This is a genomic window from Dorea sp. AGR2135 (assembly GCF_000420885.1).
GTDB lineage: Bacteria > Bacillota > Clostridia > Lachnospirales > Lachnospiraceae > Dorea > Dorea formicigenerans.
Window position 1 is genome coordinate 1 of the sequence record NZ_ATVU01000009.1, and the last position, 111839, is coordinate 111839.

At 40.9% G+C, this 111839-nt stretch carries 102 protein-coding genes and 1 tRNA gene; 13 read left to right on the forward strand and 90 right to left on the reverse strand.

Going from position 1 to position 111839, the window contains the following annotated elements; all coding sequences use genetic code 11:
- The first annotated feature begins 652 nt into the window (after positions 1 to 652).
- Positions 653 to 1351: a hypothetical protein gene (locus G593_RS0107395; RefSeq protein ID WP_029731266.1), complete on the forward strand. Its 699-nt coding sequence runs from the start codon at positions 653 to 655 to the stop codon at positions 1349 to 1351.
- Positions 1352 to 1500: 149 nt separating this feature from the next.
- Here the strand turns inward: G593_RS0107395 and aspS are convergent, their stop codons facing one another.
- The 10 genes from aspS to scfA all read right to left on the reverse strand — a co-directional run bounded on the left by aspS (position 1501) and on the right by scfA (position 15542).
- Positions 1501 to 3291, reverse strand: a complete 1791-nt coding sequence (gene aspS, locus G593_RS0107400; protein WP_005337737.1) for an aspartate--tRNA ligase — start codon at positions 3289 to 3291, stop codon at positions 1501 to 1503.
- 38 nt (positions 3292 to 3329) lie between these two features.
- Positions 3330 to 4601: a histidine--tRNA ligase gene (hisS, locus tag G593_RS0107405; protein WP_029731268.1), complete on the reverse strand. Its 1272-nt coding sequence runs from the start codon at positions 4599 to 4601 to the stop codon at positions 3330 to 3332.
- Entirely contained in the window at positions 4586 to 6058 is a 1473-nt protein-coding gene (gene hemZ / locus G593_RS0107410) for a coproporphyrinogen dehydrogenase HemZ (protein ID WP_029731269.1), read from the reverse strand. Before hemZ ends, hisS begins: the two co-directional genes overlap by 16 nt.
- 2 nt (positions 6059 to 6060) lie before the next feature.
- Positions 6061 to 6690: an MBL fold metallo-hydrolase gene (locus G593_RS0107415; RefSeq protein ID WP_005337742.1), complete on the reverse strand. Its 630-nt coding sequence runs from the start codon at positions 6688 to 6690 to the stop codon at positions 6061 to 6063.
- Positions 6691 to 6706: 16 nt separating this feature from the next.
- On the reverse strand, positions 6707 to 9052 hold the full coding sequence (locus G593_RS0107420) for a RelA/SpoT family protein (protein ID WP_022279798.1): 2346 nt from the start codon (positions 9050 to 9052) through the stop codon (positions 6707 to 6709).
- Positions 9053 to 9098: 46 nt separating this feature from the next.
- Positions 9099 to 9623, reverse strand: coding sequence for an adenine phosphoribosyltransferase (locus G593_RS0107425; RefSeq protein WP_005337746.1), 525 nt, complete (start codon positions 9621 to 9623; stop codon positions 9099 to 9101).
- A gap of 79 nt (positions 9624 to 9702) precedes the next feature.
- Complete coding sequence (recJ, locus tag G593_RS0107430) at positions 9703 to 11418, reverse strand: single-stranded-DNA-specific exonuclease RecJ (protein WP_005337748.1); 1716 nt, start codon at positions 11416 to 11418, stop codon at positions 9703 to 9705.
- A gap of 164 nt (positions 11419 to 11582) precedes the next feature.
- Complete coding sequence (locus tag G593_RS0107435; RefSeq protein WP_029731272.1) at positions 11583 to 13826, reverse strand: protein translocase subunit SecDF; 2244 nt, start codon at positions 13824 to 13826, stop codon at positions 11583 to 11585.
- A gap of 53 nt (positions 13827 to 13879) precedes the next feature.
- Entirely contained in the window at positions 13880 to 15274 is a 1395-nt protein-coding gene (gene scfB, locus G593_RS0107440) for a thioether cross-link-forming SCIFF peptide maturase (protein ID WP_029731273.1), read from the reverse strand.
- A 124-nt stretch (positions 15275 to 15398) separates the two neighbouring features.
- The gene (gene scfA / locus G593_RS18485; RefSeq protein WP_005331596.1) at positions 15399 to 15542 is read right to left on the reverse strand and encodes a six-cysteine ranthipeptide SCIFF; all 144 of its coding nucleotides are present in this window, start codon (positions 15540 to 15542) and stop codon (positions 15399 to 15401) included.
- 226 nt (positions 15543 to 15768) lie between these two features.
- Here scfA and G593_RS0107450 point away from each other — a divergent pair, with 226 nt between their 5' ends.
- Positions 15769 to 16284: a glyceraldehyde-3-phosphate dehydrogenase gene (locus G593_RS0107450; RefSeq protein ID WP_049946468.1), complete on the forward strand. Its 516-nt coding sequence runs from the start codon at positions 15769 to 15771 to the stop codon at positions 16282 to 16284.
- A gap of 204 nt (positions 16285 to 16488) precedes the next feature.
- On the opposite strand, the gene G593_RS0107455 is transcribed toward G593_RS0107450, so the two are convergent.
- The 6 genes from G593_RS0107455 to G593_RS0107480 form a co-directional block, all read right to left on the reverse strand.
- On the reverse strand, positions 16489 to 16860 hold the full coding sequence (locus tag G593_RS0107455) for a TIGR04086 family membrane protein (protein ID WP_005331600.1): 372 nt from the start codon (positions 16858 to 16860) through the stop codon (positions 16489 to 16491).
- A gap of 69 nt (positions 16861 to 16929) precedes the next feature.
- A complete protein-coding gene (gene spoVT / locus G593_RS0107460; protein WP_005331603.1) occupies positions 16930 to 17475 on the reverse strand; it encodes a stage V sporulation protein T in 546 nt (181 codons plus the stop codon).
- A 276-nt stretch (positions 17476 to 17751) separates the two neighbouring features.
- Positions 17752 to 18447, reverse strand: a complete 696-nt coding sequence (locus G593_RS0107465; protein ID WP_029731275.1) for a sigma-70 domain-containing protein — start codon at positions 18445 to 18447, stop codon at positions 17752 to 17754.
- A 127-nt stretch (positions 18448 to 18574) separates the two neighbouring features.
- A complete protein-coding gene (locus G593_RS0107470) occupies positions 18575 to 19456 on the reverse strand; it encodes a radical SAM protein (protein ID WP_029731276.1) in 882 nt (293 codons plus the stop codon).
- Between the two features lie 11 nt (positions 19457 to 19467).
- Complete coding sequence (glgD, locus tag G593_RS0107475; RefSeq protein WP_005337757.1) at positions 19468 to 20613, reverse strand: glucose-1-phosphate adenylyltransferase subunit GlgD; 1146 nt, start codon at positions 20611 to 20613, stop codon at positions 19468 to 19470.
- A complete protein-coding gene (locus tag G593_RS0107480) occupies positions 20610 to 21815 on the reverse strand; it encodes a glucose-1-phosphate adenylyltransferase (RefSeq protein WP_005337758.1) in 1206 nt (401 codons plus the stop codon). Before G593_RS0107480 ends, glgD begins: the two co-directional genes overlap by 4 nt.
- 264 nt (positions 21816 to 22079) lie before the next feature.
- Here G593_RS0107480 and G593_RS0107485 point away from each other — a divergent pair, with 264 nt between their 5' ends.
- Positions 22080 to 22526 (forward strand): GatB/YqeY domain-containing protein, encoded by a 447-nt coding sequence (locus G593_RS0107485; protein WP_029731277.1) that lies wholly within the window; start codon positions 22080 to 22082, stop codon positions 22524 to 22526.
- A 94-nt stretch (positions 22527 to 22620) separates the two neighbouring features.
- On the opposite strand, the gene G593_RS0107490 is transcribed toward G593_RS0107485, so the two are convergent.
- The 3 genes from G593_RS0107490 to pth all read right to left on the reverse strand — a co-directional run bounded on the left by G593_RS0107490 (position 22621) and on the right by pth (position 27688).
- The gene (locus G593_RS0107490; RefSeq protein ID WP_005337760.1) at positions 22621 to 23682 is read right to left on the reverse strand and encodes a peptidylprolyl isomerase; all 1062 of its coding nucleotides are present in this window, start codon (positions 23680 to 23682) and stop codon (positions 22621 to 22623) included.
- A 71-nt stretch (positions 23683 to 23753) separates the two neighbouring features.
- Positions 23754 to 27101, reverse strand: a complete 3348-nt coding sequence (gene mfd / locus G593_RS0107495; RefSeq protein ID WP_029731278.1) for a transcription-repair coupling factor — start codon at positions 27099 to 27101, stop codon at positions 23754 to 23756.
- A gap of 2 nt (positions 27102 to 27103) precedes the next feature.
- The gene (pth, locus tag G593_RS0107500) at positions 27104 to 27688 is read right to left on the reverse strand and encodes an aminoacyl-tRNA hydrolase (RefSeq protein ID WP_029731279.1); all 585 of its coding nucleotides are present in this window, start codon (positions 27686 to 27688) and stop codon (positions 27104 to 27106) included.
- Positions 27689 to 27823: 135 nt separating this feature from the next.
- Here pth and G593_RS0107505 point away from each other — a divergent pair, with 135 nt between their 5' ends.
- Positions 27824 to 28261, forward strand: coding sequence for an FMN-binding protein (locus G593_RS0107505; RefSeq protein ID WP_005331613.1), 438 nt, complete (start codon positions 27824 to 27826; stop codon positions 28259 to 28261).
- Positions 28262 to 28344: 83 nt separating this feature from the next.
- Here the strand turns inward: G593_RS0107505 and G593_RS0107510 are convergent, their stop codons facing one another.
- The 19 genes from G593_RS0107510 to G593_RS0107600 form a co-directional block, all read right to left on the reverse strand.
- The gene (locus tag G593_RS0107510) at positions 28345 to 28608 is read right to left on the reverse strand and encodes a hypothetical protein (protein WP_005331615.1); all 264 of its coding nucleotides are present in this window, start codon (positions 28606 to 28608) and stop codon (positions 28345 to 28347) included.
- Between the two features lie 17 nt (positions 28609 to 28625).
- Positions 28626 to 29276 carry an HAD family hydrolase gene (locus G593_RS0107515; protein ID WP_005337771.1) on the reverse strand — a complete coding sequence of 217 codons (651 nt, stop codon included), beginning with the start codon at positions 29274 to 29276 and terminating at the stop codon, positions 28626 to 28628.
- Between the two features lie 175 nt (positions 29277 to 29451).
- Positions 29452 to 30231 (reverse strand): RNA polymerase sporulation sigma factor SigG, encoded by a 780-nt coding sequence (gene sigG / locus G593_RS0107520; RefSeq protein WP_022279784.1) that lies wholly within the window; start codon positions 30229 to 30231, stop codon positions 29452 to 29454.
- Between the two features lie 193 nt (positions 30232 to 30424).
- Entirely contained in the window at positions 30425 to 32032 is a 1608-nt protein-coding gene (locus G593_RS0107525) for an MBL fold metallo-hydrolase RNA specificity domain-containing protein (RefSeq protein WP_005331618.1), read from the reverse strand.
- Between the two features lie 37 nt (positions 32033 to 32069).
- Positions 32070 to 32810 (reverse strand): RNA polymerase sporulation sigma factor SigE, encoded by a 741-nt coding sequence (gene sigE, locus G593_RS0107530; protein WP_005331619.1) that lies wholly within the window; start codon positions 32808 to 32810, stop codon positions 32070 to 32072.
- 154 nt (positions 32811 to 32964) lie between these two features.
- Positions 32965 to 33741 carry a sigma-E processing peptidase SpoIIGA gene (locus G593_RS0107535; protein WP_005337775.1) on the reverse strand — a complete coding sequence of 259 codons (777 nt, stop codon included), beginning with the start codon at positions 33739 to 33741 and terminating at the stop codon, positions 32965 to 32967.
- Between the two features lie 444 nt (positions 33742 to 34185).
- Positions 34186 to 35430, reverse strand: a complete 1245-nt coding sequence (gene ftsZ / locus G593_RS0107540; RefSeq protein WP_005331622.1) for a cell division protein FtsZ — start codon at positions 35428 to 35430, stop codon at positions 34186 to 34188.
- 117 nt (positions 35431 to 35547) lie between these two features.
- Positions 35548 to 36351, reverse strand: coding sequence for a cell division protein FtsQ/DivIB (locus G593_RS0107545; protein WP_005337778.1), 804 nt, complete (start codon positions 36349 to 36351; stop codon positions 35548 to 35550).
- A 13-nt stretch (positions 36352 to 36364) separates the two neighbouring features.
- Complete coding sequence (locus G593_RS0107550; RefSeq protein WP_029731280.1) at positions 36365 to 37474, reverse strand: peptidoglycan glycosyltransferase FtsW; 1110 nt, start codon at positions 37472 to 37474, stop codon at positions 36365 to 36367.
- A 14-nt stretch (positions 37475 to 37488) separates the two neighbouring features.
- A complete protein-coding gene (murD, locus tag G593_RS0107555; protein WP_005337781.1) occupies positions 37489 to 38841 on the reverse strand; it encodes a UDP-N-acetylmuramoyl-L-alanine--D-glutamate ligase in 1353 nt (450 codons plus the stop codon).
- A gap of 113 nt (positions 38842 to 38954) precedes the next feature.
- Positions 38955 to 39911 carry a phospho-N-acetylmuramoyl-pentapeptide-transferase gene (gene mraY / locus G593_RS0107560; protein WP_029731282.1) on the reverse strand — a complete coding sequence of 319 codons (957 nt, stop codon included), beginning with the start codon at positions 39909 to 39911 and terminating at the stop codon, positions 38955 to 38957.
- Positions 39912 to 39945: 34 nt separating this feature from the next.
- Positions 39946 to 41679, reverse strand: a complete 1734-nt coding sequence (locus G593_RS0107565) for a peptidoglycan D,D-transpeptidase FtsI family protein (RefSeq protein ID WP_029731283.1) — start codon at positions 41677 to 41679, stop codon at positions 39946 to 39948.
- Positions 41680 to 41779: 100 nt separating this feature from the next.
- Positions 41780 to 43705, reverse strand: a complete 1926-nt coding sequence (locus G593_RS0107570; protein WP_029731285.1) for a peptidoglycan D,D-transpeptidase FtsI family protein — start codon at positions 43703 to 43705, stop codon at positions 41780 to 41782.
- A gap of 8 nt (positions 43706 to 43713) precedes the next feature.
- The gene (locus tag G593_RS0107575) at positions 43714 to 44241 is read right to left on the reverse strand and encodes a hypothetical protein (RefSeq protein ID WP_022279778.1); all 528 of its coding nucleotides are present in this window, start codon (positions 44239 to 44241) and stop codon (positions 43714 to 43716) included.
- Between the two features lie 31 nt (positions 44242 to 44272).
- Complete coding sequence (rsmH, locus tag G593_RS0107580) at positions 44273 to 45208, reverse strand: 16S rRNA (cytosine(1402)-N(4))-methyltransferase RsmH (RefSeq protein ID WP_005331632.1); 936 nt, start codon at positions 45206 to 45208, stop codon at positions 44273 to 44275.
- Between the two features lie 11 nt (positions 45209 to 45219).
- A complete protein-coding gene (gene mraZ, locus G593_RS0107585; protein ID WP_029731286.1) occupies positions 45220 to 45660 on the reverse strand; it encodes a division/cell wall cluster transcriptional repressor MraZ in 441 nt (146 codons plus the stop codon).
- A 223-nt stretch (positions 45661 to 45883) separates the two neighbouring features.
- The gene (locus G593_RS0107590; protein WP_005337796.1) at positions 45884 to 46138 is read right to left on the reverse strand and encodes a hypothetical protein; all 255 of its coding nucleotides are present in this window, start codon (positions 46136 to 46138) and stop codon (positions 45884 to 45886) included.
- A 114-nt stretch (positions 46139 to 46252) separates the two neighbouring features.
- Positions 46253 to 47092 carry a DegV family protein gene (locus G593_RS0107595; RefSeq protein WP_029731287.1) on the reverse strand — a complete coding sequence of 280 codons (840 nt, stop codon included), beginning with the start codon at positions 47090 to 47092 and terminating at the stop codon, positions 46253 to 46255.
- Between the two features lie 121 nt (positions 47093 to 47213).
- The gene (locus G593_RS0107600; RefSeq protein WP_029731288.1) at positions 47214 to 48374 is read right to left on the reverse strand and encodes an FtsW/RodA/SpoVE family cell cycle protein; all 1161 of its coding nucleotides are present in this window, start codon (positions 48372 to 48374) and stop codon (positions 47214 to 47216) included.
- 186 nt (positions 48375 to 48560) lie between these two features.
- Here G593_RS0107600 and G593_RS19405 point away from each other — a divergent pair, with 186 nt between their 5' ends.
- The 3 genes from G593_RS19405 to G593_RS0107615 are packed head-to-tail and all read left to right on the forward strand — an operon-like array spanning position 48561 to position 49620.
- Positions 48561 to 48755: a spore coat associated protein CotJA gene (locus tag G593_RS19405; protein WP_044911804.1), complete on the forward strand. Its 195-nt coding sequence runs from the start codon at positions 48561 to 48563 to the stop codon at positions 48753 to 48755.
- Positions 48745 to 49014 carry a spore coat protein CotJB gene (locus tag G593_RS0107610; RefSeq protein ID WP_005331640.1) on the forward strand — a complete coding sequence of 90 codons (270 nt, stop codon included), beginning with the start codon at positions 48745 to 48747 and terminating at the stop codon, positions 49012 to 49014. Before G593_RS19405 ends, G593_RS0107610 begins: the two co-directional genes overlap by 11 nt.
- 3 nt (positions 49015 to 49017) lie before the next feature.
- Entirely contained in the window at positions 49018 to 49620 is a 603-nt protein-coding gene (locus tag G593_RS0107615) for a manganese catalase family protein (protein WP_029731290.1), read from the forward strand.
- Positions 49621 to 49793: 173 nt separating this feature from the next.
- Here G593_RS0107615 and G593_RS0107620 read toward each other — a convergent pair whose 3' ends face one another.
- From G593_RS0107620 to G593_RS0107705, 18 genes are all read right to left on the reverse strand, one after another.
- Positions 49794 to 50201, reverse strand: coding sequence for a hypothetical protein (locus G593_RS0107620; protein ID WP_242827059.1), 408 nt, complete (start codon positions 50199 to 50201; stop codon positions 49794 to 49796).
- 26 nt (positions 50202 to 50227) lie between these two features.
- Entirely contained in the window at positions 50228 to 51463 is a 1236-nt protein-coding gene (gene glyA / locus G593_RS0107625; protein ID WP_005337806.1) for a serine hydroxymethyltransferase, read from the reverse strand.
- Positions 51464 to 51499: 36 nt separating this feature from the next.
- Positions 51500 to 52762, reverse strand: coding sequence for a S1C family serine protease (locus G593_RS0107630; RefSeq protein ID WP_029731292.1), 1263 nt, complete (start codon positions 52760 to 52762; stop codon positions 51500 to 51502).
- A 139-nt stretch (positions 52763 to 52901) separates the two neighbouring features.
- Positions 52902 to 53483, reverse strand: a complete 582-nt coding sequence (locus tag G593_RS0107635) for a hypothetical protein (protein WP_022279660.1) — start codon at positions 53481 to 53483, stop codon at positions 52902 to 52904.
- 35 nt (positions 53484 to 53518) lie between these two features.
- Positions 53519 to 53590: transfer RNA gene (locus tag G593_RS0107640), tRNA-Arg, on the reverse strand.
- A 212-nt stretch (positions 53591 to 53802) separates the two neighbouring features.
- Positions 53803 to 54678 carry a DUF5688 family protein gene (locus tag G593_RS0107645; RefSeq protein ID WP_029731294.1) on the reverse strand — a complete coding sequence of 292 codons (876 nt, stop codon included), beginning with the start codon at positions 54676 to 54678 and terminating at the stop codon, positions 53803 to 53805.
- A 124-nt stretch (positions 54679 to 54802) separates the two neighbouring features.
- Complete coding sequence (gene efp / locus G593_RS0107650; RefSeq protein ID WP_005331647.1) at positions 54803 to 55360, reverse strand: elongation factor P; 558 nt, start codon at positions 55358 to 55360, stop codon at positions 54803 to 54805.
- Between the two features lie 86 nt (positions 55361 to 55446).
- Positions 55447 to 55956, reverse strand: a complete 510-nt coding sequence (locus tag G593_RS0107655; RefSeq protein ID WP_005331649.1) for a YqeG family HAD IIIA-type phosphatase — start codon at positions 55954 to 55956, stop codon at positions 55447 to 55449.
- Positions 55956 to 56741 carry a shikimate kinase gene (locus G593_RS0107660; protein ID WP_029731295.1) on the reverse strand — a complete coding sequence of 262 codons (786 nt, stop codon included), beginning with the start codon at positions 56739 to 56741 and terminating at the stop codon, positions 55956 to 55958. Before G593_RS0107660 ends, G593_RS0107655 begins: the two co-directional genes overlap by 1 nt.
- A gap of 117 nt (positions 56742 to 56858) precedes the next feature.
- Complete coding sequence (locus G593_RS0107665) at positions 56859 to 57557, reverse strand: peptidoglycan recognition protein family protein (protein ID WP_044994251.1); 699 nt, start codon at positions 57555 to 57557, stop codon at positions 56859 to 56861.
- A 229-nt stretch (positions 57558 to 57786) separates the two neighbouring features.
- Positions 57787 to 59241 carry an IMP dehydrogenase gene (gene guaB / locus G593_RS0107670; protein WP_029731297.1) on the reverse strand — a complete coding sequence of 485 codons (1455 nt, stop codon included), beginning with the start codon at positions 59239 to 59241 and terminating at the stop codon, positions 57787 to 57789.
- A 174-nt stretch (positions 59242 to 59415) separates the two neighbouring features.
- Positions 59416 to 61041, reverse strand: a complete 1626-nt coding sequence (gene groL, locus G593_RS0107675) for a chaperonin GroEL (protein WP_005331654.1) — start codon at positions 61039 to 61041, stop codon at positions 59416 to 59418.
- 68 nt (positions 61042 to 61109) lie between these two features.
- Complete coding sequence (locus G593_RS0107680; protein WP_005337820.1) at positions 61110 to 61394, reverse strand: co-chaperone GroES; 285 nt, start codon at positions 61392 to 61394, stop codon at positions 61110 to 61112.
- Between the two features lie 120 nt (positions 61395 to 61514).
- A complete protein-coding gene (locus G593_RS0107685; RefSeq protein ID WP_242827060.1) occupies positions 61515 to 61853 on the reverse strand; it encodes a hypothetical protein in 339 nt (112 codons plus the stop codon).
- Positions 61854 to 61856: 3 nt separating this feature from the next.
- Positions 61857 to 62642, reverse strand: coding sequence for a GTP-sensing pleiotropic transcriptional regulator CodY (gene codY, locus G593_RS0107690; RefSeq protein WP_005337824.1), 786 nt, complete (start codon positions 62640 to 62642; stop codon positions 61857 to 61859).
- Between the two features lie 63 nt (positions 62643 to 62705).
- On the reverse strand, positions 62706 to 64787 hold the full coding sequence (topA, locus tag G593_RS0107695; RefSeq protein WP_029731298.1) for a type I DNA topoisomerase: 2082 nt from the start codon (positions 64785 to 64787) through the stop codon (positions 62706 to 62708).
- A gap of 73 nt (positions 64788 to 64860) precedes the next feature.
- Entirely contained in the window at positions 64861 to 65973 is a 1113-nt protein-coding gene (gene dprA, locus G593_RS0107700) for a DNA-processing protein DprA (RefSeq protein WP_181975535.1), read from the reverse strand.
- A complete protein-coding gene (locus tag G593_RS0107705) occupies positions 65973 to 67526 on the reverse strand; it encodes a YifB family Mg chelatase-like AAA ATPase (protein ID WP_029731299.1) in 1554 nt (517 codons plus the stop codon). Before G593_RS0107705 ends, dprA begins: the two co-directional genes overlap by 1 nt.
- A gap of 280 nt (positions 67527 to 67806) precedes the next feature.
- Here G593_RS0107705 and sigK point away from each other — a divergent pair, with 280 nt between their 5' ends.
- The 4 genes from sigK (at position 67807) to G593_RS0107725 (ending at position 71814) form a co-directional block, all read left to right on the forward strand.
- Positions 67807 to 68424, forward strand: a complete 618-nt coding sequence (sigK, locus tag G593_RS0107710) for an RNA polymerase sporulation sigma factor SigK (protein WP_005337832.1) — start codon at positions 67807 to 67809, stop codon at positions 68422 to 68424.
- 58 nt (positions 68425 to 68482) lie between these two features.
- A complete protein-coding gene (locus tag G593_RS0107715) occupies positions 68483 to 69763 on the forward strand; it encodes a sensor histidine kinase (protein ID WP_029731300.1) in 1281 nt (426 codons plus the stop codon).
- Positions 69760 to 70602 carry a response regulator gene (locus G593_RS0107720; RefSeq protein WP_044994243.1) on the forward strand — a complete coding sequence of 281 codons (843 nt, stop codon included), beginning with the start codon at positions 69760 to 69762 and terminating at the stop codon, positions 70600 to 70602. Before G593_RS0107715 ends, G593_RS0107720 begins: the two co-directional genes overlap by 4 nt.
- 147 nt (positions 70603 to 70749) lie before the next feature.
- The gene (locus G593_RS0107725; RefSeq protein ID WP_005337835.1) at positions 70750 to 71814 is read left to right on the forward strand and encodes a PTS sugar transporter subunit IIC; all 1065 of its coding nucleotides are present in this window, start codon (positions 70750 to 70752) and stop codon (positions 71812 to 71814) included.
- Between the two features lie 127 nt (positions 71815 to 71941).
- On the opposite strand, the gene G593_RS0107730 is transcribed toward G593_RS0107725, so the two are convergent.
- From G593_RS0107730 to mtaB, 8 genes are all read right to left on the reverse strand, one after another.
- Positions 71942 to 73183: a peptidase U32 family protein gene (locus G593_RS0107730; RefSeq protein WP_022279648.1), complete on the reverse strand. Its 1242-nt coding sequence runs from the start codon at positions 73181 to 73183 to the stop codon at positions 71942 to 71944.
- A 73-nt stretch (positions 73184 to 73256) separates the two neighbouring features.
- Positions 73257 to 73907: an O-methyltransferase gene (locus G593_RS0107735; protein WP_005337843.1), complete on the reverse strand. Its 651-nt coding sequence runs from the start codon at positions 73905 to 73907 to the stop codon at positions 73257 to 73259.
- Between the two features lie 121 nt (positions 73908 to 74028).
- Positions 74029 to 75696, reverse strand: a complete 1668-nt coding sequence (locus tag G593_RS0107740) for a ribonuclease J (protein WP_005337844.1) — start codon at positions 75694 to 75696, stop codon at positions 74029 to 74031.
- A 45-nt stretch (positions 75697 to 75741) separates the two neighbouring features.
- Entirely contained in the window at positions 75742 to 76197 is a 456-nt protein-coding gene (locus G593_RS0107745; RefSeq protein ID WP_005331674.1) for a Fur family transcriptional regulator, read from the reverse strand.
- 6 nt (positions 76198 to 76203) lie between these two features.
- Positions 76204 to 76464 carry a DUF1292 domain-containing protein gene (locus tag G593_RS0107750; RefSeq protein ID WP_005331675.1) on the reverse strand — a complete coding sequence of 87 codons (261 nt, stop codon included), beginning with the start codon at positions 76462 to 76464 and terminating at the stop codon, positions 76204 to 76206.
- Positions 76465 to 76471: 7 nt separating this feature from the next.
- On the reverse strand, positions 76472 to 76906 hold the full coding sequence (gene ruvX, locus G593_RS0107755) for a Holliday junction resolvase RuvX (protein ID WP_029731303.1): 435 nt from the start codon (positions 76904 to 76906) through the stop codon (positions 76472 to 76474).
- Positions 76907 to 76911: 5 nt separating this feature from the next.
- Positions 76912 to 77175 (reverse strand): IreB family regulatory phosphoprotein, encoded by a 264-nt coding sequence (locus G593_RS0107760; protein WP_005331681.1) that lies wholly within the window; start codon positions 77173 to 77175, stop codon positions 76912 to 76914.
- A gap of 93 nt (positions 77176 to 77268) precedes the next feature.
- Positions 77269 to 78555, reverse strand: coding sequence for a tRNA (N(6)-L-threonylcarbamoyladenosine(37)-C(2))-methylthiotransferase MtaB (gene mtaB, locus G593_RS0107765; protein WP_005337845.1), 1287 nt, complete (start codon positions 78553 to 78555; stop codon positions 77269 to 77271).
- Between the two features lie 107 nt (positions 78556 to 78662).
- On the opposite strand from mtaB, the gene G593_RS0107770 reads away from it, so the two are divergent.
- Entirely contained in the window at positions 78663 to 78911 is a 249-nt protein-coding gene (locus tag G593_RS0107770) for an HPr family phosphocarrier protein (protein ID WP_005331686.1), read from the forward strand.
- Between the two features lie 95 nt (positions 78912 to 79006).
- On the opposite strand, the gene thiI is transcribed toward G593_RS0107770, so the two are convergent.
- From thiI to G593_RS0107900, 26 genes are all read right to left on the reverse strand, one after another.
- Positions 79007 to 80188 (reverse strand): tRNA uracil 4-sulfurtransferase ThiI, encoded by a 1182-nt coding sequence (gene thiI / locus G593_RS0107775; protein WP_029731304.1) that lies wholly within the window; start codon positions 80186 to 80188, stop codon positions 79007 to 79009.
- Positions 80189 to 80209: 21 nt separating this feature from the next.
- A complete protein-coding gene (locus G593_RS0107780) occupies positions 80210 to 81367 on the reverse strand; it encodes a cysteine desulfurase family protein (RefSeq protein ID WP_029731305.1) in 1158 nt (385 codons plus the stop codon).
- Positions 81368 to 81447: 80 nt separating this feature from the next.
- Entirely contained in the window at positions 81448 to 82194 is a 747-nt protein-coding gene (locus tag G593_RS0107785; RefSeq protein WP_029731306.1) for a 16S rRNA (uracil(1498)-N(3))-methyltransferase, read from the reverse strand.
- 14 nt (positions 82195 to 82208) lie between these two features.
- Positions 82209 to 83165: a 50S ribosomal protein L11 methyltransferase gene (gene prmA, locus G593_RS0107790; RefSeq protein WP_022279642.1), complete on the reverse strand. Its 957-nt coding sequence runs from the start codon at positions 83163 to 83165 to the stop codon at positions 82209 to 82211.
- A 68-nt stretch (positions 83166 to 83233) separates the two neighbouring features.
- Entirely contained in the window at positions 83234 to 84331 is a 1098-nt protein-coding gene (gene glf, locus G593_RS0107795; protein ID WP_029731307.1) for a UDP-galactopyranose mutase, read from the reverse strand.
- Between the two features lie 131 nt (positions 84332 to 84462).
- On the reverse strand, positions 84463 to 86076 hold the full coding sequence (locus G593_RS0107800) for a hypothetical protein (protein ID WP_029731308.1): 1614 nt from the start codon (positions 86074 to 86076) through the stop codon (positions 84463 to 84465).
- 51 nt (positions 86077 to 86127) lie between these two features.
- Complete coding sequence (locus G593_RS0107805; RefSeq protein WP_022279640.1) at positions 86128 to 87555, reverse strand: LCP family protein; 1428 nt, start codon at positions 87553 to 87555, stop codon at positions 86128 to 86130.
- Between the two features lie 62 nt (positions 87556 to 87617).
- Positions 87618 to 88553 carry a glycosyltransferase family 2 protein gene (locus tag G593_RS0107810; RefSeq protein ID WP_005337852.1) on the reverse strand — a complete coding sequence of 312 codons (936 nt, stop codon included), beginning with the start codon at positions 88551 to 88553 and terminating at the stop codon, positions 87618 to 87620.
- A 13-nt stretch (positions 88554 to 88566) separates the two neighbouring features.
- Positions 88567 to 89715, reverse strand: coding sequence for an LCP family protein (locus tag G593_RS0107815; RefSeq protein WP_005337853.1), 1149 nt, complete (start codon positions 89713 to 89715; stop codon positions 88567 to 88569).
- 38 nt (positions 89716 to 89753) lie between these two features.
- Positions 89754 to 91157 (reverse strand): undecaprenyl-phosphate glucose phosphotransferase, encoded by a 1404-nt coding sequence (locus G593_RS0107820; RefSeq protein WP_005337854.1) that lies wholly within the window; start codon positions 91155 to 91157, stop codon positions 89754 to 89756.
- A 104-nt stretch (positions 91158 to 91261) separates the two neighbouring features.
- Positions 91262 to 92140 (reverse strand): glycosyltransferase family 2 protein, encoded by an 879-nt coding sequence (locus tag G593_RS0107825; protein WP_005337855.1) that lies wholly within the window; start codon positions 92138 to 92140, stop codon positions 91262 to 91264.
- 2 nt (positions 92141 to 92142) lie between these two features.
- The gene (locus G593_RS0107830; RefSeq protein ID WP_005337858.1) at positions 92143 to 93357 is read right to left on the reverse strand and encodes a glycosyltransferase family 4 protein; all 1215 of its coding nucleotides are present in this window, start codon (positions 93355 to 93357) and stop codon (positions 92143 to 92145) included.
- A 9-nt stretch (positions 93358 to 93366) separates the two neighbouring features.
- Entirely contained in the window at positions 93367 to 95070 is a 1704-nt protein-coding gene (locus G593_RS18495) for a glycosyltransferase family 2 protein (protein WP_242827061.1), read from the reverse strand.
- Between the two features lie 10 nt (positions 95071 to 95080).
- Positions 95081 to 96769: a glycosyltransferase family 2 protein gene (locus G593_RS0107840; protein WP_029731310.1), complete on the reverse strand. Its 1689-nt coding sequence runs from the start codon at positions 96767 to 96769 to the stop codon at positions 95081 to 95083.
- Between the two features lie 15 nt (positions 96770 to 96784).
- Positions 96785 to 97756 (reverse strand): hypothetical protein, encoded by a 972-nt coding sequence (locus tag G593_RS0107845; RefSeq protein ID WP_029731311.1) that lies wholly within the window; start codon positions 97754 to 97756, stop codon positions 96785 to 96787.
- A complete protein-coding gene (locus G593_RS0107850) occupies positions 97743 to 99275 on the reverse strand; it encodes an MBOAT family O-acyltransferase (RefSeq protein ID WP_022279635.1) in 1533 nt (510 codons plus the stop codon). Before G593_RS0107850 ends, G593_RS0107845 begins: the two co-directional genes overlap by 14 nt.
- A 16-nt stretch (positions 99276 to 99291) precedes the next feature.
- Positions 99292 to 99900, reverse strand: a complete 609-nt coding sequence (rfbC, locus tag G593_RS0107855) for a dTDP-4-dehydrorhamnose 3,5-epimerase (protein ID WP_029731312.1) — start codon at positions 99898 to 99900, stop codon at positions 99292 to 99294.
- A gap of 136 nt (positions 99901 to 100036) precedes the next feature.
- A complete protein-coding gene (gene rfbD, locus G593_RS0107860) occupies positions 100037 to 100987 on the reverse strand; it encodes a dTDP-4-dehydrorhamnose reductase (protein ID WP_029731313.1) in 951 nt (316 codons plus the stop codon).
- A complete protein-coding gene (gene rfbB, locus G593_RS0107865; RefSeq protein WP_005331716.1) occupies positions 100987 to 102018 on the reverse strand; it encodes a dTDP-glucose 4,6-dehydratase in 1032 nt (343 codons plus the stop codon). The genes rfbD and rfbB overlap by 1 nt, the downstream gene beginning before the upstream one ends.
- 68 nt (positions 102019 to 102086) lie before the next feature.
- Positions 102087 to 102983 carry a glucose-1-phosphate thymidylyltransferase RfbA gene (gene rfbA, locus G593_RS0107870; protein ID WP_005331718.1) on the reverse strand — a complete coding sequence of 299 codons (897 nt, stop codon included), beginning with the start codon at positions 102981 to 102983 and terminating at the stop codon, positions 102087 to 102089.
- A 170-nt stretch (positions 102984 to 103153) separates the two neighbouring features.
- On the reverse strand, positions 103154 to 103579 hold the full coding sequence (locus G593_RS0107875) for a hypothetical protein (protein ID WP_029731314.1): 426 nt from the start codon (positions 103577 to 103579) through the stop codon (positions 103154 to 103156).
- A gap of 23 nt (positions 103580 to 103602) precedes the next feature.
- The gene (locus G593_RS0107880; RefSeq protein ID WP_005337871.1) at positions 103603 to 104898 is read right to left on the reverse strand and encodes an AAA family ATPase; all 1296 of its coding nucleotides are present in this window, start codon (positions 104896 to 104898) and stop codon (positions 103603 to 103605) included.
- A gap of 78 nt (positions 104899 to 104976) precedes the next feature.
- Positions 104977 to 106161 carry a MerR family transcriptional regulator gene (locus G593_RS0107885; protein WP_029731315.1) on the reverse strand — a complete coding sequence of 395 codons (1185 nt, stop codon included), beginning with the start codon at positions 106159 to 106161 and terminating at the stop codon, positions 104977 to 104979.
- Positions 106162 to 106179: 18 nt separating this feature from the next.
- A complete protein-coding gene (locus tag G593_RS0107890) occupies positions 106180 to 107853 on the reverse strand; it encodes an AAA family ATPase (protein ID WP_029731316.1) in 1674 nt (557 codons plus the stop codon).
- 104 nt (positions 107854 to 107957) lie between these two features.
- Complete coding sequence (locus G593_RS0107895; protein ID WP_005337883.1) at positions 107958 to 108563, reverse strand: GerMN domain-containing protein; 606 nt, start codon at positions 108561 to 108563, stop codon at positions 107958 to 107960.
- Positions 108564 to 108567: 4 nt separating this feature from the next.
- Positions 108568 to 110181, reverse strand: a complete 1614-nt coding sequence (locus G593_RS0107900; RefSeq protein WP_242827063.1) for a glycosyltransferase family 2 protein — start codon at positions 110179 to 110181, stop codon at positions 108568 to 108570.
- Between the two features lie 305 nt (positions 110182 to 110486).
- On the opposite strand from G593_RS0107900, the gene G593_RS0107905 reads away from it, so the two are divergent.
- The gene (locus G593_RS0107905; protein ID WP_029731318.1) at positions 110487 to 111734 is read left to right on the forward strand and encodes an IS110 family transposase; all 1248 of its coding nucleotides are present in this window, start codon (positions 110487 to 110489) and stop codon (positions 111732 to 111734) included.
- The last annotated feature ends 105 nt before the right edge of the window (positions 111735 to 111839 follow it).

Genomic DNA, 111839 nt, shown 5'->3' on the forward strand with positions numbered 1-111839 from the left:
GATTATACATTCCATTTTCATAATTGCTTTTTCGTCCCATAAGATTCTCCCCCTTTTCTTTCGATTTCCGATAAAAGTAGTTTAACAGAAATCGAATAAAAAGAAAAATTTATTATAAAACGTTGTCGTCAAAATGACGGTGGATAAAAATTGATTTTAGCAACTTATCAAGAATAGTTGTCCACAAAAAATAGCCCAAATTTATTCCTAATAAAGTATTTTAATCAAAATGTAATTAATAGTTCTGTTAGATAAAGGATATTCAAAAAAATGAGGAAGAAACTGTGGATAAGTTCTTCCTCCAAAAAATAAAATTTCTCTGTTTTTTATATTTTAGTTCAGCCGAAGGCTGAACTGTTACAAAATTTTTGATGCAATATATTTTATTCCATTTTTTTGCACACTTCTCATATATGAAAGTCTCTAATCTTCTTTCTTTTAATAAGACTAATCTTGGAAAATCAGTTGTTTTTTATTTTTTTTACTGTTATGATAAACAAAACGATGATTCAAGAATGCCTCTGCAATCCTGCCGGAGGCTATATCAGCTGGGGGATTGACTCCCACCACTGATACCAGCTTGTTTCTCATCACCTATAGAGGTGGGAGTCATCTCCCAGCTGATATATATAATTCACATAGGAGGTCTGTTATGTCAGAGACAATTACAGAAGAAAATACAACTACAGAAGAAAATATAACTACAATAGATCATGCATCTGCTACAGAAACTATATCCGGTCAGAAAGATACATCTGCTGCAGAAAATGCATCTGGTCAGGAAGATACATCTGCTTCTAGCAGCACAACTATCCAGAAAGATACGTCTGCTTCTAAAAGTTCAACTATCCAGGAAGATACGTCTGCTTCCGGTAGCACAACTGCCCGGAAAAATGCATCTGTCATCAATAATACTACTGCTCCAGGAACGGAATCTGCTTATAACCTGGATTCTGAGATGGATCCGTTTGACAAAGCTGAGAAAGAGCGTGATTCCTCCGGATTTTTTGCCCGTTTTTCTGCTAAAATTGCAAATATCCACTCACGCCGCGAAGCCAGACTTGTTCGCGATGAAATTATACTTTCCCGTATTCCGGACAAGGACTTGATGGAATACTTAAAATTAGAACAGAAGCGTCTGGAATCCCAGCAGCATGCCAGAGAAATTCGTGAAAAAAGAATTTGGATTGCATTCCAGATGACCATTGCGTTAATTGCCGCAGTCTTAGTTATTTATTTTTTGAAAGACAGTCCGGCAATTCTGATCAGCATCTTATACACAGCCGGTCTTTTGATCGCATTTAACATCTGGAATAAACACAAAGATGGACGCTCACCAAAAGATCAATAATTTAATAAAAAATCCCATCCGGTATTCTTCAACGCAAGAATATCCGGGTGGGATTTTTTTCATCATTAATTCAAGTCGAACGTCCGTGAGACAAATTTGCTATTACTCACCACCTGAAGAGGTGGGAGTCTTCTCGACTGAGATAAATTTTATTCTTCCTCTTCTACCACTGAAAGTCCCAATTCATCAAGCTGTTTCTGATCAACTTTTGTTGGAGCCTCTGTCATAAGATCCGAAGCATCTTTTACCTTCGGGAATGCTATCACGTCACGAATGCTATCCTGTTTTGCCATGAGCATAACAAGACGATCCAGTCCATATGCAAGTCCTGCGTGTGGCGGTACTCCATACTGGAATGCTGTCAGGAGGAATCCGAACTGCTCCTGTGCCTGCTCTGGTGTAAATCCAAGCACCTCGAACATCTTGCTCTGGATCTCAGGGTTAAAGATTCGCACACTTCCTCCACCAATCTCATTTCCATTCAAAGTAATATCGTATGCTTTTGCACGGACTCTTCCCGGATCACTGTCGATGTACTGAAGATCTTCTTCCATTGGCATTGTAAATGGGTGATGCATTGCTGTGAAACGGTTCTGTTCTTCACTCCACTCAAGAAGCGGGAACTCTGTGATCCACATAAATTTGTACTCATTCTTATCTAAAAGATCCATCTGGCGTGCAAGTTCCAGACGAAGCGCACCTAATACATCCCATACAACTTTATTCTTATCTGCTGCAAAGAGAAGCAGATCACCATTCTCACCGTCCATAGCCTGAATCAAGTTCTTCTGCTCATCCTCTGTCATGAATTTTGCGAAAGAAGATTTTACAGTTCCATCTTCATGGATTGCAATGTAAGCCAGTCCTTTTGCCCCATAATCCTTTGCATAATCAACCAGCTTGTCAATCTTCTTACGTGCCATTCCTCCCTGGCCTTTTGCGTTGATACCACGAACGGTACCACCATTCTCAATAGCACCCTTAAATACAACAAACTCGCTGTCTTTTACAACATCTGTCACATTGACAAGCTCCATGCCGAATCTTGTATCCGGTTTATCGGAACCGTAACGATCCATAGCCTCCTGCCATGTCATTCTCGGAATCGGAAGCGGAACTTCCACACCAAGAACTTCTTTAAACAGCATCGCAAGGAATCTTTCATTGACATCAATGACATCATCAACATCTACGAAAGACAGCTCCATATCCATCTGTGTGAACTCTGGCTGACGGTCTGCTCGAAGATCCTCGTCACGGAAACATTTTGCAATCTGGAAATATCTGTCATAACCAGAACACATTAAAAGCTGCTTAAATAGCTGTGGTGACTGTGGAAGTGCATAAAAATGTCCCTGATGAACGCGGCTTGGTACAAGGTAATCTCTTGCTCCCTCCGGTGTACTTCCGATGAGTACCGGTGTCTCAATCTCAAGGAATCCTTCATTTGCCATAAACTGACGTGCAAGTGTAGCCACCTTGCTTCTCATCATCAGATTGCGCTGCATATCCGGTCTTCTAAGATCCAGATATCTGTATTTCAGACGGACTTCTTCTTTTGTCTTAGAATTCTCCTCAATCTGGAACGGAGGTGTCTCTGACTCAGAAAGTACACGAAGCTCCTCTGGGATAATCTCAATTTCACCTGTTGCAATGTTCTCATTGACTGCACCAGATCGTTTTGCAACTTTTCCTACAACTGCAACAACATATTCACTGCGAAGCTTTGCAGCCTTCTCGATCAGTGCTGCATCTACACTTCCTTCATCAAATACAACCTGGATAATTCCGGAACGGTCTCTTACATCTACAAATACGAGACCTCCTTTATTACGATTTTTCTGTACCCATCCCATAATGGTCGCTGTCTCGCCTACGTTAGCTGCTGACAGTTCCCCACATCTGTGGGTTCTCTTTAAGCCCTGCATTGACTCTGCCATTTTTCTATATCTCCTTTTTCACTTGTGCGTTCTATTCTCTACAGCCTGTCTACGGAATCTGCATAACAGTCTGCAATTTCTGTATATCCATCTTCTATTAGCTGCTCTTTCTGAAACTTCTTATTCTTCTTCATATTGACGATCAGCACCTGTCGTCCTGCCTCCCGGTCAGCTTTTGCAAGAGCAAGAACCTTCAACATGGCCTCTTTTGGAAGCTTCTTCTCCAGAAGATATGCCTTTTTCCGGCGTCCTCCCGGAACTTTATATCCATTTTCCAGAAGCAGCATGACAATTCTCTCAAATCCAATGGAAAATCCGCATGCCGGTGTATCTTGCCCTGTAAACTTGCCGATCATCTTATCATAACGTCCGCCTCCGGCAACAGAACCGCCAAAGTCATCCATAGTTACCTCAAAAATTGTTCCGGTATAGTAGGACTGTCCTCTTACGAGGGTTGGTGTGAACTGAAGCTTAAAATCACACTCTTTTGCAGCTTCTACACTTGACATGATCAGTTCCAGGCCGTCAGCCGTCTCATCGCTCAGATAATCTCCAAGCTTTTCTTTCAGGTAACGGACTCCTGATACATCAGAAGCAACCTCATCAAAAAGAGAAAGGTAGGTCTTAACACTTTCCCTGGTATATCCCATCTCAATAAGCTCTGCCTCGACACCTTCCGGTCCGATCTTATCCATCTTATCCAGAACAATGAAGACTTCATCATAGTCTTCCTCTTTAAAACCACTGTAAGCAGCCATAGATTTCAATATATTACGGTCATTCATACATACAGTAAAATTCTTAAAGTCCAGTTTCCCAAGCATCGCCGTTGTGGCAAGAATCAGCTCGATTTCGGCGAGATTAGAAGCCTCTCCTAATATATCGATATCGCACTGTACAAACTGGCGGAAACGTCCTTTCTGCGGGCGGTCTGCTCTCCATACACTTCCAATCTGAAGTGCTTTAAAAGGAGACGGCAGCTCATTTGCATGATTAGAATAATATCTTGCAAGCGGAACCGTCAGGTCATACCGAAGTCCTCCATCCACAAGATCATTTTCCTCTTTTGCCTCGTCAATTTTTAACTTTTCTCCACGTTTCAAAATCTTGAAGATCAGTTTTTCGTTATCTCCCCCCTGCTTGCTGCACAGGTTCTCGATATGCTCAACACATGGAGTTTCCATAGATTGGAATCCAAATGTTTTATAGGTGTCTTTAATCAGGCCGATCAGGTAATCCCGGATTTCCATCTCTGCCGGCATTACATCTTTCATACCGGTTACTGGTTTCTTCTTTAACGCCATAGCCATTCTCCTTTTCGTTCTATCATCTCGTCCACCCGGCTGATGTAAGCATCGATTGCTTTTACATTCTCCTGCCGGATCAGACTGGTTTTTTTCTTCTTTTTGCTTTCAGAATTTATGACAGGTTCTTTCAGTACGATTTTTGTAGACGCACCTGCACCTGCTGCAATAATGGATTGCTTTTCCTCCATAATTAGTATATTGTATATTCCTGCTTTGTCAACCTTTGCATAGCCCACATTCTCAAAATTTCCGGCAATATTCTTCTGACGATACAGATAATACGGAAAAAGTCCCATCTGTCGGGCTTTATTTCCTGCCATCTCTACCATCGTACCTATTTCATCTTGTATGATCGTTAATCTTTTCCCTTCTCTCTCTTCCTGGCCCATTTTAGCTGCACGTTTAATTGCAAGGGAATGTACCGTCAGATTATCAGGTCCAAGTAACGCAATCTGTCTTAGAGTGTCCTCCATATCCTCCGGTGTCTCTCCCGGAAGTCCTGCAATAATATCCATATTGATATTATCAAATCCCAGCTTTCTCGCCATATGAAATGCTTCATACACTTGTTCTACCGTATGCTTACGTCCAATTGTATCCAAGGTCTTCTGCTGCATGCTCTGAGGATTGATAGAAATTCGATTAATACCGTGATTTCGAAGCACCTGAAGTTTCTCTTTCGTAATACTGTCCGGTCGTCCGGCTTCCACCGTAAACTCCAGAAGTCCTTCCCTTACAAAATGTCTATCAATGCATGTAAGCAGCCGGTCTAACTGATCCGCATTCAAAGTTGTCGGTGTTCCACCGCCCATGTAAATGGTGTCAGCTTTTCTTCCTTCAGACATTTTCGCAATTGCTTCCAGTTCCTTCATAAGTGCAGCCAGATAGTCTTCTACCCGGTGCTCCCAGTCACCTAAGGCACCCGAACTAAACGAACAGTAACTGCAAACCGTTGGGCAGAATGGGATTCCCACATAAAGACTATAGCCATTTTTATAATCCAACTGATCCAGAAGCTTTTTTTCTCTCCCTGCAATCTGCCATGCAAGATGTGCTTTTTCTTCACTCACCAGATTTTCCTTCTGGAACCATGGAACAAACATCTCCTGTGTCATACCTTCTTCCAGTTTTCTCATGGCAATTTTAGTCGGTCGTACTCCCATCAGGATTCCCCATGCAAGAGTTCTGCCACTTTGCTCTGACAACTTTTTGTATAACATCTGGTCGAGATATTTTTTCATTGCAGATTTCTCCGCTGGCATGTCATTTGTCTGCCTGTCTGCAATTTCAATCATCGCCTCTTTCTGCCCGTCTGTACCATCTTCTGCAAATTCCACAGTTACATAATTAGAGGCTTTTTCGTCCACTGAAGACACAACTGTCTCCGATGGATAAAAAGCCTTCACCATATGATATGCATTATATACAAATGTCTCCTGATTGCATATAACCCGGATCATTCTTAGCCCTCCTGTACATATGGGTTGTGAAGCTTCTCATACTCTATCTTTGTCTCACCCATATGTCCCGGATAAACAATCGTATCATCCGGAAGTGCGAACAGTCGTTCTCTTACAGATCTTACGATTGCATCCTGACTGCTGTTCGGAAAATCCGTACGTCCGACAGAACGCTGGAATAAAGTATCTCCACTAAATACTGCATGTTCTACAGGCAGATAATAGCAACAGCCTCCCATCGTATGTCCCGGTGTATGAATGACTTCTATCGTCTCACCTGCCAGTTCCAGTTTTTGTCCGTCTTTTAACGGTTTTGCACCATCAAAGGAATAACCATTCGTGTAAGATGAAGACAGATTCAGCTCTGGATCCGTCATAATCGGAAGATCCTCTTCCTCTACATAGACCGGAATATTCCAGTTTTCCAAAATAGAATCAATTCCCATAATATGATCGAAATGTCCATGAGTCAGAAGAATTGCCACAAGGTTAAGTTTTTCTTCCTCAATGTATGCTGTAAACTTCTTAGAATGTCCACCTGGATCCACTACAACTGTATCCTTTGTCTCTTCATTTATCAAAAGGTAACAATTTGCCCCCAAAATCCCAAGGGAAAATTTCTCTATCTTCATTGCTTTTTCTTTCCTCCTAGCCTGTTGTTCTCTCAATATCGATCACGTCATCAATCTGACGCAGTTTACCAATTACTTTCGCAAGTTCCTCTCGGCCATGCACAATAAATCCAGCCTCGATGGTCGCAGTTCCCTGCTTGCTCGTGCGGATATTTAAGGATTTGACATCCATCTCCATCTCCGTAAATACTTTGGAAATACTCATCAGAAGTCCCTGCTGATCTCTTGCATACATCTTGATCTCAGCCAGATACTGACCTCCTGTCTCTTCTGTCACATTTCCTTCCCACTCAGCCGGAATCAGTCTTGCACGTTCTGCTTCTGTCAAATGTATCATATTAACACAATCCGTGCGGTGAATCGAAAGTCCTCTTCCTCTTGTAACAAATCCGACAATCTCATCTCCCGGTACTGGATTACAGCATCTGGAGAACCGGACTGCCACATCATCAATTCCTTTTACGACAATTCCACTCTTGGACTTGGCAATATGGACTTTATTCTTAGCCGCCTCTGCAACTTTTTCAAGTACAATTTCATCTGTCAGTTCCTGCTTGTGATCCTTGCCATATTCTTCCGCCAGACGATTCACGACCTGTCCTTCTTTTAAGCCGCCATGTCCGATCGCGGCAAGCACAGAATCCCAGTCCTTGAATCCATATTTTCTCTGTACGATCTCTTCATATTTTGGCTGGAGCAGATTAGAAAGGTTGAGAGATTTTGCTTTGCAATAGGAGGCCACCATCTCTTTTCCTTTGATAATATTGCTCTCTTTAAATTCTTTTTTGAACCACTGATTGATCTTATTTTTTGCCTGTGTACTCTTGACTACATTCAGCCAGTCACGGCTTGGTCCTTTCGAATTCTGGGAGGTCAGAATTTCTATTCTGTCTCCATTCTGGATTCTGTAATCAATCGGAACAAGCTTTCCATTCACTCTGGCACCGACCATCTTATTGCCGACTGCACTGTGTATGGAATAAGCAAAGTCGATTGGAGTGGACCCCGTCGGCAATGTCTTTACATCCCCCTGCGGTGTAAAGCAGTACACATCGTCTGCAAACAGATCCAGATCTCCTTTGATGAGGCTTAAGAATTCCTTGTTGTCAGACATATCTCTCTGCCATTCCAGAATCTGTCTGAGCCAGCTCATTTTCTCTTCTTCAGCCATAACACCTTTCTTGCTGCCGCCGGACTCTTTATACTTCCAGTGAGCAGCAATACCATATTCGGCTGTCTTATGCATCTCCTGTGTACGGATCTGGATCTCAAACGGCTGACCGATCGAACTCATCAGCGTTGTATGCAGAGACTGATACATATTCGGTTTCGGCATGGCAATATAATCTTTAAATCTTCCAGGAATCGGCGTATAAATCTCATGGATAATTCCCAATGCCGCATAACAGTCTTTGACAGAATCCACAATGATACGGACTGCAAACAGGTCATAAATCTGATCTACTGTCTTATCCTGATTGACCATCTTCTTATAAATACTGAAGAAATGCTTTACACGTCCATTTACATCTGCTTTAATCCCCGCATTTTTCATATGCATGGACACTTCATCCACAATCTGTTGGACAAATTCCTCACGCTCTGTTTTTCTGGCATTGATCTGATTTACAAGATCAAAAAATACATCTGGTTTCAGATACTTCAATGACAGATCGTCAAGTTCTGTCTTAATTTTAGAAATGCCAAGCCTTCCCGCGATCGGTGCATAAATATCCATTGTCTCACGGGCCTTTTCCTGCTGTTTGGCCGGAGTCATGAACTGCAGTGTACGCATATTATGCAGACGGTCCGCAAGTTTAATGATAATGACCCGGATATCCTTTGCCATAGCAAGGAACATCTTTCTCAAATTCTCCGCCTGGAGTTCCAGTTTGTCCGCAGAATAAGCTACACGGCCAAGTTTCGTAACACCGTCTACCAGAAGAGCTACCTCTTCTCCAAACTCTTCTTTGATATAATCCTCTCCAATCCGAGTATCTTCCACTACGTCATGAAGAAGAGCTGCGATAATTGTCTCCTTATCCATCTCAAGATCCGCAAGAATGATCGCTACCCAGAGTGGGTGGATAATATACGGTTCTCCCGACTTTCTCTTTTGGTCTCCATGCGCTTTTTTTGCCAGATTATATGCCTTCTCGATCTGAGTAACATCCGCAGACGGATGATACTTTTGAATACGGGCAATTAACATGCCATAAAGCTTATCCGGATCATCATAATCTGCCTCCTGTTTGATCCCGTGCCCATCTACCATCTGAAGTTTCCCTCTTGTGTCTTTTAGCAATGCTTCCGGAGCAATCTTGTCGTCCAGTGACTCATATGTTGTTTTATTCTCTGACATATTAACGCCTCCTTCCCTCTCTAGTCTCTCAAATGTATATCTTTTTCTATTTTCCAGGATATACAATAACTGAATCTATATCATATCCCTGTAATCTGTCACGTCCGTGAAGTCCTGCCAGTTCCATTAAAAACACAGTCTTTACAACCTTTCCGCCAAGACCTTCAATCAAATGGATCATCGCCTCATTCGTTCCGCCTGTCGCGATCAGATCATCAATGATCACAACTCTCTGCCCTGGCTTGATTGCATCTTTGTGCATCTCGATAGTTGCTGTGCCATACTCTAATTCATACTCTGCAGAAACCGTCTCTCTTGGGAGCTTTCCTTTTTTACGAATCGGAATAAATGGCTTTTTCAGATTATATGCGATCGGTACCCCGAAAATAAATCCTCTGGATTCCGGTCCGACTATTACGTCAAAGTCAAGACCTTCTAATTTTTCCTGCATCAGATCAATTGCAAGATGCAGTCCTTCCGCGTCCTGTAATACACCTGTCACATCACGAAATATGATCCCCGGTTCTGGAAAATCCGGAATACTTACTACATAATCTTCTATCGGTTTCATAATTATTCTCTCCTTCTTCTCTTTCAAGGTAAAGTATATCTTTTAGTATAGCATTATTTGTTCCATTTTTCAAAAAAATCTATCGATAATGGGTAATTACAATCTGAATTTGTCTATCTCCCCGGAATTCCTTGATTCCGGGGTAAAATGTAATGGACATTTTCCCATTATCTCTTTCACACCGTTCTGCAAATTCCTGTGCATCATGAAAACAGATGGCTTCCATCCGGTTTCCCGCCGCATCGATTGCTGTTGCTTTTGCAACATTTTTATTTTTCCCGATGATCTTCACATGCTGCATGACGACTCCTCTTGCCGCAAAAACCGGTTTTGTATTACCTTTTCCAAATGGTTCCATGTATTCAAGTTCTTCTATAAAATGTTCTGTAATAGCAGCAAATGGCAGTTCCATATCGATCACTACTTTTTCTGTCAGCTCTTCTTCTGAAAGCGTACACTGATCATTTAGTCTTCTTTTGAATTTCTCAACATTTTCTTTATCAAGTGAAAGTCCTGCCGCCATCGGATGTCCGCCGAATTTTGTCAGAAGATCCCCACAGCCTGTCAGTTCTTCATACATGGAATAGCTTTCGATTGATCTTCCCGATCCTTTGACTCCATCTTCGGAATCCGTCAATACAAATACCGGACGATAGTAATTTTCTCTCACACGTCCAGCCACAAGGCCGGCAAGGCTTTCATGACAATCCGGCAGATAGATAACAAGCACCTTATCCCCCCGGATATCTGTCTGTTCCACTTTCGCCATTGCCTCATCTACAACGCGGTCTGTCATATCTCTACGGCTCTCATTCAATGCTTTCAGATCACCTGCCAGCATATCTGCCTCCCGCTCTGTCTTTGCCCGAAGCAGTGCCAGTGCTCTTTTTGCCGTATCCAGCTTACCACTGGCATTCAGACACGGAGCAAGAATAAATCCGATGTGATATGCCTGAATCTTTTTTCCCTCCAGCCCGATACACTGGATCAGGGCACGTAGTCCCAGATTAGATGTCCTCTTTAGCATCTCAAGACCCTGCTTCACCAGAATTCGATTTTCCTCTGTCAGATCCATCACATCTGCCACTGTTGCAATTGCAACATTTTCCAAAAGATAATCCAGATCCGCCACATCCTGACCATTTGCCTCACAGAGCGCCTCTACAAGCTTGTATGCAACCGCTGCACCACATAATCCTTTAAATGGATATTCACATCCTTCCTGCCTTGGGTCAACAACTGCATCTGCCGGCGGTAAAATGTATCTTCTTCCCGCTTCATTTTCCTTGTACGGCACTTCATGATGGTCTGTTACGATGATCGTCATACCAAGTGCTTTTCCATACTCAATTTCTTTCGCTGCCGCAATTCCGTTATCGCAGGTGATGATCGTATCAATTCCATCTTCATGTGCCCGGTCAATCAGATGCTGATTTAATCCATATCCGTCTTTGATACGATCCGGGATGTCGCTGTCCACCTTTGCGCCAAGCTTTTCCAGACCTTCTAAAAGAATATATGTCGCATTGATCCCATCACAGTCATAGTCTCCAATGACACGGATTTTTTCCCGGTCCCTGATTTTTTCAGTCAGAATTTCCACCGCCTGTGGCATACCCTTCATCTGCATTCCATCGTAGAGTTCCGCAATTGTATCGTTCAGATATTGGTTGATTGCTTCATCTCCAATAACATCCCGGTTACGGATCAGACTGGCCAGTCTCGGACTAATATGAAATTTCTTACTGATAGCCTCAAAATCAGCACCTTTTCTTAAAAGTACCCAGCGTTCCATAATTTTCGTCTCTCCTGTTTTATCCAAATAAATATTTGCAAAGTAAATACTACACTTTCAACAGAAATCTCCAACATCATTTTATTTACTTTGCAAATATTTACTTTAAGAAAAGAACAGCCTCGCCATAAAATATGACCTTGGCTGTTCTATAGTATTTAAAATTACTTCTTGAAGCGTTTCATTACATACCACAGCGCTCCTGTGATACATACAGATGAGTAAGCTCCGCATACAACTCCGACCATCAATGGAAGTGCAAACTCCTTGATAGAACTTACACCCATGACGTAAAGTACTGCTACCATGATAAATGTTGTAAGAGATGTATAGATACTTCTTGTCAGCGTCTGTGTGATACTCTTGTTTACAACTACTGCAACATCACTGCTCTTTGTCTTACCACGCATTTCCTCTCGGATACGGTCAAAGATAACAATGGTCGCGTTGATGGAATATCCAACGATTGTCAACATACACGCGATAAATGTATTACCAACAGAGATTCTTGCAATTGCATAGAATCCTACTACAACAAGGACGTCATGTAAAAGAGCAAGTACCGCACTGGTAGCGAAACGGATATCTTTGAATCGGAACCAGATATACAGAAGCATACAGATTGTCGCAATAACAACCGCGATAACTGCATCTCTTCGCATCTCATTACTTACTGTAGAACTGATATTTTCTGCCGTGATCTTTGATTCGTCCACACCGAAGTTATCAACCATAGCCTTATTCAGTGCTTCACGCTTGTCAAGATCCAGTGTAACTGTCTTGATAATAACCTGATTGGTTCCGGCTACTTTCTGAGTCTGAACATTGTTATCTCCAGTTACCTTTTCTACAACCGGAACAATTTCCTTATCAATCTCATCAATAGAGTAATCTTTATCAAATGTTACATTTGTAGATGTACCGCCCTGGAATTCAAGGCTGTATGCAAATGCTCCTTTTCCTCTTCCTTCATTGATACCGATCGTGATCACTCCTGCTGCAATTAATACAAGAGAAATTGTAAAGAACACTTTTTTCTTTGAAAGGAAATCGATTGGCTCACGCTCTTTCTTTGGACGATAATATAATTTTTCACTTCTAAGTCCGACTGCATAAAATGCATTTACGATCAATCTTGTAATAACAAGTGCTGTAAACATAGATGCGATGATACCAATTGCAAGTGTCTGCGCGAATCCTTTTACTGTACCGGAACCTTTGAACCACAATACAGCTGCTGCGATCAGAGTCGTAATATTACCATCTAAGATTGCTGATAAAGCTTTCTGGAAACCAATCTTCAGAGAATTCTTTACACTTCTTCCGCGTGCCATCTCTTCACGTACACGAGCGAAGATGATAACGTTGGCATCTACTGCCATACCAATGCCAAGAATGATACCGGCAATACCCGGAAGTGTCAATGTTACTTCAAATGCATTCAAGATTATAAGTACAAGTCCTGTATAGATTAAAAGTGCAAGTCCGGATGCAAGTCCCGGAAGCAAGTATACACAACACATGAATACAAATACAATTGCAAGTCCGATTGCTCCGGCTTTTAAACTGGTCGCAACTGCCTGCTCACCAAGCTGAGCTCCTACAACATTAGAACGTAACTCTTCCAGTTCCAGCTTCAGACCACCGATACGGATTGTAGAAGCAAGCGCATCTGCTTCTTCATAGGTCATGTTACCACTGATCTGAGCCTGTCCATTTGTAATGGCTGCCTGTACATTCGGAACACTTACAAATGCTCCGTCATAATAGATACCAATGCTCTGTCTTGCTGCCAGTGCTTTTGTTGTTGCATCTGCGAACTTTGTTGTTCCATCTTTTGTAAATGTAAGAGATACAACATTCTGTTTATTCTTTGTCAGCTGGTCTTCTGTTGTCTGAGCCTGGGCACTTTTTACATCATTGCCACTCAGTACAATAGAACCGTCTGCCTGCAATTCTTCAATTGTCTTGTTGAGCTGATAATCTTTGGACGCATCTCCCGTACTGTTCACCTGGCTATAGTTTGCTGAGCCGTCACTGCCTGTCTGTGCAATAAAATACAGGGACCCCGGCTGTCCCAGTTCGTCTAAAATCTCATTGGCATCTGTAACACCAGGAATCTCGATATTAATACGGTCTCTTCCCTCCTGATATACACTTGCCTCTGTACTATACTGTTCTACGCGCTTTTGCAACTTATAGATCGTATCACTCATCTCTTCATCCGATGGATTGTCATCTTTGACCTGATATGTGATACTTACACCACCGGCAAGGTCCAGACCCAGTTTGATATTCTTCATAGAACCTGTATGGCCTTTTCCGAATCCAACAATTGTCGTAAAACCAAGCAGTACGATCAAGGCTGCTGCCACAATAAGACTAAGTATGCCTCTGCTTTTTTTCATGATTTACTTCCTTTCTCTTTCTTCCATTCCTTCGAAGGATTCTATGTTACACATTATGCATCTGCCAGTGCTGCTTTGATCATAATGGCACATTCCACACGTTTACGCTGCATCTCACAGCCAATATCATAACAATCATGGATCGTTCCATGGAAATTATAAGAGTTTGCCATACATCCACCGCTACAGTAGAATTTAGCGAAACAATTTTTACATTTTTCTTTTGAATATACACTGCAGCTTCTGAAATCATCTGCAATCTCCGGCTTTACAATTCCACCGTCTACATTTCCCACCAGGAATTCTTCCTGTCCGACAAACTGATGGCATGGATACAGATCTCCCCATGGTGTGACAGACAGATATTCTGTTCCGGAACCACAGCCGGACATACGTTTCATCACACATGGACCGCCTTCCAGATCGATCATAAAGTGGAAGAAGTTAAATCCTTTTCCTTCTTTTTCACGCTCAATCATAATCTTGGCAAGCTTATCATACTCTTCTTTGATCTGTGGAATATCCTCTTCGCGGATCGCATATGGATCGGATTCGTCACCTACGACCGGCTCAATGGACATCTGCTTGAATCCAAGGTCTGCAAAATGCAGGATATCATTGGAGAAATCCAGATTATTTCTTGTAAATGTCCCACGGATATAATACTTCTCCTGATTACGGCTTTCAGCCAGCTTCTGGAATTTCGGCACGATCAGATCGTAGCTTCCTTTTCCGTTGCGGAACGGACGCATCTTATCATTGATTTCTTTTCGTCCATCCAGGCTTAGCACAACATTGTCCATCTCTTTATTGACAAACTCCTGAATCTCATCGTTCAGAAGAACGCCGTTCGTCGTAACTGTAAATCGGAAATTCTTGTCATGAAGCTTTTCCTGTTCTCTTCCGTATGCTACCAGATCTTTGACAACCTGCCAGTTCATAAGTGGCTCTCCTCCAAAGAAATCTACTTCCAGATTTCTTCTGCTTCCGGAATTTGCGATCAGGAAATCTAATGCCTTCTTTCCGACTTCATAACTCATAAGAGCACGTCTTCCATGATACTCGCCTTCTTCTGCAAAGCAGTACCTGCAGGCCAGATTACAGTCATGTGCAATGTGAAGGCAAAGAGCCTTTACAACTGTCTTTCTCTTCTTCACGATTGGAACAAGATATTCAAACTCATCCTTTGTAAATAATTTCCCGTCCTCTGTCAGTTCAATGACATCATCAAGAGCATCTCTTAAATCTTCCTCGCTATATGTATCTCCAAGCCGCTTTTTCAGATTCTCCCATGTAAGATCACTCTTTAAAATCTCAGCTGTTGGTTCTTCGTCCGGTTCATTCAACACAGCGATCACATCATAGCACAGGTCATCAACCACATGTACGGCTCCACTGTATACATCCAGAACAATGTTATATCCGTTATTCTTATACTGATGAATCACAGTAATAATCTCCTTTTCTATTTTTTCTATCTCTTTAAAATTTTAATGGTTATTTGGCAACAGAACAGAGACAGCGACCCTTTTAAGACCGCTGTCTCCTGGTTTTTTACCTATGTTCTTTTACTTATTTGCTCTGCTCACAGGTCTGATTTCCTACTGTACAGGAAGTCTTGCATGCTGACTGGCAAGATGTCTGACATTCGCCGCAACCGCCTTTTTTCACTGTCTTGTTCAGAGTCTGTGTATTCAATGTTTTCACATGTTTCATCACTACATTCCTCCTTGTCTTTGCTTGACTTTTATAAGTATAGCATCTTCCTTTCTTTTTCGCAATATTTTTATCTGAATCGTTAATTTTTAATTATTCCAGTTAATATTTTAATTACCTGCAAAAAGGTGGTTTTTTCAATTTTACTATGTTACACTTGCGTTAGATTACAAATGAATCAGAAATTGCCACTTCATTAATATGTCTTATAGGAGGTAATTGTAACATGGCAATTTCAATTGGCATTAACGGATTCGGACGTATCATTAACGGGCAGAAGATTCCTGTCTTCACAGAAGATGATGCTGCTTCCATCCCTTGGGGTTCCTGCGGTGCCGAATACATCATCGATGCAACCGGAGCCGCTAAGGCTATCTCTCTCGTCATTCCTTCTCTGAAGGACAAGATGAGTGGTATTTCTTATCGTGTTCCAACTACAGACGTCTCAATCGTTGATCTGAACGTCGCACTAAAAGAGTCTGCATCTTATGAGGATATCTGCAAAAAAGTAAAGGAAGCCTCCATGACATATTTGTCCGGCATTCTTGATTATGTAGATGATGAAGTTGTATCTTCTGATTTCATCGGAGATTCACACGCTTCTATCTTTGATGCAAGACAGGGAATTCAAGTAAATTCTCACTTCTTTAAGGTCATCTGTTTCTATGATAATGAATGGGGCTATACAAGCCAGATTTTCCGCCTCATCAAGTACATGGATCAGGTAGACCATAATTCATAAGATGCCGGTGGAAACACTTTCCATTCTGGTATCTTTACATTTTTACATGTGGCAAAAACTTTCTGATTCGAACTGTAACTATTCTACTTTCTGTAAGGGACATATACATTCGTCATTACGATTATGAACCGTACGTAAAATAAAAGCTGCCTATATCTGTTTCCTTTTTACAAGAGATATACGCAGCTCTTATTTTTTAGTCTTTCATGATATCATACCACCGGTCATACCGCCGCCTGCACATAGTATCAGTGATGTGACAATACTAACACTGTCTCCATTCAGAGTTCTGTAAACTCCAAGTGTAATGAGCAAAAGCAATACAAAATATATGATTCCAAGAACCATCCCCCACAAGTACCGTTTTGATTTTGTCAGTTTCCCTATGATCATTCCTCCGATCAGTGTTGACACTACATAGATTCCAACAATTGCCGCCGATACAATTTTTTCATTTAATTCAAATTTATACATAAAAAATGTCAAAACCAAAAGTAATATACCGGTGACAATATAAGAAGCCAGAAGTGACTTGATCCACCATATGACCTTTATATTTTTTTGCATATTCTCCATCTCTTTCCTCCTTGTCTACCACAAGGTATGACCCAGATCCGGCGAATATGACTGCTTCTGCAAATTTTATCACTCCATTTGCTTTCCAAGAAATCCTGCCGCACATGCCCCCAGCTTCTGTTCCAGTTTTGTAAACTTCTCTTTTTCATCTGATGACAGTAAAATAACTGCCCCCACAACATCTCCTTCGCAAATGATCGGTGTAATAGATTCCCATACATAATCCTTTTCCTGTTCCCTGAACACCCGGATATATTTCTTCTCATCTACCTTTGCCAGAATACTGTTTCTTTCTTCCAGTTCCCCTTGAAGAACTTTGCTGATATACTTTTCCTGCACCTCTTTTCTCCCGTTTCCGGAAGCTGCCACGACCTGATCCATATCACAGATACACACAAGGCAGCCTGCCTCTTTTGCCAGGCTGTCTGCATACATACCTGCAAATGCAGCAAGCTCTCCGATCGGTGAATATTTTTTCAATATAATCTCGCCTTCCCGGTCGGTAAATATCTCCAGTGGATCACCTTCTCTGATTCTAAGTGTTCTTCGTATTTCTTTCGGAATGACCACACGTCCCAGGTCATCAATCCGACGTACAATTCCTGTTGCCTTCATATGATTCCTCCATGATTGATTCCGCATGGCTGTTCTTTCTTCTCATGCTAAATTTTACTTTTAATGCTATTATGTGAAAATGCATGAAAATTATTCTAATAAAGGAAGCAGAATTTTTTGCGTATTCCACATTGGAAAAATTATTCTTTCTTTAAATCCCGGAATGGACTCTTCATATAATGGCATAAAATCCATCAATTTGATTGATTGGTTAATTTCAGAATAATATCACAAAACGTTCTCTGAAAATACTTCCAAATGTTTCCGTTTTGCACTTTACTCATCCTTCACTTCTTCGCCTGCAAGCTTCAGGATATCTTCCACGGTGTCTTCCGTAATACCCATACGCTCCGCCACTTCATCGATCGATACTTTTCTTCCGTATTCTTCCTTCATGCTTTTGATTGTCTCGTCCAGATCATTCACCCGCTCGACCATCTTCTTATCGCGGCGTTTTTCTTCGGTGTGGGATTCCAGCATCACCCGGATTCCAGCGCGCACCTGCTCCAGCACTTCTGCTTCTGTTGCTTTCTTATTCTCACCTAAGTACAGCATCAAGCTGACATTACCTTCCTGGATCACATCACCGATAAAGATTCCCGGCATATGCAGCTTTACTGCTTCTTCCACAACTTTGGGAAGATAATATGCAAGTGTTACCTCTTCCTCCGTCTGCTTCGCCATTTTTTCAATATCGATCAGATACTCTGCCACATAGTCTTTTTCCTGCTGGCTTAATGTATCCTTTTCTTCTTGTTCTGTTTTTTCTGTATTTTCTATAGTTCCTGTATATCCGATTACTTCCACTTTCTGAGACATCAGGAATTCATGAACCAGATTCATCTGCTCATCTGTAAGATTGTCATCCTGGAAGAAAGCTTGCACTTCCTGACTGGTCATTTTATTATTCTGGCTTGCTGCAACTGCAAGAAGCTCTCCTAATTTTTTCTGAAACTGGGCTCTGTCTGCCATATCTTTACTCCTTCGTTAAATTTTCTTTACCTTTTTATCATTCACGTTCCTGTTATTCAAGAACTCTCTTCAAATGTCAATAATAAAATTCCGATAGCTCTTCATATCTTCTGGCATCTGTTCTTCATTACACTCCTTCGTAGGAAAAATCAGGAATAAAGCTTTCTTTTGCCGTTTCGCCTTCCTGAATAAATGCCTGCTCCACGCCAAGATCTATGGCATAATCCACCAGAACATCATATGCTTTTTTCGTCACTTTCTTGGCAAGCTCCGGATATTTTTCCCGATTCAACGTATCGAGTGGAGTGTACTGGTTCATGAGACTCATATAAATCTGGTCACCATATGTTTCATAGAGGTATTTCACAATTCTTCTCGCATCTCTCAGACACCCAGGCAATAACAAATGTCTCACAATCACACCTTTTTCCATGATGCCTTGTTCATCAAATTGTGGCACTCCTGTCTGTCTTATCATTTCTGCCAGTGCCCGTTTTGCTACTTCCGGATAATCTTCTGCCCCGGAATATTTCTTTGCATGCTCCGGATCCAGATATTTAAAATCCGGAAGATATACATCAACATGTCCATTTAGCCTGCGTAAAGTCTCCACCTTTTCATAGCCGCTTGTATTATAAACAATTGGAAGATTAAGCCCTTTTTTTCTTGCCTGATCCAGTGCCGCGATAATCTGTGGTACAAAGTGCGTTGGTGTCACAAGGTTAATATTGTTCGCCCCCTGTTCCTGAAGCTCCAGAAATATCTCCGATAACCGTTCAACACTTACTATTTTTCCAACCTCACTGTTGGCAATGTGATAATTCTGGCAATATACACATCGAAGCGTACAGCCAGAGAAAAAAACAGCTCCGGATCCATTTGTCCCGGAGATACACGGTTCTTCCCACATATGAAGCGCGGCTCTGGAAAGCCGGACCAAATCCGACTCCCCACAAAAGCCACGCTTTCCTTCTTCTCGCTTAATCTGGCACTGTCTCGGGCATAACATGCACCCGTTCACTAGACAACCTGTCCTTTCGCAACAAATACAGGAAATGCTTCATCACCCTTTAATTCTTTTCCATCGGTGATTTTTACATTCTTATCTGAAATGATATATTCCAGCTTTGTACCTTCTCCAACAATCGTATCCTGCATTAAAACACAATTCTTCACTTTAGCACCTTTTGCGATCTTCACACCACGGAATAAAATACTGTTCTCCACTTCACCTTCGATCACACAACCGTCTGCTACCATAACATTACTTGCTTTTGCATTGCCGATGTATCTGGTCGGATTATCGTCACGAATCTTTGTATAGATGGGATTACCTGTAAAAAGCTTCTCAAGATTCTTATCATCCAGAAGTTTCATATTCTCATCAAAATAACTCTTAAGTCCGGTGATTCTCGCCACATATCCTTTATGCTCATAAGCCATGACTTTATATGTATCCAGATGCGGGATCAGGATGTCCCGCTCCAGTGAAATAGCTCCACGCATAAACGCTTCATTAATGGTATCGATCAGCCACTCTCTGTTCGCAATGTATATATTCATAGAGAAATTCTGCACACCCTGCTCCTGCTTATTGATGTAGATGTCTTCTACTTTATCTCCATCCAGCTTCAACGTATAATAAAGCCCTTTACTTGCATCTTTTGCACCAGTCAGTTCCTGTGGCAGTTCCTCTTTTGTATAAGCGAACGTAATATCTGCATCTGTTTTTACATGTTGTGCGATCAGCGCATTGAAATCAAAATTTGCAGCAATATTCGTATCTGCCATAATCACATATTTTTCTTTTTGCTTTTTGAGTACCGGAAGAATATTGGCGAGCGCTTCCACTCTTCCCCCTCCCATACTGCCAATCGACTTCTGGGCAAATGGAGGAAAGATACTAAGTCCTCCGTTCTTACGGCTGAGATCCCACTCTCGGCCACCACCTAAATGGTCTACAAGCGAATGATAATTCTCACGAACAAGCACTTCTATTTTATCAATTCCGCAGCCAACCATACTGGATAACAAAAAATCGATCATTCGATAACGGCTTGCAAATGGAATGGAAGCCATTAGTCTTTCGCTGACCAGTTCCGGAACAAACTTATCATAATTATTCGGGAAAATAATTCCCATTGCGTCCGCATTTGCATTTATCATTTTTCTTCACCGTCCTTTACATCTTCACTGATCATGGCATTCGATCCAATCTTGGCACCTGTTCCGACGCAGACATCCGGTCCGATGGTTGCAACTCCTTGCTCATCTTCTGTCGGCATAGCTCCTACCACAGCATTTTCACCAATCACTACATTCTCCGCAACAATACAATGCTTTACACTGGCTCCGGCTTTAATCGTTGTTCTGCCCATAACGACTGCATCTTCTACAACTGCTCCGGCTTCTACTTTCACTCCGGCAAATAAGATGGAATGTTTCACGCTGCCTGCGATCTTACATCCATCTGTGATCATCGAGTTCTCTACATTGGCTCCGGCGCAGATCTTATGTCCCGGCATACCACTGTTCCTGCTGTAGATCTTCCAGTCTTCATCAAACAGGTTAATTCCACTGTGTTCCGGATCCAGCACTTCCATATTCGCTTCCCACAAAGATGGAATCGTTCCCACATCTTTCCAGTATCCGTTAAAGTGATACGCGTACATTTTTCTCTCATCATGCAGCAGATTCGGTATAATATTATTTCCAAAATCATTTTCAGATTCCAGATCAGCCTCATCTTCAATCAGGTATTGTTTTAAAATATCCCAGTTGAATATGTAGATACCCATAGAGGCAAGATTGGATTTCGGATTCTTCGGTTTTTCCTGGAATTCCGTAATACGGTCATCATCGTCCGTGACCATAAGTCCGAATCTTGGTGCCTCCTCCCACGGGACTTCCATAACCGCAACACTGAATTCTGCGTTCTTTTCTTTGTGGAATCTAAGAAAATCACTATAATCCTGCTTGCAGATCTGATCTCCCGATAAAATAATGACATATTCCGGATCATAGCGCTCGATAAATGAAATATTCTGGTAAATTGCATTTGCTGTACCTTTATACCAATCTGAGCCAGATGCCTTCTGATATGGTGGTAATACATGAACTCCTCCATAGATTCGGTCCAAATCCCACGGTTGCCCATTTCCGATATACTCATTCAGCTCCAGAGGCTGATACTGAGTCAGAATACCTACTGTATCAATACCAGAATTTACGCAGTTTGAAAGTGGAAAGTCTATGATTCGATACTTTCCGCCAAATGGAACTGCCGGTTTTGCAAGCTTCTGGGTCAGCGCATACAGTCTGGAGCCCTGCCCTCCGGCAAGTAACATTGCTATCATTTCTTTGCCCATTATAGTTCCCCTTTCTAATTCTATCATCTACCTGTAAAATGACAGATTATTTATTCTTGATATAAAAAATATTATACTATATTTCAGTTATTTTTTCTACAAACTCACTTATTGTTTTTCCAAAATTTTTGTTAGTTTTCTTTTAATTCTAATATCAGAATGAAGCATTATTTCTGTATGAATCTTTCTTTCAAAATCCAGGGCTGGATATTTTCAATCTAGTCTTGTATAATAAAAGTAGTAATTTCGAGGAGGATATGTATCATGAGTAAAATTGATGAAATTAGAAGTGCTATGGTCGCAGCTATGAAAGCCGGCGAAAAGGAGAAAAAGGAAACTTTATCCATGCTTCTGGCAGCTCTTAAGAATAAACAGATCGACAAACGTGCAGATCTGACAGAAGAAGAAGAGATTCAGGTTATCATGAAAGAAATCAAGCAGACAAAAGAGACTTTGGAGATGACACCTGCTGACCGTACTGATATTATTGAAGAATGCAACCGCCGTCTGACTGTTCTGGGAGCCTACGCTCCAAAAATGATGGACGAAGACGAGATCAAGGGAATCATCGAAGGTGTGTTATCTGAACTTGGTATCGAGAACCCAACCGGAAAAGACAAAGGAAATATCATAAAACATCTGATGCCAAAGGTAAAAGGTAAAGCTGATGGTAAGCTTGTCAATGATCTTGTATCCACATATTTCAAATAATTTTAGAATTTCCATAGAGAAGAAAAGACCTGCCAACCGGCAGGTCTTTTCTTCTCTATGGAAATTTTTTCATGTCTTTCAGACTTACTGCATTTTAATTATCTGTCTGAGCCCGATCATCTGTCTGCACCTGATCTGTATACGGTGTCTGAGTCTCAGTCTTCATCTTTACAGACACTTTCTGGAAACTTACTTTTTTCCATACACCCTTATGCACTTTAATATCTGCTTTTTTTCTCCACTTTTTCACTGTATCATCATAAAGCTTTTTCTGACGTTCCTGTACAATCTTTGATTTCTTAGAGTCCGTTGCTGTACGATCTAACAGGCTTGTAACTTTTGCTACGTAACAGCCTTTTTCTGTCTCAATCACATCTGTAGATTCTCCCTCGCCCAGTGCATCTGCGGCTTTAATCAAATCTTCATCAGGAGAAGTTGTATCTTTATCAAACGTCAGTGTCTGAACCGTTGCCCCTTGCTCTTCTGCAAGCGCGTTCAAATCTCCACCTTCCTTCAGACCGGAAGCAATCGCCTCTGCCTGAGACTTTAACTGTGCTTTTTCATCATCGGAAACGTCTTTGCTGTTGCCGGAATCATCTTTTGTCTGATAAGAAATGAACACATAATCCATGCTCTTCTGTGCTGCTTCTTCATCTGAGACTTCTGTATCTGCCCCGGCCTGGATCGCAGTTCGCATCTTCTGCTGAACTGCCATCAGTGTCAATGCACGATTTACAGTCTTCTCATTGCCAGATACAAGATTCTTGTCATCTAAAGAATTATCATTCAGAAACTGCTGCGTTGTCTCCTTGATCATTGCTTTATCTTCATCTGTAATTGACACATCATAATCTTCCATATGCTTTTCAAGAAGAATCATATCTTCCAGTGACTTCAGTACAGAACTCTTTACAGATTCTTCGTATGTCTCTCCGTCAGAAGCATCTGAATTCCACATATCTTCTCCCAGATAAGCAGAATAATATGTCTCATATGTTGCCTGTGTATATCTTGCGAAGAAATTGGCCAGATCCGCATCAATCTTTGTATCATCGACTGTCGCAACCGTCTCGTCTCCTTTTAATGATCCGCATCCGGTCAGTGTTACAGCAGCCAATACTCCTGCAAGAGCCAGCGCAAATAATCTCTTTTTCATATCGTTTTCGTATCCTCCTTCATTCTGATGGGCAAAGAAATGTCCACTTTTTTTATTATATCTTCTTTTTTCTAGTCAAGCAATCCTTTTATACCAATTAACACTTTTTTCACAACCTCAATTGGATTCTCCACTTCACCACGCTTTGTTTTCTTCTTTCTCTGGTAAATGAATTTGGGATCCGATATATCCGCCTTAAATGACAGAGCTTCCGGAAATTGTTTTAAAAGATCCGGGATCCGCTCTACATGGATTTTTGCTTTTTCATACATACGGAATGTATAGGTCACACCTTTTTGAGTCACCTCTGTCACATACGCCTGGTGCGCCAGATTCTTAAGCCTTGCTACTTCCAGAAGGAGCTCCACTTTTTTAGGAATATCTCCAAAACGGTCAATCAACTCCTCTATCATATCGTCCATCTCTTCCTCAGACTCGATGGCAGCAATTCTCTTATAAATATCCAGCTTATGATATTCATTTGGTATATAAGAATCCGGAATATACGCATCGACATTGATATCCAATGCTGTCGTAAATGTATCCTCTTCTGATAATTCCCCTTTTAAATGTTTGACTGCCTCATTTAACATTTTGCAGTACATATCGTATCCGACCGCTTCCATATGCCCGTGCTGTTCGGCACCAAGAAGATTTCCAGCTCCACGGATTTCAAGATCACGCATGGCAATTTTGAATCCTGATCCAAGATCTGTAAATTCCCGGATTGCCGCCAGACGCTTCTCTGCAATCTCTTTCAATAATTTGTCCTTCCGGTACAACAAAAATGCATAGGCCATACGCCCGGAACGCCCGACGCGGCCACGAAGCTGATAGAGCTGGGAAAGGCCAAGCCGGTCTGCGTCGTGAATGATCATGGTATTTACATTGGATATATCAAGACCTGTTTCAATAATCGTTGTCGACACAAGCACATCAATATCTCCATTAATAAAATCATACATGATCTTTTCAAGCTCATGCTCCTTCATCTGTCCGTGGGCAAAGGATACATTTAACTCCGGGACAAGTTTCTGAATATGCGCTGTCACCTCTGCAATGTCTTCCACTCGATTGTACACATAGTAGACCTGTCCGTTTCTCGCACATTCTCGTTCGATTGCCTCCCTGACCATCTCATCATTATATTCCATCACATACGTCTGGATCGGCAGCCGGTCCTGCGGTGCCTCCTCCAGCACGCTCATATCACGGATTCCGATAAGGCTCATATGAAGAGTTCTTGGAATCGGCGTTGCCGTCAACGTCAGAACGTCTACATTTTTCTTTAACTTTTTGATTTTCTCCTTGTGCTGGACTCCAAAACGCTGCTCCTCGTCGATGATCAGCAATCCCAGATCCTTATACTCAATATCACCACTGAGCACACGGTGGGTTCCAACCACAATGTCCACCAGCCCGCGTTTCAAGTTCTGAATCGTATCTCTTTGCTGAGCCGGAGTCCTGAATCGGCACATCAAATCTACCCGGACCGGGAAATCCTTCATTCTCTGGCAAAATGTATTGTAATGTTGCTGTGCCAAAATAGTGGTCGGTACCAGATAGACCACCTGCTTATTTTCCTGTACTGCCTTAAATGCCGCACGGATTGCGATTTCCGTCTTTCCATAACCTACATCACCACAGATCAGACGATCCATGATCTTGTGGCTTTCCATATCCTTCTTCACAGCATTGATCGCCAGAAGCTGATCTTCTGTCTCCTCATACGGGAACATTTCCTCAAACTCTTTCTGCCAGACTGTATCCTCCCCGTAAACAAACCCATCCTGATTCTGTCTTGCTGCATAAAGTTCTACCAGATCTTTTGCAATTTCTTTAACTGCCCCCCGAACCTTTGCCTTCGTCTTTGTCCACTCCTGAGTTCCAAGACGGTTAAGTTTTGGTTTTTTTGAATCAGAACCGGCATATTTCTGGATCAGATCCAACTGTGTTGCCGGAATATAAAGATTTCCACCCTTAGCATAGGAAATCTTCATATAGTCTTTGGAAATCTTATCCACTTCGATTTTTTCAATTCCTTGATAAATTCCCAGTCCATGATTCTCATGTACCACATAATCTCCAGGTTTTAATTCCGAGAAGCTTTGAATCTTACGCCCTTCATAAGTGGTACGGCGTTTTTTCTTCCTTTTATTCTTTCCGAAAATATCCGTTTCTGAAATTACAACAAAATTCAAAAGTGGATACTCATAGCCTTCTGCAATATAACCATAAGCAGTCATAATTTCTCCCGGTTCTACTTCACGATCCATATCTTCACTGTAAAAGCTGCTCAGATTGTAATCTCGAAGATCTTCTGCCAGGCGCCTTGCTCTTGTTCTGGAACCGGAAAGCAGAATGACACGGCTCTGATTTCGTTTCATTTTTTTCAGATCCTGCGTTAGAAGTTCAAAACTTCTATTGTATGGATCCACATTTTTCGTTTGAAGATTATAACTTGCCCGGATATTCAACCCAGGGCAACGCATATCCAACGCCTGAAATCCCACGCTGGAATATTCATTCATTTTCCTCATAATCTCCTGCGTTGTAAAAAGCACCGCTTCGCTGTCGGCTACTTCGTATCCGCTCTGGGCACGTCGTTTCTGGGCTTCCAGAAATTCTTCTTCCACTCCTTCCCCTTTTTCCTTCAAACGCACAGGCTCATCTAAGAAAAGAATTGTATTTTCTTTTTCAAAATAATCCAGAAAAGAAACTCTTTTTTCTTCTTCCTCTGGAAATTCTGTAGCCGGAAACACTTCTACCTCGTCAAGCTTCTCGATAGATCGCTGCGTCTCCAGATCAAAGGTTCGAATAGAATCCACCTCATCTCCCCAAAGTTCAATCCTAACCGGGAGCTCCTCCGTCAGCGGATATACATCCAAGATGCCGCCACGGACCGCAAACTGTCCCGGTCCTGCCACCTCTATCTCTCTGTCATACCCACACTGTGCCAGCTTCACAGACAATTCATCCAGATTCAGAGTCTCGTCGGAGCATATCTTGATCACCCTGCTCTTTATCATTTCTTTTGGAAGGAGTGCATCCATAAATGCATCAAAACTAGCAACCACAGTTATCGGTTCGCCTTTTAAAACTGCCTGTATCACCTGCATTCGCTGACTGATCAGCTCTTTACTACGAATATCTGCCTGGTAAAACAGCAAGTCTTTTTCCGGATAAAAACTAATGGCTGCATCTAAAAAACGATACTCTTCATAAATCTGTTTCGCTTTTGCCTCACTGGAACAGGCGATGACTTTATAACAACAGCCATCGCTAAGTGCATACATCATATGAGTCTTCTGGGAATTCACACAACCTGTCAGCATCAGAACTCCTGGAGCTTCTTTTTTCTTTTTTACGATATCTTCATATTCTGCCAGTTCCAAAAGCGGCTTAAGTAACGCCTGCACTTTTACTCCTCCTTCGGCTTCACTTTACGGTTATACTCATTCATGGCCGCATCAATCTCACCTTTTAATATCTCTTCTGTGGCAGAAATTGCCTTTTCATATCCCTCTTCCATAAGTTCCAGATCCTCTCCATGAAAATGTCCGAGAACATAGGCAGCCAGATCATATCCTTTCGGCTTTTCTCCCACTCCGACTTTAATTCTTTGAAATGTATCTGTCCCAAGCTGGGCAATAATATTTTTAATTCCGTTATGTCCACCGGCACTTCCTTTTTTACGAATCCGGATCTGCCCCGGGTTCAGACTGATATCATCATAGATCACAAGCAGCTCTTCTTTCGGATCTACCTTAAAATAATCCACCAACTTGCGAATGCTCTCACCACTTAAATTCATATAAGTCTGCGGTTTAACAAGAAGAACCTTCTGACCTTCGATGATTCCTTTTCCAACATAGGCACGCCCTTTTTTTGCGTCCACTGCAATATTATATTTTTCTGCGATTTTATCTATCACCTGAAATCCTACATTATGTCTTGTACCTTCGTATTCTTTTGTCGGATTTCCAAGTCCTGCTATAATTATCATATTTTCCACCTCTTTATCTCTACCCATTCTACAGGATAACTATTCTTTTGTCACGAAAAAAGCTGTATAATTTTCCAACCTTTTTCATACATTATAAAGAACAAAAACCTAAGAAAACAAATACAGGAGGTTATTATGAGTTCAAAAACAAAAATCGTTGTACTTCACATGAAGGAAATTATTTATACAGTCCTGTTCATCTGTCTCGGCATTTTGCTGGTAGCACTGCTTACATTTATGTTTCACCCGAAAAACAAAGAAACTTCCTCATCAAAGAGCACTTCCTATCAACCGGGCATCTACACTTCACAGCTTACTTTGGGCGATAAAGAGCTGGAAGTAGAAGTCACAGTCGACGAAAATCATATCAACTCTATCCGATTTTCCAACCTGGACGACACCGTCACCACCATGTATCCGTTGATCCAGCCGACTATGGAAGAAATCGCAGACCAGATCTGCCAGACACAATCGCTAGAAAACATTTCTTATTCCTCCGACAATCCATATACCTCTCAAATCATCATCAACGCCATTGATGATGCCCTAAAAAAAGCCGTAACCACCAGATAGTTACGGCTTTTTCTCTTCTATGTAGTTTTCTTATTATCTGTGCTGCTTCAACCTTCTTTCCGGACATTTTACTGCACCGGATTTTAACCTTCCACAATCAGATATCTTCCGTCCGGAATCGGGAACACTTCTGCTGCTTCTTCCAGTTCCTCATCAGACATTCCCTGAATATCCATTCCTTCTTCTTCCAGGAATTCTTTTACCTCATCAATGTTTTCCACAACAACTGCCATGCAGTCCTCCAGAAATGCTTCTGCATCTTCCAGCGTCTCTGCAACTGCCTCCTCAAAAAGTTGTGATTGATTTTCAAGAAATACGTTCAGACATTCCTCATCAAACTCATTCATTACCTCTTAACCTCCTTTTATAGATATTCCTGCAATTTCTCTGCCTTGTCTATCATATACTTGGCTCCGGCAATCATTAACTCTTCTTTCGTACGAAATCCCCACGTCACTGCGATAGTTTTTACTCCTGCATTCTTTCCAGTCACCACATCTACTTCAGAATCTCCTACATACAGACACTCCTTGTAATCTACACCGAGCTTTTTCGCCACATAAAACACTCCCGCCGGATCCGGTTTTCTTGGAATTTCATCCTTCTGTCCCTGTACCCAGTCAAACAACTTCTCACCATAAATTGCATGAACCGCTTTCACCGCCTGACAATGAGGTTTATTGGACAGCACCGCCAATTTCACTCCCTGTTTCTTTAACTTATACAGCATTTCCGGGACGCCTTCGCAAGGTGTTACATGATATGTACAATTCTCATCAAATATGCGTCCATAGATCTGCATACCTTCCTCAATTCTGGTCGCACCAGGATTCCCCGATGCATCCAGCGCCTTCTCCATCAACACCCTCGCACCATTCCCTACGAACTCCCGACACTGTTCTTTAGAAATCTCCGAAAGATTCATCTCTTTTAATGTCAGGTTAACCGAATAGACCATGGAATCCAACGTATTACCAATCGTACCATCAAGATCAAAAATACATGCCTTAATCATTGCCAAAAAATCCTCCATGCCAATATCATAGTATGAGACGTCGGAGATGTCAATTACCAATTGGGGACGGGGTTTTTTCAAAAAAACCCCGTCCCCAATTGGACTTTAACCTGTCCCTTTTTTTAACCCCACCTACGTTTTTACGGGCTTTAGTGCTTCTCACACCTGTCCCTTTTTAACTTTCCACCAAATACTGCCTCATTATGCGAAGTGCGTTTTTTTCCAGGCGGCTTACTTGTGCCTGGCTGATTCCCACATCTCTTGCCACTTCCATCTGAGTTCTCCCGTCAAAAAAGCGAAGGGAAATAATGTATCTTTCCCGTTCGTTTAAATGTTCCATGGCAGCCTGTAGCGACAGGCTTTCGACCCATTTTTCTTCTTTATTCTTGTGATCGCTGATCTGGTCCATCACGTAAAGTGCGTCGCCTCCGTCACTGTACACTGGCTCCTGGAGGCTCATAGGTGCCTGAATGGCATCTAGCGCATATACAATGTCCTCCTTGGCTATCCCAATCTCCTGTGCGATTTCCTGAACTGTAGGCTCTCGCATATTCTGTTTCACATAATTCTCTTTCGCATAAATTGCTTTGTATGCGGTATCACGAAGGGAACGGCTGACTCGTATACTGCTGTTATCCCGCATGTAACGCCGAATTTCTCCAATGATCATAGGCACTGCATAAGTACTGAATTTGACGTCCAGCTCCGTATTAAAATTATTGATTGCCTTAATCAGCCCGATACAACCAATCTGAAATAAATCATCGGGGTTTTCATTACTGGAATGAAATCGTTTGATCACACTTAGAACCAGTCTTAAATTTCCTTTGATATATTCTTCTTTCGCCTCATCATCTCCCGCTTTAATACGCGCAAACAAAGCTTCCTTCTCCTCTTCTTTCAGGATAGGAAGCTTTGCCGTATTCACACCACATATTTCAACTTTTCCCTGCATTTTTTCGAACCTCCTGCCAGATGTTTTCTGATTACGTCTAGTAGAAATTCTCTCCATATGCAGGTTACTTATTCGTAAGTGTCATGAAATTAAAAAATTTTTGCCCCTTGACATCGCACATCCGGCATCATCTTATCCCGCCAGCCATGCAAACCGCTCTATAGGTCTGATTATCTTGACAAATCCGACATTTTTATCTGTCCCACTTGTCTGCCAGATTATTAATCTGATTCTCGAACTTCATCAGTTCTTTGTTTGCAAGTCCTTCATTCTTATATACCACATCAAGCAGCCTCTTTGCCGCTGCGACCACTCTGTAAAATGCATTCTGCTTACGGATCTGTGCTGGTTTTTCCACTGCCTTTTTCGGTTCTTTAATTCCAACAGACAGGATTTCACCTGTAGCAAGATCCACACATCCTCCGGAATACGGTGCCATGGCCGGCCAGCCAAACTTTTCCGTAATTGCTTCTGCAAATGTATCCGTAACCTGATCTTCACCATGAACTACGAATACATGCTGCGGTGTGTTCTCAAATCCTGACAGCCAGTCTAAAAGTCCGTTCCGGTCTGCATGTCCGCTGATACCTTTCAGACTTTCGATCTTCGCATTGACTTCGACTGTCTCACCAAAAAGCTTGACGCATTCCGCACCCTCAATCAGCTTTCGCCCCAGTGTTCCCACCGCCTGATATCCTACAAAACAGATCGTACTTTCTTTTTTCCATAGATTGTGCTTCAAATGGTGTCGGATTCGTCCTGCCTCACACATTCCTGATGCCGATAAGATAACCTTCGGTTTTGTATCAAAATTGATCATCCGGGACTCATCACTTGTAATCGTTGTTTTTAAGCCCGGAAAAACAAGTGGATTGATTCCTTTCTCAATAATCGCAAGTGCATCCTCGTCAAAACAGGATTTTACATTCTTATTAAATACGTTCGTTGCTTCAATTGCCAACGGGCTATCCACATAAACCTCGAAATTCGGATAGTCCGGCAGCAAGTTTTTCTCCTTGATCTCACGGATAAAATACAGAAGTTCCTGTGTACGTCCCACTGCAAAGGACGGAACGACCACATTCCCTCCGCGGTCAAAAGTCTCCTTTAAAATTCTTGTAAACTCTCCGACATAATCCGGTCTTACATCCCCATGCACCCGGTCTCCATATGTAGATTCAATCAAAATATAATCTGCTTCTGTCACTTTCTTTGGATCCTTGATAATCGGCTGATCCAGATTTCCCACATCTCCGGAAAATACGATCTTTTTGGAAATGTCTCCCTCTGTGATCCACATCTCGATTGCCGCAGAGCCAAGAAGATGCCCTACATCCGTAAAACGAATGTCTATTCCGTCACACAGTGTAATTCTTTGATCATAATCACACGGTGCCAGCAATTTGATCGCTGCATCGGCATCCGCCATTGTATAGAGCGGCTCATATTCCGGTCCGCCGCTTCGCCTTGCTTTACGATTCCGCCATTCCGCCTCAAACTCTTGAATATGGGCGCTGTCACGCAGCATGATATTACACAGGTCTGATGTGGCAAATGTTGTTACGATTTCTCCATGAAATCCCTGTTTGCAGAGCATCGGAATCTTTCCGGAGTGATCGATATGTGCATGCGTCAGGAGAATATAATCTATATCTCCCGATGCAACCGGGATTTCCTGGTTCTCGTAAAGATCTGGCCCCTGCTCCATACCGCAGTCTACCAGAATGTTCTTTCCGCAGGCCTCAACAAGGTGGCAGCTGCCTGTCACTTCGTGGTCCGCTCCTATAAAAGTAAGCTTCATACACGTATCCCCTTTTTATTTTCATTCTACCACTTTTTCAGGAATACTTCACCATTTCTTTTCTCAGGCGCACCATAATTTTTTTCTCAAGTCTGGATATGTAGGACTGGGAAATCCCCAGCAGATCTGCCACCTCTTTTTGCGTCTTTTCCTCCCCGTCCACAGTTCCGATACCAAAGCGCATCTGTATGATGGAACGTTCTCTTGCTGACAACAGATTCAGTGCTTTTATCAGAATCTTCCTCTCTGCCTCCTGCTCCAGATCCTTATAAATCGTATCCTCCTCCGTGCCCAGAATATCTGACAGCAAGAGTTCATTTCCATCCCAGTCCACATTCAGCGGCTCATCGATCGACACTTCCAGTTTCGTTTTATTATTACGTCGCAGATACATTAAAATCTCGTTTTCAATACAGCGGGAAGCATAGGTCGCAAGTTTTATATTTTTCGTCGGGTTAAATGTATTAATTGCCTTAATCAATCCAATTGTTCCGATGGAAATAAGATCTTCCACTCCGATACCAGTATTATCAAATTTTTTCGCTATATAAACGACCAGGCGCAAATTATGTTCTATCAGAAGTTTCCTCGCCTCTTCGTCATGTGCACTTCCCAGATAACCGATTGCTCTCGCCTCATCATCTGCTTCTAACGGTGCAGGCAAAATGTCTGACCCTCCGATATAGTGTATCTCTCCTCCATCCGGAAATAAAAATGTCCGAAAATCCGGAATTACGTTTAACTGAAACTTTTTGGGCATAACTGCTTTCATTAACATATCTATTCCTCCATTTACAAATTAACTTTTTTATTTACTTATCAATCATTTCATAGCTTCCATTTTCACAGATGTCTTTCCATATTAAATCCACTATTTACTTCGACAATGACTATAAATACATTTTTCAATGTCCGATTTATTCTTCTGCCTGCTATAAATCATCAGGATTCAAGATCATGTCATATACATTGGAAAGCTTCTGTCTCTCACTGACTGCCACAAGTGGTTTTTCCACCCATTTTTCTTCCTTTTCACACTGACAACACAAACAATCCAGCATAAGGATCGGCATCGTACCATTTTCCTTTCCAATACTCTGATAGGTGATTACACGTTTACTTGAAAAATCTGTGCAGCCAAGTTTTTCGGCTATCTCTCCTGTAATTACATGAACCGGTCTTCCCGTCAACGAATCCCGCAACTTGTTTCCAGTGTCAATAATGGCATAAATCTCACATTCCCTTCCGTTTTGATACAGCCTGGCTCTACAGGAGCCAGCCATATTTTTATGAAAATAAGCCAGCAAATCCCATATTCCAAGACAAAGATGATATCCTGCAAGTGCAAGTATTAAAAACACTGCACCTCCACGAACGTATGGCTGAAATACATTCAGTATACCGCCCAGTAAAAATGCACTGACATACAGCAATATCCATGCTTTTATCAGAGTACGTTTTTCTTTTATCCCAAGTCCTGTTTTCAACAGACACATATTCATGACTCCGTGAAACAACACAAGCCTCCATATCTTTCCTCGCAAAAAGACCACAAATATGCAAGTCAGAAACGCACCGACCATTGCTCCCGCAATAATTCGCAGACGTCTGATTCGGCACTTAAGCATCTTTCCTACCATTAATAACAGGAAATAATCCATCAGAAAATTAATAAGAAAAAACAGATCTATGTACAGCTCATAGTGCATGTTCCACCTTCTTCCTCTTGTATACGCAATCGATTTTGTACTTTTGAGTGATTTTATTATACGTGTGACCACACGTAGATTTTGTCAGATAATGAAAGAAACAATTCAGTTTATTACGACAGGATTTTACGCATTATCCCTTCTTTTTCCATGTTTTTTCGCCATGTAATTTTATATGACATAATCCATGTATTTACCACAAATGAACGAATTTTTTATCGATGTGTTTTTACAACGATGAATAAAGAATGTGCCTTGGCATATTCTGGCGCCTGCGGCAGTCGTTTGCGACATCATCATTGTACGCCGCAGTGCGCATCCTGCCTGAGACTTTTTGTATATAATAGGAAATGCAATTTTCTATTATATACAAAAAGAGTCAAAGAAACTTATTCGTTTCTTTGACTCTTTTATTCATTCAATCTTGTATTCTAATATGAATTCCTATTTTTTAAAGAAATCCGGAATCTTGATAGACTGCTCTTTTACACGGCTTGTCGGAGTTCTCGGTGTCTCCATGGAAGGTGATGTTCCTCCAACTGTTCTTCTAGGAACTTCCGGCTCTTCCACTGTTCTGTTCACAGATCCCATACTCATATCAAGCTTTGGAGCTGCCTGCTGGCGAACCGGCTGTCTGTCATATGCAGAAGCATGTCCTGTATGTGTAGCCGTATGCCCCACATTTGCTGCCGGGCGCTGGCTTTCCAGTCTGGATTTTAATTTGGAAGCTGTACCTCCTACATTATGAAGTCCTGTTGCGATAACTGTAATCGTAGCCTCATCAGCCTTGGAATCATCATACATTGCACCAAAGATAATATTCGCATCTTCTCCGGCAAGATCCTGAACATACTCAGCTGCATCTGATGCATCCATAAGAGTGATATCTCCGGATACATTGATGATAACATGAGAAGCTCCGGCAATTGTTGTCTCCAGAAGAGGACTGGCAACTGCCTGTTTTACTGCCTCAAGCGCTTTATCGTCACCGCGCCCCATACCGATACCGATATGTGCGATTCCCTTGTCTGTCATAACAGTCTGAACATCTGCAAAGTCCAGGTTGATCAAGGATGGTACATTGATCAGGTCTGTGATACCCTGAATACCCTGCTGTAACACCTCATCAGCCTTCTTAAGTGCTTCCGGCATAGTTGTACGTCTATCAACAACCTCAAGAAGCTTATCATTTGGAATGACGATCAGTGTGTCTACACTTTCTTTTAATTTTTCAATTCCTGCAAGAGCATTGTTCATACGTGTCTTGGACTCAAAACGGAACGGTTTTGTTACAACTCCGACTGTCAGGGAACCCTGTTCCTTGGCAATACGTGCTACAACCGGTGTAGCTCCTGTTCCTGTTCCGCCACCCATACCACAGGTAACGAAGACCATGTCTGCTCCTTTTAATGCTGCTGCAATCTCTTCGGAACTTTCCTCTGCAGCTTTCTCACCAATCTCCGGTCTTGCTCCCGCACCAAGACCTTTGGTAATCTTATCTCCGATCTGTAAAAGTGTCGGAGCCTTACTTAACTGAAGTGCCTGTTTATCTGTATTAATTGCAATAAATTCCACACCGGCAATCTGCTCGTCGATCATTCGGTTCACAGCGTTGTTACCGCCGCCGCCGACTCCTACAACTATGATCTTAGCCGCTGCTTCTGACTCGTTGGTTTTAATTTCTAGCAAGGGTTTCTCCTCCTTTGTTATCCTTATTATACATTATACACCCATATATATTTCTATAATATAGACTTTTGTCCAAAATATCAATAGAATTTCATGACTTTTTCAATTTTTTTTGTTTTATCCTGCATCTTCCGGAAAAACTCCAATATCAAAAGTCGCTGTGTCACTCTCATCAGAAAAATTTTCCAGATGAAGCGTTCCTTCTTTTCCTTCCAGCTTTTCAAGAATCTTAGGAATCTGCGCAACTTTCACGGAAGTGACATCATTTCCAAGGCTCACACATACATTCCCGATGTACACATAAATTCTGTCAGAACGACACATAATCTTTTTGACAGACAACTCGTACTTTTTCATCTCTCTGGTAGCTTCCAGTATCTCCTGATAGATAATCGAACTTTTCTTTTTCAATTTGTGGTAAAGCTTAAGTTCGTCCGGATCCATACCGTCTACAAGCGGAATTCCATCTACCGGTGCTTCCTCTACATCTACGACCATACCATCCTGGTCAAAATAGTAATACTTTCCATCCGAATCCATTACATATCCGATTCTTTCCTTCTCCTGAACTGTAATCTTAAGCGTCCACGGATTTTTAAGGCTTACCTTAATACTTTCAAAACAGTCCGGCTGTTTTCCATAACCGAGTTTATATTTTGCAAGCACATACAGCCCATTGACCGAATATTTATCGTTCTGAACAGATTTTACAATTTCTTCTGTACTGCAATAATCATTTCCCTTCACTTCTACTTTCTGGACATGAAACAAAATAAAAATTCCAAGTACAAAAATTAAAAAGGCAAAGAGCAATACAGAAAAAGCATAAACTCTATGTTTTCGTTTTTTCTTCTTTTTTTTCTTTTTCGGACGTCTTTCTGCATGATCTTGATAGTCGTCCAGGTATTCTTCCCTTTTCATTCACCCCTGCTCCTTATTCTGTAATCTCCTCTTCACAGTAACTTCCATTTTTCGAGACGCTTAGTACAAGCCCCATTTCTACCAGTAAAAATACAACTGAAGTTCCGCCATAACTAATGAATGGCAACGTAATTCCAGTATTGGGGATCGTGTTGGTCACGACCGCAATATTTAAGATGACCTGAATCATCATATGTGCCATTGCCCCGGAAGCAATCAATGCACCAAACAGGTCTTTTGCCTGCGTTGCAATGACAAAAAAACGCCAGATCAGAAGTAGAAAAAGTATCAGAATAAAACATGCGCCAAATAATCCAAGTTCTTCACAAATGATGGAAAAAATCATATCATTTTGGGCTTCCGGTACAAAGCCAAGCTTTTGAATACTCTGTCCCAGCCCTCTTCCAAATAATCCTCCACTCCCAATTGCATACAATCCCTGCAGAGTCTGATATCCCTTTTCATAAGCTTCCGGATTCTTCCAGACTGCAAGCCGTTCCAGCCGGTAGCTCTCCAAAGCAAGAAAGATTCCCATAAATCCTGCCCCGGCCGCTCCCAGAAAAACAAACTGCCCATACTTTGGACTCGCCACAAAAATCAAAACGACTGCTATACTCAGAATAATGATTGCTGTGCTCAAGTTACTGGCTCCGACCAATCCTACTATCGGCAGCACGACTATCATGACTTTTATCAATGTCCGCATACGGTACATTTTTTTCACATTGCGTGTGACGTAAGAAGCCAGAAATAAAATAACCGCAACCTTTGCAAATTCCGATGGTTGAAATGACAGTGGACCAAGTGCAAGCCAGCGCTTGGAACCATTATACTCCCTGCCCACAAATATAACAGCAATCGATAAAAGCAGCGCCACAAGATAACAAAGCCACGCTATGTTCTTCAATCTGTGATAATCAAGCTGTGCAGTAAAAAACATTGCCAGAAGCCCAAGACTAGTCGCAAATACCTGCTTTTTCAGATAATAGGAACTGTCACAGAATTTCACTTCCCCATTATACGCACTTGTACTATACAGAATGATAAGACCTGACAGCACTAGGATTCCCAGTACTGTCAGGAGCGTATAATCGTATCTGCCTCTTGCTGCCATACGTGTCAATCCATTCGCACTCCTTATAAGGAATTTACAATCTCTTTAAATTTATCTCCACGTACTTCATAATTCGGGAACATGCCCCAGCTTGCACACGCCGGAGACAGAAGCACTGCATCTCCCGGCTCTGCCATCTCCACTGCAAGATTCATAGCTTCTTCAAATGTGTCCACATACACATAATCATGGAAATCACATTTTTCACAGTCTCTCGCAATCTTTTCTTTTGTCGCACCCATCAGGATCAGTTTCTTGACTTTTCCATCAAAATTGTTAATCCACTCTGTATACTCGGAATCTTTGTCGTATCCCCCGCCTAACAGGATTGTCGGCCGGCGCATTGCCTGGATTGCCTTAATTGCGGCATCCGGATTCGTTCCTTTAGAATCATTGTAATAAACAACTCCGTTTTTCTCAGCCACATATTCTATACGATGTGCGACTCCTTTAAATGCAAGAATTGCCTTCCTGATCGTCTCCATCGGAACGCCATAAACAGCTGCCATGCATACAGCTGCCATAACATTTTCATAATTGTGCGTTCCTAAAATCTGAAGTTCGTCAACATGGCAGACTTCGACTTCATCCGGATTCTTGTAAATAATTTTATCGTTATCCAGATAAATACCTTTTTCCAGCTTATGCTGACTGCTGAAGAACAGAACATGACACTTTAATGTCTCTGCGAATTTACGCATAACCGGCTCTTCATAGTTCAGAACACAATAATCGTCTTCTGTCTGATTTCTTGCAATGTTCTCCTTAGCAGCAATATAAGCTTCCATCGTATGATGCCGGTTCAAATGATCCGGTGTATAATTCAGGATCGCACTTACGTTTGGGCGGAATGACACGATACTCTCTAGCTGAAAACTACTCATCTCTGCCACGGCAATGGAATGCTCTGTCATAAGATCTGCTGCAACAGTATACGGATTCCCGATATTTCCAACTACGAACACATCATCCTGGTAAGCCTTCATGATCTCACCGAGAAGTGTTGTTGTTGTCGTCTTGCCATTCGTTCCGGTAATTGCAAGTACGTCTCCCTTACCAAATGTATATGCAAGTTCCACTTCTCCGATAACCGGAATCTCTTTTTCTTTCATCTTTAAAATAATCGGAAGATCTGTCGGTACACCCGGACTTAAGATCACCAGATCCAGCGTATTTAGAAGTTCCTCTGGAAAAGCACCGATTATGATCCGGGCTTTGCTTCCTTCCTGAAGCTTTGCGCGCACGTCTGCTTCAGTCAGTTTTTCATTTCCGTCATAGAGCACCACATCCGCTCCATTCTCTTCCAGTAATTTCACTGCCCCGATTCCACTAATTCCAGAACCGAATACCAGCACTTTCTTTCCTGCTACTACCATTTTATCTTCCTCCTGCATTCATACCCAATCTCGCGATTCGGTATTTTCATATTTTCTCTCTACTTCACGTAATGCCTCGGCTCCGTGCTTTGGACTTTTGAGATTTGGCATCATTACATGGCCATCAGTGCGATCAGACACAGAAGTGCTGTAATAATGGAAAATACAGCGACGACTCTTGTTTCTGACCAGCCACATAATTCAAAATGATGATGAATCGGAGCCATTTTGAAAAATCTCTTTCCACCTGTCTTTTTAAAGTAAGTTACCTGAATCATAACAGATAATACTTCTACCAGATAAATGAGTCCGACAATCACAATAAAAATCGGCATCTGGAGCATATAAGCTGCGGACGCAACAAAACCGCCCAGTGCCAGAGATCCTGTATCTCCCATAAACACACTTGCCGGATACACATTAAACAATAGAAACCCAAGCAATGCACCTACAACTGCACATGTAATCGGCTCAATTCCACTCTTTGTTCCAACTGCAACAACTGTAAAAAATGTTGCTACCAGAACAGTCACGCTTGAAGCAAGACCATCCAGACCATCTGTAAAATTTGTTCCGTTAACAGTACCAATCACGACAAAGAACATCAAAGGAATCGCAAGCCAGCCGATATCCAGATACTTTCCACCAGAGAACGGAATCAGCATTGCAAGAGAAACTCCACTGTACTTTACCATATAAAACGCAAAAATTGCTGTCACAACAATCTGAAGTGCCATTTTCTGCTTTGGATATAAACCGTCAGAACGTTTCATAACAACTTTCAGATAATCGTCTAAAAATCCAATCAGACCGAATCCAAGTGTCAGAAACAAGATTGGGATAATCTTCGGATAGTCTTTAATATAAAATACGGATGTGATCACAACACTAAGCAGGATCATAACTCCTCCCATAGTCGGAGTTCCTGCTTTTTTCAAATGAGACTTCACACCATCCTTGCGTTCTGTCTGATCCATTTTAAGTCTTCTCAGCACCGGAATGATCAAAGGCCCCATAACCGCACTCAGTGAAAATGCAATAATCACCGGTAAAAATATCGTATAATCCATAACACACCTCTTCATTTCTTTTGTTCATTTTGCTTTAGTTAGTATACTGCATTTCGACGTCTTTTTCAATGCCAAGATACGGGAATATGTTGTCAAATATATCCCGTATCACCGGAGCTGCGATGGTCCCCCCGTAGTATACACCCTGTGGGTTATAAATGACACACATGCCGAGAATCTGCGGATTGGCAGCCGGTGCAAACCCTATAAAAGAAGAAATATACTTATTCGCGCTTCTTGGAAGCGTCTGAGACGTAGCTGTCTTTCCACCAATATGGTATCCTTCGATCTTTGCATTTTTCCCGGATCCCTCTGACACAACACTTTCCAGCAATGCCTGCATCGTCCTGGAAGTTTCTTCCGACACGATTTGCTTTCCATCGTCATATTTTAATTCCCGCACTGTCTCTTTATCTTTGTCCAGTATCCGGACTCCAAAATGTGGTGTCACGCGCTTTCCACCATTGACCAGAGCACTCACGGTCGCTGCCATCTGAATCGGTGTCACTTGAAAGGACTGACCGAAACTCATGGTCGCAAGCTCCACTTGACCAATATTTTCTTCCTTATGCATAATCGTTGCTGCTTCTCCCGGAAGATCTACTCCCGTCTTTCCAAGAAGCCCGAACTGTTCAAAATAATCACAGAATCGTCCTGTTCCCAATCTCAGTCCAATGTCAATAAATACCGGATTACAGGAATTCTGTATCCCTTGTACAAATGTTTCAGCTCCATGTCCCCCTACTTTGTGACACCGGATTTTCCGGTCTTCCACGATCCGGTAGCCCGGACAGGAAAATGTATCTGAAAGAGATACCACCCTTTCTTCCAGACAGGCTGACGCCGTAATGATTTTAAAAGTGGAACCCGGCTCATATGTATCATTGATGCATCCATTTCTCCACATCTGATTCAAAGCTTCTTTTGATTTCTCTGAAATTTTCTGATCCTGCTTCAATGTAAATGGTTCGTTCAGATCAAATTCCGGTACATTTACCATGGCAAGGATTTCTCCGTTTTGTGGATTCATAAGAAGAATCGCAACCTTATCCGCCTGTTTTTCTTCCATGACTTTTTCTGCCATCTGTTGGGCGTACATCTGAATATTATAGTCCATACTGATTTGAAGTGTCTTGCCTGCCACCGGTTCTACCCGGTCTTCAGCTACACCCTCCAATTCAATACCTCTTGCATCTGTCGTTGTCAGAATCCTGCCGTTACTCCCCTTTAGGTAATCTTCGTATCTAACTTCCAGTCCTATGATTCCCTGATTATCACCACCGGTAAATCCAATCACCTTCGAAGCAAGCTCATTATACGGATAGTACCGTTTAAAATCTTCATCCACTTTCACTCCGGCAAGTTCCATTTCCCGTATCTTATCCCCTGTCTCCTTATCAACATTCGTTTTAATCCGTTCCATGGAAGACACCTTCTCCACCCGCTTTCTAACTTCCGCTTCCTCCATGCCCAGACATTTGCTCAGTTTTTTTATCACCACCTCTGGTTCCTTAATCTGGCTATGTATGACCGAAATTGTACACACCGTCCGGTTTGTTGCCAGCACTGTACCATTCGTATCGATAATTTCCCCTCTGGCTGCCTTAATCTTTCGTTCCCGCTCGTGAAGATCTTCCGCTTTTTTCTGATAATACTCCGCATCAAAAACCATCAGATAGACCATTCGTCCTATCAGACCCAAAATCATTAAAAGTGCCGCCAAAAACACAATCATAATTTTCCTTTTATTATATGTTTTATTTCTCAATACAAAAAACCTCAGAAGCGCTGTTTTTATCAATTTATTAGGACACTTCCGAGGTTATTCATTTTCATATTTAATTTTTCCTGTTAATTTTCAAATATATCTATTCTCCGTCACCGGACTCTGTTGCCATGTCATCTGGTGTATCACCACTGCTGTCACTGCTCACACTGCTATCAGATGATTTTGCATCTGCTGCCTTAGCATCTGCAGATTTTTCTACTCCGAGATACGGGAATATCTCTGTCATAATCTGAGATGCCATTGTCGTTGCCAGTTTACTGTTTGCCTGATTATCCACATTTGGCTCGTCAATCACAACGTAGACCATGACCTGTGGATTTTCCTGCGGTGCATATCCAATAAAAGAGACCAGATACTTTCCATTTCCTCTTGGCAGTTTTTCCGCAGTTCCAGTCTTACCTCCAACGTCATAACCTTCTACTGCCGCAGTCTTAGCTGTTCCTTCTTCCACAACTCCAAGCATATAATCTTTGATAATATCACTCGTCTCCTTAGAAATGGTATGTCTTACAAGAACCGGATCTTTATTTTCCGTCACATTTCCATTTTCATCCTGAATCTGCTTTACCACATGTGGTTCATAGTAATTTCCGCCGTTGATCAGTGAACAAAACGATGCTGCAAGCTGAGTCATTGTAACATTAAAGTTCTGTCCAAACGCGTTGGTAGCCAGCGTAGAGGAATCCATATCCTCTAGTGAGTATAAAAGCCCTGCTGCTTCTCCCGGAAGATCAATTCCAGTAGACTGTCCAAATCCAAACAACTGCTGATATCTTACAAACTGCTCTTTTCCTATTGCTGAACCGATCTGCATCAGTGCAACATTACAGGAATTTTCCAAAGCTACTTTTAATGACTGTGTTCCATGTCCATTACGGTTACTACAGTGAATATCATGGTCTCCTACGTGAAGAACACCATTGCAGACATAACTTTCATCTCCGGTCAGCACTCCAAGATCCAGACCTTCCGATATGGTAAACGGTTTAAATGTGGAACCTGGCTCATATCCACTGCTGATGCAGAAATTATTCCAAAGTGAATTCAGTTCTTTGACTTTCTCCTCATCAGACAGTGCTGCCAGTTCTTCTTCTGTGTGTAGTTTTGTCAGATCACGTGGATTGTTGAGATCATAATTCGGATAAGTTGCCTCCGCAAGAATCTCTCCATTTTGCGGATTCATAACCATAACTGCTGTATTCTTACTTCCAAGTGTCGTACCGGAACTGTTCTCCTCGTTGAACTGTGTAATATATTTTTCCACTACACTCTGTACCTGAAGATCAATTGTTGACACAACCGTATCTCCGTTTTGGGCTTCCTTCACTGTCTTTTCATAGGATGAATCTTCGCTCAAATATCCATATTCTCTGCCATCTGTACCATTTAAAATGGAATTATAAGAAGCCTCGATTCCATTACTTCCCACATTTCCAGACACGGTAAAGCCAATCACATCACTGGCCAGTGTATTATACGGATATGTTCTCACATAATCCTCTTCCAGCCAGATTCCATTGACATTCGGATAATTCTCATCATCCTCATCTATCTTTTCGAACTCCTGAGCCTTTTCATAACTGACACCCTTTTTCATAATCAGATAACGGCTGTTCGGATTCTCCTCCACTTGATCTTCCACGTCACTTTTATCAAGTCCAAAACAGTCTGCCAACACCTGAATTGTCGGGTCAACATATTTTTCATCACTGTTCATGACCTTTGCATCCAGAATCACATTGTATACCCGCTGGCTTGTTGCAAGCTTCGTGCCATTCCGGTCTACAATATCACCTCGTTTAAATGGAATCGTTCTACTCTGATACTGTTGCTGATCCAGCACGATTTTAGAATATTTATCCCCGTTAAAAGCATTGATATATGTAATTCTTCCTACCAATAAAGCAAAAGCCAGTACAATCCCCACGAAGAGTAATACTAGCTTTTTTTGCATAAGTTTTGTAAATTTTTTTCGAAATTTGTTTTTTCTTGGTCTTCTTGCCATTCTATCACCTATTTCGCATTCTTATCAGACTGGGCAAGTACTCCATCCTCCGGAATTCCTTCGTATTGCTTCACATAATCTCCAGAAGGGCTGTCATATTCAATCACCTGATCAGAAGTCGCATATACCATACCAAGTTCATTCATAGCTTTCTCTCGGATTTCATCTAAATTTACAGAATCCATCACTGAATTATACTTCGTATTGTTCTGCTCCTTCAAATCTGCAAGCTCCTTCTGCAAGGAACTTACTTCTTTTGAATGACTTGTAATTCTTGACTGCATCTGCACATAATTCACGCACAGAATCAGTGCAAATATTGCTGCCACCGCAAGAAATGTTACATAAGCACGGTTCATAGCCAGAGCCTTTTTTCGGTTTTGGCTGACCCGTCTGCTTACATTCTTCTTTCTCTTTGGAGCACTCGTTCGTCTCTGTGGCTCATATGACGGCTTTGTCACAACATTGCCATACACATACTGTCCCTGTCTGTTCACTCTATTCTTTTGTGTATGCACGGATCTTCCCGCTGCCATAATACTCACCTCAATTATCTATCCGCCGATTTTAGCAATGTTCAAAAATACGAAGCTTCGCACTCTTAGATCTGCTGTTGTACTCAAGTTCCTCTTCACTTGGCAGAATCGGCTTCTTTGTTATAATACTCCCTTTTGATTTTTTCCCACATACGCAAACCGGAAAGTCCGGTGGACAAGTACATGGATTTTCATTCTTTCGGAACGCACTCTTCACAATACGATCCTCCAACGAATGAAATGTAATAATGCATAATCTCCCACCCGGATTCAGCAGATCGATCATATCGTCCAGCGAATCGCGTAACACATCAAGTTCTCTGTTCAACTCGATGCGTATTGCCTGAAACGTCCTCTTTGCAGGATGTCCAGACTTTTTCTGAAACTTCATAGGAATTGATGCACGGATAATCTCCGACAATTCCGCTGTCGTCTCTACAGGCTTCACCGCGCGAGCCTGCACAATGTGCTTGGCTATGTTCTTCGCGAACTTGTCCTCCCCGTAATCGCGAATCACTCGGTAAAGATCTGCTTCTGTGTAGTCATTGACGATGTCTCTGGCCGTCATCTTCTGACGTGTATCCATTCTCATATCCAGAGGTGCATCTTCCCGATAGGAGAATCCCCGTTCTGCCGTATCAAGCTGATATGATGATACGCCCAGATCAAGCACGATCCCATCTACTTTGTCAATTCCCAGTTCATGAAGCTTTGACTTCATATCACAATAGTTGCTCCGGACTATTGTAACCTTCTCCCCGAAGTCTTTTAATCGGGCACTTGCAGCCTCGATTGCTGCAGCGTCCTGGTCTATTCCTACAATACTCCCCTTTTCTCCGAGACGTCTGCACACTTCGTATGCATGTCCGCCTCCACCGAGCGTTCCATCTACATAGATTCCGTCCGGCTTAATGTTCAGTCCGTCAATTGTCTCATTTAGTAATACTGATTTGTGTTTGAATTCCATATCTTCTCCCTCTAGATACTGAACCCGCTTGCTTCCATATCCGATGCAATCTCTTCAATGTTAAGCTCCACTTCAGCATTCTTTTCATCCCATCTGGCCTTGTCCCATATCTCGGCACGCTTCCCCATACCGACAAACACAACTTCCTTATCAAGTTTTGCATAGGTTCTGAGCACAGAAGGAATCAGAGTACGACCTTGTTTATCAAGTTCGCCGTCTGCTGCGCTTCCCTGAAAGAAATAGGCAAAAGCGCGGGCTTTCTTATCTGTAGTGGTTGGTAATGCATTGAGTTTCTTTTCGAAGTCGTTCCATTCATCTTCCGGATATACATAAAGGCAATTTTCCATTCCTTTTGTTATGACGAAATTCTCCCCTAAATCGTCACGAAACTTTGCAGGAATGATCAATCTTCCCTTTGCGTCAATATTATGACTGTACTCTCCTTTCAACATGAAACTCACCTTCTCTCCCATGGCGGATATTTTCTCCACATCTCCACCACTTTGTACCACTCATCACCACTTTCTACCACTTGAAACCATTGTAAAACACTTTTCCACCTATTTCAAGCACTTTTTCCTGTTTTGCGTAAAAAAAAGAGAACTGAATTTCTTCAGTTCTCTGATTTATCTTCTAATATGCAATTTCACTTCTTATCTGTATACCCTCTATCTGTTACTCAGCTGTTGTTGCTGCAGTGGCAATCTCCTGATTAAATGTATCTACAGACTGATAATTCACTTCCGCTTCTTTCACCGGTCTGCTGGACTCATACATATTGTAAGCAGAATATCCAATCCACACAACAAGCGCTGCTGCTACAACTGCCACCGCACACTTGCGAAGTCTGTTGGCAACCTTCTCCTTGCGCATGACTTTCTTTCTGTTTGCTTTTTCTTCTTTATATCTGTCCACTTTTGCCTGGCTCATAATTCAAATGCTCCTTGTCTATGTTCGCTTTTCATATTGTAGCACATCCCACGCATTTGTACAACCAGATTTTGCTATCAAAGCCTGGGTTGTAAAGCCTGAGTCCTGCGAATCCTACACAACTACAATGATACCGCCGTCGTTAGCATACATACTACTGATTCCTGCCGTATCCACAACAATCACATCTTTAAATGTTGCATATTTCACCAACAGCTCTTTAAATGCTTCTGCGCGTTCCGGACAGTTACAATGGGAAATTGCAAGTATCTTATTCTGTGGATCTGACATCTCAGCCAGCACACTTTCTGCCATCTTACCAAGGGCTTTTTTCATGCCACGCCCCTGTCCGATCTGATAAATGTTTCCTTCCGGAGTTGAGCCCATGACCGGCTTAATATTCAGAGCCGTCGCAACAAACGCCTTAATTCCTGTCAATCTTCCGTTCTTTCTCAATGTGTCCAGTGTCTCCAGCACAAAATATGTATGCTGGGATTCGATGTATGCTTCCACCGTCTCTATGACCTGTTCATATGTCATACCCTGCTCCTCGCATTCACGGATCTTCAACGCAATCAACGTCTCTCCAATCGATGCAGAACACGAATTAAAAACATGGATATTCTTCTCGCCGTGCTCCTCATGATACAAATTCATGCCAAGAACTGCGCTGTTATAAGAACCACTCAGTTCTGCTGACAATGTCACTGCGTACACCCGATCCACATCACAGTCATACTTTTCCATATATTTTTCCGGTGATGGACAAGAAGACTTGGGACATTCTGCTGCTTCTGCCACGTATTGCAAGAACTGCTTCTGGTCAAATGTCTCATCATCTACAATATGGTGTCCCCCTACTTCTATTGTCAATGACGCTGTCTCAAAAATACCGGAAGCTTTCATCTCCGGTGTTAATTCTCCACAACTATCCACAATCACTTTATAACTCATACTTGCCTCCCGACTTAGTATCTTATCTATATTTCAAAGACACGTGTTCATTTCTATTATATGTAGTTTCTATTACTACATTAGTAATATAGCACATTTATTATAGAAAGAAAAGAAATATTTATATTTTAATTTTTCTTGATACTCCAAGAGCTATTCCCATTTCTGCCATCAGGAAGAGAACCGACGTACCTCCATAACTGATAAACGGTAATGTAATTCCCGTATTGGGAATAACATTAGTCACAACCGCTACATTTAATATGACCTGAAGTGCAATATGAGCAAAAATTCCAGTTACAATCATATAACCATACACATCTGGCGCATTCTGGGCAATAAACAACAGTCTGTATAAAAGCAATCCAAAAATCACAAGGATCATAATAACACCAAACACTCCCAGTTCCTCACAGATTGCTGACAAAATCATGTCATTTTGCACCTCTGGAATGATCATTTTCTGAGCACTGTTTCCTAACCCTTTTCCAAAGAATCCGCCAGAACCGATTGCGTACAGTCCCTGCAAAGTCTGATAACTTCCGTCTGAAGCATATTTTTCCGGGTGCAGCCATGCAATGACACGGCGAAGTCGGAAGCTTGTACTTGTCTCCAGAGTCTTCGACAAAACAAACACTCCCACTGAGGCCACTACCACACCGGCTCCAACAAGCATCAGAAACGGTTTCGTCTTTGGGTGCATAACAAAAATAAGAATACATGTAATTCCAAGTACAATCATACCTGTACTTAGGTTATCTGTAAGAAAATATACGCACGCAGCATTGAATCCACCCCAAGCCAGTGTCTTCAAAATACCATTCAGAGTCTTTGCCTCTTTACCAAGTTCAATAATCACTACCGGTATAAACAAAATTACTGCGATTTTTGCAACCTCTGCCGGCTGGAACTGCTGATTTCCCGGAAGTCTCAACCACCTTCTCGCTCCATTGACCGTCTTTCCGAGCGGCGTCTTAACTAACGCCATCAGAAAAATTGAAAACCAATACAACGGTTTCGCCAATTTAATATAGTAATGATAATCTATTGTTGATACGATTATCATTCCCCAAAAACCAACCACACAGAAAATCAACTGGCGCTTTAAATAGAACATACTGTCCCCTTGTTTTATCAGGGCACTATAAGAACTGGTACTAAATAGCATTACCAATCCAAAACAAATCATAAAAATCAGAACAGCTAACATACTGTAGTCAAAATACTGGTCTGCACTCTTAACATTCCTTGTATTTCTTTTTTTCTTTTTTCTTTCTGCCATTTTTTATACTCTCCAATCGTTTCTATTATAACGGGACACGCTTTCAAAAACAACAGATAATTCATGAGTACAGTAAATTCACAGTTTTTCAGATTGAAACATAATATGATAGTGCAATCAGTTATGAAAGGAATATGGAAAATGCAAAATTACCGTTATCGCTCACCAGGAAATTCCAGAGGCTGTATGAGACAGCCAGATTCCAGTAGAGAATTATGTGCAGGTATAGCATTAGATCAAATGCCTGTGACTATGGCCTATGTACCATGGACGAAATGGCGAAATATTTATGAGGCTGAAAAAGGATTACGAAGAGGAACTATTTTTCAGGATCTGGATAAACCTTTCCGTGGAATAGGAGGTTGTCAAAATGGCAGATAACAGACCTTGCAAAGCAGAGCTTCTGGACTGGATCAACACTGTGAGTTTTGTATGCGATGATACAAAATTGTTTCTGGACACTCACCCATGTAACACAGAAGCCTTAGAATTTTACGAGGAATTTAAAAATCAAAGAATGCAGGCACTTCAGGAATATGCAAAGTATTATGGTCCATTGACACTGGATACCATGTGTACTCCTGCTGATAAGTGGAAATGGATTGATACACCGTGGCCGTGGCAGGAAGGAGGGTGCTAGTCTATGTGGAATTATGAAAAAAGATTACAGTATCCGGTGAAAATCACAAAAACAAACCCAAAAATCGCACAGATTATACTTACGCAATATGGTGGACCTGATGGAGAATTAGGCGCATCTATGAGATATCTCTCTCAACGATACACGATGCCATATAAGGAAGTAACAGGAATACTGACAGATATAGGTACTGAGGAACTTGCCCATCTCGAGATGATCTGCGCCATTGTGCACCAGCTTACCCGCGACCTGACACCTGAACAATTAAAGGAATCTGGATTCGACCAATATTATGTTGACCACACGTTAGCACTTTGGCCTCAGGCAGCCAGCGGCACACCTTGGAGTGCAACAACATTTCAGTCAAAAGGTGATCCTATCACAGATCTACATGAAGATATGGCTGCCGAGCAAAAAGCACGAACGACTTATGACAATATTTTACGGCTTGTAAAAGATCCTGAAGTCTGCGATCCGATTCGTTTTCTCAGAGAACGTGAAATCGTACATTACCAAAGATTTGGCGAAAGTCTCAGAATCATCCAGGATCACTTGGATAGTAAGAACTTCTATGCAATTAATCCTGAATTTGATCTTAAATCTTAATTCAATCAGCCAAAAATATCCAACGATACCTTCCAAAAGTATACGCAGTCTCCTGCAAAATAATAATGAGAGTGTGGATCATCCACACTCTCAGTTTCTATAACAAAATATTAATCTCAGTTTCTGTAAAAAATTCAGAAAAGGCTCCTAAGAAAACTTTCAGCTTTTGCATCTTACTTTAATAACATATACACAATAACTGCTGCCACTACGATAATTGCAATCGCAAGAATAATAATCGGTGCTTTAGACACCTTCTCTTTTTCAACAGAAAGCATGTCATCATACGCTTTTTTCATCTCGCGTTCCCGCTTATCACGTACTTCCTTTGGCGGAATATTGGAATACTTCTGTTCTTTTACAGAACGTTCCCTCTTTACATTCTCTTTTCTTGCGCTATCTTTTTTCGCACTATCTCTTCTACCAGCCTCTTTCTTCACAGACATACGCTCTGCTTTCGGAGCCACATCTTCCGCCTGATGCTGTGGAACTTTAAATTTTTTCTTACATGTATAGCAAAGCAGATAATTCGGATCTTTTTTGCTTGGTTTCAATGGTCCGCCACATGTTGGACACTTCATCATCAATACCTCCTGTTATCTATCTCTTAGATCAATGGATATTTGTCAGTCAGACCTTTTACCATCTCGCGTACTTTTTCAATATTATCCTCACTCTTAATCACAAGTGCAATACCTTCCGCAATCACATCCATATCCTCTTCTACCATGCCTCTTGTTGTGACGGCTGGTGTTCCGAGTCTTACACCACTTGTAACAAATGGTGAACGTGGATCGTTCGGAATTGTATTCTTGTTGCAGGTAATATGAGCTTCATCAAGACGACGCTCCAGCTCTTTTCCCGTCACCTCTTCATCGCGAAGATCTACAAGCATCAGATGATTGTCTGTTCCTCCGGAAATGATTTTCACGCCACGGGACTGTAATCCTTTGCAGAGTGCCTGTGCATTTTTCAGAATCTGCTGTTGATATTCTTTAAACTCTGGCTGTAATGCCTCTTTGAAGCATACTGCTTTTCCCGCAATAACATGTTCCAATGGTCCGCCTTGTATTCCCGGGAATACAGCTTTGTTAAAGTTGAACTTATCTGCTGCCTCCTGGTTACACAGAATCATACCTCCTCTTGGTCCACGAAGAGTCTTGTGAGTCGTTGTCGTTGTCACATGAGCATATGGAATCGGGCTTGGATGCAGTCCTGTTGCAACAAGACCTGCAATATGAGCCATATCTACCATCAGATATGCGCCTGCTTCGTCTGCAATCTCACGGAATTTTTTAAAATCAATTGTTCTCGCGTAAGCACTTGCTCCTGCGACAATTAACTTCGGTCTTTCTCTCAAAGCAATCTCTCTTACATTATCATAATCGATCACGCCTTCTTCATTGACACCATAGGACACAATATTAAAATATTTTCCGGAAATATTGACCGGTGAGCCGTGTGTCAGATGTCCGCCGTGATCCAGATTCATTCCCATTACTTTATCTCCCGGCTCCAGCATTGCAAAAAATACTGCCAGGTTTGCCTGTGCTCCTGAATGTGGCTGAACATTTGCATACTCACAGCCAAATAACTCTTTTGCTCTGTCTCTGGCAAGATTCTCTACAACATCTACACACTGGCAGCCACCATAATATCTCTTTCCCGGATACCCCTCTGCATATTTGTTCGTCAGCGGACTTCCCATAGCCGCCATGACTGCTTTACTTACCCAATTTTCAGATGCGATCAGCTCGATATGTGAGTTCTGTCTTTCCATCTCTGCCTTGATCGCATCTGCTATTTCGCTGTCTGTCTTTTCAATTTCATCAAATGTATACATAGTCCTGTCCCTCCTATGGGGACAATTATATCATTTTTATGATTTACTTCCAAGTGTTACTTCGACAGTTTTTTCAGTATATTCGCCATTATTTCCAGGAACCTGTACAGTTACCTTGACTTTATCACCCACACGATGATACTGAAGCTGTTCTTTCAGTGAATTCATATCGCTGATTGTGGTTCCTTCAAGTCCTGTAATAACACTGCCTTTTGTCAGACCTGCCTGCTGGGCTCCACCATTCTTTACAACATCGGAAATATAAACTCCAGTAGGCATATTATACATCTTGGCACTTTCATCCGAGACATCTACACCCTGGATTCCAAGATATCCTTGTTCTGCCTCAGACACTTTTGTCTTTGTCACCTGATTCATCAAATTCTGGATCGTATCGCTTGCATCAGAAATTGGAATAGCATAGCCCATACCTTCTACACTGTCTGTTGCAACTTTTGCGGTATTAATTCCAATAACTTCACCGTTAGAGTTCAAAAGTGCTCCGCCACTGTTACCAGGGTTGATTGCTGCATCTGTCTGAATCAGAGTACCTCCTTCATAACCGTCCAGTGTCCGCTCCGTTGCAGATACGATACCTGATGTTACAGACTGTCCATAACCAAGTGCATTACCGATTGCGACGACCTGTTCACCTACCTCAAGCTTACTGGAATCTCCCATTGTCGCAACTGCAATCTTATCCATAGTAGAATCTTTCACATCGCTAATCTTTACAGCCACAACTGCAAGATCTTTTGTGGAATCAGTTCCTTTTACATTAGCTTCAACACTTTCATTATCCACAAAAGAAACTGTAAGCTTTTCATTGCCTTCCACTACATGATTATTTGTAAGGATCAGAAGTTCACTATCTGTCTGGCCGATAATAATACCAGATCCGACGTTTGTGCTCTCCTGCTGCTGTGTTCCTCCGAAGAAACTCTGTACTTCCTGAACGCTCATATTCGTAATAGATACAATAGATGGCATTGCATTCTTTGCAATCGTTGCAATATCGGAAGTTCCTGTACTGCTTGATGATGTTGTTAGTTTCGCACCATCCACTGTCTGTGCTGTCTTGGCAGTCTTACCGTTTGTAGTTATTGTGCCGAACACTTTTGTTCCCACATAATTTCCTGTCTGGAATGTTGCACTTGCCACAAGACCAAATGCAACTCCGGCGCATACAAGTTTCACTGGTTTTGGCACCTTTCGGTTCTTCTTTGGCTTTGGCGTTTCCTCGTTCATACCATTCATGTCATCAGGTTCTGGTTTATAATAAGTATATTGATTTTCCATATCAATAATCTCCTTTCCTTCATTTCTGTAATAGATTGTATCGTTTAAATGTGTTCGAATTGTGATGAAATCTTGTCAAATCTATAAATTTAAAAAAGAAGCATGCTTCTGACAGCATACTTCTCTATTTCTAAAATATTTAACCGTTATCTTCTGTGCTTCCATATGCATTCTGCAATTCGCTCAACGCCTCCCGCAAAAGTGCATCGGACTGAAGTGCTCCATTATACTCCTCATTCACTTTCCGGAACAGATTCTGAACATCCTGGTGTTTCGTAAGTCTTGCAATGTATCTCTGTACGTCACTCTCTTTTGGATCTGAGATTACCTGCATCTTGTCCTTTTCTTTTTTTACATAAAATGTTGCAAGTCCTGGTACTTCTGTATAAATCCCTCGGATTTTCATATCATATGTCACAAATGTCACATATGTATCCGCATCTTTTCCTTCCTTTGTATACACATGCAGATTATGATAAGCTTCTACATAGCCTGTCGCTTCCTGCATCTTCGCAAAGTGTTCTTCCACTGCCCGATTCACTTCCAAAACTGCATCTTCCAAAAGCGGATTTGCCTCTTCCGATTCACATTCCAGATAAACAGCCTGTATCTTCAACGAACTTGTCTTTTGTACCTTCTGTGCTTCTTCTCTGGCAAATCCATACCCCGCTGCTCCTATCGTCATAAAAAGAAGCAGGAGGACAATCCACCTTCTCTTCATAGATCTCCTCCACACATCAGTACTCGTTATTCATACACACCCGGGCGGATTCGAACCGCCGCTCCCGCCTCCGGAGGGCGGTGCTCTATCCCCTGAGCTACGGGTGCCTGGTCAATTTGACTTTGTAATAGTAACACATTTATCTCACAAAGTAAAGTAAATACATGAGATAATTTTCTACACAATTCGAATCATTATAACATTATAGCAAGAGCGCCTTCGGCATTCCTGACCGCTGGCGCTCCCATACACCAATTATAATACTCTTCTATATCATAGATTATCTTTCGCTACTTGCATTGACTGCTCTTCACTTCTCTTATAATCGCAATCTCCGTTCTTTTCTGTCATAATAATAAACATGATCTGACAAAATATCTTCGTCCGGTACCTGTGTCTCATTGACTTCTCTTAACATCTCTGTCAGCATTCTCCGTCCCGGCGAAGCACTCTCCGGCACTATGATCATCTCATGGACACTACTTGGAACCACATAGAAATTCTCTTTAAGGCATAAACTGATACCTGCAAGTCTGTCTGGATACAGAATTGCTGATGCTCCATAATTGCGGATCTGATTCGTCAATACATACATAGGTTCTTCCGGACATTTCTCCTTTATTCCTGTAAGTTCCGCAATCAAATCGCTCATAGTCAGAAATTCTCCCGGAAGTTCATGCCATGTATTATATCTTGCCTGATGATAAATGTCCTCTTTTGTCACATGCCACAGTTTCAGATGCCGGTTACGGATCATCATTGTCGCCATGCCATAATCTCCTGCTTCAAAAAGTACACAAAAGATAATTGCCAAATCAAGATATGGCACATATGGCACTTCCTGAAGAAGTTCTTCATTTGCCTCACGACCAATCAGACGATAAATCACTTTTTCCTTGATTTTATCGTATTCTCCAAGCTTCTGTTCATCCCACGGCCGGTCAACTTTCAAATCCTCATACAAATCGGCCACTTCTTTTGCAATCTTATCAACTCCTTTGCCGCTAAGGAACTGTTGATAATATTCTTCCAGATAGATGGTCGGTGAAATATTCGTACTGTCATCCTCAATCAGAAGCCCGCTCCGCTCGGTTCCGTTATTCTTCTTCACGGTACGTGTGCTGACTCTGATGTGTGTCCCCATGTTCACTCTTACATTTTTCTCTACTGTCTCTAAAAACTGCTTATAATCCATACATCTCCTTTCCTCAGACAGCAGCAGTTTCTGTGTTTCAAATATTATGGTATTAGAATTATAAAAAAGCCCTGCAAAAAATGCAAGGCTTTTGTCGTTTATTTTTCTTATGTTTTTCTTAAGCTTATGCTCTTGAAAGATACTCGCCGGAACGTGTATCAATCTTGATGACCTCTCCCTCATTAACGAACAGAGGAACCATAACCTGCGCACCAGTCTCAACGATAGCCGGTTTTGTAGCACCTGTTGCTGTGTTACCTTTTACACCTGGCTCAGACTCTGTGATCAGAAGCTCAACAGTTGTCGGTGGGTCAATTGCAAATACTTTACCCTGATATGATTTCAGAGTTACGTCTGTTCCTTCTTTTACGAACTTCAGGCTATCTCCAACATCCTCAGAATCAACCGGAATCTGCTCGAATGTCTCGTTGTCCATGAAGTAATACAGGTTTCCGTCAACATAGGAATACTGCATTGTCTTTCTCTCGATAAATGCTTTCTTCAATACATCTTTAGATGGGTTAAATGTTCTCTCAACAACACCACCATTGATAACATCTTTCAGTTTTGTACGGACGAAAGCAGAACCTTTACCTGGTTTTACATGTAAGAATTCCAGACATTCATATACCTTTCCGTCGATCTCATACGTCGTACCTTTTTCAATATAAGCATCAGCCATTGTATATATCCTCCTTAATCGCACCCGAATGGCACTTTATACGTTTTCACTTTTACCATTTTATAATAGATTGTGCCTTTTTTCAACTATTTTTTCGCCTGTTTCTTGCTTCTTGCATAAAAATACAATACAATCTTCTCCAAATATCTCTTCAGCACAATCTGAATCTCTTCTTTTGGGTGAATCGGTTTCACAAGAATATTGGAAATCCCAGTTCTTTTTGCGCCCCAGACATCCGTAAATAACTGATCTCCAATAAACACACTGTTTGTCTCATCAGTCCCCATGATTTCCATAGCTTTCCGGTAATTCTTTGTTGATGGCTTGTGCGCATTGTACACATAATCTACTTGAATCGGCTCATTGAACATCTTTACACGCGGCTCCTGATTATTGGAAATGAGACAACATTTAAATCCAATCTTTTTTAATCTGTCAAAGAGTGCGATTGCCCTCGCATCAGCCGGTGCTCCATGCGGTACAAGTGTATTGTCAATATCAAAGATCAGGCCACGATATCCTTCTTCATATAATTTTTCAAAATCAATCACATATGTGGAAGCCACATATCTATCCGGGAAAAATCTGTCAAACATTACTCTCCATCCATTTCTGTCAGTCTCTGTACTAACTCTTCACACACCTGAAGAACAGTCTTGTGATCCGTATTGACAATAATATCGGCTGCTGCCTCATATTTTTCACGACGTGCCTCCATCAATTCTGCAATACCTTTTACATTCTTTCGTCCTGCGAGAACCGGTCTGTCATCGGAATCTTTCACGCGCTCATAAACTTCCTCCGGACTGGCAGTCAGAAGAACGACTCTTCCATTCTTCTTCATCTGTTCTACATTGCATTCTCGAAGTACAACTCCGCCTCCGCAGGAAATAAGTACATTTTTGCGGCTCTGCATTTTCTTCAGGAGTTCTGTCTCACAGTTACGGAAATATTCTTCGCCATAAGTTGCAAAAATGTCCGGAATACTCATTCCTTCCTCTTTCACAATTTCCTGATCCATCTCTACAACTTCCATGGCAAACATGGTACTTAAATACTCCGCCACTGTTGATTTTCCAGCTCCCATAAATCCGATCATTACAATATTGTAATTGAATAACTTTCTTGCCTGGATCTTCTTGCTGTTCATACGGATACATTCAAAGATATCCTTAATCTCTTCTCTGTACTTATTACCATTCAGCTTTTCTTCCAGTCTCAAGGCCTGTTTTGCCTCCTGCTGCGGCTGTAAAATCGGCATACCATATTCCTCTTTATATGCCATGATTTTTTCTACTATTTTACTTCTTTCAACAAGCACGTCAATAATCTTATCATCACAAAGCGCCAGACTCTCTCTGTACATTTCCAAATCGTTCATCGTATATTACTCCTGTGTCAAATGTGGCCTCTTTATCCACTTCTTTTCTGTCTTATCGGGTGTATTATACCAACAATTATCTTATTTCGCAACTGCCTTATTTTTTTCTATTCATTCCTATTCCGGATTCTTGTTCATCGCCATAGCTGACTTTACATCTTTCCGGAACTGATCCCATGCGCCTTCATTTTCCACAAAATATTTCGGACAGATTTTCCCAGTCACATCATAGTGGCGGATCACATCTTCTTCTGTCAGGTTGAACTTCAGACAAAGCCACGCCGTCAGTTGGACCATAGAACGATAAGTCGCATCATTAAACTTTCCAGTCGCATCCGGATGGCAGCATTCGATGGATACTGTATCATAATTCCGGTCATTCGATGCATACGCCACTTCCCAGGTCGGAATGCACTGCACGATCTCCCCGTTCAGTCCCACCACGAAATTACTGCTGGCTTTCGTCTCGTGGCTGTCTTTTAACCCTTCAAAATAATTCCGGTTACCTATAGCCGTTGCTCCCGGATTAGCTGTATAGTGAATAACAATCCCTGTAATCTTGTCTGTCTTCTCCTGCGATCTGGAATATGGATTCGGTGTCAGAAGCTCCACATCAATATCAGGCTTTGATGCATCCACTGCTTTCGTATCCAACTCATAATACTTATTGGAAAAAAATCCCGGGTTATTTATTTTTATAATCAGCATGACCACTAGCACAATTCCAAGAATAAGAAAACCCAGCCGGATATTCCGCTGGGTCTTTCTTTTCTTCTTTGTCGTGCTTAGAGTTCTTCTTTTTCTGTTCCTCTTCATCTGCACGTTCTTTGCCCCGCCTTTTTCTGATCCAAGAATGCCCCAGGCATGCTTGCTGTCCGCCACCTATAGAGGTGAAGTCATCACTCATCTGATATATATTCTACATATTCCAGCGAAACATTTTATGAATGAATTCTTATTAATTTATGAATTTTATTATCTGCTGTTCACTCAACCACAATTCTATCTTTTAATGCAAAAGCAGCTCACCAATGAATTACTGATCTTACTCGTCTACGCTGTAGTTCGGAGCTTCTTTTGTGATGTGGATGTCATGTGGGTGACTCTCTTTTAATGATGCAGAAGAAATCTTGACAAATCTTCCTTTTTCCTTCAGATCTTCGATTGTCGGTGCTCCACAGTAACCCATACCGGAACGAAGACCTCCCATTAACTGGAATACAGTATCTTCTACGCTTCCCTTGTAAGCGACACGTCCTTCGACACCTTCCGGTACCAGTTTCTTGGCATCTGTCTGGAAGTAACGGTCTTTACTTCCGTTCTCCATAGCGGAGATAGATCCCATACCACGGTAAACCTTGTATTTTCTTCCCTGATATAACTCAAATGTTCCAGGGCTCTCGTCACAACCTGCAAAGATACTTCCCATCATACATACATTTGCTCCGGCTGCAATTGCCTTTGTCATATCTCCTGAGTACTTGATTCCTCCATCAGCAATAATCGGAATTCCATATTTATCTGCTGCTTCATAGCAATCCATAACTGCTGAAATCTGAGGCACACCAATACCTGCGATGATACGTGTTGTACAGATGGATCCAGGTCCGATACCAACCTTAACTGCATCAGCTCCTGCTTTGATCAGATCCTCTGTAGCAGCTCCTGTTGCAACGTTACCAGCAATAACCTGAAGATCCGGGAATTTAGACTTGATCATATCCACTGTGCGGATAACATTTGCTGAATGTCCGTGTGCAGAATCAAGAACAACAACATCAACCTTTGCATTGACAAGCTCCTGAGCTCTCTCAATACAGTTTGCTGTAATACCAATAGCAGCACCACAAAGAAGACGTCCCTGTGAATCCTTTGCTGCAAGAGGGTATTTGATCTGTTTTTCAATATCTTTAATTGTAATAAGTCCTTTTAAGTGAAAATCCCTATCTACAATTGGAAGTTTCTCTTTTCTTGCTTTTGCAAGGATCCGTTTTGCTTCCTCCAGTGTAATTCCTTCCGGTGCTGTGATGAGCCCCTCAGAAGTCATAGACTCTTTGATCTTCTTTGAGAAATCTTCCTCAAATTTCAAATCGCGGTTCGTGATAATACCGACCAGCTTTCCGTTCTCTGTGATCGGCACACCTGAAATGCGGAATTTAGCCATTAATTCATTAGCATCTGCCAGTGTATGATCCGGTGAAAGATAAAATGGATCTGTAATAACACCATTCTCAGAACGCTTTACTCTGTCTACCTCTTCAGCCTGAGCCTCAATAGACATATTCTTATGAATGATACCGATTCCTCCCTGACGAGCCATAGCAATTGCCATACGATGCTCTGTAACCGTATCCATACCTGCACTCATCATCGGTATGTTAAGGTGGATCTTCTTTGTCAGATATGTTGACAGATCAACCTGATTCGGAATTACTTCTGAATAAGCTGGTACTAAAAGTACGTCATCAAATGTAATACCTTCTCCAATAATCTTTCCCATGATTATTATCCTCACTTTCCTTTGTAATATTTAAAAGCTATGATACAAAAAACAGTCGGCATTTGTCAACCATTTTCTCTATTTTACCACAAATTGTATTAAAAAGAAAACTCCCTAAAGGGGGAGTTTTCATAATACTAATCTATGATTATTAGAATTGCTAATACACTATTCTTACATCATTCCCATGCCTGCTCCGCCGCCTGCTGGCATTGCCGGAGTATCTTCTTTGATGTTCGCTACACAAGACTCTGTTGTCAGAAGCGTAGATGCTACACTTGTTGCGTTCTGAAGTGCACTTCTTGTTACTTTAGCCGGATCAAGGATTCCTGCCTCTACCATATCTACATACTCTTCTGTCAATGCGTTAAATCCTACGCCTGGTTCAGACTCAGATACTTTATTGATAATAACAGAGCCTTCCAGTCCTGCATTTGCAGCAATGTGGAATAATGGAGCCTCCAGTGCTTTGAGAACTACATTAGCTCCTGTCTTTTCATCACCTTCCAGTGTTGCAGCATATTTTGCTACTTCTTTTGCTGCATGGATATATGCAGAACCGCCACCGGAGATAATTCCTTCTTCTACTGCTGCTCTTGTTGCTGCCAGAGCATCTTCCATACGAAGTTTTGCTTCTTTCATCTCAACTTCTGTTGCTGCTCCGACACGGATTACCGCAACTCCGCCTGCCAGTTTTGCAAGTCTCTCCTGAAGTTTTTCTTTATCGAATTCAGATGTTGTATCCTCAATCTGAGCTTTGATCTGAGCAACTCTTGCCTGGATGGAATCTTTGTCTCCACAGCCGTCTACGATAACCGTATTCTCTTTCTGTACTTTGACTGATTTTGCACGTCCAAGCTGATCCATAGTAGTATCTTTCAGCTCTAATCCAAGCTCCTCGGAAATTACCTGTCCGCCTGTCAAAATAGCGATGTCTTTGAGCATCTCTTTTCTTCTGTCACCATATCCAGGTGCTTTTACAGCAACAACATTGAATGTTCCACGCAGTTTATTTACGATCAGGGTTGTAAGAGCTTCACCCTCAACATCCTCTGCAATGATCAGGAGTCTGGATCCTGACTGAACGATCTGCTCAAGTACTGGAAGGATTTCCTGAATGTTGCTGATTTTCTTATCTGTGATCAGAATATATGGATCCTCCAGATTAGCTTCCATCTTATCCATATCTGTTGCCATATATGCAGAAATGTATCCACGATCGAACTGCATTCCTTCTACAAGGTCAAGCTCTGTTTTCATTGTCTTAGATTCTTCGATTGTAATAACACCATCGTTAGAAACCTTCTCCATAGCATCTGCTACCATCTGACCTACTTCCTCGCTTGCTGCTGAAATAGCTGCAACCTTAGCAATCTGGTCTTTACCGTTAACTTTGCTGGACATATTCTTAATTGCCTCAACGGCTGCATCTGTAGCTTTCTGCATTCCTTTACGGAGAATGATCGGGTTAGCACCTGCTGCCAGATTCTTCATTCCTTCATGTACCATAGCCTGTGCAAGTACAGTAGCTGTTGTTGTACCATCTCCTGCTACATCATTTGTTTTAGATGCAACTTCTTTGATGATCTGAGCTCCCATATTCTCAAATGGATCTTCTAACTCGATTTCTTTTGCGATTGTAACACCATCATTTGTAATCAGTGGTGCACCAAATGATTTGTCAAGTACTACGTTACGTCCTTTTGGTCCAAGTGTCACTCTTACTGTATCTGCTAACTGATTTACTCCTGCTTCCAGGGCTGCTCTTGCTTCTGCTCCGTATTTAATTTCCTTTGCCATGATTAAACTGCCTCCTAAATTAGACTTTACTGATTTCACACAAAATATTTTAAATTAACAAACATTCCTTATTCGATGATTGCTAAAATATCATCCTGTTTCACAACAATATATTCTTCGTCTTCAATCTCAACAGATGTTCCTGCATATTTAGAATAGATAACCTGCTGTCCTACTGTTACGTTCATCTTCACTTCTTTTCCATCAACAGTTCCGCCTGGTCCGACTGCCACAACTTCTGCCTGCTGTGGTTTTTCTTTAGACTGTCCAGGTAATACGATTCCTGACTTTGTAGTCTCCTCAGCCACGATCTGTTTCAATACGACTCTGTCTCCTAATGGTACTAATTTCATATTTATTCCTCCTTGCTTTAACATCTCTTTTACGTTGTTAGCACTCATAAAAATAGAGTGCTATTAAAAACTCTAGGTATAAAATAGCACTCTCTTTCTCTTTTGTCAACACTCTTTTATTTATTTTATCTTGTTTATATTTTTTTCATAAAAGCCGTTTTGTACACGAAATACTAAGACTTTTCCGACTTTATTACAGTATCTTTCACGTATGACGCCCTGGCACCAGATTTCTTTTTTTTCACTATTGATCGTACATCTATATACTCCATCCAGCAAAAAACTTGTGATATCTGATTTTCCTGCAATTAAGTATATGTTATCTTCTTCCGAATCATACCGGATTACTTTACAATGATGAATGATTTCATCTTTTTCTCCATCTTCCAAAAACGTCCGCGTCATCTGAAGCAGCGCCGGACACTCTTCATACATGTTGTCCATTCTCCGATTTTTCAAAGTTTAACCTCTGTTCTTTTCTTCCTTGATGTGCTCCAGTTCTGTAAATACATAATCATTTACAACTTTGATATAAGTTCCTTTCATTCCTGATGAACGAGATTCAATCACGCCTGCACTTTCAAACTTGCGCAGAGCATTTACAATTACAGAACGGGTGATTCCAACTCTGTCTGCAATCTTGCTTGCAACCAGAATTCCCTCTGAGCCATCCAGCTCATCAAAAATATGAATGATTGCTTCAAGTTCTGAATAAGATAATGTACTGATCGCAGACTGTACAATGTGTTCTTTTCTTGTCTCCTCTGCACTTTCTTCGTTAACAGAACGGAGCATCTCCAGTCCTACAACTGTTGTTCCATACTCGCTGAGAATGATATCATCAATCTCATATGGTTTATCTACTTTGTAAATGAACAATGTTCCGAGACGCTCTCCTGCAATATTGATTGGTGTGATGATTGCCTGATATCCTCCGCTTGCCTCAGCAGAAAATCCCAGTGTCTGAAGATTTACATTCTCCTTTGTTGATAAGATACTAAGCAATCTCTCGTTCAACATACCATCAATATGCTCGCCAACCTCACAGGCAATCAGTTCTCCAATCGGCTGTACATTCAGGCACCGACTTTTTCCAAGCACCTTCCCTTTTTTACTGACTACCAGAACATTTGACTCCAGTATCTCAGTCAAGACATCACAAATGTCATTAAATACAACCTTGCTTGAATTATTGTTGTGTAGTAATTTGTTGATTTTTCTAGTTTTATCTAATAATTGTACGCCCATATGCAATTCCTCCATCTATGAGTGTATATTATCATACAATTCACGCTTATTCAATAAATTTCCTTAATTTTCTTTCTCTTTTTTTATACTTTCAGTGTAACCACATTGTTCATTGCTGCAAAGAAGTTTATTTCCTTTTTCTACCATATATTTTCCACACTGAGGACACTTCTTTTCAGACGGTTTTTGCCAGGACATGAACTCACATTCCGGATTATTTTCACAACCGTAATAGCGCCTTCCCTTCTTCGTTTTGCGAATTACTACATCTTTTCCGCACATCGGACATTTTACACCAATCTTTTCCAGATACGGCTTTGTATTCCGACATTCCGGGAATCCCGGACATGCCAGAAATTTTCCATGCGGACCGTATTTGATAACCATGTTTCTGCCACATTCTTCACAGATTACATCCGTTACTTCGTCCTCGATTTTTACCTCTTCCAGTTCTTCTTCCGCTTTTTTCACGGCTGCGTCCAAATCCGGATAGAAATTTTCAATAATCGTCTTCCATCTGACTTTTCCTTCCGCAACACCGTCCAGAAGACTTTCCATATTTGCCGTAAAACTGACATCCACAATACTTGGGAATGAATGCATCATTATATTATTAACAACTTCTCCAAGTTCTGTCATATAAAGGTTTTTATTTTCCTTCGCAACGTATCTTCTATTTATAATCAATGTAATTGTCGGTGCATAAGTACTTGGGCGTCCGATTCCCAGCTCCTCCAAAGTCTTTACAAGAGACGCCTCTGTGTAGTGTGCCGGCGGCTGTGTAAAATGCTGCTTACTGTCAAACTGTTTCAGAGAAAGTTCACTGTTCTCATCCAGTCCCTTTAAAAGCACACCCTTCTCGTCTTTTTCTTCTCCCGCCTCCGTATAGATCAGACGGAATCCTTCAAATGCAATCTTTGATGTTGCAACATTGAAACGATATTTTCCTGCTGCGATTTTTACAGAAGTGGTCTCATAAACTGCAGGCATCATACGGCTTGCAACAAAACGTTTCCAGATCAGCTGATACAAGCGGAACTGGTCACGGGACAAGGAATCCTTCAACATAGCCGGAGTGCGGGTAACATCCGTCGGACGAATTGCCTCATGAGCATCCTGAATCTTCTGACTGCCACTTTTCCCGGCGCCTTCTGCTGCCACATACTGGCTGCCATACTGCTCTCCAATATAGCTTCTTACATTCGCATCTGCCTCTTCGGAAATACGGGTAGAATCCGTACGAAGATATGTGATAATACCCACGGTTCCACTTCCCTTGACATCAACTCCTTCATAAAGCTGCTGCGCAATACGCATCGTCTTGGAGGTTGCAAAATTCAAAGCTTTGGAAGCTTCCTGCTGCAGTGTACTTGTCGTAAATGGGACCGGTGCCTTTTTTGTACGCTCTCCTTTTTTGATCTCACTCACTTCATAGTCCGCACCATCAAGCTCCTTTAAAATCTTATTCAAGTGTTCTTTCGACTCAATCGTCATCTTCTCTTTCTCTGTTCCGTAGAACTTCGCGATCAGAGGCTTTCTCTCACCTTTTACGTTCAGCTCTGCATCCAGAGTCCAGTATTCCTCTGGAATAAATGCATCGATTTCCGCCTCACGATCTGCTATAATGCGAAGCGCTACAGACTGCACACGACCGGCGCTTAAACCTCTCTTTACTTTGGCCCAGAGGAGTGGACTGATGCGGTATCCAACCACACGGTCCAGCACACGTCTCGCCTGCTGTGCATCCACCAGATCCATATCGATATCCCGCGGGGTCTTAAGAGATGCCTTCACCGCATTCTTGGTGATCTCATTGAAGCTAATACGATAAACTTTCTTATCCTCCAGTTTCAATGCTTTACTCAGATGCCAGGAAATTGCCTCTCCTTCGCGGTCCGGGTCAGTTGCGAGATAAACTTTATCTGCTTTTTTCACTTCTTTTCTGAGATTTGCAAGGATCTCACCTTTTCCACGTATCGTAATATACTTCGGTTCGTAGTCATTCTTCACATCTACACCAAGCTGACTTTTCGGAAGATCTCTGACATGTCCATTTGACGCAGCCACCACATAATTACTTCCCAGAAACTTTTTGATTGTTTTCACCTTTGCCGGTGACTCCACTATCACGAGATATCGTGCCATATCTGTATCTAACCTCCATGTTATCTGTATCGGGCAAATTCCCGTACACTATTTTCGTTCAAATGCAAATGTTTCATCTTACATCTGACATTCTGATTACATCTGACATTCTGACATAATAATTCTTTGCCGTTTCTTTTATATATCCTTCCATCTCCAGCGTCATAAGTGTCTCCATAAGAATCCGTGCATCAAGCCCGGTCTTCATCTGAATCTCACTTACATTTCTGGGGAACAAATCGAGACAACTATACACCACTTTTTCTGTTGTTTCAAGCATTTTTTCATTTTTTAATAATTCTGTAGAGTTTTCGGAAACCTCAATCTGCAGTTCTTTCAGGAATTCTTCCGGCGAGATCAATATGCCCGCACCTTGTCTGATCAGCCTGTGGCACCCCTGACTGAGAGTACTTGTGACAGGCCCTGGAAGAGCATATACGTCCCTCCCCTGTTCCAGTGCCATATCTGTGGTAATCAAAGATCCGCTTTTTTCTTTCGCTTCCATCACAAGCACTACATCTGCCAATCCACTGATGATACGATTTCTCAGTGGAAAATGATATGACATAGGTGGTTCTCCTGGTATTTGCTCCGAAATTATCCCTCCTTCTCTCTGAATATCCATATACAGACCGATATTTTCTCTCGGATAACAAATGTCCACTCCGCAGCCTAACACGCCATAAGTTGTTCCGCCTCCATTTAGTGCCCCCCGTTGTCCGGCCCCGTCAATACCAAGTGCAAGACCACTGATAATCTGTACCCCGGCTGATGCCAGACATTTCCCATATTCCAGCGCCTGCCCTTCCCCGTAATTACTACATCTTCTTGCTCCGATAATCGCTACCGAAGGCCGGTCTTCTTCCGGCAGTTTCCCTTTTACATAAAGCGCATACGGTGCAGCGTCAAGCTCCGACAACCGTTTCGGATATGTTTTTTGAAAATACGGTACAAAATCAATTCCTTTTTCTTCCATATTATAATATTTTTCTTCTAAATCTTTCTGCTTTCTCGCCATTTTCAGCTGTTCTATATCCTTTTTTGTCAGGAAATTCTGTAATCTGAGTTGAGTTTCTTCTATATAATATATCTCTTTTGCAGAGCCATATGCCTCTCTTAGTTTTTTCTTCTTATTATCAGAGATATTTTTCATCCTGGCAAACCAGTATTCATAAATCACCCACATTACCTCCCCCAGTATTTTTTATCCAGCATACGGTATCCAAGCGCCTCTTTCAGATGGCTGCATCCAATCTGTTCTTCCCCGTCCAGATCAGCGATTGTTCTGGCGACTTTCAATACTTTATGATAAGTCCGGGCAGTCAGATTCATCGTTGAAAATGCACATCGCATCAGTTTTTCTTCTTTTTCTCCAATTTGGCAAAATTCTTCCATCTGCCGTACTCCGATTCCGGAGTTTGTCCGGACATCGGTCCCCTCATAACGCTGCTCCTGGATCTTTCTCGCCGTGCAGACACGGTTACGTATTTCTTCTGATGTTTCCTCTTTTCCAGTCTTGTGTAATTCCCCGTATTCTACCCTTGAAGCCTCTACACATAAATCCATACGATCTAAAAAAGGCTGGCTTACATGACCCAGATAATTTTGAATTTGCGTTTTTGTACAATTACATTTGTTCAAATCCGGATAATTTCCACAAGGACACGGATTCATTGCCGCAATCAACATAAAATCAGCCGGATACTCATAACATCCACTGTTTCTGGAAATCCGGATTTTATGTTCCTCCAGAGGTTGTCTTAAAACTTCCAGCACTGGCTTATGGAATTCCGCCAGTTCATCTAGAAATAAAACACCTCCATGTGCAAGACTGATTTCCCCCGGATTCGGTATCACCCCACCACCAATAAGTGCTGCTCTCGTTACCGTATGATGTACACTTCGAAATGGACGTTTTGTAATCAACGGATGTTCCCGGTCTACCATCCCTGCCACGCTGTAAATCTTTGTCACCTCCATACTCTCTTCCAACTGCATCGGCGGTAAAATGGTCGGGATTCGTTTTGCCACCATGGATTTTCCGCTTCCCGGCGGACCTATAAGCAACAGATTATGACCACCCGCTACTGCAACTTCAACCGCCCGCTTCACCATATCCTGTCCACAGATATCACTGTAATCCACATCATATATCATCTCCGGTTCCCATATCTGTTTAAACTCAGTGATTGCTTTCGTCTCTGATATTTTTCCCCCTAACCCTTCCTTCTTATTTAAATCCCGGCACAATTGTTCCAATGTCCCGGCACCTATAATTCGAATTCCCGGAACAAGACGCCCTTCACTTACATTTTTTTCGGGCAAAATACATGTGTGAAATCCCTGCATCTTTGCCTCCAGAACGATTGGCAGAACTCCCTCTACTTCACGTACTTTCCCGTCCAGACTAAGCTCCCCGGCTACAAGAACTCTCTCCAGCACTTTTGCCGGAATATTGCCAACAGCTTCTAATACAGATAATGCGATTGGAAGATCATAAGATGCTCCTTTCTTTTTCACCGTTGCCGGCGACAGATTTACTACGATTTTCTTAGGTGGAAGCGAAAATCCACTGTTACGGATCGCAGTCCGCACCCGCTCAGCAGCCTCCTTCACTTCCGACGAAAGATACCCCACCATATGGAATATCGGAAGACCATTACTGACATCTGATTCTGCATGGATCACTTCAATGTGAAGTCCCTGAACACAGGCAGACGCAATTGAACTAAATGCCATTCATACACCTCATTTCTAACTGAACTATACTTTTTATTCACATTTTCATGTTCAGTCACTCATAGATTTTTTCGATAATCAGGTAACAATTAATAACAATCAATCTCAATCAAAATCGTTGGATTCTCCGGCGGATACCGCCCGATACAACAGATCTCCTGCAGACGGAAGAATTTCCTGTCTGAAGTAGCATCAGTATAGCACACTTTTCCACATGGGAAAAGCACAAATTTTCATTTTCCATCATAAACTATATCAAATCTGTCTCGAGGTGCATTTCTTGAAATCTTTTCCCCTTCCCCTGACTGCTTCTGAAGAACAGTATTACCTGCAAAAATATATCGAGGGCGACTTAAATGCCAAGCATATCCTGATTGAGCATAATCTCCGGCTCGTAGCTCATATTGTCAAAAAATATCAGGCAAATGTAGAAGAAGCTGAAGATTTGCTTTCCATTGGCACCATCGGGCTGATCAAAGCAGTCGTTACATTTAATCCGGGAAAAAACGTACGTCTCGGAACTTACGCTGCACGCTGTATTGAAAATGAAATTCTGATGCATCTGCGTGCCAGAAAAAAAACTTCTCGGGAAGTCTCCCTTTATGAACCAATCGGCACGGACCGGGAAGGCAACGAAATCCAGCTTTTCGATGTAATTGAGACAGACGATCAGGAGGCCCACCGGAAAATCGAGGAAAAAGATGATATTTTGAAATTATATCAACACGTAGAGTCTAAATTATCTACCCGGGAACGTCTGGTCTTAAAAATGCGCTATGGTCTGTATAACGAAGAAGAATATACACAGCGCGAAATTGCAAAGCTTCTTGGCATTTCCCGCTCCTATGTATCCAGAATCGAAAAGAGCGCTATTGAAAAACTGCGTGGGTATTTTTAATACTTGCGCAGTCTTCTTTTTTCCTGTACTATATTAGGTATAGGGTGTGGTATATATTATGAAAGATATATTGAAAAAATCTATATTTTACAGCTTCGCAATTGCTTTAACTTCGCAGCTCAGTATTAACTGGTTCACAGCAAACTTTAAAATATCCATTGCAGTCGTTATTCTGGCCGCTTGCGGATTATTAATGTCCAATTTTCCACTGATTCCGGTTACATTTTTATCCGCAATCGGTGTATTTTCTATGCGTATGTTCGTCTATTGGATCACCCACGGGCATTGGACGAGTCCTTCTCACTATATGCCGGAGATAGCTTTCTATCTTTGCTACGGACTTCTTCTACATCTGTATATCAGACGGTTTGATTATTTGTCGGCTACTATTCATGAAAAGCGGAACCTGACACTGGGAGCTCTGATTCTGATTGACTACTTGGCAAACTTTATCGAGCTTCTCGTACGACTGGAACTCAGTTCCCTTGTGCTTCACATGCAGTCTGGAATCTTTCTGGCTGCTGTTATGCGTTCCTGTCTCACATGGCTTGTCATGTTGCTCTTTGAAAAATACCGGATCTTTTTAATTGAGAAAGAACATGAGGAACGTTATCAGAAACTGGTACTTCTCTTCTCCAAACTCAATGGAGAAATTGTCTGGATGAAGAAAAATACTACATTAATAGAAGAAACTATGAATAATTCTTACCGGCTCTTTGAAACACTGCGTGACTCAGGTGCCGATCCTGCCCTTGCCTCTTCTGCGCTTACTACTGCAAAAGATATTCACGAGATAAAGAAAGAATATCTGTTGATCATGCGTGGAATTTCCGAAGCACTGGAACAGGAACTGGAAAATGACGGTATGTATCTGGAAGAAGTGCTCTCCCTTTTAAAATCTTCCATCACCAATCTGGCGGAATCACAGGGAAAGACACTGAATCTTACTTATGAATATCAGAAAAATTTCTATACTTCCAGCCACTATGCCCTTCTTTCCATCTTCCGTAACCTTTTTGTAAATGCTTTGGAAGCTTCGAAGACTGGCACAGTTAATCTTTCTGTCACAGAGGTCATCGAAGATGGGCAGGCTATTTTTACCGTTACAGATGACGGCCCGGGAATTCCGGCTGAATACATAGGAGAAGTATTTAAGACTGGATTCTCGACCAAGATTAATTTCCAGACAGGGGAAGTCAGCCGGGGACTTGGACTGAATCTGGTACAAGATCTTGTAGAAGGGGAATTACATGGAACGATTGGTCTGACCTCTATTCCGGGTCGGACAGTTTTTACCATCTGCATCCCTTTAAATGAATTGGAGGTAATGTCAAAATGATGTCTTTCTATTTTATAGACGATGACAAAAATATTTGTAACATTTTGAAACTAATTATAAATGAACGAGGACTTGGGGTATGTTGCGGCAGTGCTAATAATGCAGCTGAAGCACTGGAAGATCTTCCTTCAGCTAAACCGGATATTGTAATTGTAGATCTGCTCATGCCTGAAATAGATGGAATCAGCTTTGTAAAACAGGCTCGAAAAATAGTACCAGATGCATCTTATATTATGCTGTCCCAAGTGTCCTCCAAAGATATGATTGCTTCTGCCTATGAAGCCGGGATTGAATTCTTTATCCAGAAACCAATTAATAGTGTGGAAGTAGAAGTTGTCATCAAAAAAGTTTCCGATGGCTTATCTATGAAACGAATGGTCCGCAAAATGCAAAACATATTTATGGAAGATACCAGCCCTGCAACTGTGACTGTACCTGACAATAGTGAGCAGATTGAGAATTCCCTTCGCACAATCCTTACAAGAATCGGTATTATCGGGGATATTGGCAGTAAAGATATCATTTCTATCGTCAAATATCTGGTCGACCACCAGGATAATGCCGACTCACTGACAGTTAGCGATCTGTGCAGCCGCTTCTGTGATACACCGAAATCTATGGAGCAGCGCATACGCAGAACAGCATTTAATGGCCTCGTAAACCTGGCTCACCTTGGTCTTGAAGATTATAGTAACGAAATTTTTGTAGACTATTCCAGCACATTATACAATTTTGAGCAGGTTCGCAGGGAAATGGATTTTATACGTGGAAAGACTGATAAGCACGGCAATGTAAGGATTAAGCAGTTTTTGAACGCATTGGCCTCTTATTGTCAATAATGCACAAAGTTATCGCGATTTGTTAAATTTTTAATGGTATTTTGACACCATTTGATACTTTTTGTAACCATGCTTATATATTAATCTCATCGATAAACACGGCGATGTTATTAAAATAACAAATTAAAGAAATGTGAGGTACAAAGTATGGTAACAATTTTATCTGGTGTAGGTTTACTACTCGTCACTCTGGCAGTCTTCTCTGTTTTCAGTCTGAAGATGCCAAAAGGATCTCTTGCAATGGGCGGTATGGCAGACGCAGCCGTTGCAACATTCCTTGTTGAAGCAATTCATAAGTATATTTCCGGTGATCTGATTGGCATTGCATTCTTACGTGAAGTTGGAGATATCTCCGGAAGCATGGGCGGTGTTGCCGCAGCTACTCTTGTTCCGATTGCAATGGGTGCTAACCCGTTATTCGCAGTTGTAGCCGGTGTTGCTGTTGGTGGATTCGGAATCCTTCCTGGATTTATCGCAGGTTATGTCATCGGATTCATCGCTCCGATTATTGAAAAGAAACTTCCTGTTGGAATTAACATTATTGCAGGAGCACTTATAATTGCTCCAGTTGCCCGTATTATTGTAACAGTTGTTGATCCTGGTGTAACATGGATTCTGTCACACATTGGTGCTACTATTTCTGCTGCTACAGACCAGTCTCCAATCGTTATGGGATTCCTGTTAGGTGGAATGATGAAGATGATCTGTACGTCGCCGCTTAGTTCTATGGCGCTCACAGCTATGTTAGGACTGACCGGTCTTCCAATGGGTATTGCAGCCATCGCATGTTTTGGTGGGTCCTTTACAAATGGATTTGTATTCCACAAACTGAAACTTGGTAACAAGGGTAATGTGATCGGCGTTATGCTCGAGCCATTAACACAGGCTCCAATCGTTACTGCAAACCCGATTCCGATTTACGGTTCTAACTTCTTCGGAGGTGGATTTGCCGGAATTTCAGCAGCAGTATTCCATGTTGTAAATGATGCACCTGGTACAGCATCTCCAATCCCTGGACTGTTAGCACCATTTGCATTTAACCCGGTTCAGAATGTATTACTTGCTCTTCTGTTCGCAGCTATCGGAGGAAGTGTTGCAGGATTTGTAGGTGGAACAATTTTCAAACACATTCGTATGAAAAACGGAACTTATGAGAAAGCATCTGAAGCAGCCGAAGAAATGGCAGAAGCAGAGCTTGAGCCTGGAATGTAAGTATCGCACTCCATCGATATTGACATTGATACATATTAAAAAAGATGCGCTTCGCCAGCGCATCTTTTTTTATTACACAAGAAAAGAAATTCATGATATTCTATGCAACGAGTTCTCATTTACCGCCTTACTGAACTTCTGGCTCCTGCCTGCGCAAAATATCATATGGGCTTGCCTGACCGCCTTCTAACTCAATATAGAGCACTTGTTTAGAATGTGGTGCACTCTCCTGGTCTTCACCTTCTTCGTTGATAATCCGTTTGACTGCAACTTCTACATTTTCTCCATCCGGTTTCATAATCTCAATTGTCTCACCGACTGAGAATTTGTTACGTTGCTCAATCTTACAGCGCCCGTCACAGATTTCTCCTACAATTCCAAGATAAGTATATTCTTTTACATAAGTATTGCTGTCATAGATCTGGCTCTCTTCGGTTGGTTTTCCAAAGTAGAATCCTGTAGTGAACTGACGATATGTGCAGTTAGATATCTGATCCAGATACCAAGGCATGTTATCTCTGTATTTCTGTGGATCTTCCAGATAGTCATCTATCGCTTTGCGATAAGTTCTTGCAACTGTTGCAACATAAAGAGCCGTTTTCATACGCCCTTCAATTTTAAAGCTGTCGATTCCGGCATCGATCATTTCCGGAATATGCTCGATCATGCATAAGTCTTTTGAGTTGAAAATGTATGTTCCACGCTCATTTTCATAGACAGGCATATACTCTCCCGGTCTCGTCTCTTCCACGATGGAATATTTCCAGCGGCACGGATGCGTGCATGCTCCCTGATTTGCGTCACGACCGGTAAAGAAATTACTAAGCAGACATCTTCCGGAATATGATATACACATTGCTCCGTGAATAAAGCTTTCAATCTCCATCTCAGCCGGGATTCTTTCACGGATTTCTTTGATTTCTCTCAAGGATAATTCTCGGGCAGATACTACGCGGGAAGCTCCCTGCTTCCACCAGAACTGATAGGTCGCATAGTTCGTGTTGTTCGCCTGCGTGCTGACGTGGCGCTGAATCTTTGGGCAGATTTCCTTTGCCAGCTCAAACACACCGGGATCTGCGATAATAAGCGCATCCGGTCCAACTTCTTTTAATTCTTTCAGATACTCTTCTACTCCCGGAAGATCATCATTATGCGCAAGAATATTGACCGTCACATGTACTTTTACACCATGTGCATGCGCAAATTCCACACCCTTCTTCATATCTTCCATGGAAAAATTCTTTGCTTTCGCACGAAGCCCAAATGCTTCGCCACCAATATATACTGCATCTGCACCAAACATAACCGCAGTCTTCAATACTTCCAGACTGCTGGCCGGGATTAATAATTCCGGACGTTTCTGACTCATACTTCTCTTCTCCTTCTCTTTTTATTAACTTTCTATTCTTCTTAAATATCACTGCTTAAATATCTATCACTATTTAAATATCACTGCGCTTTACACTCAATGCCACGCCGTCTCCCAGTGGAATAATCGATGTCTGCAACTGATCATGATGCTTTAACTCATAGAGATATTCCCGCATACGGCTGTGAATAGTCCGGTTTCTGCGCTCCACCGCGAATCTGGATTCAATAATATCACCCTCCTGCAGCACATTATCTGACACAAGCACTCCATCTGTCCCAAGAAGCCGCATGACTTCCGGAAGGTAATGAATGTACTGCCCTTTTGCCGCATCCACAAATATCAGGTCATACGGCCCTTCCAGGCCATGCATCACTTCCAGGGCATCTCCCTCAATCAAATCAATCTGCTCTTCCTTCCCTGCCCGTTTAAAATTCGCCCGGGCTATCGGAATTCGTTTATCATAATTTTCTATTGTTGTAATATGCCCGCCTTCCGGCATATATTCACTCATAAGAATTGACGAAAAACCAACCGCAGCTCCTACTTCCAAAATCCGCATCGGTCTTTTGATCATCAGCAGAACCTTCAGAAAACTCTGCATTTCCTTCCGGATAATCGGCACACGGTCTCTTAAAGCTTCCTGCTCAATCGCTTCAATTACCGCGCTTTCCGGCACCTCCAGCGACCGGATATAAGTCACCATCCGCTCATCTACGATCATTTACAATCACCTCTCTCCTCAATCAGGGACACCCCACCTCGCAATTGGGGACACCCCTCTTCGCAATTGGGGACGTAGCACTTCTTCAAAGTACTACGTCCCCTTTTAAATAAATATCACTTTATACATCCATAATAATCGGCAAAATCATCGGACGACGTTTTGTTTTTTTCCAGATAAATTCGTTCATTGTATCACGGATCACTAATTTTATCTTGCTCCAGTCAGCATTTCTCTGATGATTCAGGCAATCTTCTACTGCGTCAGTTACGACTTGTCTTGCCTCTTCCATAAGATCTTCTGACTCACGAACATAGACAAATCCACGGGACACAATATCCGGTCCTGCCAGGAGCTGGTTGCTTCCGCGCTCTAACGTCAGGACTACGATCATAATTCCGTCCTCTGCCAGATGCTGTCTGTCTCGAAGTACGATATTTCCCACATCACCGACACCAAGTCCGTCTACAAGAATCTCTCCCGTATGGACTTTATCTACGACTTTTGCCTCTTGTTCACTGACTTCCAGTACATCTCCGGACTGAAGCATGAAGACATTCTCTTTTGGAATTCCAAGAGATTTTGCCAGGTTCGCATTCGCCTTTCTGTGACGGTACTCACCATGTACCGGTATTGCATACTTTGGTTTGACCAGTGAATAAATCAGCTTTAATTCTTCCTGGCACGCATGTCCGGATACATGAGCATCCTGAAAGATAACATTTGCACCTTTCTCAGACAGCTCATTGATAACTCTGGATACGGATTTCTCATTTCCAGGGATCGGGTTAGAGCTTAAAATAACTGTATCGCCTGGCATGATCGTTACCTTCTTGTGAATGTCTGCCGCCATTCTGGAAAGAGCCGCCATAGACTCACCCTGGCTTCCGGTCGTGATCAGAACCGTCTTCTCCGGCGGATAATTCTTAAGCTGGTCAATCTCGATCATCGTGTTCTCCGGAACATTCAAGTATCCGAGTTCCTGTGCTACCTGAATGATATTCACCATACTGCGTCCTTCTACCACAACCTTACGGTCATACTTGCACGCTGAGTTGATGATCTGCTGTACACGATCTACATTAGACGCAAATGTCGCAATGATGATTCTTGTATTCTGATGTTCTGCAAATATATGATCAAAGGTAATACCTACCGTACGTTCAGACTGTGTAAAGCCTTTTCGTTCCGCATTGGTACTGTCTGACAAAAGTGCCAGTACTCCTTTTTTTCCAATCTCTGCAAATCTCTGAAGATCGATAGCATCTCCAAAGACTGGTGTATAATCCACCTTAAAGTCTCCTGTATGCACAACAATTCCTGCCGGGGAATAGATTGCAAGTGCTGCTGCATCCTGGATACTGTGGTTCGTCTTAATAAATTCTATCCTGAACTGTCCAAGGTTGATAGACTGTCCATGTTTTACTACTTTTCTTCTCGTTGAGCGAAGCAGATTGTGCTCTGTTAGTTTCTTCTCTATAATACCCATCGTAAGCTTTGTTGCATAGATTGGGATATTGATTTCCCGTAAAATGTAGCTTAATGCTCCAATATGGTCCTCATGACCATGCGTGATAACAAATCCTTTTACTTTCTCAATATTGTTTTTCAGGTATGTCACATCTGGAATAACAAGGTCAATTCCAAGCATACCGTCCTCCGGGAATGCCAATCCGCAATCCACAACAATAATACTGTCTTCGTACTCGAAAGCAGTAATGTTCATTCCGATCTTCTCGAGTCCCCCGAGTGGAATGATACGCATACTTCCAATATTCTCTTTTTTCAAGTTTACACCTCCACGTAATTACAGACCCCCAGTGTAACAAAGGGTCTATTTCTGTTTCTTTCTACATTCACTGCACTGTCCGTAGAACTTTAATTCGTGGTCTAACACATGAAATCCTGTCTCTTCTTCTATATGCCGCTCCAGTTCATCCAACAGGTCGTCTTTAAAAGGCAGTACTTTTCCACATGTTTTACATATCAGATGGTGATGATGGTGCTTTCCTGTGCCATCCAGCGTCTCCCCGATCTCATAACGCACACATCCATCATCCAGATTAATACGATCCACCAATTGCATTTCCAGTAACAACTGCACTGTTCGGTAAATGGTTGCCAGCCCGATCTCCGGGTAATCTTCTTTTACGAGCTCATAGATATCTTCAGCAGTCAGATGTCTGTCCTTATTCTCTGCAAGAACCTGCAGTACAAGCAGTCTCTGATTCGTCACTTTAAGCCCTTTTTCTTTTAACTTTTTCTTAAAACTCTCCTGACTGACTGACATAATTCATTACCTTTCAATTTCCACATCTTCCAGAAGTTCTTCAAAAACTCCCATTATCCCATTCAGTTCTTTTTCATCTTCCACAAACTCATAGATTGCCTCGGATGATTCCTCCGGTGACGTGTCTTTTAAAATCCAACATTCTGCATCGTCTTCTTCCGAATCCGTGACAAGAATATAAGATACTCCATTTAACTTTGTCTGCTCCAACACAAAAAACTCTTCATTTTCCTGTGAATCTGCAGACGCAAATGTAATCTTTTCCATAAATCTTCTACCCTTCTTTATTCAGGTGTGCGGAGTCCAGGTATCCCTGCAATATAAAAACAGCCGCAATCTGGTCAATATACTTCTTGCGGTCTTCTCTTCTTACCTTATTCTCGATTAAAGTCCGCTCTGCCGAAACAGTAGTCAGACGCTCATCCCACATCACGACCTCAAGGCCGGTCCGTCGTCCGATCATCTCACCAAATTGCATAGATTTTTCCGCCCGATCTCCAATATCATTATTCATATGCTTCGGAAGTCCAAGCACAATCTTCTCAACTTTATACTCTGCCACCAGTTCCTCGATGCGGGCACATGTCTTCCGAAGCTTGTTCTCGTCCTTACGGCATATAGTCTCTACAGCCTGCGCAGTTATCCCCAAAGGATCACTGACAGCCACCCCGACTGTACGCGAGCCGTAGTCCAGCCCCATAATCCTCATATATATTATCCCCACTTATTATGCTCAATATACGTCTTGAACATCTCTTCAACCAGCTCATCCCGTTCCATCTTCATAATCAGACTGCGGGCACCATTGTAACTGGTAATATAAGTCGGATCACCTGACATAATATAACCTACGATCTGGTTCACCGGATTATACCCTTTTTCCACAAGAGCCTTGTACACAATTTCAAGAATATCTTTTGCCTGAATCTGTGGTGCACTCTCTACCTGAAAAAATTGTGTATTGCTTAATTCTTTCATACTATTCACGTCCTTCACATTACTTTGTAATTATTCTCACATCTTCATAATTACATTTCTTCAATCTTATTCTAACCTATCATTTGTCAAAATTCAATGAATTATTTGCTTTGTATCTTCGATTTTAACATTTTTCAGTTGATTTGATAGATTTTCTTCTGTTTTTAAACCAATTTTAACATATTCTTTCGTATGCCCGACCTGGTAAATGCCGTCTTCTGTCTCAACTGCCTCTTCCATCAGCACTTCCTGTGTCGTTCCAAGGAGTTTTTCTTCATAAGCTTTCTGTTTTCTATGTCCAAGCTCGATCATTTTCGCGCTTCGCTCACTTTTTATTTCCTCCGGAACCTGATCCGGCATCACGGCTGCTTTTGTTCCTGCTCTTCTGGAATATTTGAAAATGTGTGTTTCATAGAAATTCACGCGGTCTACAAAATCCATGGACTCGGCAAACTCTTCCTGCGTCTCCCCCGGAAATCCTACGATTACATCTGTTGTCAGTGCCGGATTGTGGAAATATTTCCGTAAAAGGTCACATTTTTCCATATATTCTTCTGCACTGTAACGACGATTCATACGCTTCAGGGTCGCATTGCAGCCACTCTGTAATGACAGATGAAAATGCGGACACATCTTCGGAAGTGCAGCAATACTGGAAGCAAATTCTTCTGTAATGATCCTCGGCTCCAGAGATCCAAGCCGGATTCTTTTAATGCCGTCAATTTCATGTACTTTCTGGATCAGTTCCAGAAGGCTCTCCCCGGTATCAATTCCATAAGAACTCAGATGGATTCCTGTCAGCACAACTTCTTTATATCCGGAAGCAGCCAGTGTCCGCACCTCTTCTAATACATGTTCCAGGTTACGGCTTCTGACACGTCCTCTCGCATACGGAATGATGCAGTAAGAACAGAACTGATTGCACCCATCCTGGACCTTGATATACGCACGGGTATGCTCTGCTGTATGGGTGACCTGCATCTCCTCATATTCTTTCTCATGGTTGATATCAAGCAGCTCTTTTTTTACTTTATGCTGAGCATTGTAATACTCGTCCAGAATCGCGATCAGGTCTTTCTTTTTATTATTTCCAACTACGATGTCCACACAAGGGTCGATATCTTCTCCTCTTGCCTGCACATAACAGCCTGTCGCCACAACTACCGCATCCGGGTTCATTTTCCGTGCTTTATGAAGCATCTGCCGGGATTTGCGGTCTGCAACATTGGTGACTGTACATGTATTGATAATATAGACATCTGCCCCTTCTTTAAATGGCACGATCTCATATCCATTCTGCTCCAGAAGCTCCTGCATAGCCTCTGTCTCATATGCATTTACTTTGCAGCCCAGATTATGGAGCGCAGCTTTCTTTTTCATTTTACACATTCCTTTCAAAATATTTGGTAATTTGTTTCTTGACTTTTATCTGTCATACTTTTAAGATAGAGATGATAGAAGTATGATAAATAAGGAGGTAACGTACAATGAAAACTGTACAGGTTTATTTAAATTCAATCCAAAAGGTGAACTCTTTTTCTCACGAGCTTGAACAATTCGACAACGACTTTGATCTTGTTTCCGGAAGATATATCGTAGACGCTAAGTCTGTTATGGGAATCTTCAGTCTGGATCTGAATGAGCCAACAACTCTGAATATCCACGCAACAGATTCTGAGATGGGTCCTATTCTTGAAGCAATCAAGCCTTATATCGTAAGCGAAGATCCTAAGTAGGATTCAGGCCAAAAAGCATATATCAAAAGCAAAGCAGTAAAGATAACAGGGCAGTTCTTCCTTTCGAAGGGCTGCCCCTTTTTATTTCACTTTTTCTATTTCACTTCAATGATCTTTGCTGTATCTAACGCTGTCTGCATAAGTTCATCGATCTTCTCTGCCAGATTCTCCTCAGAACGGCGGATAACCTCGATATTCGGCTTTGTGACCGGATGCTTTGCCACGAAAATGGTACAACAATCCTCAAATGGAAGAATGGAGGTCTCGTAAGTATCGATCTTCTCTGCCACATCTACAATGTCCTGCTTATCAAATCCAATCAGCGGACGATATACCGGCATCGTACATACATCATTCGTTGCAGCCAGGCTCTGCATAGTCTGACTTGCCACCTGTCCGATACTCTCTCCCGTCACCAGTCCAAGGCAGCCATCACGTCTTGCGAATTCTTCCGCAATACGCATCATATAGCGGCGCATAATAATAGTCAGCTCGTCATGCGGGCATTTGTCATAAATATACAACTGAATATCTGTAAAGTTCACAACATGTAATTTGATCGGTCCGGAATATCTTGCCACAATCTTCGCAAGATCAACAACTTTTTGCTTTGCACGCTCACTTGTGTACGGCGGTGCATGGAAATAAGTTGCCTCAAGACCAACTCCTCGTTTGGATACCATATAGCCTGCGACCGGGCTGTCAATCCCACCGGATAACAGAAGCATAGCGTTTCCATTGGTTCCTACCGGCATTCCGCCTGCTCCTGGAATAACCTCAGAATAAACATAGATTTCATTTCTCACTTCTACATTTACCAGTACATCCGGGTGATGTACGTCTACTTTGATCTCCGGGAACGCATAGAGAATCGCCTCTCCAAGGTCACGGCTTATTTCCATAGAGTTCTTCGGATATGACTTTCTGGCACGGCGTGACTCTACCTTAAATGTAAAGTTGCGGTCCGGATACATCTCTGCCATATAAGCTACCACGTCTTTTTTCAATTCCTCGAAACCTTTATCCTCCATACGGACAACCGGGCAGATTCCGACCAGTCCGAACACTCTTTTCAAATGTTCCACCGTATCCTCATAATCATAATCACCCTCACAGTCCACATAGATTCTTGCCTGGGATTTGTGGACATCAAAGTTCCCGTCTACATCCTTTAACGCATAACGCACCTGTCTTACAAGAGCATCTTCAAAAAGATAACGGTTCTTTCCTTTGATACCAATCTCCCCGTATTTCAATAAAAATGTATGAAATCTCATCGATCTTCTCCTCATTTATCTCTAATGTCTGGTATATTTTCTAAGCATCGGTACTATATTATACAGAGTATCTAATGTATAGTCAATCTCTTCCATCGTATTAAATTCAGAAAGACTGAATCTAAGCGTTGCATCCAAAAACTGCTGACCGGCTCCGATTCCTTTTAACACGCCACTGATCTGCGGATGGTTGGAAGCACATGCAGAACCACTGGATACATAGATGCCTTTATCTTCCAGCGCATGCAGAAGAACCTCGCTTCGGATTCCCGCAAATCCAACACTGATAATGTGTGGCGCACTGGTCTCATCATAAAGACCATGGATGGTCGTATCCGGGATCTGCTTCACGCCTTCAATAAAATGCTCCTTCATCGCACGCATCGCTGCAACTTTTTCATCCAGATTTTCATAAATCATCTTCGCAGCAAGACCAATCCCTGCAATTCCAGGTACATTTTCCGTACCGGAACGGACATTTTTCTGTTGTTCACCGCCAAATACGATTGGTTTTATCTTCACATGTTCATCAATATAAAGCACTCCGATTCCTTTTGGTCCATGAATCTTATGTCCACTGATGGAACACATATCCACCTTCAGGCGCTTCGGGTAAATGTGATACTTTCCAAATCCCTGCACGGCATCCACATGGAACAAAATGTTCTTGTTATACGCTTTTACCATGCTGGCAGCCTCCTGGATCGGCTGTACGGATCCCACCTCATTATTCACATACATCACAGATACAAGGATCGTGTCTTCACAGAGTGCATCCTTCAGTGCATCCAGACTGATTCTTCCAAAGCGGTCCACCGGAAGAAATGTGACACGAAATCCTTCCTCTTCCAGATAACGCATCGTATTAATGATCGCCGGATGCTCAATTCCGGATGCGATCAGATGATTCCCTGCTCTTCGATTCGCTTTTGCTGCCCCGATCAATGCCAGATTATCACTTTCCGTACCTCCGGAGGTAAAAAAGATTTCTTTCTCCTGCACCTTTAAAAGTTTTGCAAATGTCTCTTTCGCTTCTTTTATATATTTTTCAGCCTCCATGCCCTTACGGTGCATGGAAGATGGATTTCCATAATCTTCACACAATACCTTACGGACCAGATCTCCCACTTCCGGGTATGCTCTCGTCGTAGCAGAATTGTCCAGATATACTTCCTTCATTCTATCTCACTTCCTGTTTTCTTTTTTCCAATAACAGTTGATCACTGTCTCTTCTTATCATCAATATATGTCCCTGCAATTTAATATGTAACTTGCTCCAGTTGAAACATCAGCACAGATAATAGCGCAAGTCCCGCTGTCTCTGTCCGTAAAATACGCCTTCCGAGAGTTATGACCTGACCGCCCGTCTCACATGCAAGCACAATCTCATCCGGATCAAATCCGCCTTCCGGTCCGATAAATATTCCAACAGACTGTCCCGGCTTTATAGACTGTATCAGTTTCTTTGTGTGGTCCATACCTTCTGCACACTCATAAGGCACCAATACAACATCCAAATCTTTTGCCATCTCAAGGGCCTCCTTATAAGTCTTCACAGACATCACTTCCGGCACGATCCCCCGCCCGGACTGTTTGGCTGCGCTGGCTGCAATTGTATTCCAACGCTCCACTTTCTTCGCCCCTTTTTTTGCATCCAGCTTCACCACACACCGCTTCATGGACACCGGGACAACCGCATAAATCCCAAGCTCCACACATTTCTGCACGATCAATTCCATCTTCTCCTGCTTCGGAAGACCTTGAAACAGATAGATCTTTGATGGGAGTTCCGCATCTGAAGCTTTCGTCTCTACGATTTTCAACTGCACCTGCTCCTCTTCAAGATCCAGAACCTGGCAGAGATATTCTTTTCCCTGACCGTCACTGACCGTCACTTCCTCACCAATCCGCATACGGAGCACATTTTTCATATGATTCACATCAGTGCCTTCGATCCGGATTGTTTCTTCCGATACCTGAGAGGCATCTACAAAAAAATGCTGCATTTCTCTTTACTCCTCTAGGCATTCTTTCTTGCTACAACAGATACCCACTCGCCCTGGTGATTCACTTCCAGAACTTCCAGCCCGGCAGCCTTCACAGCTTCTACTACAACATTTTCTTTATCTTCGATAATTCCACTTGTAATATATACAGCACCCGGCTTCATCTGATGAATGATGACCGGCGTCAGCGGAACAAGGACATCTGCCAGAATATTTGCTGCTACAATATCATATTTTTCATATCCAACCGCATCCTGAACAGCCGTGTCATCAATGATATTTCCGATCATGACCTCATACTGATCCTTGCGGATCCCATTCACTTCCATATTCTCGTGAGTCGCATCAATGGCGCATGGATCAAGATCTGTTCCAAGAGAATGCTTTGCCCCGAACTTAAGCGCCAGCATTCCAAGAATCCCGCTTCCACAACCAACATCTAAAATCTCCGTCTCGGATGTCACATATTTTTTCAACGCCCGGATGCAAAGCTGTGTCGTCTCATGCATACCTGTTCCGAACGCTGTACCCGGATCAATGTGAATGACCATCTTGTCGCTGTCCTCCGGCTTTACTTTTTCCCAGGATGGGATTACAAGAATGTCGTCTATATAGAATTGATGGAAGTACTGCTTCCAGTTGTTGACCCAGTCTACATCTTCCGTCTCAGATTCCTCAATAGTACACTCCCCAACATCAAGAAATGCACGCATATCTTCCAGTTCTTTTCTCACGTTCATAAGAACCGGCGCCACATCTTCTTCCTCATCCAGATAAAATGTCAAATATGCTGTTCCGTCATCATCTGGGATATCCGGCAGAATATCCACGAACATCTGCTCCTTATCCTGTTCTGTAAGCGGGATCTTGTCCTCAATCTGTACACCTTCAATTCCAAGATCTGCCAGCATACTGCTCACAATATCCTCCGCTTGTGTCGTTGTTTTTAAACGAAACTGCTTCCATTTCATAATACTTTCTCCTTCTTTACGTTCATTATCTTCCTTTGATGATACCCGGTTTCTAACCTCGTTATCATTTATTTCATTTCTTCTCTTACAGCCTGTAACGCCGCATCCACTACATGATGCATATCCATATAACGGTAAAGTCCCAGACGTCCTCCAAAAATTACGTTCTCTTCCTTCTCTGCCAGCTCTTTGTATTTTGCATAAAGTGCTGTATTCTTCTCATCATTGACCGGATAATAAGGTTCGTCCCCTTTCTTCCATGTCACCGGATACTCTCTGGAAATAACGGTCTTCTCCTGGGTTCCAAATTCAAAATGCTTATGCTCAATGATTCTTGTATATGGAACTTCATACTCTGTATAATTGACTACCGCATTTCCCTGATAATTGTCCGTATCCAGAATCTCTGTCTCAAAACGGACCGTACGATATTCTAATTCACCAAAACAATAGTCAAAATATGCATCTACAGGTCCAGTATACACTACTTTTTTACCGAGTGGGCGAAGATTTTCTTTTTCTTTCAGATAATCCACATTCAGGCGGACCTTGGCGCCTTCCAGCATCTTCTCAATGATCTGCGTGTAGCCTCCCACCGGAATCCCCTGATAAAGGTCATTAAAATAATTGTTATCATAAGTCAGGCGGACCGGCAGTCTCTTAATGATCTCCGGCGGCAGCTCTGTCGCACGCCTTCCCCACTGCTTCTCAGTGTACCCCTTAACCAGAATCTCATAAATATCTTTTCCAACCAGGCTGATTGCCTGCTCTTCCAGGTTCTTCGGCTCCTTCACGCCATATTCCTTCACCTGTTCCTCAATCTTATCCTTCGCCTCTGCCGGTGTGATCACACCCCAGATCTTATGAAATGTATTCATATTGAACGGCATATTGTACATCTGGCCTTTATAATATGCCACCGGGCAGTTCGTATAACGGTTAAATGTTGCAAACTGTCCAATGTAATCCCACACCTCTTTATTACTTGTGTGAAAAATATGTGCTCCATACTGATGCACCTGGATTCCTTCCATCTCTTTTGTATAAATGTTTCCACCGATATGCGAACGTCTCTCTACAACGAGACAGCTCTTTCCTGCCTTCATAGCCTCATGGGCAAAGATTGCTCCATAAAGCCCAGACCCTACAATAATATAATCGTACATAATCCCTCCTGCTGCCTTTTAAGCTCCATTTATGCCTTTCAAACTCCATTTATGCCTTTTAAGTTCCATTTATTAAGAGAGGAATGCATCTTACATTATGCATTCCTCCCTGGTTACTCATTTCACTCTTATTAATCCAGATCAATATAATCCACCTGGAATGTGTCATCCTTCTCAGAATGGCTGCGTCTCTCCTTCGGGCGCTCACTGAGCAGATCATCTAAATCATCTACCATATCATCCTCTTCTTCCTCATCCATCACAAATGATTCGAAGTTCTCATCTTCATATAAAGACATATCCGTAATGGTATTAAAATCATCGAATTTCACTGTACGAAGCGGTGCTTCTCTGACTTCATCAAATTTCTCTTCTTCAAAGTCATCATCTGCATAATCATCTTCGTCATCATAACGCTTGCTATCATAACGATCGTCATCATCATCGTCATCATCGCCAAATTCGTCATCTTCGTAGTCATCGAAATCATCTTCGTCTACGACTTTTTTGTTTTTGCCTTTTTTCGGAGCCGGCTGAGCTTTCTTTTTATTTATCTTCTTCGGAGCCGGTTCCGGTTCTTCCTCTTCTAAGTCGATTCCATACTCATCATACAGGTCATCCAACTCAATATCACGGTTACGAAGCTTCACACGAACCACAATCAAACGGATAATGAGAAGAAGTAAAATAACAATAAAGATCATCGCAAATACTTTAAAATGTCCGTCAATCACATTCTGCATCTTGTCAAAGAAGCCATTTGCCTTTTTCTTAGCATTGCTTGCTCCGGTATCCTGCTTTACATCACATCTCTGATACGTATTCTCCTGAGAATCATACTCGTAGAAATTCTTCGTACCATTGTTGTTTACAGCATACATCAGATAGAATCCATCTTTGTCTTTATCCTGCCATACAGGGAATTCCTGTCCGTTCAGCGTCAGTGTTGTCTGCGCATAATTAGATGGCAGCTTCACACTTGTATCACTTAACAGAACAATCGTTGTTGTATCGGAAATATCAATCTCTTCATATGGTGCAAATGTTGCATTTGAATCATCATATAAGAAGAAATTGGAATTACCATCCGCTGATGTCAGATAAGCAAGGTAAACACCATTTGTCTCGTTATAAGCCATTGGGCGGTCAGCGCCCTCATAATTCATTGTTGTCTTTTTAAATCCTGCTGGAACAGAAGCTTCTACAAAATCACTCAGCGTATAAGATGTACCGTTCACCTTAACTGTAACATCGCCACTAGCTGCTGTGTCAGCACTTTCTGCTGCCTGAGTATCATCCACGATCTTAGAAGGATCTCCGGCAGCGATTTTCACTGTAGATTTTCCTTCTGTCAGCTTAACCTCTGAACCAGAACTGGATTTCACATCCTGAGATGCTACCGTAATCTCTGTAGAACCTTCTTTCAGTGCCTGGAATGTCATGGTAAATGACACTTCTGAAGAGCCGCCATTTCCTGAGTATGTCAGGGTTCCATCACCACCGGTCACTCCATCACCGGAATTAAACTTCAATGCACTGGCATCATAAGAAAGTGTTACTGATGAACTTCCAAGAGATCCACTGCTGGATTTTAAAACACATTTTACGTCTACCATATCTCCCACAGCCGTACTCGGATCTGCAAAAGAAATTCTACCGCCAGCTGCATGGGATGTCAGTGTCACGCTGGCAGCCAGCACACATACACAGGCAACTGCAGCCAGTACTTTCTTTAAAAACTTCATGTACTTTACCTCTTTTTTCTATAGTTTCTGTATTTTAAGAATGGTTATACATTATTCTGCACTTTCACCACCGGAAGATTCTCCGCCGCCGGAGCTGCTTCCACCAGATTCACTTCCGCCACCGGAACTACTGCCGCCAGAACCGCTTCCTCCAGATTCACTTCCACCACCGGAACCGCTGTTGCCTGAACTACCGCTGCCGGAGCCGCCGCCTGATCCGCTGTCTGATTTACTGCCACCGGAGCTTCTACTGCCAGAGGAATTGCCGCTACCGGAGCCTCTACTTGAAGTTCCTGAAGATTTATTGGAACTACTTCCTGATGAACCCTTAGAAGAACTGTTAGAGCTGTTATCGTAATAACTGTCATTATCTTTTGTTGTACCTTTACCAACATCAGTTGCTTTCTTTTTAACACCTGCATCAATACTCAGCACAACATCTGATGGGGTGTAGCCATCATCTCCAAAGAAGAATTGATGAAGCTGTTGCACATCTCCTGCTAAATCAGTAGGAAGTACGGAACTTCCAATTCCGCTTAATGTTCCAGTTGATTTATTAAATGGGAATCCCGTAGTTTCTCCCAATTTATACTTTTTAAAATCTTTTGCATAAGAAAGAATTTCCGGTAATGTAAAGTTAGTACCTACCTCTGCAAATACGTCGTCTGCAATTTTATTGATTGTTGCAAGATTAGCTGCCTGTAATTTTTCTACAATCTTCTCAATCACAAAGCGCTGACGCTCAGTTCTTTTGAAGTCATCGCCTTTCGTGTAACGAATACGACAGAAAGAAGTAGCCTGAACACCATCTAGATGATGCACCCCAGCACCAACCAGGTCTTCTTCAAATGGACGTCCTGTTACTACAGCAGTCTCATCACAATACATATTCGTATACTTAACTTCTTCTTCCGTAAGTTCAATATCCAGACCACCAAGTGTATCAATCACATCAATCATAGCATTAAAATTCACTGCAACGTAATGCTCAATATTCAAATCCAGATTTTTGTTCAACAGTGCAACTGCCTCTTCTACTCCTCCAAAGGAATATGCTGCATTCGCTTTATTGTATGTACCATCTGACTGTTGCAAAATCGTATCACGATATACGGAACTAATCTTTACTTCTCCAGTCTCCTGATTCAGACTTGCGATCATGATTGTATCACTTCTGGTACCTTTCCCCAAAGAAGCCTCTCTGGAATCTACTCCAAATAACGCAACATTTAAGTATCCCGTCTTATGTTCTACTTCTTTATTAATTTCCAGCTTATTCACATCTAGCTTCTGGACTTCCATCTTGTCCACCTTGCTGGTCACATAAGCAGCTGCCGCTGCTCCTCCACCAATCACGAGTACTAATAGTATGCTAACAGCAATCACGCCTATCTTCTTACCTAACGACCAGGTAGAAAATCCTCTTTTTTTTCTTCTACCTCTATGTACCTTACGATTACTTCTTCTTTTCTTAACCATCGAAACTTCCTTTCATTGAACAGAATTAAACAGATTAATAATATCCTATTTTTTTACAAATTTCAACAGAAATTGTGTTTCTTAAGATTTTTCCAGTATTTTGGACTTGACGTACATTTTAATACGAGCCATTTTGGTAATTTTTCATATCGCTTTCCCAAGAAATATCCCATATATTTACATCCTGACTGATATATCAAATTCCATATTTCCAAAGGCTGTCCGCTCCGGATCAGGTATTTTGCAGTCGCTTTTACCATACGGATTCCTTCTCCTTCTGACGGAACTCCTTCAAACACTTCCGGATGTTGTGCCTGTGACACTGCAAGATCAAAATTACGATGAAATTGCTGACTTCCCGTATAATTATGTGAATGTATCACTTTCGCTTCTGCCACATATGCCACCTTATCTCCAGCTAATATCCTCTTTCCGGCAAAAATCATATCTTCATTAAATATAGTTGGATCTTCAAATCCTCCTGCACTCAAAAGATAGTTTCTTCGATAAGCTGCACATACATCTGAGCAAAAAAATGTTTTAATTCCAAGCTGTGATAAATCAACTTTTGATTTGATTCTGCTTTTTTCCGGGTAATTAAACCTTCTTGTATATCTTTCTATTATATTGCAATCCTCTCTTGGCAATTGTCTTCCATATGCAATCCCAATTTCTGGATTACTTTTAAATATTTCCACAAATCTTTCGATCAACTGATTATCTGCCGGAATCGCATCCTGTGTCATATAGAGAACAATATCTGCCTGTGAAATACTAGCTCCCATATTTCTTGTTCCCCCATGATCAAACTCTTCTTGTCTGATGTGAGTAACTTCAATCTGATATGGTTCTGATTCAAGCATTTGTGGAAATTCTCCTACTTCCGTATTAATTATGATAATTTTATGAATCGGATATTCTTGCTTTTGTAACTTGCTAATTAATTGTCCAAACTCACTTCCTGGTCTGTATGTTGGAATGATTACATCCACCTGCATTTAAAATTCCCCTTTATTTACTATTTTGCTTTTCTGAAGTATCTGATTCTTCTCCTCCACTCTTATAAGTAAAGTCTGTAGTCTCTTTATAAGTTTTCGGATCAACCCCTGTCAATTCTATAATTGCATCATTTGCTTCTTTCACTTCATCAGAAGGATCATAATCTTCTTTTCCAAATAAAAATTGATGTAATTCTGTTACATTTTTAGCCAATCCAACTGGAGCGACATAAGACCCTTTGTGTCCTTTTACATTGTCACATGTTGTCACTTCAAACGGAAATCCAGACATATCACTAAGTTTGTAATTTGTTGCTTTTGATGCAAGCGCCAGGAAATTACCTGTTGTCAGATTTGTAGAAATCTGTGGAACGATTTCATTAATCAACTTGTTCAATGTAATCACGTTTGCACTCTGTGCTTTTTCAACTATTTTTTCTAATACAATTCTCTGACGATGTGTTCTCTCAAAATCCATTCCACTTGTATATCGAATTCTCGTATACGCTACTGCCTGAATACCATCTACGTGATGTGTTCCTGCTCCTTTAAGTCTGGAAGTTTCACGACCTACTACAATTTCAGTTTCATCGCAATACATATTGGTATATTTAATTTCATCTTCTGTAAAATCAAGATCAATTCCGCCCAACGCATCTATAATATCTGCCAATGCATTGAAGTTGACGCTGATATATTTTTCAATATCAAGATCTAAATTACGATTCAGTAGCGCAATTGCTTCGGCTGGTCCTCCCATACGGTATGCAGAATTAGCTTTCTGATATTTCCCATTTTCCTGCTTCAAAAGTGTATCTCGATAGAGTGAAATTAATTTCACCTCATTGGTCTTATTATTAATACTGGCTATCATCATACAGTCACTCTGTACTCCGCCATCCAGCTCGCCTTCTCTGGAATCCAGACCAAATAATGCAATATTCGTATAATCTCCTGTACTCTTATAAATATTAAGATCATCTTTGTTCAGCGTAGTCGTATCCATCTTATCCATAACGAACATTCCATAAGCTGCAACTCCAAGACCTGCCAGGATTAATAATTCAACCATAATAATGATGATCCTTTTTCTGCGTTTCTTTTTAAGCCTGCGTTCACGTTCCAATCTTTGCTGTCTTTTATTCAATCTCTTTCTATCCATACTTCCACTCCTCTTATCCGAGTCTTCCCATTTCCTGGTTAATATGCGTTCCTGTTAATAAAGCCTTTAAAAAATGTCAGGAAAATAATTTTAAAATCAAATCCCATTGTCCAGTTTTCAATATAATAAAGATCAAATTCTATACGCTTCTGAATAGATGTATCTCCCCTGTATCCATTCACCTGTGCCCAACCTGTAAGTCCAGGTCTTACCTGATGCTTAATCATATATCTTGGGATTTCCTCTTTGAATTTTTCAACAAATTGCGGTCTTTCCGGTCTTGGTCCGACAAGACTCATGTCTCCTATTAATATATTAAAAAGCTGTGGCAATTCATCAATACTTGTCTTACGAATAAATCTTCCAATTGGTGTCACACGTGGATCATTTTTCGTCGTCCAGCCTTTCTTTTCATCTTTTTCATCCTGAACAACCATAGAACGGAACTTATACATATAAAACGGACGATTATGCTTTCCAATTCTTTCCTGTTTAAAAATAAGTGGTCCCGGTGAAGTTACTTTAATAATGATTGAAGTAACAAGCATTACCGGCGAAAACAATATAATCGCAACCAATGCTCCAAAAATATCCACACAACGCTTTGCCACTGCGTTTAACATATTATTCAAAGGTACCCGTCGAATATTTATGACCGGCATTCCCATCAAATCTTCGGTGTACGGTTTTGTCGGAATAATATTATTATAATCCGGAACAAATTTCGTATGCACACCAGACTTTTCGCACATATTAACAATCCGTCCCAGTTTATGATACTCAGCCAGTCCAAGCGTAATTACAATCTCATCCAATTGGTTCTGCGGAAGAATTTCTGCCAGTTTATCTGTTCCGCCAAGAATCTTTATTCCTCGATATTCCTCTCCTTCAGGCTTATTATCTGCCAATATTCCTTTTACAATATATCCCCATTCTGGATGTGTTACCACGCGATCCAGATATCCTTCTGCTGCACGGCTATATCCGACCAACAAGATATGTTTCTGATTATATCCCTGCTTTCTATACTTTCTGAGAATCCATCGTAACACATTTCTAAACCCTATCTCAGCAACTACATTTACACAGAAAAATACAAACAACATCTTTCTGGAATAATCTGTCATTTTTGCGAGATAAAGTATTAGAATAAATACTAAGAGACCAATAATATTAGCCTGTACGATATGCCACGCTTCAATTCTTCTTCCCTGTCCACGCTTTGGAGTATACAATTGAAACGCATAATATAGAATCAAATAGATAGGTACTACAAACACCAGCACTTTCATATATTGGTTCAAAGAAAGATACCATGAAGACAGCGCGAATAATCCACTTTTAAAACGGATAAACCACGCTGCTCCATAAGAAAATATAATAATAAGTGCATCTATCAACACATGTAATCTATTAAATAGCTTTTGATTATCTTTAATCACAATTTTCACCTGACTTTTCGAAATATAGCTCTTTATTCTACAAATTATACTATATCTTTAAATTGTCTACAACCCTAATCAGATGCATAATTCTTAACATTTCTTTAATATTTACGTAATATTTTTATATAATTTTCATTCAGATATTGAATAATTTCATTCATACGCTCTGCTTTTTGATTCTTCAACACCCTATAAATCATCTTTTTTAATTTATAATATCTGTATTCAAAACGAATCTTCTTCTTATAATCCAGCCCATATTTTTTTCCATAATAAATACAAGAATCCATTTCGTGCCCAATCATATTCATAGACATCGGCGTACTCTTCTTTTCCAGATGAATCATTCGAATTCCCGGTTCATACACAATCTTACAATCTTTTTGCACCTTTCGAAGTCTTCGAATCAAATCCGGCTCCTCATAATACATAAAAATATTCTCATCAAATTTTCCCGCCTCATAAAAAGCATCTCGTCTTACAAACAAATCTGCCCCAGCAATATACATGTTCTTTTCATCATAACGGTCTTTCCGATTCCATAATTTTAATGACCATTTTTTTATTATAGAAGGCTTGTAATCAAAGTAAAATGAAAAGCCCGGTTTTAGATCTTCAAACAAAAGTTTCCCTCCCATGAGCATCAGATCTTTTTCCTTCTGGAATTTCTCCCAGACTTTTTTAAATATTGGTTCAATTAACATAATATCCGGATTCAAAAATGCAAGGATTTCCCCGGTTGATATATCTACTCCCTGATTATTGCCGGCACCAAATCCTCGATTGTCCGATGGAATATATCGATAATTTTTATATTGTGATTTTGCTAAATCTCGTTCTATTCTTTCATCTTCTGGACTATTGTCTACCACAATCACTTCCAACTCATCTTCAATATCATTGTATTTTGCAATAGAATCCAAACATTTCACAAGAATGTCTCCACTTTTATAAGCTACGATAATGACCGAAATTTTCATTTCTAGACTCCCTTTTCATAAATCTGCAGCAGATTTTTAATATATACATCATTTGAATAACTTTTTTCATCGAACAATTCAAATGTATTATATGACATCTTCGCTACGATTTCATCATTCGCCATCTTGGCAATTGCGCTGCACATTTCTTTTCCATCTGCTTTTACAATCAAACCATTTTTTTCTGTCACAATATTATCAACTGCCGCACTGCAGTCTGTCACGATACATGGAATACCATAAGCTTGAACTTCCGGTACCGTAAGTGGTGATCCCTCATACCATCTTGACGGAAATATCAGACATCTGCTTTTTTCAATCCATTGATCTATCTGTGCTTTTTCCAGCCAGCCTGTAAACGTAATGTCTGGATACTTTTTTTCCAAATCTTTTTTTAATCCGCCATCTCCGACTACAACTGCTTTTACTCCCGCATTTTCTACTGCCTCACAGAAAAGTGGTACTCCTTTTTCTTCAGATACTCGCCCAATGTACAGATATATCTCATTCTTTTCTGCCAATACTCGTTTTCTTTCTGAAAATGTACTTGGGTTTTTTAGCATAAACTGCCACTTAGGTTCGCCAAAACGTCTCACCAATTGCTTTTTTTCAAATTCAGATATAAATATATACCGAATATTTTTGCAATTTCGCATAACCCGATTCTGCCTGAACTGCCTCATGCATCTCCAGACTTTATAATAATAATGTCTGGAATCACAATTGCAAACAACACAATTAAAAGACATTGGCTTCCTCTCACAGATTTCATTTTTTACATAATCGTAGCAGCCTCCATTGGGACATGTAAGAAAATAATCATGCACAGTCAAAAATACTGGTATATTTTTTTTATCCGCAATAGCAAAGATTGCACTGGATAACACTTTTGTCCATGTATGCACATGGATAATTGTTTCATTTTCTTTCAAAGTATTTAATAAATCTTCCAGCAATTTTCCAGCTTTCCGATTATAAATTCCTTTTTTCATAGCATCTAATTTGCTTGGATTTCCGAGCAGATCATACATTCCCAGCGAAATCACCTGTACAGAACTTTGAACTAACTCCTGGCATGGTTCACCACAACCTGCAAAAAAATAAACCTTCAGGTTACTTCGCTTCGACAGCTCAACTGCAGTCTGAACAGCCACTCTGGCTGCGCCTCCTTCTATATAGGCATAATCACAAGCTACTATCACATTTCGTATTGTCATTTTTTACTCCTACTCCAGAATATAAAGTGCTCCCTGTTTTGCATAATTAGAATTGTAATAAGAATCTCCCATTCTTAAAACTTCCTGCCATTCTTTATAAAATCTTTCACGTTCTTCATCATTGATTATACCAGTTCTCATCGAACCTTTTGATTCCCAGACTGTTGATGCCTGCATGACACATCTTTTCCCATGCATTCTCAGTTTTAAACAATAATCTGCTGCCGCAAAACTTAAAGAAAAATGTTTATTAAATCTGCCTAATTCTTCAAATGTATTTTTGTGTGTCATGAAACAATTCAAAGATAAAATGCTATAATTGCTCATTACTTTTGCCCGAAACATATCTCCATAATCGCAATCTCCAATACCATAATTCGCTTTGCACAAATCCCCATTTGTTCTAAACACAACTCCTACATCTTCTACAGTATGTTTTCGCCCAATCACCTTTCCGCTCACGGCACCAACATTTTGTATCTGTAAAACTCCAGCCATTTGTTGCAATGCGTCTCTTTCTACACTCTCCAGATTTTCTGAAACAAAAAACAGATAAGATCCTCTCGCTTTTTCTGCAAGAGCATTAATTTCTTCAACGTTTATTCCTGCAGAAGCTAAAATTTCCAAATTCGAATAATCTTTTCTTTTGAACCACTCTGAACATCTTTTCTTTTTTTCATCATCTTCCCCATATACAATCACAGATATCAAAGGCTGCTTTATCATCTTGTATTCTGTGTGATATAGTCCCAGTCGCTCCATATGCTCTACATTAGCCTGAATACCAACTCTCTCATAATGTGACTGAATTGCTTTCTTGCCCGCATCGTACGCATACATTTTACTTGTTGGATCTCCTGCTACCGAGCCTTCATGCATCCTCCAGTGATACAAAACTTTAGAAACGTGTCCTACTTTTTTTGCCAGTTCTACACACCGAAAGATAAAATCATAATCCTGAGATCCATCATATTCCTTTCTGAATCCTCCCAACCGATCTACAATTGATTTTTTAGCCACAAAAAAGTGAGTGATATAATTATTAGCACATAACAATTCCGGGCTGTAATCCGGTTTAAACACTGGCTTTTTATAATCGTGACTATCTTCTGAGATTTTATCCTCATCTGTGTACAACACATCATAATCATAGTCATTAATTGCCTTTACAATCTCATATAAAGCGTCTGGCGTCAGCATGTCATCATGGTCAAACAACCCGATATACTCTCCTGTAGCGAGCGCTAGTGCCTGATTTGTGTTCTCTGCAATTCCCTGATTTTCTTCCAGATAAACTACTTTAATTCTTTTATCTTCCATGGAATAACGATTCAATTCTTCTCTGACACGAATGACTTTTGTGTCATTTTCATCTCCGTTCAAACTTCCATCTGCAATACATAGTTCCCACTTTTCATAAGATTGTTTTCTTACCGAATCAATCATATCTTTCAAAAAAGGAATCGGAGTCTGGTATGTCGGCACAACAATACTAATAAGAGGCTGAACAGAAAATTCAACCTCTCTTTGACGCATCAGCTCTTCTTTTGTCGGACAATGTTCTTCATACCACTCTTTATAACTCTTTCCTGCCGGAAAAGCTTTTGCTTTCGCAAGTGTCCAAAATCTGCTGACACCATTTCTACGAATATATTCAAAACCTTTTTTTACATTCTCTTTATTCAATCTTTCGCTGATTTGCTTTACATTCATCTTTTTATTCTTACCTTCTGACATGTACATTCAATCGGAAATCTTTTTCATCCAGTCTGAAATTAGGATTATAATTAGGATCGCCTTTTTCTAATTCCTTTCCCCAACACTCTTCAAAAAGTGCTACCTCCGAATCAAAACGTTTCACCTTTTCACGAGAATCTTCTAAACCTCTTGATTTAGATTCATAATGTGTCAGTCTTGCATATGGAGTATAAACAATCAGATATCCCGCCTTCCGGATTTTCATACATAAATCCACATCATTAAACGCAACCGCATACTCCGGCTCAAATTTACCAACTTCAAAGAAAACCTTTTTTTTCACCATCATGCATGCCGCCGTTACTGCACTTAAATCCTGAATCATATGAACTCTTCCCATATGCCCTAACGTTTCTTCTGCTTCGGCTGCATAAGGATGTCCCGCAATTCCTCCGAGCCCAACAATCACACCTACATGTTGAATTGTTCCATCTTCATAAAATAAGCGGGCTCCGACAGCTCCTACCTCTGGTCTGCTGCAATGTATGAGCATTTCCTCAAGACAATCCGGATTCTGAATCTCCGTATCATTATTCAGGAATAAAATATACTCTCCTTTTGCATACTGCACTCCATAGTTATTGATTTTCGGATAATTAAAACCTTTTTCTTTCCAATAAACTACTTTGGCTCTTGGACATTTTGCTTCCAATTCTTTATAGTAGGCAAATGTCTGTTCTTCTGTACTGTTATTTTCGACAATGATATATTCTCGATTGTCATAGGAACTCTTTTTTTCCAAAGAATCAATACATTTTTTTAAATCTTCCACATGATCTTTATTAGGAATTACAATGGAAATAAGCGGTGTTTCTTTCATCGTATATCTGACACGATAAATCCCTCTATACTCTGTCTTTTCTACATTCCCTTTTATATTCATTCTCTTCAGATGCATATCAATTGCTTTGCGTTCTTGTTCGTCACACACTTGAACATGCTCTACATTCCTGTGATACAACACTTTTGCGATATGATGGATTGAGTGTTTTTCTTCTATGCATCGAAATATAACGTCATACTTCCAGTCAATTTGTCCATTCCAACTTTCCAAACACTCCTCAAACAATTCCTGACAAAGTTTCTTTTTTACCAATAAAAAATTATGAATATAATTACAACTTCTAAGCATATCCAGATTTAAATCCGGCTTCATAGCTGGTTCTTCATATTCTGTCTCATTTTTTATTATATCATCATCAGAATAAATTGCTTCAATTGTTCTGTCTGCATTCAATGACTTCACACAATGAAAGAATGCATCCGCTGAAAGTTCATCTTCCGGCTGCGTAATCAACACATACTCTTCTTTCGCTTCTTTCAGAATTTCCACTACATCATTTAATTCTCTTATTTTGCAAAGCTTCCACCTTGAATAAGTTTGATCTTTCAAAGAGTCAGCCAGTCGATGAAATCCACTCTTATTCTCCAGCACAATTACCAAAATCTCCGGCATATATGGAAATGTTGTTTCTCGCTGTATTTTGAGCACCTGTTTTGTCGGCTTTGTTTTCTGATACCATGTCATATAATCTACACGAGATTGTCCTGTCATTTTATCTATAATACGGACTATCGTTGCATGTAATCCATATCGTTTATAATAAGTATTTATATTCTTCCAAAATTCTGACATATTCATTCTGCCTTCCATATGATTCTCAAAGCTCTACTTTCCAGCAAGCATCTTTCCAAGCTCAGCGCTAAATTTTTCAGCTTCATCTTCATACATATGTCCTTCATAATCCGAAAATCCATTCAACGATTTATCCAGACTTTCTGTATCTATATAATTGTAATTATAATATGGAATCCCCTGTTTTGCCATATATTCCGCAAAATATGCATTCGCCTCTTCAAAGTTGTCCTGATACTTCTCCATTGTTTCCTGTGGAATCGGTGTTGTAATTACCACAAGCTCTATATTATTTTCTTCGCATAATTTCTTAAGTTTTTCAAAATATTCTTTTACTTCCGGCAAAATTTCCTGTCTGTCCCAGAGTTTCAAATTATCCTCTGTCTTCACGGCATCTGTTCTGTGAATGCTGACATGCCCTTTCCCTCCATAGTTCTGAACATCACTATTCCAGAAAGAATCGTCAAAGTTTTTATATGCTTCTCCAAGCTTTGTCTTGATTCTTTCAAATGGGTTTTTCAATCCGGTTCTACAAAGATACCATGGAAAAATTGTCATTCTCCAGTCTTGTCCCCACAGCAGTTGATGGTAATACTCTGCTTTTACCAATGATTTTGGAAACTCATCATACATTTCTCTATATTCTGCACCCTTGCTTTTTTCTGCCACCCAATAACCTGGATCCAGTTCATAAACCACTCGTTTCGGATGACCGACACGTATTGCTTCTTTTACGATAAAATAACTATCTGAAAGATACTCGCCCCCAAGACACATATTGATACTGTTACCGCCAGTATACTGATCTACAACTTCCGGCGCAATTGCAGCTTTTCCATGAGAAGTTCCTATAAATATATCTGTGTACTCCTCACCGTTTTCCAGATTATGCATATCAAACCGAAAAAAGCTATACGGTTTTGCCGCAAAGCAAAGCATTTCATTCACACAAATAATAATTATCATCAAAATTACCGGACTGACAAGTTTTTTAAAATTGTGCATAAATAAAACCTCCTGCTGTATCTGGCATTCTGCCAAGCAATGGCATTGCAAAAATCATTGCAAGATAAATTGCCCAACGAATTACCCATATCTTTGTAGAAAGAGACTGGCGAATCTTCGTTCCTCGTTCCTGTAAAAAACTGACTACAAAGCAAATTGCACAACATACTAACAGCACAGCAATAAATACAGGTGTATACTTTAAATTCATCTGCCCAAACTGTATATTTAATATCTGTGCAGGTTCAAAATATGTTACAGAATTTTTCATCATTGTAAGAGCCTGTGGAATTGTGTCCGCCCGATCAAAGTACCAGCTTATATTCACAAGTAAAAATGTCCGGATAATCTGAAATATATGCCAGCCTGTAGATTTATCGTCAATATGAAGCTTTTTCTTCCACTCTCTGTAATTTTTTGTCATCAGACCACTAAATGCAATAATCACTCCATTATAAATACCATATACTATAAACTTCCAGGCTGCTCCATGCCAGATTCCTACCACAAGGAACACGATCAGATTCGCTACACAGATTGGTAATGCTCTTCCATAATTTTTTCCAAACTTCTTCTTTGCGAATTTACCGAATTTTCCCATCCAGCCAGATAATGATACCGGGTAGAATACATAATCTTTCATCCATGTTCCCAATGTAATATGCCAGCGATGCCAGAAATCTGTAATAGAAACTGCAAAATACGGACGTTTAAAGTTTTCATCCATCTCTACGCCAAATAATTCTGCCACACCAATAACTACATCTACACCTCCTGAAAAGTCCGCATAGAGCTGTGCAGAATATGCCAGTACACCTAATATTGCAATTCCATTATAAGTCTGATACTGATTAAAAATTGCATCAACAAATACTGCTGCTGTATCTGCAATCAACATTTTCTTAAAAAATCCCCAAATTATCCGCTGAACACCACGTTCAATTCTCTGCCAGTCAAATTCATGTTCTGCGTACAAGGTCTTTGTCAATCGGTCAAATCTGCCAATCGGTCCCTGCAAAATCTGAGGGAAGAAAGAAACAAACAAAGCAAAACGAAATACATTTTTTTCCGGTTCGCAACGGTTCCAATAAACATCTAAAATATACCCTGCTGACTGAAATGTGTAAAAAGACAATCCAATCGGAAGTAATAAATGAAATGGGCCAAAATCTGTATGAAATAACTGATCAATATTCTGTACAATAAAATTCGTATACTTCAATACTCCTAACAGACCAAACACAAATAGAAGGGCAAGTATTAACACGCCCTTCTTTTTTTGCTTCGCATCTTTTTTATGTGCTTCATCTGTCTGGTCTATTCGATGAATTACAAGCGCTGTTCCATATGTCACAAGTGTTGTATATAGAATAAACCCTAAATACTGTATTCCGGCAGATGCATAATAAATGTAGCTGAAAAGCAACAGCCACATCCATTGACAGCGTTTCGGAATGATATAATATCCAACTACTGCCACAATCACAAATACCAGAAATTCTATTGATGTTAATGACATAAATATTTCCTCTTACTTAAAAATGAAATGTATCTTTCAGTCCTACCCAAAGCTGATCTTTGTCACTTAAGTTCAGTGCTGTTCCATCTTCCAGATGATATCCTTCTGCGGAAGCATTGCCCTTATACTCCCCTACAAGCTGTGGCCATTCTACACCGATCTCAGGGTCGTTCCATGCAAGACCACCTTCATCTCCCGGATGATAGAAGTCTGTACACTTGTAGCAGAACTCTGCAATCTCACTTAAAACAAGGAATCCATGGGCGAATCCTTCCGGAATATAGAACTGTTTCTTGTTCTCTTCTGTCAGCTCTACACCGAACCATTTTCCGTATGTCTCACTGTCACTTCTAAGATCAACAGCTGCGTCAAATACTGAACCTTTTACGACACGTACAAGTTTTCCCTGTGGAAACTCTTTCTGGAAATGTAATCCGCGAAGAACACCTTTTGTAGAACAAGACTGATTGTCCTGTACGAACTGCATCGTAAGTCCTGCCTCTTCCATATCCTTCTGATTATATGTCTCCATAAAGTATCCTCTTGCATCACCATGAACCGTTGGCTCAATGACACAAAGTCCCTTTATTCCACCTGCATTTTTTTCTACTTTAATCTGTCCCATCTTACATATCTCCTTTTGTGTGATTATGATGCATACGGGCACACATATATTATGTGCACCCGTCCATTTCATTTTCACTCTTTTTATTCGTCTTACAATGTCTCTTATCTGAGTCTATACGCATCTCATGAAACTTTTAGAGTTCACCTATGTTCAACTCTTTCAGATAACGTCCAAGTGCATCCTGCCAGGTCGGGAGTGGTGTAAAGCCATTCTCCACCAGTTTCTTCTTATCCAGTCTGCTGTTAAATGGTCTTGCAGCTTTGGACACTCCGTACTCTGCAGTTGTAACCGGATCAACTGTAATTCTGTCTTCTCCGTACTCTGTATGTCCCTGTTCTACAGCCTGACGGAAGATTTCTTTTGTAAAATCATACCAGCTGATGTATCCGCCTTCGTTTGTCGCATGATAATAACCATACTTATCTGTCTCGATCATGTCTACAAGCAGTCTTGCCAGATCAAATGTGTAAGTCGGTGTACCGATCTGATCATTCACTACACGAAGTTTATCATGATTTTTTCCAACTTTCAACATAGTCTTTATAAAGTTGTTACCATTCTTTCCAAATACCCACGCAATTCTTACGATGAAGTATTTGTCCAATGTCTCAGAAACTGCCAATTCTCCATCCAGTTTTGACTGTCCGTAAACATTTAACGGCTGATAATCCTTACAGTCCGGCTGCCATGGTTCTTCTCCCTGACCATTGAATACATAGTCCGTACTGGTATAGACCATCTTACTGTCAAGCTTCTTACATACTTCCGCAATATTTTTCGTTCCTTCTGCGTTTACTGCATGAACCTTATCCTTTTTATCCTCATCTTCTGCAAGGTCAACTGCCGTCCATGCTGCACAATGTATCACTGCGTCCGCATTTACTTCTGTAAGAACTTTCTCTACAGATGCTTTATCTGTAATGTCCATCTGCACATATGGCATAGATGCAACCGGTGTACCGTCCTGGATTCCATTATAGCTTTCCGCGATATCGGAACCGATTCCTTCGTAGCCACGCTTTGCCAGTTCATTCATCACATCATGTCCGAGCTGACCTGCTACTCCAGTTACCAGTACTTTCATTATTTCATTCCCTCCCGGTTTGCATACATTTTCTCATAGTAATTCTGATACTCTCCGGAAATGATCGTCTCCCACCACTCCTTGTTATCCAGATACCATTGGATTGTCTTTTTGATACCATCTGCAAATTTTGTCTCCGGCAGCCATCCAAGCTCATTGTGGATCTTTGTCGGGTCGATTGCGTAGCGCATATCGTGTCCTTTACGATCTGCCACATATGTGATCAGGCTTTCCGGTTTTCCAAGCTCTTTACAGATCATCTTAACGATGTCGATGTTCTTCATCTCATTGTGTCCACCAACATTGTAAACTTCTCCCACACGTCCGTTGTGGATGATCAGGTCGATGGCTCTGCAGTGATCCTCTACATATAACCAGTCACGCACATTTTCACCTTTTCCGTATACAGGAAGTGGCTTATCATTCAGTGCATTTGCAATCATAAGCGGAATCAGCTTCTCCGGGAAATGGTATGGTCCGTAGTTGTTAGAGCATCTGCTGATTGTTACAGGCAGTCCGTATGTTCTGTGGTACGCAAGAACAAGAAGGTCTGCGCCAGCTTTTGATGAGCTGTATGGGCTGCTTGTGTGGATTGGTGTCTCCTCTGTAAAGAACAGGTCTGGTCTGTCCAGTGGAAGATCTCCGTAAACCTCATCTGTAGATACCTGATGATAACGTTTGATACCATATTTTCTGCAAGCGTCCATAAGAACTGCTGTACCTTTGATATTGGTATCCAGGAAAACTTCCGGGTTCTCGATAGAACGGTCTACATGACTCTCTGCTGCAAAGTTTACAACCATGTCCGGATGCTCTTCCTCAAATAATTTGTAAACAGCCTCACGGTCTGTGATGCTCTCTTTTACAAAACGGAAATTCGGGTTGTCCATCACTGGTGCAAGTGTAGATAAGTTACCTGCATATGTCAGGCAGTCCAGACAAACGATACGATAATCCGGATATTTGTCTAACATGTGAAAAATAAAGTTACTTCCGATAAATCCAGCTCCGCCGGTTACGATAATTGTCATAATTAAAAATCTCCTTTGAATTACTTAGTCAAAATTTATAAAAATTCTTCATTTTTTATTCTAATATCTTAGTACAGATCCTCTCGGTATTTTCCGTCTAAGACATCTTTCAGATATTGACCATACTGGTTCTTTTTCAATACCTCGTAAACTTCCAGAACTTCTTCCTTTGAAATCCATCCGTTTAAGTATGCAATCTCTTCCAGACATGCAATCTTACGATGCTGATGTGTCTCAACTGTCTTTACAAAGTTTGTAGCATCTACAAGGCTCTCATGTGTACCAGTATCCAGCCATGTGAATCCCTGTCCGAGAAGTTCTACATTCAGATTACCCTTCTCGAGATATACACGGTTCAGGTCTGTGATCTCCAATTCTCCACGGGCACTTGGTTTCAGACTCTTTGCATACTCAACAACTTTATTGTCATAGAAGTAAAGTCCTGTTACACAGTAGTTGCTCTTTGGATGCTCCGGCTTCTCCTCGATGGAAATTGCTTTTCCTTCGTGATCGAACTCAACGATACCGAAACGCTCCGGATCATCTACATAGTAACCAAATACTGTAGCACCTTTGCCTGTCTCAGCATTTTCTACTGCTGCTTTCAGACGCTTGTTCAGTCCATGACCTGCGAAAATGTTATCTCCAAGAACCATAGCAACTGTATCATCACCGATGAACTCCTCGCCAATGATAAATGCCTGGGCAAGTCCGTCCGGGCTTGGCTGAACTGCATAAGAAAGATGTACACCAAACTGATGTCCGTCTCCTAACAGCTCTTTGAATCTCGGTGTATCCTGTGGTGTAGAGATGATCAAGATATCACGGATCCCTGCATTCATCAGCACAGACATCGGATAATAAATCATCGGTTTATCATAAATAGGTAATAACTGTTTTGATGTTACCATAGTCAGAGGATAAAGACGTGTTCCAGATCCTCCTGCCAAAATAATTCCTTTCATATAGGAACCTCCTTGTAATAGATACAATACATAGTTTTACCATATCTTCTAAAGTTATGGCATGTTCATGATTGCATTATAAAAGGTGACCTAGGGTCACCTTCAAGTACTTTTTATAAAAAATGTGACTTTTTTGTAATATTTAAGAAAATCTTCAGGAATTCGTGAATCTAAATCCGTTCTTCCATCTTTTCAGTAGCATATTGCAATTTTGCTCCATACTTATCCTGAAACTTCCTGACCGTATTAGATTTCAATTCATGTGTTCGCATTTTTTTAGCTATAATTCTATAAAACATTGCATATCCTTTTAATTCTGCTCTGAATCTTCTTTCCGTAACCTCTAATTGTGAAACAGCCGTCCTAATATCACTACCTTTAAGTTCTATAAAATACGCTGACTTAGTCGAATCATTCAAAACCAAATAATCGCAACACGTCTCATCAACTACCAATTTCCCATCCAATTGATATTGTCGCACATCCGACTTTCCTTTATCATTAATTGCCCGGTGCTGGCAACTGCTTCCCCTATCACGAGACACGACAATTTTCTGATTCTTTTCACATTCCGACTTTTCTGCCGTAAGTAACATATTGCCTCCTTATCTTTCTGTGCTTAACCTTTCAACTCTAACATCTTATCATAATCTTCGTTAATCTGTTCTGAAACCCCGTCAATCACTTCATTTTCAATAGACTTGAACTCTTCATCAAGACAGGATTTTATTTTTCCATTCTGCACAAATATTGCATTTACTTTATCATAATTAAGCCATTTATTTTTACTAATAATTCGACTTAATTGGCTCTCATCTACATCTTTTGAAACCTTATCAGCATATAACAAGTTATTAATTGTTCCTAATATATACGGGCTATGTGTTGTCAAAAATAGTTGATTACCATTACCATTGCACACTAGAGCAATAAATTCCATTACCAGTTTCTGTGAATTTGGAAATAGATGTGATTCCGGTTCTTCAATAATGAAATAAGTGCTCTCTCCATTTAGCAAATAATAGAATAAAACATTTAATATCCATACGACTTCCTGTTGACCAGAAGACGCATAGTTCAACTTCACATATCGATTCTTGGATACCTGCAATCGTTCCTCTCCGTCTTTGTTAATATATTCTCCCTGTAGCAATTGTTTCATCAAAGAAATAGATTCTTTCGCTCTTTCCTCATCAATTTTTATATATGTCATCGATATTACATCATTCAGCATCTCAACCGGACTGATTGTAAATACTGATTTCATCTGCAATATCTTTTCCAGATAACTTCTTGTGCAATAATCCATATTGCGTTTTTGAATATCGTCCATGGAACTGTAAATATAATTCATCTGATTACTCAAAAGTGTAATCATACTTCTTCCAGCCGGGATATAAACAACATCCGTCTTATCATTGAAAAATTCTTTGATTTCACGTTCCGTTAATTCTAATATCGGATCTGGGTGATTGTGAATTTCTTTACTTCGATTTTCAAGCATTTCAAATAACTCATTAAAATCTTTGCTAAAATCCACTTTAACTTCATACAGTCCTTCTTTGTTCTTTTCAAGAAAAACCTTCAATATCTTCTTTTCCGTATATTGATATTGTAAAAACATATCTCCATCCAAGCTTCCTGTTATTCCAAAAATCTGCAAGAAATTAGCCCGGACTTCTTTCATAAAACGTTGCTTAACCGTTACATTTCTTGACTCTGCTACGTGTCTGTTCAACAAATATTTCTTCTTATACTCCACAAACAAAATATTCTTTATATTTTTGAAAAAGAAAATACTTTTGGCAATTGTACTTTTGCCAGATGCCTGCGGACCTGTGCACACCATAAATTCTTCAATATTAATTTCGCATTCCTCTATCGGTCCTAGATGTTTTATATATAATTTCTGCATTCACATAATCCTTTCGCACTGCAAATATTAAAATAGTTGATATATATATTATGATTATATATCAACTACTCTTACTTCTCAACATATTTCCGCTACAAACACGCCCGCGTCTTTCGTAATCCGGAAGCCTTTTTCCGTCTTTTTCCGCACATAAGTCTGGAACTCTTTATACCGATCCAGTATATACTGGCTTTGATTTCCATGACAGGACAATATATACGATATCAACGGTTCTGGATCTGGAATTACGAGTTCATCTTCGTATGTCCTCCAATGAACATCCGTAAAATATTGCTCCAGTATCTCAGCCCCATTCTCTCTTCCAAATCTTTCATACAGTTTTTCTGCTGAAAGTACGATCCGATCATCAAAGCTCTGTACCAATTCACTGACTTCTTTCATATGCTCGCTACCATAAGTGCTGCACACAAATCTTCCACCAGGCTTTAGTACACGCTTCACTTCCCGGCACACCTGTGGTATATCCTCACAGTAAAACAATACATGTCCGGCAACTACCAGATCAAAGCTCTGATCCTCATACGGAATTCTGTGGCAGTCAAAATGCCGAAACCGGAACCTATGGTCTCCAATCCCTACATTACGTCTCGCATCCCGAAGCATACCTTCCGATGTATCTGACAATGTAATCTCTATATTCTCTGGAAGTTTGTCTTTATTTTCCTTCCAGAGCGTTCCATCACCACAACCGATTTCCAACACCTTCATGCCATCTCTCACACAAAGTTGCTCATAAATCCACGGAAACCATCCCTGTTTATTCACAGAATAAAGACTGTGCAGATTAATTCTGGCTGATATATTGGACGCATCCTGATACTGGTTCTTCATGCTCTTCTCCATACCTGTCAGATGAATCAGATTCAGCATCTGGCTCCAGTCAATGGTGTGCTCCTTCTGAATCAGTTCCGATGTATCCTGTATTGCTTTTTCTACAAGCTGCATCTGCTCAATCTTATCTCTCACAAGCTTCAATTGAATGTTCAAAGAATTCAGCATGAAATGATAATCTGCATCATCAATGGTCATCTCTCTGATATCATCCAGCGTAAATCCCAGGTACTTCAAAAGAAGAATCTGCTGCAGTCTGGCAAAATCTTCATCTGTATAGAATCTTGCCCCTGAATCCGACACGTACGATGGCTTTAAAATATTCTGTTTGTCATAATACCTGATTGTCCGGAGAGTTACATTCGCCATACGTGCGAACTCTCCGGACGAATAATAACCTGGCTTTTTCATTCTACCTTTGTTACACCTTTATTCTTCACATCTGCCAATCAGACAACTCTTCCGATAAAATGCGGCTCCATATTTTATCACTTTTTGATATCCCTGAGCATACATACCATCTGCATAATGCATCTCTTCTATCTGGTTCAGCGCTCTTTTTTCTTCCTTTTGCATACTCTCCAAACTGTCAGCAATCTTCATTTCCATAATAGCTGCCTGACGCTTTTTCTTATCCTTTATGACAAGATCCGGTCTTCCCAGTCCACTTTCATAATTAGACTCCACAATATAACCTGCATTTGCAAATAATCCTGCTAAAAATGCATGGTAAAAACTCTCCGCATAATCATGGTAACTGATAGTCTCAAACAACAACTCCGATATCAAATCTGACAATCTGCCAGTATCTGCATTCCACAAAACCTCGAACAACTTGCTTCTGTCACGAACAGCTATTTTCTCATCAAACCAACGCACTACACTTTTCCTAAAAATATCCATAATCTCTGCATTTGGAATTTTCAAAAATGCTTTCGTCTTTCCAGACACCGGATTTTTAATATCCTTGGTCAGATATCCAGTCAAATACAACACGCTCCACAGATTTTCTTCCGAATCTGTCAGATTCTCATATGTCAAGTTTTCTGTAATGTTGACCTCTATTGTATCGCCTGCAAGAAGTTTCTCAAAAGAATCCGTCACATCCATGCCTTCACAGGATAAAAATGTACGGATGATATCATTATGACTGGTATTTTCCCAGAAATTCTCCGGTTCGCTTTCTGATTCGAATGCCAGTTTATTTAAATAACACAATACATCCCACGGGCAGTAAATCTCTGTCTTTCCAAAACAGTATCCATCATACCATTTTTTGATCCGATCGAAATATTCAAGATTATCAGTATTCTCTAAAAGTTCTCGTACTTCCTCATCCGTAAAACCAAAAAAGCTGCTGAATCTTTCATCCGCAATGGTATCTGCCACAAAATTATTGGTACCTGTAAAAATACTCTCTTTCGAAATACGCAGACAGCCTGTGATTACTGAAAATTTAAGTGATGCATTATCCTTTAACGCCTGACTCATCATTGTACCGATTACATCTAGCATCTCGTTATAATATGACTTGGCTCCTGCCTTTGCCATCGGCACATCATATTCATCAATCAGCAGGATCACCTGTTTTCCATAGTATATCTGCATCATACGCATTAATATTCTAAGTGAAATCTGTACATCTGTTTTATTTCCCTGCCGACGTTTCAGTCTGGTAAAAATCTCTTTATACGATTCATCAATTTCAGCGCATTTTTCTAAGTAAGCATGCTCGACATATAACTGTGAAATAATAGATTGTAATAATCCATATGCATCTTCAAAGGATTCCCCACCTGCATCTTTAAAGCTAAGAAAAATCACAGGCCATTGATTCATCCACAATTCACACAGCTTTTGATCTTCAGCAATCTTCAAACCTTCAAACAAGGCTTTGCTATCTCTGCGAATATCAAAGAAAGAAGCCAGCATACTCATGACAAGCGTCTTTCCAAATCTGCGAGGTCTTGTAAAAAGTGTAATCTCCGCAGGTTCTGTCTTCACCAAAGCCTGAATCAGTTCCGTCTTATCCACATAGTAATAATCATTTTTCCTAATCTTCTCAAATTCAGAAATACCAATCGGGATATTATATCGAATCACTTTTCCACCTCCATGTCAATTATATATTTTTATTATAAAGCAACTCCCGGCTTTCCACAACGAAAAACCGGGAATTCATATTTTTACCATGTTTTTATATATTCTTATTCAAAACGATTCATATATCCAGGATATTCTGCATGTCCTGTCTCTAAAGTATTTCCTTCCACCGTAATCTTGACTTTCTCACAACCATATGCATCTAAAAATGTATTTACAATGCTTCCGATTGTATAATACTCACCGGTTGTTCCCTTACTGCAAACATATGCGCCAAATGCTTCATTAAAATCCACATCCAGACTCTTCACTCCATCTACAGTCTGTTCTTCACATTTTAAAACTCGAACGTCTGAAGACAGCACCGATTTTTGAACTAATGCGTTCACAATATTCTCTGGTGTCAGTTCATCTATCTTTACACTCTCAGCTACAAATGCAGTTGCATCATCATTGCTAGTATAAATAGTAATTTCTGCTGATTTATCTTCCTGTACTGTTTGATTTTCTTTTTTGTCAGAATCATCTTCCATCTGATCAGCCTTACTCTGTTCATCTTGTTTTTCATTCTTCTGGTTATCATTATCTGATTTCTGTTGCTCATTTATCTGGTTATCAGACTGCGATGCATCTGTACTTGAAGAATTGCTACAAGCTGAAACTGACAATAAAACTCCTGTTAATAAAACAATAAACATTTTCCTTTTCATTACGTTATCTTTCCTTTCCAACCACGGATTCCGCCCATGGTGTATATACCAATAATAAATCATTCCCACGAATTTTGGTACATATTTCTACATCTCTTTGCAAACTTTTAGATTTTGATATTCCATTTTTTATTTTTTTCCACAAACTTTTCTTGAACATAATGTCATCAAATGTTATTGCCTGCATATTTTGTTGCATAGATTGTCGGTTCATATACCCCACACATAATCGAGGTAGTTTTTTAAATACTTCTTCAATAGTTCCGTCCTTTTTTATAAATAAACCTGCATTTTTGATTGTTCCATTAGAAAAATACATTTTTCCACCAACTGCTCCCACATTTTTTCTCATAGTATTAGAAACAAATGTTTCAATATAATTATCTGACACTTTTATTATATAGGAAGACAAAACTAATATATATTCATTTTTCGTTTTTTCAATCCCGTAATTTAACATCTCCGTATTATTACATTTCTTTTTCCATGGTAGAGTATTGATTGAGATTCCATCAAATTCGATATCCCCTTTGTAGTTTCCATCTACAACGCAGAACTCTACCCTATCTCTTCCATAATCATCAGCAATTTTTATCAATGTATCTTTAGGAATCGTATTTTTTGTCTCTTTGACTATCACAACAGACACTCTTGGCTTTTCTTTTATTGCATATTTTACCCGATAGAATCCTGGATATTCTGTCATCTGTACTTCTGCACTTTCTCCACAACGTTTCAAATGATCCTCAATGACTTTCTTGCCAGCATCGAATGCATACCTTTTACTTTCAGGATTTTCTGCTGTAGATTGCTCGTGCATTCTCCAATGATATAATACTTTAGGAATTCTAACAATATTATCCGCTCGCTCTGTACATCGAAATATCATATCATAATCTTGAGCCCCGTTATACTCACCTCTAAATCCACCAATCTCCTTCATTAAAGATGCCTTGGCTATAAAAAAATGACAAATATAATTATTAGATCTTAGCATATCTAAATTAAACTCTGGTTTAAAATTCGGTTGAAAATGTTTTTCTCCAGACATGGTTATCTTATCTTCATCCGTATAAATAACATCCGCATTTTCGTCATTGACAGTTTTTACCGCTTCAAACAATGCATCCGCAGCAAGCATATCATCATGATCCAAAAGCCCAATATAATCTCCTTTTGCAATACTTAAAGCTTTATTGGTATTTTGTGCTATTCCCAGATTTTCAGGCACATTTACAACTTGAATTCTTTTATCCATTTCTAGATATTGGTTTAAAATTCGAGCAACCTCTTCATTCTCTGGGTTTGCATTCGCAATACACAATTGCCATTTTTGATAAGTTTGATTTCGAACTGAATCAAGCATTTCCCGCAAATAAGGGATTGGTGTATTATATACTGGAACTAAAATGCTAAATAGAGGCGTGTATGGAAATTCTTTATTTCGCTGTTTCGTCAGTTCTTCCTCACTAACTTTATTTTTTTCATACCACGCAGCATAATTTTTATCCTTTATCTGACCTTGTCCTGTTAAAGTAGCAATTCCACCAAGTATTCCATATCTTTTATAAAACTGAATTCCCTTTTTTATAATTCCTTTTTTCATTTTTATATCCATTCCTTTCGCGCTGCTCAAGGCACAAAACGTCATGAAAAAACGTTGGCTTATTGCAGCTATCTTTTTATAATTGTTTCCATAGGGATATTCAGTATACTACAAATCACGGGGAGGTGAGTGGGCTGTCCGTTCATCGGATGACCGTATTTTTATATGTGTAGAATGCTTTTTCAAGCACAAATAAGTGTGCCCTGAGCACGTAACCTTATCTTTGTAAAAACAACTCTCGTTTTTATCCTAAGCATTCAGTCAATGCTGTCTACTCCCTATAATCTATTGAACCTATGGTTCTGAAAGGAGTCCCTATGGCTTTAAAAATTGTGTATCAAATCTGTTGTGGTATTGATGTTCACAAAACTTTTGTTGTTGCCTGCATCGCTTCCACTAACAAACAAGGTGTTACCATCTACAAGCGCCATCGTTTCTCAACCTTCACACAAGGGTTAAAGGAATTGTTACAGTGGCTGCTTGACAATCATTGTAAGGATGTCTGCATGGAATCTACCGGTAAATACTGGATTCCTATTTACAATGTTCTGGAAAAAGATTGCAACATTGTTCTTGCTCATCCTAAATATGTTAAGGCTATCCGTGGAAAGAAAACTGACAAGAAAGATGCCAAATGGATTGCTGACCTCTTCAAGCATGATCTTGTTGCCGGTAGCTTTATGCCACCCGCTGATATCAGACAGCTTCGTGATCTGATGCGCTATCGTTTTAAACTGACCTGCTTTATGTCCAGCGAGAAGAACCGTCTCCAAAACTGTCTCACGGTTTCCAACATTCAGTTGGCTTCCGTTGTCTCGGACCCCTTTGGTAAAAGTTCTCAAAGAATCCTGGATAAGATTCTCGAAAATCCTGATGATACTTCTTTTGATATTGAACCTTTAATTCATGGTTCCATGAAGAAAAAACTTCCCGAACTGGAACTCGCTATTGACGGTTTTATCACACCTGAACAAGCTGGTAAATTAAAGGTTATCAAAAAGCACTTTGAAGATTTGGAATCCCGGAAAGCAGAGCTAGAAAAACTGATCCTTGCGCTCGCCAGTCCCTATCAGCAAGAACTCGACCTAATCCTAACCGCTCCATCATTCAAAAATAAATTCACTGCTATCGGAATCATTTCCGAAATTGGTGTGAACATGGAGGCTTTTCCTTCGGCGAAACACTTATGCTCATGGGCTGGTCTTACTCCAACCAACAATGAAAGTGCAGGGAAGAAAAAATCTGTCCGGGTTTCCAAAGCCGGATGTTATATCAAACCACTTCTAGTTCAATGTGCCAATTCAGTGGTTAAAAGTGAAAAACATCCTGAAATCCGTAACCGCTATCTTCGTTTAAGAAAACGTCGCGGTCACAAGAAAGCAATCATTGCAATAGCAAGAATGCTTCTAACAGCATTATACAATATGCTGAAAAATAAGGAACCCTATAATGCTGAACTTTACCGAAAAAGTGATGCTCTCCCTGTCAATCGTGAGATTACAATTGAACAGGCAATCTTAATTGCACAGTTCCAAGGTTATAAAATCAAGTCAGCTACTGAATAGACCTTAACTTTGCTACATATTCAATTTTAAATGACCACCATCTGATGGTCTTTTTGTGATGTCCTTAATGGAATGGATATCCTCTACTATTCTTTTTCAACCTTT

What these genes read in the sequence shown, in the direction of transcription:
- G593_RS0107395 (WP_029731266.1), top strand. Translation starts at nt 653, where the DNA reads ATGTCAGAGACAATTACAGAAGAAAATACAACTACAGAAGAAAATATA.
- aspS (WP_005337737.1), bottom strand. Translation starts at nt 3,291, where the DNA reads ATGGCAGAGTCAATGCAGGGCTTAAAGAGAACCCACAGATGTGGGGAA.
- hisS (WP_029731268.1), bottom strand. Translation starts at nt 4,601, where the DNA reads ATGGCTATGGCGTTAAAGAAGAAACCAGTAACCGGTATGAAAGATGTA.
- hemZ (WP_029731269.1), bottom strand. Translation starts at nt 6,058, where the DNA reads ATGATCCGGGTTATATGCAATCAGGAGACATTTGTATATAATGCATAT.
- G593_RS0107415 (WP_005337742.1), bottom strand. Translation starts at nt 6,690, where the DNA reads ATGAAGATAGAGAAATTTTCCCTTGGGATTTTGGGGGCAAATTGTTAC.
- G593_RS0107420 (WP_022279798.1), bottom strand. Translation starts at nt 9,052, where the DNA reads ATGTCAGAGAATAAAACAACATATGAGTCACTGGACGACAAGATTGCT.
- G593_RS0107425 (WP_005337746.1), bottom strand. Translation starts at nt 9,623, where the DNA reads ATGAAACCGATAGAAGATTATGTAGTAAGTATTCCGGATTTTCCAGAA.
- recJ (WP_005337748.1), bottom strand. Translation starts at nt 11,418, where the DNA reads ATGGAACGCTGGGTACTTTTAAGAAAAGGTGCTGATTTTGAGGCTATC.
- G593_RS0107435 (WP_029731272.1), bottom strand. Translation starts at nt 13,826, where the DNA reads ATGAAAAAAAGCAGAGGCATACTTAGTCTTATTGTGGCAGCAGCCTTG.
- scfA (WP_005331596.1), bottom strand. Translation starts at nt 15,542, where the DNA reads ATGAAACATGTGAAAACATTGAATACACAGACTCTGAACAAGACAGTG.
- G593_RS0107450 (WP_049946468.1), top strand. Translation starts at nt 15,769, where the DNA reads ATGGCAATTTCAATTGGCATTAACGGATTCGGACGTATCATTAACGGG.
- G593_RS0107455 (WP_005331600.1), bottom strand. Translation starts at nt 16,860, where the DNA reads ATGGAGAATATGCAAAAAAATATAAAGGTCATATGGTGGATCAAGTCA.
- spoVT (WP_005331603.1), bottom strand. Translation starts at nt 17,475, where the DNA reads ATGAAGGCAACAGGAATTGTACGTCGGATTGATGACCTGGGACGTGTG.
- G593_RS0107465 (WP_029731275.1), bottom strand. Translation starts at nt 18,447, where the DNA reads ATGGCAGACAGAGCCCAGTTTCAGAAAAAATTAGGAGAGCTTCTTGCA.
- G593_RS0107470 (WP_029731276.1), bottom strand. Translation starts at nt 19,456, where the DNA reads ATGTTATGCCCGAGACAGTGCCAGATTAAGCGAGAAGAAGGAAAGCGT.
- glgD (WP_005337757.1), bottom strand. Translation starts at nt 20,613, where the DNA reads ATGATAAATGCAAATGCGGACGCAATGGGAATTATTTTCCCGAATAAT.
- G593_RS0107480 (WP_005337758.1), bottom strand. Translation starts at nt 21,815, where the DNA reads ATGGGCAAAGAAATGATAGCAATGTTACTTGCCGGAGGGCAGGGCTCC.
- G593_RS0107485 (WP_029731277.1), top strand. Translation starts at nt 22,080, where the DNA reads ATGAGTAAAATTGATGAAATTAGAAGTGCTATGGTCGCAGCTATGAAA.
- G593_RS0107490 (WP_005337760.1), bottom strand. Translation starts at nt 23,682, where the DNA reads ATGAAAAAGAGATTATTTGCGCTGGCTCTTGCAGGAGTATTGGCTGCT.
- pth (WP_029731279.1), bottom strand. Translation starts at nt 27,688, where the DNA reads ATGATAATTATAGCAGGACTTGGAAATCCGACAAAAGAATACGAAGGT.
- G593_RS0107505 (WP_005331613.1), top strand. Translation starts at nt 27,824, where the DNA reads ATGAGTTCAAAAACAAAAATCGTTGTACTTCACATGAAGGAAATTATT.
- G593_RS0107510 (WP_005331615.1), bottom strand. Translation starts at nt 28,608, where the DNA reads ATGAATGAGTTTGATGAGGAATGTCTGAACGTATTTCTTGAAAATCAA.
- G593_RS0107515 (WP_005337771.1), bottom strand. Translation starts at nt 29,276, where the DNA reads ATGATTAAGGCATGTATTTTTGATCTTGATGGTACGATTGGTAATACG.
- sigG (WP_022279784.1), bottom strand. Translation starts at nt 30,231, where the DNA reads ATGCAGGGAAAAGTTGAAATATGTGGTGTGAATACGGCAAAGCTTCCT.
- G593_RS0107525 (WP_005331618.1), bottom strand. Translation starts at nt 32,032, where the DNA reads ATGAAGCTTACTTTTATAGGAGCGGACCACGAAGTGACAGGCAGCTGC.
- sigE (WP_005331619.1), bottom strand. Translation starts at nt 32,810, where the DNA reads ATGTTAATGAAAGCAGTTATGCCCAAAAAGTTTCAGTTAAACGTAATT.
- G593_RS0107535 (WP_005337775.1), bottom strand. Translation starts at nt 33,741, where the DNA reads ATGCACTATGAGCTGTACATAGATCTGTTTTTTCTTATTAATTTTCTG.
- G593_RS0107545 (WP_005337778.1), bottom strand. Translation starts at nt 36,351, where the DNA reads ATGAAAAGGGAAGAATACCTGGACGACTATCAAGATCATGCAGAAAGA.
- murD (WP_005337781.1), bottom strand. Translation starts at nt 38,841, where the DNA reads ATGGTAGTAGCAGGAAAGAAAGTGCTGGTATTCGGTTCTGGAATTAGT.
- mraY (WP_029731282.1), bottom strand. Translation starts at nt 39,911, where the DNA reads ATGGATTATACGATATTTTTACCGGTGATTATTGCATTTTCACTGAGT.
- G593_RS0107570 (WP_029731285.1), bottom strand. Translation starts at nt 43,705, where the DNA reads ATGGCAAGAAGACCAAGAAAAAACAAATTTCGAAAAAAATTTACAAAA.
- G593_RS0107575 (WP_022279778.1), bottom strand. Translation starts at nt 44,241, where the DNA reads ATGGCAGCGGGAAGATCCGTGCATACACAAAAGAATAGAGTGAACAGA.
- rsmH (WP_005331632.1), bottom strand. Translation starts at nt 45,208, where the DNA reads ATGGAATTCAAACACAAATCAGTATTACTAAATGAGACAATTGACGGA.
- mraZ (WP_029731286.1), bottom strand. Translation starts at nt 45,660, where the DNA reads ATGTTGAAAGGAGAGTACAGTCATAATATTGACGCAAAGGGAAGATTG.
- G593_RS0107590 (WP_005337796.1), bottom strand. Translation starts at nt 46,138, where the DNA reads ATGAGCCAGGCAAAAGTGGACAGATATAAAGAAGAAAAAGCAAACAGA.
- G593_RS0107595 (WP_029731287.1), bottom strand. Translation starts at nt 47,092, where the DNA reads ATGAGTTATAAAGTGATTGTGGATAGTTGTGGAGAATTAACACCGGAG.
- G593_RS0107600 (WP_029731288.1), bottom strand. Translation starts at nt 48,374, where the DNA reads ATGGCAGAAAGAAAAAAGAAAAAAAGAAATACAAGGAATGTTAAGAGT.
- G593_RS19405 (WP_044911804.1), top strand. Translation starts at nt 48,561, where the DNA reads ATGAGACAGCCAGATTCCAGTAGAGAATTATGTGCAGGTATAGCATTA.
- G593_RS0107610 (WP_005331640.1), top strand. Translation starts at nt 48,745, where the DNA reads ATGGCAGATAACAGACCTTGCAAAGCAGAGCTTCTGGACTGGATCAAC.
- G593_RS0107615 (WP_029731290.1), top strand. Translation starts at nt 49,018, where the DNA reads ATGTGGAATTATGAAAAAAGATTACAGTATCCGGTGAAAATCACAAAA.
- G593_RS0107620 (WP_242827059.1), bottom strand. Translation starts at nt 50,201, where the DNA reads ATGAAGTGTCCAACATGTGGCGGACCATTGAAACCAAGCAAAAAAGAT.
- glyA (WP_005337806.1), bottom strand. Translation starts at nt 51,463, where the DNA reads ATGTATACATTTGATGAAATTGAAAAGACAGACAGCGAAATAGCAGAT.
- G593_RS0107630 (WP_029731292.1), bottom strand. Translation starts at nt 52,762, where the DNA reads ATGGAAAATCAATATACTTATTATAAACCAGAACCTGATGACATGAAT.
- G593_RS0107635 (WP_022279660.1), bottom strand. Translation starts at nt 53,483, where the DNA reads ATGAAGAGAAGGTGGATTGTCCTCCTGCTTCTTTTTATGACGATAGGA.
- G593_RS0107645 (WP_029731294.1), bottom strand. Translation starts at nt 54,678, where the DNA reads ATGGATTATAAGCAGTTTTTAGAGACAGTAGAGAAAAATGTAAGAGTG.
- efp (WP_005331647.1), bottom strand. Translation starts at nt 55,360, where the DNA reads ATGGCTGATGCTTATATTGAAAAAGGTACGACGTATGAGATCGACGGA.
- G593_RS0107655 (WP_005331649.1), bottom strand. Translation starts at nt 55,956, where the DNA reads ATGTTTGACAGATTTTTCCCGGATAGATATGTGGCTTCCACATATGTG.
- G593_RS0107660 (WP_029731295.1), bottom strand. Translation starts at nt 56,741, where the DNA reads ATGAACGATTTGGAAATGTACAGAGAGAGTCTGGCGCTTTGTGATGAT.
- G593_RS0107665 (WP_044994251.1), bottom strand. Translation starts at nt 57,557, where the DNA reads ATGAAGAGGAACAGAAAAAGAAGAACTCTAAGCACGACAAAGAAGAAA.
- guaB (WP_029731297.1), bottom strand. Translation starts at nt 59,241, where the DNA reads ATGGGAAAGATTATTGGAGAAGGTATTACATTTGATGACGTACTTTTA.
- groL (WP_005331654.1), bottom strand. Translation starts at nt 61,041, where the DNA reads ATGGCAAAGGAAATTAAATACGGAGCAGAAGCAAGAGCAGCCCTGGAA.
- G593_RS0107680 (WP_005337820.1), bottom strand. Translation starts at nt 61,394, where the DNA reads ATGAAATTAGTACCATTAGGAGACAGAGTCGTATTGAAACAGATCGTG.
- codY (WP_005337824.1), bottom strand. Translation starts at nt 62,642, where the DNA reads ATGGGCGTACAATTATTAGATAAAACTAGAAAAATCAACAAATTACTA.
- topA (WP_029731298.1), bottom strand. Translation starts at nt 64,787, where the DNA reads ATGGCACGATATCTCGTGATAGTGGAGTCACCGGCAAAGGTGAAAACA.
- dprA (WP_181975535.1), bottom strand. Translation starts at nt 65,973, where the DNA reads ATGTGGGTGATTTATGAATACTGGTTTGCCAGGATGAAAAATATCTCT.
- G593_RS0107705 (WP_029731299.1), bottom strand. Translation starts at nt 67,526, where the DNA reads ATGGCATTTAGTTCAATTGCGTCTGCCTGTGTTCAGGGACTTCACATT.
- G593_RS0107715 (WP_029731300.1), top strand. Translation starts at nt 68,483, where the DNA reads ATGAAAGATATATTGAAAAAATCTATATTTTACAGCTTCGCAATTGCT.
- G593_RS0107720 (WP_044994243.1), top strand. Translation starts at nt 69,760, where the DNA reads ATGATGTCTTTCTATTTTATAGACGATGACAAAAATATTTGTAACATT.
- G593_RS0107725 (WP_005337835.1), top strand. Translation starts at nt 70,750, where the DNA reads ATGGTAACAATTTTATCTGGTGTAGGTTTACTACTCGTCACTCTGGCA.
- G593_RS0107730 (WP_022279648.1), bottom strand. Translation starts at nt 73,183, where the DNA reads ATGAGTCAGAAACGTCCGGAATTATTAATCCCGGCCAGCAGTCTGGAA.
- G593_RS0107735 (WP_005337843.1), bottom strand. Translation starts at nt 73,907, where the DNA reads ATGATCGTAGATGAGCGGATGGTGACTTATATCCGGTCGCTGGAGGTG.
- G593_RS0107745 (WP_005331674.1), bottom strand. Translation starts at nt 76,197, where the DNA reads ATGTCAGTCAGTCAGGAGAGTTTTAAGAAAAAGTTAAAAGAAAAAGGG.
- G593_RS0107750 (WP_005331675.1), bottom strand. Translation starts at nt 76,464, where the DNA reads ATGGAAAAGATTACATTTGCGTCTGCAGATTCACAGGAAAATGAAGAG.
- ruvX (WP_029731303.1), bottom strand. Translation starts at nt 76,906, where the DNA reads ATGAGGATTATGGGGCTGGACTACGGCTCGCGTACAGTCGGGGTGGCT.
- G593_RS0107760 (WP_005331681.1), bottom strand. Translation starts at nt 77,175, where the DNA reads ATGAAAGAATTAAGCAATACACAATTTTTTCAGGTAGAGAGTGCACCA.
- mtaB (WP_005337845.1), bottom strand. Translation starts at nt 78,555, where the DNA reads ATGAAAAAGAAAGCTGCGCTCCATAATCTGGGCTGCAAAGTAAATGCA.
- G593_RS0107770 (WP_005331686.1), top strand. Translation starts at nt 78,663, where the DNA reads ATGAAAACTGTACAGGTTTATTTAAATTCAATCCAAAAGGTGAACTCT.
- thiI (WP_029731304.1), bottom strand. Translation starts at nt 80,188, where the DNA reads ATGAGATTTCATACATTTTTATTGAAATACGGGGAGATTGGTATCAAA.
- G593_RS0107780 (WP_029731305.1), bottom strand. Translation starts at nt 81,367, where the DNA reads ATGAAGGAAGTATATCTGGACAATTCTGCTACGACGAGAGCATACCCG.
- G593_RS0107785 (WP_029731306.1), bottom strand. Translation starts at nt 82,194, where the DNA reads ATGCAGCATTTTTTTGTAGATGCCTCTCAGGTATCGGAAGAAACAATC.
- prmA (WP_022279642.1), bottom strand. Translation starts at nt 83,165, where the DNA reads ATGAAATGGAAGCAGTTTCGTTTAAAAACAACGACACAAGCGGAGGAT.
- glf (WP_029731307.1), bottom strand. Translation starts at nt 84,331, where the DNA reads ATGTACGATTATATTATTGTAGGGTCTGGGCTTTATGGAGCAATCTTT.
- G593_RS0107800 (WP_029731308.1), bottom strand. Translation starts at nt 86,076, where the DNA reads ATGAAGTTTTTAAAGAAAGTACTGGCTGCAGTTGCCTGTGTATGTGTG.
- G593_RS0107805 (WP_022279640.1), bottom strand. Translation starts at nt 87,555, where the DNA reads ATGGTTAAGAAAAGAAGAAGTAATCGTAAGGTACATAGAGGTAGAAGA.
- G593_RS0107810 (WP_005337852.1), bottom strand. Translation starts at nt 88,553, where the DNA reads ATGCAGGTGGATGTAATCATTCCAACATACAGACCAGGAAGTGAGTTT.
- G593_RS0107815 (WP_005337853.1), bottom strand. Translation starts at nt 89,715, where the DNA reads ATGGATAGAAAGAGATTGAATAAAAGACAGCAAAGATTGGAACGTGAA.
- G593_RS0107825 (WP_005337855.1), bottom strand. Translation starts at nt 92,140, where the DNA reads ATGAAAATTTCGGTCATTATCGTAGCTTATAAAAGTGGAGACATTCTT.
- G593_RS0107830 (WP_005337858.1), bottom strand. Translation starts at nt 93,357, where the DNA reads ATGACAATACGAAATGTGATAGTAGCTTGTGATTATGCCTATATAGAA.
- G593_RS18495 (WP_242827061.1), bottom strand. Translation starts at nt 95,070, where the DNA reads ATGAATGTAAAGCAAATCAGCGAAAGATTGAATAAAGAGAATGTAAAA.
- G593_RS0107840 (WP_029731310.1), bottom strand. Translation starts at nt 96,769, where the DNA reads ATGGAAGGCAGAATGAATATGTCAGAATTTTGGAAGAATATAAATACT.
- G593_RS0107845 (WP_029731311.1), bottom strand. Translation starts at nt 97,756, where the DNA reads ATGCACAATTTTAAAAAACTTGTCAGTCCGGTAATTTTGATGATAATT.
- G593_RS0107850 (WP_022279635.1), bottom strand. Translation starts at nt 99,275, where the DNA reads ATGTCATTAACATCAATAGAATTTCTGGTATTTGTGATTGTGGCAGTA.
- rfbC (WP_029731312.1), bottom strand. Translation starts at nt 99,900, where the DNA reads ATGGGACAGATTAAAGTAGAAAAAAATGCAGGTGGAATAAAGGGACTT.
- rfbD (WP_029731313.1), bottom strand. Translation starts at nt 100,987, where the DNA reads ATGAAAGTACTGGTAACTGGAGTAGCAGGTCAGCTCGGACATGATGTG.
- rfbB (WP_005331716.1), bottom strand. Translation starts at nt 102,018, where the DNA reads ATGACAATTATCGTAACCGGCGGAGCTGGATTTATCGGAAGTAACTTT.
- rfbA (WP_005331718.1), bottom strand. Translation starts at nt 102,983, where the DNA reads ATGAAAGGAATTATTTTGGCAGGAGGATCTGGAACACGTCTTTATCCT.
- G593_RS0107875 (WP_029731314.1), bottom strand. Translation starts at nt 103,579, where the DNA reads ATGTTACTTACGGCAGAAAAGTCGGAATGTGAAAAGAATCAGAAAATT.
- G593_RS0107880 (WP_005337871.1), bottom strand. Translation starts at nt 104,898, where the DNA reads ATGCAGAAATTATATATAAAACATCTAGGACCGATAGAGGAATGCGAA.
- G593_RS0107885 (WP_029731315.1), bottom strand. Translation starts at nt 106,161, where the DNA reads ATGAAAAAGCCAGGTTATTATTCGTCCGGAGAGTTCGCACGTATGGCG.
- G593_RS0107895 (WP_005337883.1), bottom strand. Translation starts at nt 108,563, where the DNA reads ATGAAAAGGAAAATGTTTATTGTTTTATTAACAGGAGTTTTATTGTCA.
- G593_RS0107900 (WP_242827063.1), bottom strand. Translation starts at nt 110,181, where the DNA reads ATGGATATAAAAATGAAAAAAGGAATTATAAAAAAGGGAATTCAGTTT.
- G593_RS0107905 (WP_029731318.1), top strand. Translation starts at nt 110,487, where the DNA reads ATGGCTTTAAAAATTGTGTATCAAATCTGTTGTGGTATTGATGTTCAC.